This is a genomic window from Variovorax sp. 10L421, assembly GCF_056395365.1.
Window position 1 is genome coordinate 57,672 of record NZ_JBFTJJ010000011.1, and the last position, 108,933, is coordinate 166,604.

General features: G+C 66.4%; 118 protein-coding genes, 1 tRNA gene and 2 pseudogenes (2 of these 121 running past the window's edge). 68 read left to right on the top strand and 53 right to left on the bottom strand.

The features are described from left to right. Both AC1DFC_RS15975 and AC1DFC_RS15980 read left to right on the top strand, forming a co-directional pair. Positions 1-763, top strand: partial view of a SurA N-terminal domain-containing protein gene (locus tag AC1DFC_RS15975; RefSeq protein ID WP_007830708.1) — the end only. It extends 1,154 nt beyond the left edge of the window; only the last 763 of its 1,917 coding nucleotides appear in the window; the start codon falls outside the window, past its left edge; it ends in the stop codon at positions 761-763. Between the two features lie 116 nt (positions 764-879). Then, positions 880-1,554, top strand: a complete 675-nt coding sequence (locus AC1DFC_RS15980) for a histidine phosphatase family protein (RefSeq protein WP_007830713.1) — start codon at positions 880-882, stop codon at positions 1,552-1,554. A gap of 16 nt (positions 1,555-1,570) precedes the next feature. Here AC1DFC_RS15980 and AC1DFC_RS15985 read toward each other — a convergent pair whose 3' ends face one another. Together AC1DFC_RS15985 and AC1DFC_RS15990 are read right to left on the bottom strand one after the other, a co-directional pair. Further along, a complete protein-coding gene (locus tag AC1DFC_RS15985) occupies positions 1,571-1,906 on the bottom strand; it encodes a hypothetical protein (protein WP_007830714.1) in 336 nt (111 codons plus the stop codon). A gap of 40 nt (positions 1,907-1,946) precedes the next feature. Next, on the bottom strand, positions 1,947-2,195 hold the full coding sequence (locus tag AC1DFC_RS15990) for a GlsB/YeaQ/YmgE family stress response membrane protein (RefSeq protein ID WP_007830716.1): 249 nt from the start codon (positions 2,193-2,195) through the stop codon (positions 1,947-1,949). 275 nt (positions 2,196-2,470) lie between these two features. On the opposite strand from AC1DFC_RS15990, the gene AC1DFC_RS15995 reads away from it, so the two are divergent. Both AC1DFC_RS15995 and AC1DFC_RS16000 read left to right on the top strand, forming a co-directional pair. Beyond that, positions 2,471-2,546 (top strand) — tRNA-His (locus AC1DFC_RS15995). A gap of 291 nt (positions 2,547-2,837) precedes the next feature. Continuing rightward, complete coding sequence (locus AC1DFC_RS16000; RefSeq protein WP_007830718.1) at positions 2,838-3,182, top strand: H-NS histone family protein; 345 nt, start codon at positions 2,838-2,840, stop codon at positions 3,180-3,182. An 86-nt stretch (positions 3,183-3,268) separates the two neighbouring features. Here the strand turns inward: AC1DFC_RS16000 and AC1DFC_RS16005 are convergent, their stop codons facing one another. Next, a complete protein-coding gene (locus tag AC1DFC_RS16005; protein ID WP_007830720.1) occupies positions 3,269-4,255 on the bottom strand; it encodes an NADPH:quinone oxidoreductase family protein in 987 nt (328 codons plus the stop codon). A gap of 127 nt (positions 4,256-4,382) precedes the next feature. Here AC1DFC_RS16005 and surE point away from each other — a divergent pair, with 127 nt between their 5' ends. From surE to rlmD, 5 genes are read left to right on the top strand one after another with little or no spacing between them, the layout of a single operon-like run. Continuing rightward, positions 4,383-5,141, top strand: a complete 759-nt coding sequence (surE, locus tag AC1DFC_RS16010; RefSeq protein ID WP_007830722.1) for a 5'/3'-nucleotidase SurE — start codon at positions 4,383-4,385, stop codon at positions 5,139-5,141. Between the two features lies 1 nt (position 5,142). Further along, the gene (locus AC1DFC_RS16015; protein ID WP_042673016.1) at positions 5,143-5,916 is read left to right on the top strand and encodes a protein-L-isoaspartate(D-aspartate) O-methyltransferase; all 774 of its coding nucleotides are present in this window, start codon (positions 5,143-5,145) and stop codon (positions 5,914-5,916) included. Positions 5,917-5,927: 11 nt separating this feature from the next. Then, positions 5,928-6,839, top strand: a complete 912-nt coding sequence (locus AC1DFC_RS16020) for a peptidoglycan DD-metalloendopeptidase family protein (RefSeq protein ID WP_007830726.1) — start codon at positions 5,928-5,930, stop codon at positions 6,837-6,839. Positions 6,840-6,843: 4 nt separating this feature from the next. Next, entirely contained in the window at positions 6,844-7,893 is a 1,050-nt protein-coding gene (locus AC1DFC_RS16025; protein ID WP_007830729.1) for a sigma-70 family RNA polymerase sigma factor, read from the top strand. A 30-nt stretch (positions 7,894-7,923) separates the two neighbouring features. Next, positions 7,924-9,372, top strand: coding sequence for a 23S rRNA (uracil(1939)-C(5))-methyltransferase RlmD (gene rlmD, locus AC1DFC_RS16030; protein ID WP_007830731.1), 1,449 nt, complete (start codon positions 7,924-7,926; stop codon positions 9,370-9,372). A gap of 45 nt (positions 9,373-9,417) precedes the next feature. Here rlmD and AC1DFC_RS16035 read toward each other — a convergent pair whose 3' ends face one another. Then, positions 9,418-10,119 carry a Bax inhibitor-1/YccA family protein gene (locus tag AC1DFC_RS16035; RefSeq protein WP_007830734.1) on the bottom strand — a complete coding sequence of 234 codons (702 nt, stop codon included), beginning with the start codon at positions 10,117-10,119 and terminating at the stop codon, positions 9,418-9,420. 165 nt (positions 10,120-10,284) lie between these two features. Here AC1DFC_RS16035 and AC1DFC_RS16040 point away from each other — a divergent pair, with 165 nt between their 5' ends. Further along, the gene (locus AC1DFC_RS16040) at positions 10,285-10,692 is read left to right on the top strand and encodes a GlcG/HbpS family heme-binding protein (RefSeq protein ID WP_007830736.1); all 408 of its coding nucleotides are present in this window, start codon (positions 10,285-10,287) and stop codon (positions 10,690-10,692) included. A 181-nt stretch (positions 10,693-10,873) separates the two neighbouring features. On the opposite strand, the gene hemP is transcribed toward AC1DFC_RS16040, so the two are convergent. From hemP to bfr, 8 genes and pseudogenes are all read right to left on the bottom strand, one after another. Then, positions 10,874-11,086, bottom strand: a complete 213-nt coding sequence (gene hemP / locus AC1DFC_RS16045; protein WP_007830738.1) for a hemin uptake protein HemP — start codon at positions 11,084-11,086, stop codon at positions 10,874-10,876. Positions 11,087-11,179: 93 nt separating this feature from the next. Further along, positions 11,180-11,593, bottom strand: coding sequence for an ExbD/TolR family protein (locus AC1DFC_RS16050; protein WP_007830740.1), 414 nt, complete (start codon positions 11,591-11,593; stop codon positions 11,180-11,182). A gap of 5 nt (positions 11,594-11,598) precedes the next feature. Beyond that, positions 11,599-12,312, bottom strand: coding sequence for a MotA/TolQ/ExbB proton channel family protein (locus tag AC1DFC_RS16055; protein ID WP_007830742.1), 714 nt, complete (start codon positions 12,310-12,312; stop codon positions 11,599-11,601). 22 nt (positions 12,313-12,334) lie between these two features. Then, positions 12,335-13,021, bottom strand: a complete 687-nt coding sequence (locus tag AC1DFC_RS16060) for an energy transducer TonB (protein ID WP_478179613.1) — start codon at positions 13,019-13,021, stop codon at positions 12,335-12,337. 122 nt (positions 13,022-13,143) lie between these two features. After that, on the bottom strand, positions 13,144-13,416 hold the full coding sequence (locus tag AC1DFC_RS16065) for a (2Fe-2S)-binding protein (RefSeq protein ID WP_081502622.1): 273 nt from the start codon (positions 13,414-13,416) through the stop codon (positions 13,144-13,146). Between the two features lie 116 nt (positions 13,417-13,532). Beyond that, positions 13,533-13,835: pseudogene (locus AC1DFC_RS16070) on the bottom strand (2OG-Fe(II) oxygenase); the annotation flags it as partial. Beyond that, positions 13,816-14,412, bottom strand: a pseudogene (locus AC1DFC_RS16075) (PepSY-associated TM helix domain-containing protein); the annotation flags it as partial. The pseudogenes AC1DFC_RS16075 and AC1DFC_RS16070, both read right to left, overlap by 20 nt. Before the next feature lie 122 nt (positions 14,413-14,534). Next, positions 14,535-15,011: a bacterioferritin gene (bfr, locus tag AC1DFC_RS16080; RefSeq protein WP_007830763.1), complete on the bottom strand. Its 477-nt coding sequence runs from the start codon at positions 15,009-15,011 to the stop codon at positions 14,535-14,537. 262 nt (positions 15,012-15,273) lie between these two features. Here bfr and ahpC point away from each other — a divergent pair, with 262 nt between their 5' ends. Together ahpC and ahpF are read left to right on the top strand one after the other, a co-directional pair. Beyond that, a complete protein-coding gene (gene ahpC / locus AC1DFC_RS16085; protein ID WP_007830764.1) occupies positions 15,274-15,837 on the top strand; it encodes an alkyl hydroperoxide reductase subunit C in 564 nt (187 codons plus the stop codon). 89 nt (positions 15,838-15,926) lie between these two features. Beyond that, complete coding sequence (ahpF, locus tag AC1DFC_RS16090) at positions 15,927-17,498, top strand: alkyl hydroperoxide reductase subunit F (RefSeq protein ID WP_007830766.1); 1,572 nt, start codon at positions 15,927-15,929, stop codon at positions 17,496-17,498. 59 nt (positions 17,499-17,557) lie between these two features. On the opposite strand, the gene ppsR is transcribed toward ahpF, so the two are convergent. Further along, the gene (gene ppsR, locus AC1DFC_RS16095; protein WP_007830768.1) at positions 17,558-18,379 is read right to left on the bottom strand and encodes a posphoenolpyruvate synthetase regulatory kinase/phosphorylase PpsR; all 822 of its coding nucleotides are present in this window, start codon (positions 18,377-18,379) and stop codon (positions 17,558-17,560) included. Between the two features lie 184 nt (positions 18,380-18,563). Between ppsR and ppsA the strand changes: the two genes are divergently transcribed. From ppsA to dnaB, 7 genes are all read left to right on the top strand, one after another. Then, positions 18,564-20,957: a phosphoenolpyruvate synthase gene (ppsA, locus tag AC1DFC_RS16100; RefSeq protein WP_007830770.1), complete on the top strand. Its 2,394-nt coding sequence runs from the start codon at positions 18,564-18,566 to the stop codon at positions 20,955-20,957. A 164-nt stretch (positions 20,958-21,121) separates the two neighbouring features. Continuing rightward, positions 21,122-21,598: a hypothetical protein gene (locus AC1DFC_RS16105; protein WP_007830772.1), complete on the top strand. Its 477-nt coding sequence runs from the start codon at positions 21,122-21,124 to the stop codon at positions 21,596-21,598. A gap of 113 nt (positions 21,599-21,711) precedes the next feature. Further along, positions 21,712-22,086, top strand: coding sequence for a 30S ribosomal protein S6 (gene rpsF / locus AC1DFC_RS16110; protein ID WP_007830775.1), 375 nt, complete (start codon positions 21,712-21,714; stop codon positions 22,084-22,086). Positions 22,087-22,090: 4 nt separating this feature from the next. Continuing rightward, a complete protein-coding gene (priB, locus tag AC1DFC_RS16115; protein WP_007830777.1) occupies positions 22,091-22,405 on the top strand; it encodes a primosomal replication protein N in 315 nt (104 codons plus the stop codon). Positions 22,406-22,426: 21 nt separating this feature from the next. Beyond that, positions 22,427-22,708, top strand: coding sequence for a 30S ribosomal protein S18 (rpsR, locus tag AC1DFC_RS16120; protein WP_007830781.1), 282 nt, complete (start codon positions 22,427-22,429; stop codon positions 22,706-22,708). A 12-nt stretch (positions 22,709-22,720) separates the two neighbouring features. Then, positions 22,721-23,173, top strand: coding sequence for a 50S ribosomal protein L9 (gene rplI / locus AC1DFC_RS16125; RefSeq protein WP_007830783.1), 453 nt, complete (start codon positions 22,721-22,723; stop codon positions 23,171-23,173). Positions 23,174-23,344: 171 nt separating this feature from the next. Beyond that, the gene (gene dnaB / locus AC1DFC_RS16130; RefSeq protein ID WP_007830785.1) at positions 23,345-24,751 is read left to right on the top strand and encodes a replicative DNA helicase; all 1,407 of its coding nucleotides are present in this window, start codon (positions 23,345-23,347) and stop codon (positions 24,749-24,751) included. Positions 24,752-24,760: 9 nt separating this feature from the next. On the opposite strand, the gene AC1DFC_RS16135 is transcribed toward dnaB, so the two are convergent. The 8 genes from AC1DFC_RS16135 to AC1DFC_RS16170 form a co-directional block, all read right to left on the bottom strand. Then, on the bottom strand, positions 24,761-25,510 hold the full coding sequence (locus AC1DFC_RS16135; protein WP_007830788.1) for a helix-turn-helix transcriptional regulator: 750 nt from the start codon (positions 25,508-25,510) through the stop codon (positions 24,761-24,763). Continuing rightward, positions 25,510-25,641: a hypothetical protein gene (locus AC1DFC_RS16140; protein ID WP_007830791.1), complete on the bottom strand. Its 132-nt coding sequence runs from the start codon at positions 25,639-25,641 to the stop codon at positions 25,510-25,512. The genes AC1DFC_RS16135 and AC1DFC_RS16140 overlap by 1 nt, the downstream gene beginning before the upstream one ends. Beyond that, positions 25,638-26,087 carry a GyrI-like domain-containing protein gene (locus AC1DFC_RS16145; protein ID WP_007830793.1) on the bottom strand — a complete coding sequence of 150 codons (450 nt, stop codon included), beginning with the start codon at positions 26,085-26,087 and terminating at the stop codon, positions 25,638-25,640. Before AC1DFC_RS16145 ends, AC1DFC_RS16140 begins: the two co-directional genes overlap by 4 nt. Before the next feature lie 11 nt (positions 26,088-26,098). Then, the gene (locus AC1DFC_RS16150; RefSeq protein ID WP_478179580.1) at positions 26,099-26,548 is read right to left on the bottom strand and encodes an EVE domain-containing protein; all 450 of its coding nucleotides are present in this window, start codon (positions 26,546-26,548) and stop codon (positions 26,099-26,101) included. Positions 26,549-26,555: 7 nt separating this feature from the next. Further along, positions 26,556-26,933 carry a VOC family protein gene (locus AC1DFC_RS16155; RefSeq protein ID WP_007830797.1) on the bottom strand — a complete coding sequence of 126 codons (378 nt, stop codon included), beginning with the start codon at positions 26,931-26,933 and terminating at the stop codon, positions 26,556-26,558. A gap of 147 nt (positions 26,934-27,080) precedes the next feature. Beyond that, complete coding sequence (locus AC1DFC_RS16160; protein WP_478179581.1) at positions 27,081-28,856, bottom strand: PhoH family protein; 1,776 nt, start codon at positions 28,854-28,856, stop codon at positions 27,081-27,083. Between the two features lie 211 nt (positions 28,857-29,067). After that, on the bottom strand, positions 29,068-29,544 hold the full coding sequence (locus AC1DFC_RS16165) for a peroxiredoxin (RefSeq protein ID WP_007830801.1): 477 nt from the start codon (positions 29,542-29,544) through the stop codon (positions 29,068-29,070). 149 nt (positions 29,545-29,693) lie between these two features. Then, positions 29,694-30,077 carry an Mth938-like domain-containing protein gene (locus AC1DFC_RS16170; RefSeq protein ID WP_007830803.1) on the bottom strand — a complete coding sequence of 128 codons (384 nt, stop codon included), beginning with the start codon at positions 30,075-30,077 and terminating at the stop codon, positions 29,694-29,696. Between the two features lie 122 nt (positions 30,078-30,199). Between AC1DFC_RS16170 and AC1DFC_RS16175 the strand changes: the two genes are divergently transcribed. Genes AC1DFC_RS16175 through AC1DFC_RS16200 form a run of 6 tightly spaced genes read left to right on the top strand, consistent with a single transcriptional unit; the run spans position 30,200 to position 36,325 of the window. Continuing rightward, positions 30,200-31,432 (top strand): pyridoxal phosphate-dependent aminotransferase, encoded by a 1,233-nt coding sequence (locus AC1DFC_RS16175; RefSeq protein WP_007830805.1) that lies wholly within the window; start codon positions 30,200-30,202, stop codon positions 31,430-31,432. 58 nt (positions 31,433-31,490) lie between these two features. Next, a complete protein-coding gene (locus AC1DFC_RS16180; RefSeq protein ID WP_007830808.1) occupies positions 31,491-32,813 on the top strand; it encodes a homoserine dehydrogenase in 1,323 nt (440 codons plus the stop codon). Further along, positions 32,810-34,225, top strand: a complete 1,416-nt coding sequence (gene thrC / locus AC1DFC_RS16185) for a threonine synthase (protein WP_478179582.1) — start codon at positions 32,810-32,812, stop codon at positions 34,223-34,225. The genes AC1DFC_RS16180 and thrC overlap by 4 nt, the downstream gene beginning before the upstream one ends. An 18-nt stretch (positions 34,226-34,243) precedes the next feature. After that, positions 34,244-34,789: a molybdopterin-guanine dinucleotide biosynthesis protein B gene (mobB, locus tag AC1DFC_RS16190; RefSeq protein ID WP_478179583.1), complete on the top strand. Its 546-nt coding sequence runs from the start codon at positions 34,244-34,246 to the stop codon at positions 34,787-34,789. Then, the gene (locus AC1DFC_RS16195; RefSeq protein WP_478179584.1) at positions 34,782-36,068 is read left to right on the top strand and encodes a molybdopterin molybdotransferase MoeA; all 1,287 of its coding nucleotides are present in this window, start codon (positions 34,782-34,784) and stop codon (positions 36,066-36,068) included. Before mobB ends, AC1DFC_RS16195 begins: the two co-directional genes overlap by 8 nt. A gap of 5 nt (positions 36,069-36,073) precedes the next feature. Continuing rightward, complete coding sequence (locus tag AC1DFC_RS16200; RefSeq protein WP_413315101.1) at positions 36,074-36,325, top strand: MoaD/ThiS family protein; 252 nt, start codon at positions 36,074-36,076, stop codon at positions 36,323-36,325. On the opposite strand, the gene dapA (AC1DFC_RS16205) is transcribed toward AC1DFC_RS16200, so the two are convergent. Beyond that, the gene (dapA, locus tag AC1DFC_RS16205; protein ID WP_007830818.1) at positions 36,312-37,208 is read right to left on the bottom strand and encodes a 4-hydroxy-tetrahydrodipicolinate synthase; all 897 of its coding nucleotides are present in this window, start codon (positions 37,206-37,208) and stop codon (positions 36,312-36,314) included. The genes AC1DFC_RS16200 and dapA (AC1DFC_RS16205) overlap by 14 nt on opposite strands. A gap of 255 nt (positions 37,209-37,463) precedes the next feature. On the opposite strand from dapA (AC1DFC_RS16205), the gene AC1DFC_RS16210 reads away from it, so the two are divergent. After that, entirely contained in the window at positions 37,464-37,940 is a 477-nt protein-coding gene (locus AC1DFC_RS16210) for a molybdenum cofactor biosynthesis protein MoaE (RefSeq protein ID WP_413315099.1), read from the top strand. Positions 37,941-37,981: 41 nt separating this feature from the next. On the opposite strand, the gene AC1DFC_RS16215 is transcribed toward AC1DFC_RS16210, so the two are convergent. Continuing rightward, entirely contained in the window at positions 37,982-38,977 is a 996-nt protein-coding gene (locus AC1DFC_RS16215) for a Bug family tripartite tricarboxylate transporter substrate binding protein (protein WP_478179585.1), read from the bottom strand. Between the two features lie 140 nt (positions 38,978-39,117). Between AC1DFC_RS16215 and clpB the strand changes: the two genes are divergently transcribed. The 5 genes from clpB (at position 39,118) to AC1DFC_RS16240 (ending at position 44,474) form a co-directional block, all read left to right on the top strand. Next, positions 39,118-41,739 carry an ATP-dependent chaperone ClpB gene (clpB, locus tag AC1DFC_RS16220; protein ID WP_478179586.1) on the top strand — a complete coding sequence of 874 codons (2,622 nt, stop codon included), beginning with the start codon at positions 39,118-39,120 and terminating at the stop codon, positions 41,737-41,739. A 6-nt stretch (positions 41,740-41,745) separates the two neighbouring features. Further along, the gene (locus tag AC1DFC_RS16225) at positions 41,746-42,078 is read left to right on the top strand and encodes a hypothetical protein (protein WP_007830831.1); all 333 of its coding nucleotides are present in this window, start codon (positions 41,746-41,748) and stop codon (positions 42,076-42,078) included. Positions 42,079-42,187: 109 nt separating this feature from the next. Further along, positions 42,188-43,372, top strand: coding sequence for an acetyl-CoA C-acyltransferase family protein (locus AC1DFC_RS16230; RefSeq protein WP_007830833.1), 1,185 nt, complete (start codon positions 42,188-42,190; stop codon positions 43,370-43,372). Positions 43,373-43,388: 16 nt separating this feature from the next. Continuing rightward, positions 43,389-43,796: an alternative ribosome rescue aminoacyl-tRNA hydrolase ArfB gene (gene arfB / locus AC1DFC_RS16235; RefSeq protein ID WP_007830835.1), complete on the top strand. Its 408-nt coding sequence runs from the start codon at positions 43,389-43,391 to the stop codon at positions 43,794-43,796. Positions 43,797-43,892: 96 nt separating this feature from the next. Then, positions 43,893-44,474, top strand: coding sequence for a DUF3299 domain-containing protein (locus AC1DFC_RS16240; RefSeq protein ID WP_007830837.1), 582 nt, complete (start codon positions 43,893-43,895; stop codon positions 44,472-44,474). Positions 44,475-44,495: 21 nt separating this feature from the next. Here AC1DFC_RS16240 and AC1DFC_RS16245 read toward each other — a convergent pair whose 3' ends face one another. The 4 genes from AC1DFC_RS16245 to AC1DFC_RS16260 form a co-directional block, all read right to left on the bottom strand. Further along, complete coding sequence (locus AC1DFC_RS16245; protein WP_007830839.1) at positions 44,496-45,380, bottom strand: LysR substrate-binding domain-containing protein; 885 nt, start codon at positions 45,378-45,380, stop codon at positions 44,496-44,498. Positions 45,381-45,393: 13 nt separating this feature from the next. Next, positions 45,394-47,112: a SulP family inorganic anion transporter gene (locus AC1DFC_RS16250; RefSeq protein WP_413336273.1), complete on the bottom strand. Its 1,719-nt coding sequence runs from the start codon at positions 47,110-47,112 to the stop codon at positions 45,394-45,396. Positions 47,113-47,276: 164 nt separating this feature from the next. After that, positions 47,277-47,714, bottom strand: a complete 438-nt coding sequence (locus AC1DFC_RS16255; protein WP_007830841.1) for a DUF2501 domain-containing protein — start codon at positions 47,712-47,714, stop codon at positions 47,277-47,279. 88 nt (positions 47,715-47,802) lie between these two features. Continuing rightward, entirely contained in the window at positions 47,803-49,158 is a 1,356-nt protein-coding gene (locus AC1DFC_RS16260) for a M20/M25/M40 family metallo-hydrolase (protein ID WP_478179587.1), read from the bottom strand. Positions 49,159-49,291: 133 nt separating this feature from the next. Here AC1DFC_RS16260 and AC1DFC_RS16265 point away from each other — a divergent pair, with 133 nt between their 5' ends. Beyond that, positions 49,292-50,179, top strand: a complete 888-nt coding sequence (locus AC1DFC_RS16265) for a LysR substrate-binding domain-containing protein (protein WP_478179588.1) — start codon at positions 49,292-49,294, stop codon at positions 50,177-50,179. On the opposite strand, the gene AC1DFC_RS16270 is transcribed toward AC1DFC_RS16265, so the two are convergent. The 4 genes from AC1DFC_RS16270 to AC1DFC_RS16285 form a co-directional block, all read right to left on the bottom strand. Continuing rightward, on the bottom strand, positions 50,176-51,384 hold the full coding sequence (locus AC1DFC_RS16270) for a beta-ketoacyl-[acyl-carrier-protein] synthase family protein (protein WP_478179589.1): 1,209 nt from the start codon (positions 51,382-51,384) through the stop codon (positions 50,176-50,178). The two genes, AC1DFC_RS16265 and AC1DFC_RS16270, sit on opposite strands and share 4 nt — an antisense overlap. After that, positions 51,381-51,623: an acyl carrier protein gene (locus tag AC1DFC_RS16275; protein WP_007830850.1), complete on the bottom strand. Its 243-nt coding sequence runs from the start codon at positions 51,621-51,623 to the stop codon at positions 51,381-51,383. Before AC1DFC_RS16275 ends, AC1DFC_RS16270 begins: the two co-directional genes overlap by 4 nt. A 96-nt stretch (positions 51,624-51,719) precedes the next feature. Continuing rightward, a complete protein-coding gene (locus AC1DFC_RS16280; RefSeq protein ID WP_157632152.1) occupies positions 51,720-52,454 on the bottom strand; it encodes a phosphatase PAP2 family protein in 735 nt (244 codons plus the stop codon). Positions 52,455-52,516: 62 nt separating this feature from the next. Then, positions 52,517-53,398 (bottom strand): AraC family transcriptional regulator, encoded by an 882-nt coding sequence (locus tag AC1DFC_RS16285; RefSeq protein ID WP_042673022.1) that lies wholly within the window; start codon positions 53,396-53,398, stop codon positions 52,517-52,519. 89 nt (positions 53,399-53,487) lie between these two features. Here AC1DFC_RS16285 and AC1DFC_RS16290 point away from each other — a divergent pair, with 89 nt between their 5' ends. After that, a complete protein-coding gene (locus tag AC1DFC_RS16290; RefSeq protein WP_007830857.1) occupies positions 53,488-54,747 on the top strand; it encodes an MFS transporter in 1,260 nt (419 codons plus the stop codon). A gap of 43 nt (positions 54,748-54,790) precedes the next feature. Then, positions 54,791-55,543, top strand: coding sequence for a sulfite exporter TauE/SafE family protein (locus tag AC1DFC_RS16295; protein WP_007830858.1), 753 nt, complete (start codon positions 54,791-54,793; stop codon positions 55,541-55,543). Between the two features lie 21 nt (positions 55,544-55,564). On the opposite strand, the gene AC1DFC_RS16300 is transcribed toward AC1DFC_RS16295, so the two are convergent. After that, positions 55,565-56,482, bottom strand: coding sequence for an AEC family transporter (locus AC1DFC_RS16300; protein ID WP_193386539.1), 918 nt, complete (start codon positions 56,480-56,482; stop codon positions 55,565-55,567). Positions 56,483-56,583: 101 nt separating this feature from the next. Here AC1DFC_RS16300 and AC1DFC_RS16305 point away from each other — a divergent pair, with 101 nt between their 5' ends. The 6 genes from AC1DFC_RS16305 to AC1DFC_RS16330 all read left to right on the top strand — a co-directional run bounded on the left by AC1DFC_RS16305 (position 56,584) and on the right by AC1DFC_RS16330 (position 62,047). Then, complete coding sequence (locus tag AC1DFC_RS16305) at positions 56,584-57,558, top strand: tripartite tricarboxylate transporter substrate binding protein BugE (RefSeq protein WP_007830864.1); 975 nt, start codon at positions 56,584-56,586, stop codon at positions 57,556-57,558. A 69-nt stretch (positions 57,559-57,627) separates the two neighbouring features. Then, positions 57,628-58,548, top strand: coding sequence for a site-specific tyrosine recombinase XerD (xerD, locus tag AC1DFC_RS16310; protein ID WP_007830866.1), 921 nt, complete (start codon positions 57,628-57,630; stop codon positions 58,546-58,548). A gap of 168 nt (positions 58,549-58,716) precedes the next feature. Continuing rightward, on the top strand, positions 58,717-59,709 hold the full coding sequence (locus tag AC1DFC_RS16315) for a Bug family tripartite tricarboxylate transporter substrate binding protein (protein ID WP_478179590.1): 993 nt from the start codon (positions 58,717-58,719) through the stop codon (positions 59,707-59,709). Positions 59,710-59,753: 44 nt separating this feature from the next. Further along, positions 59,754-60,329 (top strand): TetR/AcrR family transcriptional regulator, encoded by a 576-nt coding sequence (locus AC1DFC_RS16320; RefSeq protein ID WP_478179591.1) that lies wholly within the window; start codon positions 59,754-59,756, stop codon positions 60,327-60,329. A 96-nt stretch (positions 60,330-60,425) separates the two neighbouring features. Next, complete coding sequence (locus AC1DFC_RS16325) at positions 60,426-61,559, top strand: thiolase family protein (RefSeq protein WP_007830873.1); 1,134 nt, start codon at positions 60,426-60,428, stop codon at positions 61,557-61,559. Positions 61,560-61,600: 41 nt separating this feature from the next. Then, positions 61,601-62,047 carry a MaoC family dehydratase gene (locus tag AC1DFC_RS16330; protein ID WP_007830874.1) on the top strand — a complete coding sequence of 149 codons (447 nt, stop codon included), beginning with the start codon at positions 61,601-61,603 and terminating at the stop codon, positions 62,045-62,047. A gap of 11 nt (positions 62,048-62,058) precedes the next feature. On the opposite strand, the gene AC1DFC_RS16335 is transcribed toward AC1DFC_RS16330, so the two are convergent. Beyond that, positions 62,059-62,880 carry a ferritin-like domain-containing protein gene (locus tag AC1DFC_RS16335; protein ID WP_478179592.1) on the bottom strand — a complete coding sequence of 274 codons (822 nt, stop codon included), beginning with the start codon at positions 62,878-62,880 and terminating at the stop codon, positions 62,059-62,061. 36 nt (positions 62,881-62,916) lie between these two features. On the opposite strand from AC1DFC_RS16335, the gene AC1DFC_RS16340 reads away from it, so the two are divergent. Then, positions 62,917-63,441, top strand: coding sequence for a gamma carbonic anhydrase family protein (locus AC1DFC_RS16340; protein ID WP_007830877.1), 525 nt, complete (start codon positions 62,917-62,919; stop codon positions 63,439-63,441). 30 nt (positions 63,442-63,471) lie between these two features. Further along, the gene (hslO, locus tag AC1DFC_RS16345) at positions 63,472-64,479 is read left to right on the top strand and encodes an Hsp33 family molecular chaperone HslO (RefSeq protein WP_007830879.1); all 1,008 of its coding nucleotides are present in this window, start codon (positions 63,472-63,474) and stop codon (positions 64,477-64,479) included. 28 nt (positions 64,480-64,507) lie between these two features. Here hslO and AC1DFC_RS16350 read toward each other — a convergent pair whose 3' ends face one another. From AC1DFC_RS16350 to AC1DFC_RS16380, 7 genes are all read right to left on the bottom strand, one after another. Beyond that, positions 64,508-65,470 carry a hypothetical protein gene (locus tag AC1DFC_RS16350; RefSeq protein ID WP_007830881.1) on the bottom strand — a complete coding sequence of 321 codons (963 nt, stop codon included), beginning with the start codon at positions 65,468-65,470 and terminating at the stop codon, positions 64,508-64,510. A gap of 28 nt (positions 65,471-65,498) precedes the next feature. Further along, a complete protein-coding gene (locus AC1DFC_RS16355) occupies positions 65,499-66,170 on the bottom strand; it encodes an AAA family ATPase (RefSeq protein WP_413333016.1) in 672 nt (223 codons plus the stop codon). Beyond that, entirely contained in the window at positions 66,167-66,760 is a 594-nt protein-coding gene (pnuC, locus tag AC1DFC_RS16360; protein ID WP_413333028.1) for a nicotinamide riboside transporter PnuC, read from the bottom strand. The genes AC1DFC_RS16355 and pnuC overlap by 4 nt, the downstream gene beginning before the upstream one ends. Before the next feature lie 165 nt (positions 66,761-66,925). Continuing rightward, positions 66,926-67,204: a cell division protein FtsB gene (ftsB, locus tag AC1DFC_RS16365; RefSeq protein ID WP_007835683.1), complete on the bottom strand. Its 279-nt coding sequence runs from the start codon at positions 67,202-67,204 to the stop codon at positions 66,926-66,928. 19 nt (positions 67,205-67,223) lie between these two features. Next, entirely contained in the window at positions 67,224-68,507 is a 1,284-nt protein-coding gene (gene eno / locus AC1DFC_RS16370) for a phosphopyruvate hydratase (protein ID WP_007835681.1), read from the bottom strand. Positions 68,508-68,555: 48 nt separating this feature from the next. Beyond that, the gene (locus AC1DFC_RS16375) at positions 68,556-68,846 is read right to left on the bottom strand and encodes a DUF1330 domain-containing protein (RefSeq protein ID WP_007835679.1); all 291 of its coding nucleotides are present in this window, start codon (positions 68,844-68,846) and stop codon (positions 68,556-68,558) included. Then, positions 68,843-70,525 (bottom strand): CTP synthase, encoded by a 1,683-nt coding sequence (locus tag AC1DFC_RS16380; RefSeq protein WP_007835677.1) that lies wholly within the window; start codon positions 70,523-70,525, stop codon positions 68,843-68,845. Before AC1DFC_RS16380 ends, AC1DFC_RS16375 begins: the two co-directional genes overlap by 4 nt. Before the next feature lie 123 nt (positions 70,526-70,648). On the opposite strand from AC1DFC_RS16380, the gene coaBC reads away from it, so the two are divergent. The 4 genes from coaBC to AC1DFC_RS16400 all read left to right on the top strand — a co-directional run bounded on the left by coaBC (position 70,649) and on the right by AC1DFC_RS16400 (position 73,467). After that, positions 70,649-71,872: a bifunctional phosphopantothenoylcysteine decarboxylase/phosphopantothenate--cysteine ligase CoaBC gene (coaBC, locus tag AC1DFC_RS16385; RefSeq protein WP_007835675.1), complete on the top strand. Its 1,224-nt coding sequence runs from the start codon at positions 70,649-70,651 to the stop codon at positions 71,870-71,872. Further along, positions 71,872-72,339, top strand: a complete 468-nt coding sequence (locus AC1DFC_RS16390) for a hypothetical protein (protein WP_007835674.1) — start codon at positions 71,872-71,874, stop codon at positions 72,337-72,339. Before coaBC ends, AC1DFC_RS16390 begins: the two co-directional genes overlap by 1 nt. Then, entirely contained in the window at positions 72,336-72,782 is a 447-nt protein-coding gene (gene dut, locus AC1DFC_RS16395) for a dUTP diphosphatase (protein ID WP_007835673.1), read from the top strand. Before AC1DFC_RS16390 ends, dut begins: the two co-directional genes overlap by 4 nt. A 184-nt stretch (positions 72,783-72,966) precedes the next feature. Then, positions 72,967-73,467 (top strand): outer membrane lipoprotein, encoded by a 501-nt coding sequence (locus AC1DFC_RS16400; RefSeq protein ID WP_007835672.1) that lies wholly within the window; start codon positions 72,967-72,969, stop codon positions 73,465-73,467. A 65-nt stretch (positions 73,468-73,532) separates the two neighbouring features. Here AC1DFC_RS16400 and AC1DFC_RS16405 read toward each other — a convergent pair whose 3' ends face one another. Beyond that, positions 73,533-74,057 carry an FKBP-type peptidyl-prolyl cis-trans isomerase gene (locus AC1DFC_RS16405; RefSeq protein ID WP_478179593.1) on the bottom strand — a complete coding sequence of 175 codons (525 nt, stop codon included), beginning with the start codon at positions 74,055-74,057 and terminating at the stop codon, positions 73,533-73,535. 14 nt (positions 74,058-74,071) lie between these two features. On the opposite strand from AC1DFC_RS16405, the gene AC1DFC_RS16410 reads away from it, so the two are divergent. The 3 genes from AC1DFC_RS16410 to AC1DFC_RS16420 all read left to right on the top strand — a co-directional run bounded on the left by AC1DFC_RS16410 (position 74,072) and on the right by AC1DFC_RS16420 (position 76,063). Continuing rightward, the gene (locus AC1DFC_RS16410) at positions 74,072-75,214 is read left to right on the top strand and encodes a cupin domain-containing protein (RefSeq protein WP_007835669.1); all 1,143 of its coding nucleotides are present in this window, start codon (positions 74,072-74,074) and stop codon (positions 75,212-75,214) included. Continuing rightward, positions 75,204-75,707 carry a hypothetical protein gene (locus AC1DFC_RS16415; protein ID WP_007835668.1) on the top strand — a complete coding sequence of 168 codons (504 nt, stop codon included), beginning with the start codon at positions 75,204-75,206 and terminating at the stop codon, positions 75,705-75,707. Before AC1DFC_RS16410 ends, AC1DFC_RS16415 begins: the two co-directional genes overlap by 11 nt. A gap of 95 nt (positions 75,708-75,802) precedes the next feature. After that, positions 75,803-76,063, top strand: a complete 261-nt coding sequence (locus AC1DFC_RS16420; RefSeq protein ID WP_007835667.1) for a hypothetical protein — start codon at positions 75,803-75,805, stop codon at positions 76,061-76,063. A gap of 79 nt (positions 76,064-76,142) precedes the next feature. Here AC1DFC_RS16420 and AC1DFC_RS16425 read toward each other — a convergent pair whose 3' ends face one another. The 6 genes from AC1DFC_RS16425 to AC1DFC_RS16450 all read right to left on the bottom strand — a co-directional run bounded on the left by AC1DFC_RS16425 (position 76,143) and on the right by AC1DFC_RS16450 (position 81,058). Next, complete coding sequence (locus AC1DFC_RS16425; protein WP_007835666.1) at positions 76,143-76,919, bottom strand: MBL fold metallo-hydrolase; 777 nt, start codon at positions 76,917-76,919, stop codon at positions 76,143-76,145. A gap of 5 nt (positions 76,920-76,924) precedes the next feature. Beyond that, positions 76,925-78,004, bottom strand: a complete 1,080-nt coding sequence (gene bamC, locus AC1DFC_RS16430) for an outer membrane protein assembly factor BamC (RefSeq protein WP_007835664.1) — start codon at positions 78,002-78,004, stop codon at positions 76,925-76,927. 116 nt (positions 78,005-78,120) lie between these two features. Then, positions 78,121-79,011, bottom strand: a complete 891-nt coding sequence (dapA, locus tag AC1DFC_RS16435; RefSeq protein ID WP_007835662.1) for a 4-hydroxy-tetrahydrodipicolinate synthase — start codon at positions 79,009-79,011, stop codon at positions 78,121-78,123. A 78-nt stretch (positions 79,012-79,089) separates the two neighbouring features. Further along, complete coding sequence (locus AC1DFC_RS16440) at positions 79,090-79,659, bottom strand: class I SAM-dependent methyltransferase (RefSeq protein ID WP_042673728.1); 570 nt, start codon at positions 79,657-79,659, stop codon at positions 79,090-79,092. Positions 79,660-79,672: 13 nt separating this feature from the next. After that, entirely contained in the window at positions 79,673-79,813 is a 141-nt protein-coding gene (locus AC1DFC_RS16445) for a hypothetical protein (protein WP_193386564.1), read from the bottom strand. A gap of 18 nt (positions 79,814-79,831) precedes the next feature. Beyond that, the gene (locus AC1DFC_RS16450) at positions 79,832-81,058 is read right to left on the bottom strand and encodes an MFS transporter (RefSeq protein ID WP_007835659.1); all 1,227 of its coding nucleotides are present in this window, start codon (positions 81,056-81,058) and stop codon (positions 79,832-79,834) included. 180 nt (positions 81,059-81,238) lie between these two features. Here AC1DFC_RS16450 and AC1DFC_RS16455 point away from each other — a divergent pair, with 180 nt between their 5' ends. From AC1DFC_RS16455 to AC1DFC_RS16475, 5 genes are all read left to right on the top strand, one after another. After that, entirely contained in the window at positions 81,239-81,694 is a 456-nt protein-coding gene (locus AC1DFC_RS16455; protein WP_007835658.1) for a DUF2846 domain-containing protein, read from the top strand. Between the two features lie 91 nt (positions 81,695-81,785). Then, on the top strand, positions 81,786-83,783 hold the full coding sequence (locus tag AC1DFC_RS16460; protein WP_007835656.1) for a DNA topoisomerase IV subunit B: 1,998 nt from the start codon (positions 81,786-81,788) through the stop codon (positions 83,781-83,783). 14 nt (positions 83,784-83,797) lie between these two features. After that, entirely contained in the window at positions 83,798-84,715 is a 918-nt protein-coding gene (locus tag AC1DFC_RS16465; protein WP_478179594.1) for a lytic transglycosylase domain-containing protein, read from the top strand. An 84-nt stretch (positions 84,716-84,799) separates the two neighbouring features. Then, positions 84,800-87,211 carry a DNA topoisomerase IV subunit A gene (gene parC / locus AC1DFC_RS16470; RefSeq protein WP_478179595.1) on the top strand — a complete coding sequence of 804 codons (2,412 nt, stop codon included), beginning with the start codon at positions 84,800-84,802 and terminating at the stop codon, positions 87,209-87,211. After that, complete coding sequence (locus AC1DFC_RS16475) at positions 87,211-87,402, top strand: hypothetical protein (protein ID WP_478179596.1); 192 nt, start codon at positions 87,211-87,213, stop codon at positions 87,400-87,402. The genes parC and AC1DFC_RS16475 overlap by 1 nt, the downstream gene beginning before the upstream one ends. A gap of 24 nt (positions 87,403-87,426) precedes the next feature. Here the strand turns inward: AC1DFC_RS16475 and AC1DFC_RS16480 are convergent, their stop codons facing one another. Further along, positions 87,427-88,548, bottom strand: coding sequence for an MBL fold metallo-hydrolase (locus AC1DFC_RS16480; RefSeq protein WP_478179597.1), 1,122 nt, complete (start codon positions 88,546-88,548; stop codon positions 87,427-87,429). Positions 88,549-88,770: 222 nt separating this feature from the next. On the opposite strand from AC1DFC_RS16480, the gene AC1DFC_RS16485 reads away from it, so the two are divergent. Continuing rightward, a complete protein-coding gene (locus tag AC1DFC_RS16485; protein ID WP_007835647.1) occupies positions 88,771-90,363 on the top strand; it encodes an esterase/lipase family protein in 1,593 nt (530 codons plus the stop codon). A 22-nt stretch (positions 90,364-90,385) separates the two neighbouring features. Then, positions 90,386-90,916, top strand: a complete 531-nt coding sequence (locus tag AC1DFC_RS16490; protein ID WP_007835646.1) for a cysteine hydrolase family protein — start codon at positions 90,386-90,388, stop codon at positions 90,914-90,916. Here the strand turns inward: AC1DFC_RS16490 and AC1DFC_RS16495 are convergent, their stop codons facing one another. Further along, positions 90,917-92,626: a magnesium transporter CorA family protein gene (locus tag AC1DFC_RS16495; RefSeq protein ID WP_007835645.1), complete on the bottom strand. Its 1,710-nt coding sequence runs from the start codon at positions 92,624-92,626 to the stop codon at positions 90,917-90,919. 142 nt (positions 92,627-92,768) lie between these two features. On the opposite strand from AC1DFC_RS16495, the gene AC1DFC_RS16500 reads away from it, so the two are divergent. From AC1DFC_RS16500 to AC1DFC_RS16555, 12 genes are all read left to right on the top strand, one after another. Further along, positions 92,769-93,440 carry an amino acid ABC transporter permease gene (locus AC1DFC_RS16500; RefSeq protein WP_007835644.1) on the top strand — a complete coding sequence of 224 codons (672 nt, stop codon included), beginning with the start codon at positions 92,769-92,771 and terminating at the stop codon, positions 93,438-93,440. Between the two features lie 24 nt (positions 93,441-93,464). Continuing rightward, positions 93,465-94,118 (top strand): amino acid ABC transporter permease, encoded by a 654-nt coding sequence (locus AC1DFC_RS16505; RefSeq protein ID WP_007835641.1) that lies wholly within the window; start codon positions 93,465-93,467, stop codon positions 94,116-94,118. 55 nt (positions 94,119-94,173) lie between these two features. After that, positions 94,174-94,971 carry a transporter substrate-binding domain-containing protein gene (locus AC1DFC_RS16510; RefSeq protein WP_413316368.1) on the top strand — a complete coding sequence of 266 codons (798 nt, stop codon included), beginning with the start codon at positions 94,174-94,176 and terminating at the stop codon, positions 94,969-94,971. A 137-nt stretch (positions 94,972-95,108) separates the two neighbouring features. Then, positions 95,109-95,864, top strand: coding sequence for an amino acid ABC transporter ATP-binding protein (locus tag AC1DFC_RS16515; RefSeq protein ID WP_007838571.1), 756 nt, complete (start codon positions 95,109-95,111; stop codon positions 95,862-95,864). Further along, positions 95,865-96,608 carry a sugar phosphate isomerase/epimerase family protein gene (locus tag AC1DFC_RS16520; protein ID WP_007838569.1) on the top strand — a complete coding sequence of 248 codons (744 nt, stop codon included), beginning with the start codon at positions 95,865-95,867 and terminating at the stop codon, positions 96,606-96,608. It begins immediately after the preceding gene. Between the two features lie 14 nt (positions 96,609-96,622). Further along, entirely contained in the window at positions 96,623-97,576 is a 954-nt protein-coding gene (locus tag AC1DFC_RS16525) for a sugar kinase (RefSeq protein ID WP_478179598.1), read from the top strand. 5 nt (positions 97,577-97,581) lie between these two features. After that, complete coding sequence (locus AC1DFC_RS16530) at positions 97,582-98,571, top strand: 2-hydroxyacid dehydrogenase (RefSeq protein WP_478179599.1); 990 nt, start codon at positions 97,582-97,584, stop codon at positions 98,569-98,571. Positions 98,572-98,695: 124 nt separating this feature from the next. Then, positions 98,696-99,721 (top strand): LacI family DNA-binding transcriptional regulator, encoded by a 1,026-nt coding sequence (locus tag AC1DFC_RS16535; RefSeq protein ID WP_413316137.1) that lies wholly within the window; start codon positions 98,696-98,698, stop codon positions 99,719-99,721. Positions 99,722-99,767: 46 nt separating this feature from the next. Further along, complete coding sequence (locus AC1DFC_RS16540; protein ID WP_007838561.1) at positions 99,768-100,610, top strand: MurR/RpiR family transcriptional regulator; 843 nt, start codon at positions 99,768-99,770, stop codon at positions 100,608-100,610. 242 nt (positions 100,611-100,852) lie between these two features. Next, on the top strand, positions 100,853-102,307 hold the full coding sequence (locus AC1DFC_RS16545; RefSeq protein ID WP_007838557.1) for an MFS transporter: 1,455 nt from the start codon (positions 100,853-100,855) through the stop codon (positions 102,305-102,307). Positions 102,308-102,326: 19 nt separating this feature from the next. Next, positions 102,327-102,986: an aspartate/glutamate racemase family protein gene (locus tag AC1DFC_RS16550; RefSeq protein ID WP_478179600.1), complete on the top strand. Its 660-nt coding sequence runs from the start codon at positions 102,327-102,329 to the stop codon at positions 102,984-102,986. Positions 102,987-103,008: 22 nt separating this feature from the next. Then, positions 103,009-104,367 (top strand): MFS transporter, encoded by a 1,359-nt coding sequence (locus tag AC1DFC_RS16555; protein ID WP_478179614.1) that lies wholly within the window; start codon positions 103,009-103,011, stop codon positions 104,365-104,367. Positions 104,368-104,437: 70 nt separating this feature from the next. Here the strand turns inward: AC1DFC_RS16555 and AC1DFC_RS16560 are convergent, their stop codons facing one another. The 4 genes from AC1DFC_RS16560 to AC1DFC_RS16575 form a co-directional block, all read right to left on the bottom strand. After that, positions 104,438-104,896 (bottom strand): RidA family protein, encoded by a 459-nt coding sequence (locus AC1DFC_RS16560; RefSeq protein ID WP_478179601.1) that lies wholly within the window; start codon positions 104,894-104,896, stop codon positions 104,438-104,440. Then, the gene (locus AC1DFC_RS16565) at positions 104,893-105,864 is read right to left on the bottom strand and encodes a transglutaminase family protein (RefSeq protein WP_007838551.1); all 972 of its coding nucleotides are present in this window, start codon (positions 105,862-105,864) and stop codon (positions 104,893-104,895) included. Before AC1DFC_RS16565 ends, AC1DFC_RS16560 begins: the two co-directional genes overlap by 4 nt. A 25-nt stretch (positions 105,865-105,889) precedes the next feature. Beyond that, complete coding sequence (locus AC1DFC_RS16570; RefSeq protein ID WP_007838550.1) at positions 105,890-106,717, bottom strand: basic amino acid ABC transporter substrate-binding protein; 828 nt, start codon at positions 106,715-106,717, stop codon at positions 105,890-105,892. Between the two features lie 126 nt (positions 106,718-106,843). Further along, on the bottom strand, positions 106,844-108,933 hold the 3' portion of the coding sequence (locus tag AC1DFC_RS16575) for a circularly permuted type 2 ATP-grasp protein (RefSeq protein WP_042673131.1). The gene runs 646 nt beyond the window's last position; only the last 2,090 of its 2,736 coding nucleotides appear in the window; its start codon lies beyond the right edge, outside the window; it ends in the stop codon at positions 106,844-106,846.

A 108,933-nucleotide genomic window follows, 5' to 3' on the forward strand; every position in this document is an offset into this window, starting at 1 on the left:
CGACATGCGCTCGCAGCAGGCCACGCAGGAGTTCGCGAAGGCCGCCGAAGCATTCACCGACGCCGTCTACCAGTCGCCCGACAGCCTCAAGCCCGCTGCCGAGAAGCTGAAGCTCACGATCCAGACGGCCAACAATGTTGCGCGCGTGCCCGCACCGGGCAGCACCGGCCCGATGGCCAGCCGCAATTTCCTGAGCGCGCTTTTCGCAACCGATTCGCTTGAACGCAAGCAGAACACCGAGGCGATCGAAGTCGGCCCGAGCCAACTCGCATCGGGCCGCGTGACGAAGTACACGCCTGGACATCCGGTGCCGCTGGCCGACGTCAAGGACAAGATCCGTGCGCAACTCATTGCCGAACGCGCCTCGGTGCTCGCCAAGACCGAAGGCGAAGCCAAGCTCGCCGCGTGGACTGCCAAGGCGGACGGTGCGACTTTCGGCGCGCCTCTGACCGTTTCGCGCCGCGAAGCGCAGTCGCAGCCACTGCCGGTCATCGATGCCGCGTTGCGTGCCGACCCTTCCAAGCTGCCCGCACTCGTGGGCGTGGACCTCGGCTCGCAGGGCTATGCCGTGGTCCGCGTGACCAAGGTCGTTCCGCGCACGCCGCCGGCGCCCGAACTCGCGAAGCAGGAACAGGCACAGGTCGGCCAGTCCGTGGCTGCCGCAGAAGACGCCGCGTACTACAACCTGCTGAAGGACCGTTTCAAGGCCGAGATCCTGGTGCCGAAGCCGACGGAGCCGCTGCCGCCCGCCGCGGGCCGCTGACGTACACAGCGTTGCCAGAGACAGCCCGAGCCGACCGCTCGGGCTTTTTTTTGGCCCCCATGAATCGGTCGCCCGAGGGACAAGCTGCGGCTCGGCTTCTTGCCAGAATCCCGTGCATGGGAACCCTCTATCTCGTGCGCCACGGACAGGCCAGTTTTGGCGCTGCCGACTATGACAACCTGAGCGAACTCGGGCACCGGCAGTCCGTTCGCCTCGGCGAGTACTGGCGCGAGCGTGGCATGAAGTTCGATGCCGTCATCACCGGCACGTTGAAGCGCCATCGCCAGACTTGGGAGGGTATCGCCAAGGGCCTCGGCCTGGAGCGCGACGACGTGCTGCCGTGGCCCGGCCTCAACGAATACGACAGCGAGGCGGTCATCGCCACCATCCACGAAGGCAAGCTGGAGAAGCCCGATTCGCCTGAGATGTACCGCCATCACTTTCGCCTGTTGCGCGAGGGGCTGGGCGCGTGGATGCAGGGCAGGACGACGCCGGCCGGAATGCCGAGCTATGTCGACTTCATGGCGGGCGTGACGACGGCGCTCGACCATGTCCGCGGTAAGCACCATGGCGCAAAGGTGCTGGTGGTGTCGAGCGGAGGGCCGATCAGCACGGCGGTGGGCCATGTGTTGGGGACGAGCGCGGAGACGACGATCGAACTCAACCTGCGTATTCGCAACACGTCGGTGACCGAGTTCGCCTTTACACCCAAGCGGCACATGCTCGTGACCTACAACACGCTGCCGCATCTGGACGGCCCTGCCTACGAAAGTTGGGTCACCTACTCCTGAAGTACTTGCCGCCGCGTCAGGCCTGCCACACGCCGTAGCCGGCCTTGCGCAGCGCGATGCCGAGATCGACCTCCATCAGGCGCGCGTCCTCGTAGGTCATGGGGTTGTAGCGTTCGTAGAGCGCCGGCAGCAGGTGAAGGCCGAACTCCTGTACGAAGCTGTTGGCCTGGATGCCGGCCTTGTGCTTGTCGAAGCGGATGTCGGGGTCCAGGCCGGTCATGCCGACGTAGACGAAGGGCTTGCCGAGTTGGTAGTCGGGGTTGGCCCGCCTGAAGCGGCGGTTGTTCCATACGCGGTCATCGAGCTCGACCACGTAGACATGATGCTTGGCGCGCGCTTTGCGGGGCATCATGATGGCCGTGCGCGTGAGGCGGCACGGCCCATTCTTCGCATCAGCTCTTGCGCTTGATCAGGCCGTAGATGATGAGCAGCACGATCGCGCCCAGCACCGATGCGATGAAACCCGCGCCCTGGCCGGCGGTGTACCAGCCCAGCGATTGGCCGACGTAGGTGACGATCAGCGAACCGGCGACGCCGATGATGGTCGTGACGATGAAGCCGGCGGAGTCATCGCCTGGCTTGACGGCCCGCGCCACAAGACCCACGACGAACCCGATCAGGATGGTCCAGACGATGCTCATGAAGAAATTCCTTTGAGATGTGATGAAGTGGAGATGGCCAGAAGCCATGCCCGTCGGCGCGGGTCGCATTCATGATAGCGGAGCGATATGCCTGTCGGTGCCGGCGATGAAGATCGGACAGGCGGGCGAGAATTTTTGCCGATCACCGCGACCGCGACAGGCATCGAAGCGCCGGCGCCGACCCCGGCGGGGAGGCGAAATGTAGCTTTCGAGCCTCGCCATTGATTGCCTTCGTCAAAACAGCGATTTTTAACGCTACAATCGTAGGCTCTACGGTGGCTGTAGCTCAGCTGGTAGAGTCCCAGATTGTGATTCTGGTCGTCGTGGGTTCGAGTCCCATCAGCCACCCCAAAATATCTCCTTTGTGCTATTGCGCAATAGCGCTCAAAAAGGACCACAACGCCGGGTTTACCCGGCGTTGTCATTTCCGGGCGCCGCATCTTCTTCTGTCCGCGCGCCGCTCCCCTTTTCTCTCTTTTTTTCTCGTCTTGCCCGTATATAAAGCGCCCGTCGCGGATGGCTTTATGTTGCGAGTTGTTGCAATGACGCAATGTGCCGCCGTTTTTTTCGCCCGGCAGGATGCTTGTGGCAAATGTAAATTGAATTAAAATCCACCCGTTTTCAATTTTCAGGAGTCCAACAATGGCTTCGACCCTCGCCGATATCAATTCCCAGATCAAGAAGCATGACGAGCAGATTGCGCAATTGCGCAAGCAGGCCGAAGACCTGCGCAACCAGGAACGCGCGGGCGTGGTCGAAGAGTTGCGCAAGAAGATCGCCGAATACGGTTTGACGGCCTCCGATCTGAAACTCACCGGCCGTGCGGGCGCCGTCAAGCGCAGTGCAGGCGTCGCGCCCGCCAAGGCTGCCGCCAAATACCGCGGCCCGACGGGCGAAACCTGGTCGGGTGGCCGTGGCCGCAAGCCGCGCTGGGTGACCGAGGCATTGGCTGCGGGCAAGTCGCTTTCCGAGTACGAGATCAAGTAAGCGCCCCCCCGGCTTCTCCGGGCTGTGGCCCAATAAAAAAGCCCGCATGCGCGGGCTTTTTTATTGGGCGTTCGCCGGTGGTGCGCTCAGTTCACCATCACCAGTTTTCCTTTGACGCCGCGCGAGCCCATGTGGGCGTAGGCAGCCTTCAATTCCGCCATGGGCATCGTGCTGTCGATCACCGGCTTGATCTTTCCCTGGCCGTACCACTGCGCCAATTCGGCCATCATCTGTGCATTGGCCTTGGGCTCGCGCCTGGCGAAATCCCCCCAGAACACGCCGACCAGCGAAGCGCCTTTCAGCAGTGTCAGGTTCAATGGCAGTGATGGAATCGGGCCGGACGCAAAACCGACAACCAAATAACGGCCGCGCCACCCAATGGAGCGAAAGGCGGGCTCTGCAAAATCACCCCCCACCGGGTCGTAAATGACATCCGGTCCTTTACCGTCGGTGGCGGCCTTGACGGCATCGCGAAAACCGTTGGGCAGTGCATGCGTCGTGTAGTTGATCGTCGCGTCGGCGCCGATGGAGCGGCAAAGCTCGCATTTTTCATCGGTGGAGGCTGCAGCAATCACTCTGGCCCCGGCAGCCTTTGCGATCTGGATGGCCGCCGTGCCCACGCCGCCTGCCGCGCCGAGCACCAGCACGGTTTCGCCGGCCTTGAGTTGCGCTCGGTCCATCAGTGCGTGCCACGAGGTGGCGTAGATCATGATGAAAGCCGCGGCATCGACGTGGCCGAAACCTTCGGGCAACGGCATGCACAAGGCCGCGGGTGCCAGTGTGTGGGTGCCAAAGCCGCCCGTGCCCGACAGGCAGGCCACGTTTTGCCCGACCTTGAGGTGCGTGACGCCGTCGCCGACCGCCTGGACCACGCCCGCGTATTCGGAGCCCGGCACGAAGGGCAGGGGCGGCTTCATCTGGTATTTGTTCTGCACGATCAGCAGATCGGGGAAATTCAGGCTCGCAGCCTTGATTTCGATCAGCACCTGGCCCGGGCCCGGGGTCGGGGTCGGCAGTTCCTTCCAGGTCAGCGCGTCGACGCCGGTGGGGTTTTCGCAAAGCCATGCGTGCATGCTCGAGTCTCCTTCGTGTGAGTCGGATGGGGCCAAAGAATGCGGGCGATGATAGGCGGCGCGGCAGGGTGGGCTTGTCCCTGCTGCGACGCACCCGGCGCCTACAATCCCGGGCATCCAGGACACCATGAAGATACTAATTTCCAACGACGATGGCTTTCAGGCGCCGGGCATCGTCGCACTGCATGACGCGCTCAGGGACATCGCCGATGTCGAGGTGGTCGCGCCCGAGCACAACAACAGTGCCAAATCGAACGCGCTGACCCTGGCGGCACCGCTCTATGTGCGCGAGGCGCACAACGGCTTTCGCTACGTGACGGGCACGCCGGCCGATTGCGTGCACATCGCGCTCAAGGGCCTGCTCGACTACCGGCCCGACCTGGTGGTCTCCGGCATCAACAACGGCGCCAACATGGGCGACGACACCATTTATTCGGGCACGGTCGGCGCGGCGATGGAGGCCTACCTGTTCGGCATTCCGGCCATCGCGTTCTCGCAGATCGAAAAGGGCTGGGCGCATGTGGATGCGGCCGCCCAGGTGGCGCGGCGGCTGGTGCAGCAGATCGAGCGCGAGCGCATGCTGGGAGGCGCCGCCTTCCTGCTCAACGTGAACGTGCCGAACCTGCCTTTCGACGAGCTGAAGCCCGTCAAGGTCTGCAGGCTCGGCCGCCGCCATGCGGCGGAGAAGGTAATCACCCAGGACAGCCCGCGAGGCGAAACCATGTACTGGATCGCCGGCGCAGGCGGCGCCAAGGACAGCGGCGAAGGCACCGACTTCCATGCCACCGCAGCCGGCCACATCGCGCTGACACCGCTGCAGATCGACCTGACCGACCACGCCAACCTTGGCCAATGGCGCGAGACGGTGGCCCGTCTCGGCAGTTGACATGGCCACGCAGCGGCCGAGTTTCCCCGTTCGCCTGACACCCACCGCTTCGGCCGCCACGCGAGGGCGCATGCCCGCCGTGCCGGCCAAGCCCATGGTGCCGTCCACGCCTTCGATGGCTTCCGATGCCGTGCGCGCGCGCATGGTGCAGAGGCTCGCGGCGCAGGGCATCTCCGATCCGCGGGTGCTGCGCGCAATGGGCGCCGTGGAGCGGCATCGCTTTGTCGACAGTGCGCTGGTCAACCAAGCCTACGAAGACACGAGCCTGCCGATCGGGTTGGGACAGACCATTTCGAAGCCCAACGTGGTGGCCCGCATGATCGAGCTGCTGATGGGCGCACCCGCGCTGGCTGGAAAGCCGCAGGACAAGCTCGGCCGCGTGCTCGAGATCGGCACCGGTTGCGGCTATCAGGCTGCGGTGCTGAATCATGTGGCCACCGAGGTCTACAGCATCGAGCGCCTGCGCGGCCTGCACGAGCGCGCGCGCGCCAATCTGCGGCACTTCCGGCTGGCCACAGTACACCTGATGCTGGGCGACGGGATGATCGGCTATGCCAAGGGCGCGCCCTACGCCGGCATCATTGCCGCGGCTGGCGGCGAAGCCGTGCCCGAGGCCTGGATTACGCAGCTCGCGGTGGGCGGCCGCATCGTGGCACCGACCCATTCCGCAAGTGGTGGCCAGGCCCTTGTCGTCATCGACAAGACCCCGCGGGGACTGGAGCGCCTCATTCTTGAGGCGGTTCACTTTGTCCCCCTAAAATCAGGCATCGCTTGAAGGAATAACAAATGCAGGGTTTTGGCAATCGGAGTTGGTTCGCTGGCGTCACGTTGGCCTTTGTGCTCGTGATCGCGGGCTGTTCCACACCGCGCGGGCCGGCGCCGGTCGAAGACCGCGGCACCATGTCGCGCGCGCCTGGCGCAGCAGTGCCCGGCGGCCCGCCCATCACCACCGACGCCAACGGCAAGCCGCTCGCCGGCATCGAAAACTATGGCAAGCCCGGCTACTACGCCGTGCGTCCCGGCGACACCATTCGCCGCATCGGTGCCGACACCGGCCAGCGCTGGCAGGACATCGTTCGCTGGAACAGCATCGAGAACCCCGACCTGATCGAAGTCGGCCAGGTGCTGCGCGTGATTCCGCCGGCAGGTTCGGGAACGGTCGTCGCGGCCGCGCCTGCAACACCGCCCGCCGCTTCGCCCGAAGGTGTGGTCACGAAGCCCGTGACGCCGCAGCCTGCGGTGGTGCCCTCGGCGCCCGCCAGCAGCGCGACGACCAAACCGCCGGTCACGGCTTCGCCGGCCGGTCCCGGCAGCGGAAATGTGGGTGATGAAGACATCGGCTGGATCTGGCCTGCGAGCGGTTCGCTGATCGCGGGCTTCGATGAGGCCAAGAACAAGGGCTACGACATCAGCGGCAAGGCGGGCGACCCTGTGCTGGCCGCCGCCGACGGTCGCGTGGTCTATGCGGGCGCAGGCCTGCGTGGCTACGGCAACCTGATCATCCTGAAGCACAACAACACCTACCTCACGGCGTATGCCCACAACCAGACGCTGCTCGTGAAGGAAGACCAGTCGGTTCAGAAGGGCCAGAAAATCGCCGAAATGGGCAACAGCGACGCCGATCGCGTGAAGCTGCATTTCGAGATCCGCCGCCAGGGCAAGCCCGTCGACCCTTCGCGCTACCTGCCTGGCCGGTGATGCCATGGCTGCTTCCCGCCCCCGCCGCACGCTGTTGCCCGTGCGCGGGTTGGCGGGCAGGGGCAACCCATCTCCCGACAATGGTTGTCGTGAGTTCAACGGTGAGAGCGTTCACCCGCCACCGGAAGAGGGCTTAGAAGAACCACCAGCGGTGGACAGCGCGCTGCCTGCAGGCACTGTGAGCGAACAAATCGGCGGCGAGGGGGCGGATGCGTTGACCATCTACCTGCGCCAGGTCCGTCGCACCGAACTCTTCACGCCTGCGCAGGAATACCAGACCGCATGCGCCGCGCGAGCCGGCGACTTCGCGGCGCGGCAATCGATGATCGAGCACAACCTGCGGCTCGTGGTCAATATCGCCAAGAGCTACCTGGGCCGTGGCGTGCCGCTGTCAGACCTCATCGAGGAAGGCAATCTCGGCCTGATGCACGCCATCACCAAGTTCGAGCCCGAACGCGGTTTTCGCTTTTCCACTTACGCGACCTGGTGGATCCGCCAGTCCGTCGAGCGCGCGGTCATGACGCAGGCGCGCGCGATCCGGTTGCCGGTGCATGTGGTGCGTGAGCTGCAGCAGGTGCTGCGGGCCCGCCGCACACTCGAAGGCGACGCCGAATTCCTCGCGCACCGGCCCGATGGCGTGCGCGTGGAAGACATCGCCGCGCTGCTCGGCCGCGAGGTGCAGGCGGTGGCCGACCTGCTGGCCCTGTCCGAAGCCCCGCGCTCGCTGGACGCGGGTGACGCGCGCGGGGACGAGGGCTTCACGCTGGCCGACACCGTGGCTTCCGAGGACGGGCAGGGCAGCCCGACCGACGTGACGCACATGCACGAGGTGGAGCGCCTGCTCGATCAGTGGGTGCTCGCCCTCGATGCGCGCGAACGCGAGGTGCTGGAGGGGCGCTATGGCCTGCACGACCGCGAGCCCGAAACGCTGGAGGTGCTGAGCGTGCGCCTCGGCCTCACGCGCGAGCGCGTCAGGCAGATCCAGAACGAGGCGCTGGCCAAGATGCGCCGCCAACTGGCCCGCGCTGGCGTCGAGCGCGACGCGCTGTTCTAGCTGCCTCGGCCACGCTGAGACAATCGGGGGATGACGGAATCCATCGAAGAAAACAAAGCCCCCGCGAAAGTCCCCACGAATCCCGGTGAAGAGTGGCTGCAGGTCGAGTCTCTCGACCTCGACGCGCAGGGCGTATCGCACAAGGCCGACGGCATGGTCGTGTTCATCGAAGGCGCATTGCCTTTCGAGGAAGTGCAGTTCAATGTCCATCGCCGCAAGAACAACTGGGAGCAGGGCACGGTCACGGCCATCCGCCGCGAATCGTCGCAGCGCGTGCGCCCGGGCTGCCCCCATTTCGGCCTGCACACCGGCGCCTGCGGCGGCTGCAAGATGCAGCACCTGGATGCGGCCGCCCAGGTGGCCGTGAAGCAGCGCGCACTGGAAGACAACCTTTGGCACCTCGGCAAGGTCAAGCCTGAGAACCTGCTGCGGCCGCTCGAAGGGCCGACCTGGCACTACCGCTACCGCGCGCGCCTCTCGGTACGCCACGTGGTCAAGAAGGGCACGGTGCTGATCGGTTTCCACGAGCGCAAGAGCCGCTACCTGGCCGACATGCAGGTGTGCCCCGTGCTGCCGAAGCAGGTCAGCGACATGCTGATGCCGCTGCGCGCGCTCATCGGCTCGATGGACGCGCGCGAAACCTGCCCGCAGATCGAACTGGCCTGCGGCGACGCCCCCGACTCAACGCGGCTCGGCACCATCGCGCTGGTGCTGCGGCATCTTGAACCGCTCTCGCGCGCAGACATCGATCGGCTGAAGGCCTTTGCCGAGAAGAACGAGGGCGTTCAATGGTGGCTGCAGGCCAAGGGGCCGGACACCGTGAAGCTGCTGGAAGAGGGCGGCACGCCGCTGGCATACCGGCTGCCCGAGTTCGACGTCACGATGCCATTCAAGCCCACTGACTTCACGCAGGTCAATCCGCACATCAATCGGGCGCTGGTGGGCAAGGCACTGCGTTTGCTCGACGTGCAGCCCGAAGAGCGCGTGATCGACTGGTTCTGCGGCCTCGGCAACTTCACCTTGCCGCTGGCGAGCCGGGCTCGCGAGGTGCTGGGCATCGAGGGCAGCGACACGCTGGTGGCGCGCGCAACCGACAACTTCAACAGGAATCAGCCAGCGACGTCGGCCCGGCGGGCACTGTCGCCCGCCACTTTCGTGGCGCGCAACCTGTTCGACATGACACCGGAAATGCTTGTGGCCGACGGCAGTGCCGACAAGTGGCTGGTCGATCCGCCGCGCGAAGGCGCCTTCGCGCTGGCCAAGGCCATGGCCGACCTTCATCAGCAGCCCGAGCTGCGAACCGATGGCTGGACACCGCCGAAGCGCATCGTGTACGTGAGCTGCAATCCGTCGACGCTTGCGCGCGATGCCGGCTTGCTGGTGCACCAGGCGGGCTACCGCTGCACCTTCGCGGGGGTGGTCAACATGTTCCCGCACACCGCGCACGTCGAGTCGATTGCAGTCTTCGAGCTGGAATGAAAAAAGGGCCCTTCCGGGCCCTTTTTCTTGCTGCGCGTGATTCGCTCAATCGCGTTCGCCGCCGAAGATGCCCAGCAGCGCCAGCAGGCTCTGGAACACATTGAACAGGTCGAGGTACAGCGCGAGCGTGGCGCTGATGTAGTTGGTTTCGCCGCCGTCCATGATCTGCTTCAGGTCATAGAGCATGTAGGCCGAGAAGATGCCGATGGCGGCCACCGAGATGACCAGCATGCCCGTGGTCGAACCGACGAACACGTTGATGATCGCGCCGAACATCAGCACCAGCGCGCCGACGAACAGGAACTTGCCCATGCCCGACAGGTCGCGCTTGATGATCGTTGCCAGCGAGGCCATCACGAGGAACACGCCGGCGGTGCCGCCGAAGGCCGTCATGACGAGTTCGGAGCCGTTCTTGAAGCCCAGCACCATCGCGATCAGGCGCGACAGCATCAGGCCCATGAAGAAGGTGAAGCCCAGCAGCACGGGCACGCCGGCGGCGGAGTTCTTGGTCTTTTCGATGGCGAACATGAAGCCGAACGCGCCGCCGAGGAAAACCATGAGGCCCAGCCCACCCGTGAGCGAGCGGGTGATGCCGGTGCTGACGCCGATCCATGCGCCCAACACGGTGGGCAGCATGCTCAGCGCGAGAAGCCAGTAGGTGTTGCGCAGCACGCGCTGGCGTTCAGCCTGCGCCAACGGCTGGCCATAGCCAGCGGAAGTGTCTAGGGTGGTGACGCGGTCGTTCATGGCCGGAGCTCCTGTGGTTGCTGCAGTGACGCAGTTTGGGCGCATTCTAGGGGGCTGCAAGAGGGGGTGTCGAAAAGACCGTATGCGGGGTGTTCCCAAGCCCTGAAGACACCCCTGGCCGCATGGCCGTTATGCTGTCGGGTTTTCACGAAACCAGAGCCCATCATGAAGACCAAGTCATTCCTCGAACTCGCCGACGTCAAGGCCGTGGCCGCAGCGGCCGAAGCCGAGGCCCTCAAGAACAACTGGGCGGTGACCATCGCCATCTCCGACGACGCAGGCAACCTGCTCTGGCTGCAGCGGCTGGATGGCGCCGCGGCATTGTCTTCGCACATTGCGCCTGCCAAGGCCCACACGGCAGCCATGGGCCGGCGCGAAAGCAAGGTCTATGAAGACATCATCAACGGCGGCCGCACGGCGTTCCTGACGGCGCCTGAAGTGCAGGGCCTGCTCGAAGGCGGCGTGCCGATCGTCAAGGACGGCCACGTGATCGGCGCCGTCGGCGTGAGCGGCGTGAAGTCGAACGAAGACGCGCAGATCGCCAAGGCGGGCATCGCCGCCCTCGGCCTCTGAGTTTTTCTTCTGCACAAAGCAAAACGCCGACTTCGAGGTCGGCGTTTTCTTTTGGGTGCTTCAGCGTGAAAAAAAGCTTGGCTAGTCGGCGAACCGTTGGCTAGCAAAAAACGACCCTTCGGAGATGAATCTCCTCGAGTCGCCCCACGATGAAACTTGCGCGAAGGGCGGACTGGACGACCTACTTGGTCAGGATCAGCTTGCCGAGTTTGGTGGCTTGAAGCCGGTAGAGGGAGCCGTTGTGCATGATGCCCACGGTCTTGCTTCCCTTCAGAAGTTCGGTGCTCTCGACCACTGGCGCCGGACGCATTGCCTGGATGGACGCATGGCCGCCACCCGACTGGTCGAGCGAAGGATGGTTCAGGACAGAAAAGGCATTCGGTGTGGCTGGCATCTGGGTTTCCCTATCGAAGCGATTAGTTAATGATAATGATTCGCAATAAAAAGTCAATCGTCGCGATCGACTTTTTTGGCTTGCGATGTCAGATCACTTCGCTTCGGGCTCCGTGATGAAGCCGATCTTGCGCACGCCGGCTTCGCGGGCCTCCGACATCGCCTTGGCCACGCGCTCGTAGCGCACGGCCTTGTCGCCGCGGATGTGCAGCTCGGGCTGCGGTTCCTTGGCGGCTTCGGCGGCGAGGCGGTTGGGCAACTCGCTGTCGTCGATCTTCTGTTCGTTCCAGTAGTACGAGCCATCGGCCGTCACGCTGAACAGGATGTTCTGCGGCTTCGGCTGTTCGGGTTCGCTGCTGGCGCGCGGCAGGTCGATGTTGACCGCGTGCTTCATCACCGGCACGGTGATGATGAAGATGATGAGGAGCACCAGCATGACGTCGACCAGCGGTGTCATGTTGATCTCGTTCATCACCTCATCGGGTTCGTCTTGTGTACCGAAGGCCATGGCACTCAGCCCTTCTTGAGCGGAACCACGACGGCCTCGCTGCCGCTTTGAACGCGAGCGCCGGTCACGAAGTAGGCATGCAGGTCGTGCGCGAAGGCGTTGAGCTTGGTCAGCACGAACTTGTTGCCGCGCACCAGGGCGTTGTAGCCCAGCACCGCGGGGATGGCCACGGCCAGGCCCAGGGCCGTCATGATCAGCGCCTCACCGATCGGGCCGGCCACCTTGTCGATGGTTGCCTGGCCGACCGAGCTGATGCTCATGAGCGCGTGATAGATGCCCCAGACCGTGCCGAACAGGCCGATGAAGGGGGCGGTCGAGCCAACCGATGCCAGCACGGCCAGGCCGGTCTGCAGGCGGGCAGTGAAGGCGTCGATGCCGTTGCGCAGGGCGCGCGTGATCCAGTCGCTCACGTCGAGCGCGTCATGCAGATGGGCCTTGGTGTTGCGGTGGTGCGCTGCTGCCTCTCGGCCTTCGAGGGCCAGCGCACGGAACGGGTTGCTGTCGTCCTTGCCGAGCTTGTTCAGCGCGGTGGCGAAGTCTTCGCTGTGCCAGAAGTCTTGCGAATGCTTGGCGAGGCGCTTGTATTTGATGACGTCGAGCGCCTTGACGATGATGACGATCCACGACGCGAGCGACATGCCGATCAACAGTACCGCGACGGCCTTGGTGACGAAGTCGCCCTGATGCCAGACGTTCATCAGGCCAAATTGGGAATCCATACGAAGTTGCTCCAGAGAAAAATTAGTTCAGGACGTAGTTGACGGGGGCGTCATAGGACATGGCCTGCACCACGCCGTTGATCTTGCCGGGCACGAAGCGGCATTTCATGATGTATTCGACCGCGGCTTCGTCGAGGCGATCGAAACCGCTGGATTTCTTGACCTCGGCACTCTTGGGCAGGCCGTCGACGCCGACGAGCACCCGCACGATGACCTTGCCCTGCTCGCCGAGCCGCTTGCTCATGGCGGGGTAGGTTGCCTTGGGGTTTTGAAGGTAGTCGGCGTTGCTCGAGGGCATCTGCACGGCTGGAGGCGCAGGGGGCGCAGGTGGTGGCGCGGGCGGCGTCGGCGGAGCGGGAGGTGCCGGCGGCGTTGCCGGAGGCGGTGGTTCCGTGGTGCCAACGGGCGCCTGGGGCGCCGGCGTGGGCTTCGGCTCGCGGATCGCCTGGGGCCGCGGCGGAGGCGGGGCCTTGGCTTTGGGCTGGGGCGGCGGTGGGGGCGGCGGAGGCGGATCTGCCTTCGGCTTCGGCGGTTCGACGAACTGGCTCAGTATTTCGACTGGAATCACCACCTCGGCGGCGCGGCGGAGCAACCCGCTCTGCAGCGCCCAGAGCGCAGCCGCGTGGAACAGGACGACACCGCCGGCAATGACGACATTGCGTGAAAGGCCGAGGACGGAAGGGGGGGGAGCAAAGCGGTCAGACACGATCAACCATTCGAATGCGGGCACCGCGAAAGGTGCCCCGATTTCAGCAAAACCGCTACGAAGACAACACTTGCGCCAGTTGCGCTACTTGCGAAAGATCCACCAGACCGAGCCTGCAACCAGGATCAGGCTGCCGCCGAGTGTCGAGAAGAGTTCCATGCCTTGCTTTCCTTGATGGAGTTGGCAAGCTGGATCGCCCTCGGACCTGATTCGCAGCTCAGCGCGGCGACCGGATGCGAAGCGCTGCACTGCGCGACGATATCTCGCGCGCACCCTTCACATTGGCCACACTGGGTGGCCACGCCAAGTTCGAACTGAACCTCGTCGAAAGTCATGCCGGCCCGCACGTGGCGTGCGATTTCTCGGTCGGAGACTCGGCGGCAGACGCAAACGATCATGGCTGTGAAAGCGGCAGTTGGCTGGCTGTTGGATTTGCTTGATTATAAATAAGAATCCATCGCATTCACAATAACCATGTGTTACTGATTCATGCAAGTGAGCCAGATCCCGGGATTCAGACCTCGGACCAGAGCCGAAGCAGGTTGTGGTAGTGGCCGGTCAGCGCCACGGTTTCCTCGCCTTCGCCGAAGCGCGCACGAAGTTTCTGGATGTTCTGGTCGAGTTCGAACAGCATGCCGCGCTGCTGGTCGCTGCGCACCATGCTCTGCAGCCAGAAAAACGAACAGATCCGAGCCCCCCGGGTCACGGGGTGGACGCGGTGCAGGCTGCTGGCCGGATAAAGAATGAGGTCGCCGGCCGGCAGCTTCACTTCGTGCGAGCCATAGGTGTCGATGACCTCCAACTCGCCACCCTCGTAACGGCCGGTTGCCCGCATGCATCTTGAGAATGAACAGGCCGGTGATCGAGAAGACCAGTGCGGCGCCCGCGAAGATGTCGATGAACCAGCTCCACGCGGCACCGGTGTTGCGGCCCTTGTGGAGGTCGTTGAAGTAGGAGAGCCAGCCGCGGTCGGTGCGCTCGTACTCGATCTCGCCGTCGGCCAGGCTCAGGCGCAGCCAGGCGTCGCCGCCAGGGCGGGGGAGCGAGAGATAAATTTCGTCGTCCGACCACTCGGCCTCGCGGCCCGCGGTACCGATGTCCCAGTGCTTCTGCACCCAGGCCTGCAGTTCGGCGGGCAAGGGCGCCTTTCCCTTGAGGGCCTTGGCGGCTGGCAACTGCTTTTCGAGTTGCGTGCGCAGGACTTCATCGACCGAACCGCTCAGCTTCGTGACGGCCGGCCGGGCCTCGATCTGCCCCGCGTGATTGAGCGTGAAGCCCGTGACGCTGAACAGGATCATGCCAATCAGGCAGATAGCCGAGCTCACCCAATGCCATTCGTGCAGGGTCTTGAGCCAGTAGGCTCGTCGGCGGGTGTCGGGGCGGGCGGCAGTCATCATCGAAGGCGCGGATTCTATCCGTGCAAATGAGAGTGACTTCTATTCGTGATTGGTTGAGTTGCGTAAAGCAATAAAAACGGGACCGAAGTCCCGTTGATCGGCAGGCGCGAAAGCCTCGCTTATTCGAGTTCGCCCATCTGCGATTGCAGGTAGTTCTGCACCCCGACCTTGTCGATCAGGTCGATCTGGGTTTCGAGGAAGTCGATGTGCTCTTCCGTGTCGTCCAGGATTTCCTGCAACAGGTCGCGCGAGACATAGTCGCGCACCGATTCGCAATGCGCGATGCCGTCCTTGATGGTCGCTTGCGCGCCGGTTTCGGCGCCGAGGTCGCAGCGCAGCAGTTCCGGCACGTCTTCGCCGATGTTCAGCTTGCCCAGGTCCTGCAGGTTCGGCAGGCCGTCGAGCATGAAGATGCGGTCCATCAGCTTGTCGGCATGCTTCATCTCGCCGATCGATTCCTCGTATTCCTTCTTCGCCAGCTTGTCCAGGCCCCAGTGCTTGAGCATGCGGTAGTGGAGGAAGTACTGGTTGATTGCAGTGAGCTCGTTCTTGAGCTGCGCCTGCAGATGTTCGATGACCTTGGGGTCGCCCTTCATGATCGTTTTCCTTGTTCTGAAAGAGGGGATTGTCCGGTTCCTCGGAGGGCCCGCGCAAGCATTCCCCTGCGCAGTCGGTCTGCATGCGTACGAGGGTGATAGGCGTTCGTATTCGGGCGGGCAACGAAGGCGAGGACGCCTTTGTTTTTCATAGGCCGCACCGATGTTGTCGATAGTTCAATGCTATTAATGTGTCTTATTTGGTAGTTATACTCATGGCTCGCACTTACTTTTGTCCACCCGAAGCATCCAAGGAATCACCATGTCCCTGATCAACACCCAAGTCCAACCCTTCAAGACCCAGGCCTACCTCAACGGCAAGTTCATCGATGTGTCCGACGAGACGCTCAAGGGCAAGTGGTCCGTGCTGATCTTCATGCCGGCGGCCTTCACCTTCAACTGCCCGACCGAAGTCGAAGACGCGGCCGACAACTACCCCGAGTTCCAGAAGCTGGGTGCCGAGGTCTACATCGTGACCACCGACACGCACTTCTCGCACAAGGTCTGGCACGACACGTCGCCGGCCGTCGGCAAGGCCAAGTTCCCGCTGGTGGGCGACCCGACCCACACGCTGACCAACGCTTTCGGCGTGCACATCCCCGAAGAAGGCCTGGCACTGCGCGGCACCTTCGTGATCAACCCCGAGGGCATCATCAAGACCGCCGAAGTGCACTCCAACGAAATCGCCCGCGACGTCAAGGAAACCCTGCGCAAGCTCAAGGCAGCGGTCTACACCGCCGCCCACCCGAACGAAGTCTGCCCGGCCAAGTGGAATGAAGGCGACAAGACCATCGCACCGTCGTTCGACCTCGTCGGCAAGATCTAAGCGCCCCGCGCGAAAGCCCGGGCGCTCACGAGGCCCCGGGCTTTTTCGTCCCCAGTTGATAGTTTCCAGTTATCGAAAGAGAGTCCCTCATGCTCGACGCCAGCACCAAAGCCCAATTGAAGAGTTACCTCGAACGCGCCACGCAGCCGATCGAGATCGTCGCCTCGCTCGACGACGGCAAGGCCTCGGGCGAGATGCTGTCGCTGCTGAAGGACGTCGCCGAAGCCTCGCCGCTGGTCAAGCTGACCGAAAGCCGCGACGACAACCACCGCAAGCCCTCGTTCTCGGTCAATCGCCCGAGCGAAAACCACGGCCCGCGTTTTGCCGGCCTGCCGATGGGCCATGAATTCACTTCGCTGATCCTTGCCTTGCTRCAGATCGGCGGCTATCCCCCCAAGGTCGAGCAGGCAGTGCTCGACCAGATCAAGGCGCTCGACGGCGATTTCGAGTTCGAGATCTACGTCTCGCTCACCTGCCACAACTGCCCCGACGTGGTCCAGGCGCTGAACCTGATGGCAGTGCAGAACCCGCGCATCCGCACCACCATGATCGAAGGCGGCACCTTCCAGGACGAAGTGAAGGAACGGCAAGTGATGGCCGTGCCGACCGTGTTCCTCAACGGCACCGAGTTCGGCCAGGGCCGCATGAGCCTGGAGGAAATCCTCGCCAAGATCGACACCAGCGGCGTCGAGCGCGAAGCGAAGAAGATTGCCGCCAAGGATCCGTTCGACGTGCTGATCGTCGGCGGCGGTCCTGCCGGCGCCGCTGCGGCTGTGTACGCGGCGCGCAAGGGCATCCGCACCGGCGTGGCCTCGGAGCGCTTCGGCGGCCAGGTGCTAGACACGCTGGGCATCGAGAACTTCATCTCGATCAAGGAAACCGAAGGACCGAAGTTCGCGCATGCGCTCGAGGAACATGTGCGCGACTACGACGTCGACATCATGAATCTGCAGCGTGCCAAGGCGCTGGTGCCCGGCAACGGCCTGATCGAAGTGCAACTCGAAAGCGGCGCCTCGCTCAAGAGCAAGTCGGTCATCATCTCGACCGGCGCGCGCTGGCGCAACATCAACGTGCCCGGCGAGCACGAGTTCAAGAACAAGGGCGTGGCCTATTGCCCCCACTGCGACGGCCCGCTGTTCAAGGGCAAGCGCGTCGCGGTGATCGGCGGCGGCAACTCGGGCGTCGAAGCGGCGATCGACCTGGCCGGCATCGTGGGCCACGTCACGCTGATCGAGTTCGACACGGCCCTGCGCGCCGACGCCGTGCTGCAGCGCAAGCTCCAGAGCCTGAAGAACGTCGACATCTTCACCAACGCGCAGACCACCGAGATCACCGGCGACCAGAAGGTCAACGGCCTGGTCTACAAGGACCGTGCGACGGGCGAGCTGAAGAAGGTCGAGCTTGAAGGCGTGTTCATCCAGATCGGCCTCGTGCCCAACACCGACTGGCTCAAGGGCACGGTCGAGCTGTCGAAGCACGGCGAGATCCTCGTCGACGCGCGCGGCCAGACCTCGGTGCCCGGCGTGTTCGCGGCAGGCGATGTGACGACCGTGCCGTTCAAGCAGATCATCATCGCGGCCGGCGACGGCGCGAAGGCGGCGCTCGGTGCATTCGACCACCTGATCCGCACTTCGGCGCCCGCCGCGCCGGCGGCTGCCTGACCGGCTGCCCGATGCAAGAAGGGGTCATCGCAAGTCGATGGCCCCTTTTCTTTGAAGTCTCAGTAGTTCAGCCGCTCCGGCCGCAGTTCCTGCAGGATCGTCGTCGCGATCTCCTCGATCGACTTGGTGGTGGTCGACAGCCAGCGGATGCCGGCGCGTCGCATCATCGCCTCAGCCTCGCTCACCTCGTGGCGGCAGTTCTCGAGGCTGGCATAGCGCGAATCGGGGCGCCGCTCGTTGCGGATCTCGCTCAGGCGCTCGGGCTGGATCGTCAGGCCGAAGATCTTCTTGCGGTGCGGCATCAGGGCCGGCGGCAGCTGGCGGCGGTCGAAATCCTCCGGAATCAGCGGGTAGTTGGCGGCCTTGAGGCCGTGCTGCATCGCCAGGTAGAGCGAGGTGGGCGTCTTGCCGCTGCGGCTCACGCCAACCAGGATCACGTCGGCGCCCTGCAGGTCGCGGTTGCTCTGGCCATCGTCGTGCGCCAGGCTGAAGTCGATGGCCGCGATGCGGGCGTTGTATTCCTTGCTCTTGCTGACGTCGCTGAAGCGGCCGATGCGGTGGTTCGACTTCACGGCCAGTTCGATTTCCAGGGGCCGCACGAAGGTGCCGAACATGTCGAGCAGCATGCCCTTGCAGCCGGTTTCGATCACTTCCAGCACGTCCATGTTGGCCAGCGTGGTGAAGACGATGGGGCGGACGCCCTCGATTTCGGCGGTGTGATTGATCTGCCGCACCGCCTGGTGTGCCTTGTCGACCGTGTCGGTGAAAGGCAGCCGGACATGGCGCGGTTTCATCTCGAATTGGGCCAGAACGGCGTTGCCGAAGGTCTCGGCGGTGATGCCGGTGCCGTCGGAAATGAAGAAAACAGTGCGTGTATGCATGGTCTTGCGGCCTTGTCCTGCGGCGCGCGCGACCTTGCCACGCCTACAATCCGGGCCATTATCGGGAATCCGCTTTCCCAACCCCAATTCTTTCCATGCACACCGCGCTCGCACCCAAAGCAACGACAACGATCGTGCCGCGCCGTCTGCATGCGGCACCGGTTTCAACTTCTGGAGCTTTCCCATGTCTGCACTTTTCGACGCGACCGCCCTGGTCGTACCGTTTGAAAACCTGAGAATGACCGACGTCGAGGCGGTTGGCGGCAAGAACGCCAGCCTCGGCGAAATGATCTCGCAGCTGCCGCAGGGCGTGCGGGTGCCGACCGGTTTCGCGACCACGGCCCACGCATTCCGACAGTTCCTGGCCCACGACGGCCTGGCCGACAAGATCAGCAAGCGCCTCGCCGCGCTCGACACCGAAGACGTGCGCGCGCTGGCCGCCGCCGGCGCCGAGATTCGCGCCATGGTCGAGGCCCAGCCTTTCCCGGCCGACCTGCAAAAAGCCATCGGCGAGGCCTTCGCCACGCTGAGCGCCGGTAACCCCGCCGCCTCGTTTGCCGTGCGTTCCTCGGCCACCGCCGAAGACCTGCCCGACGCCTCGTTCGCCGGCCAGCAAGAGACCTTCCTGAACGTCGTCGGCATCGACGACGTACTGCACAAGATGAAGGAGGTGTTCGCCTCCCTCTACAACGATCGCGCCATCAGCTACCGCGTGCACAAGGGCTTCGAGCACGACGTGGTCGCGCTGTCGGCCGGCGTGCAGCGCATGGTGCGTTCCGACCTCGGCGCCGCCGGCGTGATGTTCACCATCGACACCGAATCGGGCTTCGAAGACGTGGTGTTCATCACCTCCAGCTACGGCCTCGGCGAAACGGTGGTGCAGGGCGCCGTGAATCCTGACGAGTTCTACGTCCACAAGCCGACCCTCAAGGCCGGCAAGAAGGCCGTGATCCGCCGCAACCTCGGCTCCAAGCTGATCCAGATGGAATTCGCCACGCCTGAAGAGAAAAAGGCGAGCGGCAAGCTGGTGAAGACCACCGACGTCAAGGCGGAGCAGCGCAACCGCTATTCGCTGAGCGACGCCGACGTCGAGCAGCTCGCCAGGTACGCGCTGGTCATCGAAGAACACTATGGCCGTCCGATGGACATCGAGTGGGGGAAGGACGGCACCGACGGCCAGCTCTACATCCTGCAGGCGCGCCCCGAGACGGTGAAGAGCCAGCAGCAAGGCAAGGCCGAGCAGCGCTACAAGCTGCTGGGCAAGGGTGCCGTGCTGGCCGAAGGCCGTGCCATCGGCCAGAAGATCGGCACCGGCCCCGTGAGGCTCGTGCACAGCATCAGCGAAATGGACAAGGTACAGGCCGGCGACGTGCTCGTCACCGACATGACCGATCCCAACTGGGAGCCGGTGATGAAGCGCGCCGCCGCCATCGTCACCAACCGTGGCGGGCGCACCTGCCACGCGGCCATCATCGCGCGCGAACTGGGCATTCCGGCCGTGGTCGGCTGCGGTGACGCGACCGATCTGCTGAAGGACGGCACGCTGGTGACCGTGAGCTGCGCCGAGGGTGACACCGGCTTCATCTACGACGGCCTGCTCGAGACCGAAGTGACCGAAGTGCAGCGCGGCGTGATGCCCGAGATCGACCTCAAGATCATGATGAACGTGGGCAACCCGCAGCTCGCCTTCGACTTCGCGCAGTTGCCGAACCACGGCGTGGGCCTGGCCCGCCTGGAGTTCATCATCAACAACAATATCGGCGTGCATCCGAAGGCAATCCTCGACTATCCGAACGTCGACAACGACCTGAAGAAGGCCGTCGAGTCGGTGGCGCGCGGCCACGCCTCGCCGCGCGCGTTCTACGTCGACAAGGTGGCCGAAGGCATCGCGACCATCGCGGCCGCGTTCTGGCCAAAGCCCGTCATCGTGCGCCTGTCCGACTTCAAGTCGAACGAGTACCGCAAGCTGATCGGCGGCAGCCGCTACGAGCCGGAAGAAGAAAACCCGATGCTGGGCTTCCGCGGCGCCGCGCGCTACCTGAGCGCCGATTTCGGCGAAGCCTTCGCGATGGAATGCGAAGCGCTCAAGCGCGTGCGCAACGACATGGGCCTGACCAACGTTCAGATCATGGTGCCCTTCGTGCGCACGCTGGGCCAGGCCGAGCGCGTGACCGGCCTGCTCGCCGAGCACGGCCTGAAGCGCGGCGAGAACGAACTCAAGCTGATCATGATGTGCGAGGTGCCGAGCAATGCCATCCTGGCGGATGAGTTCCTGCAGTACTTCGACGGCTTTTCGATCGGCTCGAACGACCTGACCCAGCTCACGCTGGGCCTGGACCGCGACTCGGGCCTCGAACTTCTGGCCGCCGACTTCGACGAGCGCGACCCGGCCGTCAAGGCGATGCTGAGCCGTGCCATCAAGGCCTGCAAGGACCAGGGCAAGTACGTCGGTATCTGCGGCCAGGGCCCCAGCGACCATCCGGACTTCGCACTATGGCTGGCGGAGCAGGGGATCGAATCGATCTCGCTGAATCCCGACAGTGTGATCGACACCTGGCAGCAGCTCGCCAAGCGCTGACCCGCAAAAGGCATTGGGCCATGTGCCCGCCGCGCGACAGACTGCGGGAATCCCCACAGGGGGATTTCCCGCGTCAGCTTGGTGTCATTGAAACAAGATGCGTTTCCGATGTCAGACTTGCGGCTTAACGGGGCGCATCCCGGCAGCTCGCGGGGGACACCATCATGATTCTTGTAAAGACAGACGCCGGCCAGCAGGTTCTCAAGGATCGCTCGGTGCCGCTCACGCCGCGCCAGCGATCGGCGTTCATCCTGTTCGACGGCAAGCGCTCGGTGGATGACGTGATCGCCGCCGGCATGGGCATCACCGCGGAGGACATCAACCAGATGATGGAACTGGGCGTGCTGGCGCCGGTGGGCGGCAAGCCTGCGGCGACGCCGACCGGGGAGGCCGCGGCCCCCGAAGTTCCGAAGCCGGCTGCGGATGCTGCTGGCTCCGGGCGCAGCAAGCAGCAGCGGTACAAGGACGCCTATCCGATCGCCACGCAACTCACCGGCAGCCTGGGCCTGATGGGTTTCCGGCTCAACCTGCAGGTCGAGGGCACCACCAGCTACGAGGACCTCGTGGCGCTGGCGCCGAAGATCCGAGCCGCCGTCGGCCCTGAGAAGGCCGCGGCGCTCGACAAGGCCCTCAACGACTGAATCTTGCCGGGATGGCCGATACAGGGCTATAATCGCCGGCTTTGCCTTGCCACACTGCGCCCGACGCTGCAGGTGGCTTTTCCTCTTCTTCGGAAGAATCCACAAGGAGTGCCATGCGTCACTACGAAATCATTTTGCTGATCCACCCGGATCAGAGCGAACAAGTTCCGGCCATGCTGGAGCGTTACAAGGGCCTGATCACGGCCGGCGGCGGCAAGGTCCACCGCGTTGAAGACTGGGGCCGCCGTCAGCTGGCCTACCAGATCAACAAGCTCAACAAGGCTCACTACCTGTGCGTCAACATCGAAGCTGAACAAGCCGTGATGGGCGAACTGGAACACGCGTTCAAGTTCAACGATGCCGTGCTGCGTCACCTCACCGTCCAGAAGAAGAAGGCTGAAACCGGTCCTTCGTCGATGATGAAGACGGTCGAGCGCGAAGAAGCCCGCAAGGCCCAGCAGGCCGAATACGCCGCCAACAACAACTGATGGCGTGACTGCTGCCGCTACGGCAACCGGGGTCAACCAGCTTCTGCTGACCGCCTCCGTTGCCGAACTCGGAGCCCTGCGATACACGCCAGCCGGCTTGCCCGCCATCGATCTGAAGCTCGAACACGAGTCGACGCTCCAGGAGGCAGGCAAACCCAGGCAGGTGAAGACGGCCCTCAAGGCCGTTGCCTTCGGCGCCATCGCCGAACGGCTCGCAAGACAGTCGATGGGAAGTCTCTGGCGTTTTCAGGGCTTCCTGGCGACACCGGGCAACGGCAAGCATCCGGTCCTGCATATCCAGGATTTTCAGCAAGATTAATTTTCGACAAGAGGTCCCCAAATGGCCACGTTCAAGAAATTCAACAAAGACAAGCGCCCGAAGCGCAACACCCAGTCGCTGCTGTTCAAGCGCAAGCGCTTCTGCCGCTTCACCGTCGCTGGCGTCGAAGAAATCGACTACAAGGACATCGACACGCTGCGTGACTTCATCAGCGAAAACGGCAAGATCATCCCCGCACGCCTGACCGGCACGCGCGCGATCTACCAACGCCAGCTGAACACCGCCATCAAGCGCGCGCGCTTCCTGGCCATGGTGCCGTACAGCGACCAGCACCGCGTCTAAGGAGCCGAGACCATGCAAATCATTCTTCTGGACAAGGTTCTCAACGTCGGCGGCCTGGGCGATATCGTCAAGGTCAAGGACGGCTATGCACGCAACTTCCTGATCCCGACGGGCCGCGCCCGCCGTGCTACCGCCGCCAACAAGGCTGAATTCGAAGCCAAGCGCGTCGAACTCGAAAAGGCTGCGGCTGCCAAGCTGGCCGAATCGCAAGCCCAAGGCGAAAAGCTCGGTGGCACGACCGTCAAGCTGACGCAAAAGGCTGGCGTCGACGGCCGTCTGTTCGGCTCGGTCACCAACGGCGACATCGCCGAAGAACTGGGCAAGCAAGGCTACAAGGTCGCCAAGTCGCAAGTGCGCCTGCCCAATGGCCCGATCAAGGTTGTTGGCGACAGCACCGTGAGCGTTGCGCTGCACACCGACGTGGTGGTCGACATCACCGTGACGGTCTACGGCGAAACCGCCTGATCGTCCACGGCGCCTTAGTGCGCTGCAGCAAAAGCCGCCTTCGGGCGGCTTTTCTTTTTCTGCGCTCGGGTTATCCAGTCGATTGCACTGGAAGATCACTGTTTATTCACAACCTTGTCCACACGCGCATCCGCGTGCGCGGCTTAGCATGCAGGGTTGCAAGGGAAGTCCATGTCCGCCGTTTTCTCCTATGCCGACAATGACCCGTCGGCCGATCGCCAAGTCGCTCAACTGCGCATTCCGCCTCACTCCATCGAGGCCGAATCGAGCGTGCTCGGCGGCCTGCTGCTCGACAACGGCGCCTGGGACCGAATGGGCGACCTGCTGGTCGACGGCGACTTCTATCGCCACGAGCACAAGCTGATCTATGCCGCCATCGGTGGGCTGATCAATGCCAGCAAGCCGGCCGATGTGATCACGGTCTACGAGCAACTGCAGAACCTCGGCAAGGCCGACGAGATCGGCGGGCTGGTGTATTTGAACTCGCTCGCGCAGTACGTGCCCAGCGCGAGCAACATCCGCCGCTATGCAGAGATCGTGCGCGAGCGCTCGATCCTGCGCAAACTTGTCACCGCCAGCGACGAGATTGCGACCAACGCTTTCAACCCGCAGGGCAAGGCGGTCGACAAGATCCTCGACGAGGCCGAGCAGAAGATCTTCAACATCGGCGAAGAAGGCACGCGGATGAAGCAGGGCTTCCAGAGCATGGATTCCCTGGTGGTCGAGCTGCTCGACCGCGTGACCGAAATGGCCGAGAACCCGAACGACATCACGGGCATTCGCACCGGCTTCCACGACTTCGACAAGATGACCTCCGGCCTGCAGCCGGGCGACATGATCGTGCTGGCTGCGCGTCCATCGATGGGCAAGACCTCGCTCGCGATCAACATCGCCGAGCACGTGGCGCTCGAGGAGGGGCTGCCGGTGGCGGTGTTCTCGATGGAAATGGGTGCCTCGCAGCTCGCGGTGCGTATCGTCGGCTCCATCGGGCGCATCGACCAGGGCCACCTGCGCACCGGCAAGCTCAGCGACGAGGAATGGCCGCGCCTCACCGAAGCCATCGAGAAGCTTCGCACCGTGTCGCTGCACATCGACGAAACGCCGGGCCTGTCGACCAGCGAACTGCGTGCCAACGCGCGCCGGCTTGCGCGCCAGTACGGGCGCCTTGGCCTGATCGTGGTCGACTACCTGCAGCTGATGTCGACCAGCAGCTCGGGCGACGAGAACCGCGCCACGGCCGTGGGCGAAATCTCGCGCGGCCTGAAGATGCTGGCCAAGGAACTCAAGTGCCCGGTGATCGCGCTGTCGCAGCTCAGCCGAGGCGTGGAAAGCCGCACCGACAAGCGCCCCATGATGAGCGACCTGCGCGAATCCGGCGCCATCGAGCAGGACGCGGACATCATCATGTTCATCTACCGCGACGACTACTACAACAAGGAGTCGAAGGAGCCGGGTGTGGCCGAGGTGATCATCAGCAAGCACCGCAACGGCCCGACCGGCACCGTCAAACTGGCCTTCCTGAAGCCGATCACCAAGTTCGAGAACCTGGTGGGCTACAGCAACAACGACCAGTACTGACGCAGCGCGTCAGCCAACGTTGCCGCCAGGCCGGGGCAGCGAGGCCGGCGGCTTCTGCTTTATCGTTTTGCCGTGCGCCGTCTCGGCCTTCACCTGCCGCAGCAGGTCGGCCAGCGTCTTGCCGGGTTCGTCACGAAAGCGCTCGGGCAGCATTTCGATCGTGTCCATGCGGTCCAGGCGAAAGCCGCGGAAGTCGTTGCGCAGCTCGCACCAGGTCGAGAGCGTCCAGACCTTGCCCCAATAGAAGCAGCCGAGCGGCCGAACCGTGCGTTCGCTCGCATCGCCCGACACATCGTGGTAGCTCAATCGCAACTTGTTGTGCGACTGCACCGCCTCGCGCAGCGTCTGCAGCCGCGTGCGCAGCGTGTCGTCCAGGCCCATCGCAGGGGCATAGAGTGCCAGCGCCTCGGCCGAGACGCGTGCCGCCGGTGGCAGCACCGACAGGATCTTGCCCAGCCCGCTCTCGATGTCGCGCGCCAGCGCCGGATCGACCCAGCTCTGCGCGAGCCGCGCCGCGGCCATCAGTGCCGAGGCTTCGTCCTGCGTGAACATCAGCGGCGGCAGTTCGAAGCCCGCGCCCAGCCGATAACCCACGCCGGCCTCGCCCTCTATGGGCACGCCTTGGTGCTGCAGGTCGGCCACGTCGCGGTACACCGTGCGCTCCGACACCTCGAGGCGCTGCGCCAGGAACGCAGCCGTGGTGAGCCGGCGTCCGCGGATGAGCTGCACGAGTTGGAAGAGGCGGTCGGCGCGGCGCATCAGCGGGTTTCGGTGAGTTTCTTCGCGAAGCCTTCGACGAAGCAGTGCTTGCCGCGCTGTACGGCCGCCCCGACGTTCGGCAGATGAAGGCGGCCGGCCAGCCGGGTGCGCCGGTTTTTCCTGATGCTCATGAAACTCCGATGTGGACCGCCACCCTGTCTGGCCCTTCGTAGGCTTCGAAATCGCTGCGGTAGCTGCGCGCGATTTCCGGGTGAGCCTCGAAATACTGCCAGATGCGCTGCCAGGTGGCGATGATCATCTGCGGCATCTTGCCCTGGCCGGTGAACACAAGGTAGTCGCCGGCCTCGATGGCAAGGCTGCCTTCGCCGCCCGAGACGGCGACGCCCGTCGTCACGTCGAAGGCGTCGCGGGTGTCCGACTCGTAGGCCGAATAGACGCCGAAGAGGCGGACGTCAGCGGTGCGGTGCGGCGTCGACTCGTATGTCTGTTCGCCGAAGAACCGATCCCACAGTGCGCCGATGCGGGCCGTTGCGGGATCGTTCTCTTCATGGTTGGTAGTGCGGGCGGTGAGGCCCGCGACGCGGAAGGCGTCCAGGTGTTGGCGGATAGGTTCCATGGGGCTTGTTCTCAAAGTGCCAGCGTCTTCGGATCGGCCTTCATGGCCCGGGCGATCAGCTTCATGTCGGCATCGGTGACGTCGAACATGCCAAAGCGAAACTTGTAGCCCCATTGCCTGGGGTTCTCGATGAAGGCCAGGCGCTCGATCAATGGCGCGATCGGTGCCTCCTGCCCGGCCGTGTAGGCCACGTCGCGGCGCCACGGCACGAAGCCGTCGCCCATGTCGAACTCGTAAGGCTCGCCGGGCTGCACGACGCCGATCGACACGAAGCTCTGCAGCTTGTCCGTGCCGCCGAACACCGTGGCCGGCGAGTAGTAGACGACGCGGTCGCCCGCCGCAACCCGCTTGAGCGGCGCATGCTTGCCATGGCCGACCTGCATGAAGCCGAGCGGCTGGTGGTCGCGGCCGCGCCGTGCATGCTCGGCGCTGGCCACGGCGATCCAGTTGCGTTGCGTCATGGCGGGATCACTCCAGGGAGTGCAGGCCGACTTCGTTGCCTTCGGTGTCGCGCAGGTGGGCGATGAAGCCCATGCCAGGCGGCAAAGCGGACTTGGGCGCCACGATCTGGCCGCCGGCCGCCTCGACCCGCGCGAGCACGGCGTCGATGCTGGGCATGCAGTCGAGGTAGATGCGGATGCCTGTGCCGGCGCGCGCGCTTGCGTTGGCGCCGGCCTGCAGGGCGCCGCCGGTGGCGGGATCGTCGTAGGGGAACACGGCCAATGTCTGGCCGCCGAAGTTCTCGCGGCGCAGCTTGCGGGCCAGCACGGTTTCGTAGAAGGTTTGCGCACGGTCCATGTCGGCGACGGGGATCTCGAACCAGCTGATGGCGTTCTGCTTGTACATGGGTGTTCTTTCGTGTGGTTGAAGGAGCCCCGATGGTGCGGACCGGCTCCTGACAGCGTCTTGTCAGTAGGCTGTCATCGCAGGCGAAAAAATGCCCGCGATGCCCCTGGGGGCACACGCGGGCTCTTGTCGGCCAGGAGTCGCGGCTTAGAGCACGTCGCTCGCGAAATCCGCCAGCCGCGAGCGTTCGCCGCGCGCCAGCGTGATGTGCCCGCCGTGCGGCCAGCCCTTGAACTTGTCGACTGCGAAGGTGAGGCCCGAGGAGCCTTCCGTGAGGTACGGCGTGTCGATCTGAGCGAGATTGCCCATGCAGATGATCTTGGTGCCTGGGCCGGCACGGGTGATCAGCGTTTTCATCTGCTTGGGCGTGAGGTTCTGCGCCTCGTCGATGATCACGTACTTGTTGAGGAAGGTGCGCCCGCGCATGAAGTTCATGCTCTTGACCTTGATGCGGCTGCGGATCAGCTCGTTGGTGGCCGCGCGGCCCCACTCGCCGGCGCCGCCGCCGTCGCCCTTGGCCAGGAACTCGAGGTTGTCGTCGAGCGCCCCCATCCAGGGGCCCATCTTTTCTTCTTCGGTGCCGGGCAGGAAGCCGATGTCTTCACCCACGCTCACGGTCGCGCGGGTCATGATGATCTCGGTGTAGCGGCGGTCGTCGAGCACCTGCGTGAGGCCGGAGGCCAGCGCCATCAGGGTCTTGCCGGTGCCGGCGGTGCCGGTCAGCGTGACGAAGTCGATCTCCGGGTCCATCAGCAGGTTCATCGCGAAGTTCTGCTCGCGGTTGCGCGTGTTCACGCCCCAGACCGCGTTCTTGCCCGAGCTGTAGTCCTTCAGCGTCTTGAGTACCGCGGTCTTGTCGCGGATCTCGGTGACGCGCGCGTACATGCTCGGCTCGCCCGGTGCCTCGAAGAAGACGAACTGGTTGATGTACAGGTTGGGCACCAGCGGACCGCTGATCCGGTAGAAGGTGTTGCTGCCGCTCTGCCAGCTCTCGACCGTCTTGCTCTGGCGGGTCCAGAAGTCGGGCGGCAGCGCCAGCGAGCCGGCGTACAGCAGGTCGCCGTCTTCCAGCGTCTTGTCGTTCTGGTAGTCGTCGGCGGCCAGGCCCAGCGCACGCGCCTTGACGCGCATGTTGATGTCCTTCGACACCAGCACCACTTCCTGCTTCGGCTTGCCCGGCCGGTCCTTGGCGTACTCGTCGCGCAGCGCGTGCACCACGCCCAGGATCTGGTTGTCGGCCTTGCCTTGGGGCAGGCTGATCGGCAGCGAGTAGTCGAGCGGAGCGGTCTGGAAGAACAGCCGGCCGCCGGCTTCGCGGTGGCCGGTGGTGTCGAGCTTCAGGCCCTTGTCGATGTCGGCATCCTGGGCGCCAGCGAGCGCGTCGAGCGTGCGGCTGGTCTGGCGGCCGTTGCGCGCGACTTCGGTGGTGCCTTTCTTGTGGCCGTCCAGCTCTTCCAGCACGATCATCGGCAGGAAGATGTCGTGCTCCTCGAAGCGGAACAGGCACATCGGGTCATGCAGCAGCACGTTCGTGTCGAGCACGAACAGCTTGGCGGGGCCGGTGGACTTGCTGCGTTTGGGCCGTGCCGGTGCCTGCGGCGCCGGGGCCGGGGCGGGGGGGGTGGCGACGACCGGTGCCTTCGTCTCGACCTGGATGAGGGCTTGCGGCTGGGGCGCGCTCACGGGTACGGGCGCCGGTTTCGACTTGGCCCGGCGTGCCGGTCGCACAGTGTCGCCGCCGCCGGCACTGTCGGTGCCGAGGCTGTCGAACAGTTCCAGCGGCTGCGGGCTGCGCGCCGTGGTCTCGTCAGCGCGCGAATCGCCGGAACGGCGCGAACCCCTGTGCGAGGACCGGGCGGGTGCGTCGATCGCGTCCGGCGAGAGCAATGCAGCGCGTTTCGTGGGGGCGGGAGGCAATGGCATGTGTCAGATCGCTCGCAGAAAGTGGGAACCAGAAAACAAAAAAGCCGCCTGAAGACCAAGGCGGCTTTGTTCGGGGGATGCGGTCGTGGAGCTCAACGGCATGAGCCCATTATGCACACCGCGGATGACGCGCCGGAGGCACTTTACGCACTGCGTTGGGCATTTCCCACGCAAGAGCGGAAAAGCGCACGGCCGGCTCGCCGGGAGGCGGTCAGGCGGCCTTCTTGAGTGCCTTGACGGCCTTGAGCACGTCGTCGACATGGCCGGGAACCTTGAGCCCGCGCCATTCGGCCTTCAGGATGCCGTCGGCGCCGATAAGGAAGGTGCTGCGTTCGATGCCCTTGACCTTCTTGCCGTACATGATCTTGTTCTTGACCACGCCGAACATGTGGCACATTTTTTCTTCGGTGTCGGCGATGAGTTCGAAGGGCAGCTCGAGCTTGGCCTTGAACTCGTCGTGCGACTTCATGTTGTCGCGGGATACGCCGAACACCGTGGCGCCGGCCTTTTCGAAGTCCTTGTAGCGGTCGCGGAACTGCATGGCTTCGGTAGTGCAACCCGGAGTGTTATCTTTCGGGTAAAAATACATGACCAGCACATGGCCGAGATGCGAGGTATTCGAGACCTTGAGGCCGCCCGTGGCGTTGGCGTCGAATTCAGGAATGGGTTTGTTGACAACGATCGCCATGAAACTTGTTTTCTCCGTTAGATTCCGCTCCTGAGCCCTCTCGCCCCGTTTCGGACGGGACTTGCTCAAGGAATGGAGGATTGGTCGTTGCTAACTTAGGGGTAGCTGGCCTGTTCGCAACCCGGTATTTTACCCCGAAAACACCTCTCTCAGCCACGCGGCGGGCTCTCGACCAGCAGGGCGGCGATCACGTGCCGGCCTTCTCCAGCCAGGATGTTGTAGGTTCGGCAGGCTGCAGCGGTGTCCATGGTCTCGACACCGGTGCGTTGCGCCATCAGGGGTTTCAGCCAGCCGGGTTGGGGAAAGCGGATGCGGTTTCCGCTGCCGAAAATGATCAATTCCGCGCCCAGGGCGGCCAGTTGCTCGAAATGTTCGGCGCCGAGCTGGTCGAAGCTCGAGCAATTCCATTCGAAGCGCTCGCCGCGCGAGCCCACTACCACGCTGCCTTCGACTTTTTCGTTGTTGATCGCCACCCAGCCGGGGCCGTGCGCGGTAAGGGACTGGGCGTCGGATTTGTCGGGCTGGAGCTTCATCTGGGCACTGGGAACTGTGGTCAAATTATAGGTTTTCCCTAGTGCCACGGGGCTCGCAAGGGCCTTTGCCTTCGAGTAAGCAACCCGTTCAACCCGTTAATTTCCGCGCCCGGGAGGGCCCTTTGAAGCAGCTCAAGAAATCGGCCAAGCTGGCCAACGTTCTCTATGACATCCGCGGTCCCATCATGGATGCCGCCAAGCAGATGGAAGAGGACGGCCAGAAGATCATCAAGCTCAACATCGGCAACCTCGCCGTGTTCGGTTTCGATGCTCCCGAGGAAATCCAGCAGGACATGATCCGCAACCTGCCCACCTCGGCCGGCTATTCGGACAGCAAGGGCGTCTTCGCGGCACGCAAGGCGGTGATGCACGAGACGCAGAAGCAGGGCATCGCGGGCGTCACGCTCGACGACATCTACCTCGGCAACGGCGCCAGCGAGCTGATCGCCATGTCCACCAATGCGCTGCTCAACGACGGCGACGAATTGCTGCTGCCGGCCCCCGACTACCCGCTGTGGACCGCCTCCACGAGCCTGTCGGGCGGCACGCCGGTGCACTACCTGTGCGACGAGGCCAACGGCTGGATGCCGAATCTCGACGACATCCGCGCCAAGATCACGCCGCGCACCAAGGGCATCGTGGTCATCAACCCGAACAACCCGACCGGTGCGCTGTATTCCGACGAGCTGCTCAAGAGCATCGTGGCCATCGCGCGCGAGCACGGCCTCGTGATCTTCGCCGACGAGGTCTACGACAAGGTCCTGTACGACGGCGTGAAGCACACCGCCATCGCCAGCCTGTCGAGCGACGTGCTCACGCTCACCTTCAATTCGCTCTCCAAGAGCTACCGCTCGTGCGGCTACCGCGCCGGCTGGCTCGTGGTGTCGGGCGACAAGCGCAGCGCGCAGGACTACATCGAGGGCCTGAACATGCTCTCGAACATGCGCCTGTGCGCCAACGTGCCCGGCCAGTGGGCCATCCAGACGGCGCTCGGCGGCTACCAGAGCATCAACGACCTCGTGTGCGAGGGCGGCCGGCTGCGCCGCCAGCGCGACCTGGCCTACGAACTCATCACCGCCATTCCGGGCGTGAGCTGTGTCAAGCCGAGCGCCGCGCTCTACATGTTCCCCAAGCTCGATCCCGAGGTCTATCCGATCGAGGACGATCGCCAGTTCTTCCTCGAACTGCTGAAGGAAACCCGCGTGATGCTGGTGCAGGGCACCGGCTTCAACTGGGCCACGCCGGATCACTTCCGCATCGTGTTCCTGCCCCATGAAGACGACCTGCGCGAGGCCATCAACCGCATCGCGAGGTTCCTGGAACAGTACCGCCTGCGCCGCCAGTCGCGGCCATGAAGCCTGCCTGCATCACTGCTGCCGCCACCCCATCGAAACCATGAACGCGACTCTCCCAATGAAACCCATCCAAGTAGGCCTGCTCGGCGCAGGCACGGTCGGCAGCGGCACCTTCAAGGTGCTCCAGCGCAACCAGGAAGAGATCAAGCGCCGCGCTGGCCGCGGCATCGAGATCACCATGGTGGCCGACCTCGACACTGCCCGCGCCCGCGAAGTGGCCGGCGAAAGCGTCAAGGTGGTCAGCGATGCGCGCGAAGTCATCGCCAACCCCGACATCGACATCGTCATCGAGCTGATCGGCGGCTATGGCATCGCCAAGCAGCTCGTGCTCGAGGCCATTGCGGCCGGCAAGCACGTGGTCACGGCCAACAAGGCATTGCTCGCCGTGCACGGCACCGAGATCTTCGCGGCCGCGCACGCCAAGGGCGTGATGGTGGCCTTCGAGGCGGCGGTGGCCGGCGGCATCCCGATCATCAAGGCGCTGCGTGAAGGCCTCACGGCCAACAGCATCCAGTGGCTGGCCGGCATCATCAACGGCACCACCAACTTCATCCTGTCCGAGATGCGCGACAAGGGCCTGGATTTCGCGACCGTGCTGAAGGAAGCGCAACGCCTGGGCTACGCCGAAGCCGACCCGACCTTCGACATCGAGGGCGTCGACGCCGGCCACAAGGTCACGCTGATGAGTGCCATCGCCTTCGGCATTCCGGTGCAGTTCGACAAGGCCCACATCGAGGGCATCACCAAGCTCGCCGCGCAGGACATCAGGTACGCCGAGCAGTTGGGCTATCGCATCAAGCTGCTGGGCGTGACCAAGCGCACTGCCAAGGGCATCGAACTGCGCGTGCACCCCTCGCTGGTGCCCTCGAAGCGCCTGCTGGCCAACGTCGAAGGTGCGATGAACGCGGTGGTGGTGCACGGCGACGCCGTGGGCACCACGCTCTACTACGGCAAAGGCGCAGGCAGCGAGCCGACCGCCAGCGCCGTGATCGCCGACCTCGTCGACATCACCCGCCTGCATACTGCCGACGCCGCGCACCGCGTGCCGCACCTGGCCTTCCATCCCGACGCGATGAGCGACCTGAAGGTGCTGCCGATGTCGGAAGTTGTCACCAGCTACTACCTGCGCCTGCGCGTGGCCGACCAGGCCGGCGTGCTAGCCAAGGTCACGGGCCTGCTGGCCACCGCCGGTATCAGCATCGATGCCGTGCTGCAGCGCGAAGCCGACGAAGTGGGCGGCGAAGGTTCCACGCAGACCGACCTGATCATCCTCACGCACGACGCGCGCGAAGGCACCGTCAACGACGTGATGGCCGAGCTGCAGGCGCTGCCCACCGTGCTCGAACCCATCGTGCGCATCCGCAAGGAAGAGTTGAAGTGAACTACCTGAGCACCCGCGGCCACCCGGACCGCAAGCGCTTCTGCGAAATTCTCCTCGAAGGCCTTGCGCCCGATGGCGGCCTCTATCTGCCCGAGGCGTATCCGCAGGTCGACACTGCCACGCTCGCCAAATGGCGCGCGCTGCCGTACGCCGAACTGGCGTTCGAGATCCTCTCGCTCTACATCGACGACATTCCGGCCGCCGACCTGAAAGCGATTTGCGCGAAGACCTACACCGCCGAAGTGTTTGGCACCGACGAGATCGTGCCGCTGCGCGAGCTCGAGGACGGCGTGTACCTCGAAGCCCTGTCCAACGGCCCCACGCTGGCCTTCAAGGACATGGCGATGCAACTGCTCGGCAACCTGTTCGAGTACGAGCTGGCCCGCCGCGGCGCGGAGCTCAACATCCTCGGCGCGACCAGCGGCGACACCGGCAGCGCGGCCGAATACGCCATGCGCGGCAAGAAGGGCGTGCGTGTCTTCATGACCTCGCCCGACGGCCGCATGAGCCCGTTCCAGCAGGCGCAGATGTTCAGCCTGCAGGACGAGAACATCCACAACATCGCCATCACCGGCGTGTTCGACGATTGCCAGGACATCGTCAAGGCGGTGTCGAACGACCTGGGCTTCAAGCGCAAGTACCGCATCGGCACGGTCAACTCGATCAACTGGGCGCGCCTTCTGGCGCAGGTCGTCTATTACTTTGCGGGCTACTTCCAGGCCACGGCGAGCAACGACAAGCCGGTGAGCTTCACCGTGCCCTCGGGCAACTTCGGCAATGTCTGTGCGGGCCACGTGGCGCGCTCGATGGGCCTGCCGATCCAGACGCTGGTGGTCGCCACCAACGAGAACGACGTGCTCGACGAGTTCTTTCGCACTGGCGTCTACCGCGTGCGCGCGGCCGTCGACACGCACGAAACCTCCAGCCCGTCGATGGACATCAGCAAGGCCAGCAACTTCGAGCGCTTCGTGTTCGACCTTGTCGGGCGCGATGCGGCCAAGCTGCGCAAGCTGTTCGTGGACGACCTGGGCCTGCAGGGCAGCTTCGATCTGAGCGCCGACCCGGCGTTCAAGCAGGCCGCGGGGCGCTTCGGCTTTCGCAGTGGCCGCAGCACGCACGCCGACCGCCTGGCCACCATTCGCGACACCGACAAGCGCTTTGCCACGCTGGTCGACCCGCACACGGCAGATGGCCTGAAGGCTGCACGCGAACAGCACGTGCCCGGCGTGCCGATGGTGGTGCTCGAAACGGCGCTGCCGATCAAGTTTGCGGCCACGCTGGTCGAGGCGCTCGGCGCGGAGCCCGCGCGGCCGAAGAAGTTCGAAGGCATCGAGGCGCTGCCCAAGCGCGTCGTCAAGCTGCCTGCAGATGCCGAGGCCGTCAAGGCCTACATCGCCGAAAACTGTGACTGATCGCGGTCGGGTCTTCGCATGAAAGTCGTCGGTTTCGCCGGCTATTCGGGCGCGGGCAAGACCACGCTGCTTGAGCGCCTGATACCGGCGCTCAAGCGGCTCGGCCAGCGCGTGTCGGTAGTCAAGCACGCGCACCACAAGTTCGACATCGACCATCCCGGCAAGGACACCTACCGCCACCGCGAGGYGGGTGCCTTCGAGGTGGTGGTCGCCTCCGACAAGCGGCTGGCCGTGATGCGCGAGTTCGAGGCTCCCGTCGAACTCAGCGTGCACCAATTGCTGGCCGAAGTGCATCCGGCTGCCGACTGGGTGCTGGTCGAGGGCTTCCGCCACAGCGACGTGCTCAAGATCGAGGTCTGGCGGCTGCCGGAAGCGGGCGAGCCGTCGCGGCCTGTGCTGTACACCGACGATCCTTTCGTCATTGCCGTGGCCACCGACGCGCCTGCCAGCCTGCCGTCGCCCACCGAGCGGCCGTTGTTCGACCTCAACGACGCCGAGGCCATTGCGAGGTGGTTGATCGACAGCGGCGACCGCTTCGAATACAACCCCGATCACCATGGCTGATTCACCCGTTCCTTTCGCCGCTTCTTCCTCGCGCCCGCCGCTGATGCCGCTCGATGAGGCGGTCGCGGTCCTGCTCGCGAAGGCATTGCCGAAGCTGCCCGCCGAGAGCGTCGGTACTTTCGACGCCGACGGCCGCGTGCTGGCGCAGGACCTCGTCTCCGGCCTCACCGTGCCGCCGCGCGATAACAGCGCGATGGACGGCTACGCCGTGCGCGCGGCCGACTGTGCCGCACCGGGCGCCGAACTGAAGGTGACGCAGCGCATCCCCGCAGGCACCGTCGGCACGCCGCTCGCGGCCGGCACCGCGGCGCGCATCTTCACGGGCGCGCAGATCCCCGAAGGCGCCGACGCCGTCGTGATGCAGGAAGACACCACGGCAATGCCGCAGGAAGGCGGCCTGGGCTCGGTGCGCATCGCCATCGTTCCCGCTGCCGGCCAATGGATCCGTCGCGCGGGCGAAGACGTGGCCTCGGGCGATGTCGTGCTGAAGAAGGGCGAGCGCCTCACCCCCGCCGCGCTCGGCCTTGCGGCCAGCGTGGGCTTCGACCGCCTGCAGGTGGCCCGCAAGCCGCGTGTGGCCATGCTCTCCACTGGCGACGAACTGGCGATGCCCGGCGAGGTCGCACCCGACGCGATGAAGCCTGGCGCCATCTACAACTCCAACCGCTTCTTCATGCGGGCCCTCCTGCGCCGCCTGGGCTGCGAAGTGAACGACCTGGGCATCGTGCCCGACGACCGCGAAGCCACCATCGCCGCACTGCGCGATGCGGCGGAGACGAGCGACCTGATCATCACCACCGGCGGCGTCTCCGTCGGCGAGGAAGACCACATCCGCGCGGCGCTGCAATCGCTGGGCGAGCTGCAGCTCTGGTCGCTGTCGATGAAGCCCGGCAAGCCTTTCGCCTACGGCTCGATCGCGCGCAGCAACGGGCAGGGCGCCTGCCATGTGACGGGGTTGCCCGGCAATCCGGTGTCGAGCTTCCTGACCTTCCTGATGCTCGTGCGGCCCTTCCTGCTGGCGCTGCAGGGCGCCACGCGCGTCGCGCCGGAAGCGGTGAAGATGCGCGCCGATTTCGACTGGCTGCGCGCCGACAAGCGCCGGGAGTTCCTGCGCACGCGGCGCAACCCGGACGGTGGCCTCGACCTGTTCGGCAACCAGAGCTCGGGTGTGCTGACCTCGATGGTCTGGGGTGACGGCTTGGTCGACAACCCTGCCGGCCAGACGATCAAGGCAGGCGACACCGTCGACTTCATTCCCTTCGCATCGCTGCTCGCCTGAATCGTATGAAGATCCAGATCCGTTACTTCGCCTCGGTGCGCGAAGCCCTTTCCAGCAGCGGCGAAACCGTCGACACCAAGGCCGGGACGCTTTCGGCCCTGCGCGACGAGCTCATCGCCCGCGGTGGTGCTTACGCCACCGCGCTTGCACGCGGCAAGGCGGTGCGCATGGCGCTCGACCAGATGATGAGCGACGAAGCCGCCGCCCTGAGCGAAGGCTGCGAAGTCGCATTCTTTCCACCCGTCACGGGCGGTTGAGGCGCCCGTCCAGGGCCGCGAGGCGCTCGCGCAGGCCGTCGGACGCACGGGTCATCGGCGAGCGCAATTCGTCCTGCATTTCGCCCGCGTGCGCCAGCAGCGCCTTCAGCGGGCCGGGATTCGGTTCGGCAAAGAGCATCTCCACCAGCGCCTGCAGCGCCTGCCATTCGGCGCGCGCCTCGGCCAACCGGTTGTCCGCCAGCAGGCGCACCAGCCGCACGAAGCGGCGCGTCTGCACATTGCCGCTGGCCGCGATGGCGCCCGCGCCGCCTTCGGCCATGGTGCCGAAGATCTGGTGATCCTCGCCCGACAGCACCTGCAGCCGACCGTCGGCGATCACGGCGCGCGTCTTGGCCATGTCGCCGCCGCAGTCCTTGATGCCGCGGATACGCGGATGTTCGGCCAGCGCCAGCAGCGTGTCGCGGGCGATGGTGACGCCGGTGCGATAGGGAATGTCGTAGACCAGCACCGGCACCGTGCTGGCATCGGCGATGGTGCGGAACCATTCGAGCAGGCCGGCCTGCGACGGCCGTACGTAGTGCGGCGCAGCCACCAGCAGGCCCGCCAGCGGGCGTTCGGAGAGCTTGCGCGCCCAGGCCGTGGCCTTGCCCAGGTGATAGCCGGAAATGCCCATGACCACCGGCAGTCCGCCGGCCGCGGCCAGCACGGTATCGAGCACGGCCAGTTGCTCGGCTTCATCGAGCGCGGCGGCCTCGCCGGTCGAGCCGCAGGGCACGAAGCCGGTCACGCCATCGCCGGCGAGCCGCCGCGTCAGCGCGGCGAGGGCGGCATGGTCCACCGCGCCGTCGCGGAACGGGGTAACGAGGGCCACCCAGAAGCCGGAGAAATCAGGGGTGGTGGAGCTTGGTTGTTGTTGAGGCACGCGGGCTTCCTTTCAGGAATCGACCGATGGAACGAACCATCGTCCGATGCGCGCACAACCCGAAAGGGGCCAAAGCCTTTTGCAGGTTCCGTCGCTCATCCGACGACGGAACCTCGGCTCCGGTCAGACGAGCTTTGGTTTTTTGGCTTTGTTGCTGCCCTGGCACGCGCAACGGCTCTCGGCGTGCGAAAGCACCGTGAAAAGCGTGGCGAGGCAAGGCATTGCCGCAGTCTATCGCGATGCCACAATCCGGACATGAGCGTTGCGCGTGTTTCGATCCAGACAGCCGATTTCGACCTGGGCCAGGAGGTCGCCGCGTTGCGTGCCGGCGACAAGCGCGTGGGCGCCGTCTGCAGTTTCGTGGGGACCGTGCGCGACCGCAACGACGGCAGCACGGTCGCCTCTATGGAGCTGGAGCACTACCCCGGCATGACCGAGAAGGCCATCGAAGCCATGATCGATGAGGCGCACAAGCGCTTCGACATCCTGGGCGCGCGCGTGATCCACCGTGTGGGCCTGCTGCAGCCGCTGGACCAGATCATGATGGTGGCGGTGGTGTCGGCGCACCGCGGCCAGAGCTTCGAGGCTTGCGAATTCCTGATGGACTACCTCAAGACCCAGGCGCCTTTCTGGAAGAAAGAGCAGACGCCCGAAGGCGCCCGCTGGGTGGATGCGCGCGTGGCCGACGACGCGGCGCTGGCGCGCTGGGGAATCAGCGCCCCGAACGCCTGACTTGTTGTTCCCTCTCCCCGAGGGGGAGGGGGAGCAAGAGGTCAGAGGGGTTTGAAGCCGCTCGCTTGAATGATCCGCTCCCACGTCTGCGTATACGTGCGCACGCGGCCCGCGAACTGGCCCTGCGGCTCGTAGCCGACCGTCAGCCCCATTGTCGTCAGCTTCTGCTTCACGTCGGGCATCGCCAGCACCTTCTGCAGCGCGTCGCCGTACTTGTCGATGATCGGCTGCGGCGTGCCGACCGGCGCGAAGATGCCGTAGTAGGGCAGGTCTTCCAGGTTCGAGAAACCCAGCTCGGTGAAGGTCGGCACGTTCGGAATCACCGCCTGGCGCTTGGCGCCGATGGAGGCCACGATGCGCACCTTGCCCGCCTTGTGGTTCTCGATGAAGTCCGGCACCGAGGCGATGCCCGCGGTGATCTGGTTGCCCAGCATGTCGGCTGTCATCGGCGCGCTGCCGCGGTAGGGTGCGGGCTGCACGTCGATCTTGTACTTCTCCGAAATCATCTTTACCAGGAACTCGGGGATCGAAGCCGGCGCCGGGATGCCAATGGTTTCCTTGCCGCCCTTCTGCGTGCGGACCCACTTCACGTACTCGTCGATGCTCCTGGCAGGCGTGCCGCCAGACACCGCCAACACGTTGGCGAAGGTGGCGAAGCCGGCCACAGGCACGAAGTCGGTGGCGGGGTTGAAGCCCGGGTTCTTCACCACCTGCGGCAGGATCGATATCGTGTGGTCGTGCGACAGGAACAGCGTGTGGCCGTCGGCCGGGGAGGACTTCAGCACCGTCGCCGCGATCTGCCCGCCCGCGCCGGCACGGTTCTCGACCACCACCGGCACGCCCAGCACGTCCTTGAGTTTTTCGCCCAGCGTGCGTGCAATGGCGTCGGTTCCGGCGCCGGCGGGGAAGCCCACGAGCAGGCGGATGGGGGTGCCGCTTTGCGCTTGCGCAAGGCCGGACAGGCCCATGGCGGCTAGAAAGAGGCCCACGCTGATCGCCCGGCGCACCGGTTGAACGCGCTGCATTGAAAAAACCATGATCGACTCCATTCGAGAGAGAGAAATGCCTACGGGCAGGGGAAACGGATCTTGTGCAATAGCCGTGCCCACGGCACCGGCGTAGCCGGCAGCCTTGAATCGTGCCCGAACAGCCCTATTTTGGATGCAGGAATACCACCATGCGACAAGACAAACTCACCACCAAATTTCAGGAAGCGCTGGGCGACGCACAGTCGCTCGCGCTGGGCAACGACAACGCCTACATCGAACCGGCCCACCTGCTGCTGGCGATGCTGCGCCAGGACGACGGCCCACGCGCCCTGTTGGAGCGTGCCGGCGTCAACGTACCGGGCCTGACGCAGGCGGCCGAGGCCGCCATCAAGAAGCTGCCGCAGGTGCAGGGCCACGACATCGTGCAGGTCGGCCCCGAGCTCGGCAAGCTGCTGCAGGCCACCGAGAAGGAAGCCATCAAGCGCAATGACCAGTTCATCGCGGGCGAACTCTTTCTGCTCGCCGTGGCCGACAGCAAGGCCGACGTCGGCAAGATCGCCAAGGAGAACGGCCTGAGCCGCAAGTCGCTCGAATCGGCCATCGACGCCGTGCGCGGCGGGCAGGGCGTGAACAGCGCCGATGCCGAAGGCCAGCGCGAAGCCCTCAAGAAATACTGCCTCGACCTCACCGAGCGCGCCCGCCTGGGCAAGCTCGATCCGGTCATCGGCCGCGACGAGGAAATCCGCCGCGCCATCCAGGTGCTGCAGCGCCGCACCAAGAACAACCCCGTGCTCATCGGCGAACCCGGCGTGGGCAAGACCGCCATCGTCGAAGGCCTCGCGCAGCGCATCGTCGCGGGCGAAGTGCCCGAGTCGCTCAAGGGCAAGCGCGTGCTGTCGCTCGACATGGCCGCGCTGCTGGCGGGCGCCAAGTTCCGCGGCGAGTTCGAGGAACGCCTGAAGACCGTGCTCAACGAGCTCGCGAAGGACGAAGGCCAGACCATCGTCTTCATCGACGAGCTGCACACCATGGTCGGCGCCGGCAAGGCCGAAGGTGCCATGGACGCAGGCAACATGCTCAAGCCCGCGCTCGCGCGCGGCGAGCTGCACTGCGTGGGTGCCACCACGCTCGACGAATACCGCAAGTACATCGAGAAGGACGCCGCGCTGGAGCGCCGCTTCCAGAAGATCATCGTGGGCGAGCCCAGCGTGGAGGCCACCATCGCCATCCTGCGCGGCCTGCAGGAGAAGTACGAAGTGCACCACGGCGTTCAGATCACCGACCCGGCCATCGTGGCCGCGGCCGAGCTGTCCGACCGCTACATCACCGACCGCTTCCTGCCCGACAAGGCCATCGACCTGATCGACGAGGCCGCGGCCAAGATCAAGATCGAGATGGACTCCAAGCCAGAGGTCATGGACCGCCTCGACCGCCGGCTGATCCAGCTGCAGATCGAGCGCGAAGCCGTGCGTCGCGAGAAGGACGAGGCCTCGCAGAAGCGCTTGGGCCTGATCGAGGGCGAGATCGAGAAGCTGCAGAAGGAAATCGCCGACTACGACGAGATCTGGCAGGCCGAGAAGGCGCAGGCCCAGGGCAGCGCGCAGGTGCGCGAGGACGTGGACAAGATCAAGTTCCAGATCGAGGAATGGAAGCGCAAGGGCGACTTCAACAAGGTCGCGGAGCTTCAATACGGCCAGCTGCCCGCGCTCGAGAAGCGCCTGAAGGAAGCCGAGGCCAGCGAGGCGAACAAGGGCAAGTCCAGCGCGCCCACGCTGCTGCGCACCCAGGTCGGCTCCGAAGAAATCGCCGAGGTCGTGGCACGCGCCACCGGCATTCCGGTCGCCAAGCTGATGCAGGGCGAGCGCGACAAGCTGCTCGTGATGGAAGACAAGCTGCACGAGCGCGTGGTCGGCCAGGACGAGGCCATCGGCGCGGTCGCCAACGCGATCCGCCGCTCGCGCTCGGGCCTGTCCGATCCGAACCGCCCGACCGGCTCGTTCCTGTTCCTCGGCCCCACGGGCGTGGGCAAGACCGAGCTGTGCAAGGCGCTGGCGGGCTTCCTGTTCGACAGCGAGGACCACCTGATCCGCATCGACATGAGCGAGTTCATGGAGAAGCACTCGGTCGCCCGCCTGATCGGTGCGCCGCCGGGCTACGTGGGCTACGAGGAGGGCGGCTACCTCACGGAAGCCGTGCGCCGCAAGCCCTACAGCGTGGTGCTGCTCGACGAAGTCGAAAAGGCCCACCCCGACGTGTTCAACGTGCTGCTGCAGGTGCTCGACGATGGGCGCCTGACCGACGGCCAGGGCCGCACGGTGGACTTCAAGAACACCGTGATCGTGATGACGAGCAACATCGGCTCGCCCATCATCCAGGCCATGGTGGGCAAGCCCTCGGAAGAGATCAAGGAAGCGGTGTGGGACGAGCTGAAGAACTACTTCCGCCCCGAGTTCCTGAACCGCATCGACGAGACGGTCGTGTTCCATGCGCTCGACGCGAAGAACATCGAATCGATCGCTGCGATCCAGCTCAAGGTGTTGCAGGCGCGGCTCGCGAAGATGGACCTGGGGCTGGAAGTGTCGCCGGCGGCGCTGGCGGAGATCGCCAAGGTCGGCTTCGACCCGGTGTTCGGTGCGCGGCCCCTGAAGCGCGCGATCCAGCAGCGCATCGAGAACCCGCTGTCGAAGCTGCTGCTGGACGGCAGCTTTGGGCCGAAGGACACGATCGAGGTCACGACCGATCCGATCCGGTCGCCCGGACAGTTCTCCTTCGGCAAGGCAGGGGAACCAACGGCGGCCGCTTCGGCCTAAAGTCGGATGATGAATTTCATTTTTCGCGTCATTCTTCTGCTTCTGGGACTGGTCTTCGCGGCCAGCCTGGCCGTGGCGGTCATGCTGCTGGCGGCCGTGTGGGGTGTGCGCTACGCCTGGGGGCGTCTCACGGGCAAGCCCGTGACGCCCTGGGTCATGCGTTTCAACCCGCGCTCGGGCTTCGATAAATTTCGCCATGCGGCACCGCCGGCCGAGCCGACGGCCGCCGACGTGGCCAATGCGCGGGCGCGTGGCGAATCGGTGGAGCGCCCGGTGCGTATTCGCGGCAGCGCCAGCGACGTGACCGACGTGGCGCCGAAGCCGGTTTCGCGCGGCTGAGGCCCCGGTGTTCCCGGCGTGACCACCCGTCGCGCCGTTCGCCGTCAGAATCGTCCTCCTGCCGCCGCCGCTGACCGCGGCTTTCGCTTTCATCCAGGAGAGACATTCCATGACCCAACGCGACATCTTCGTGGTCGGCACCGCCCGCACCGCCATCGGCACCTTCGGCGGCGCGCTGAAGGACGTGCCCAACACCCAGCTGGCCACCACCGCCGTCAAGGCCGCCATCGAGCGCAGCGGCGTGGCCGCCGATGCCATCGGCCATGTGGTGATGGGCAACGTGATTCCCACCGACGTGAAGGATGCGTACCTGAGCCGCGTGGCTGCCATCGACGCAGGCTGCCCGATCGAGACGCCGGCCTTCAACGTGAATCGCCTCTGCGGCTCGGGCTTGCAGGCCATCGTGTCGGCGGCCCAGGCCATCGCGCTGGGCGACTGTGACATCGCCATCGGCGGCGGTTCGGAGTCGATGAGCCGCGGCCCGTACTTCGACACATCGGCCCGTTATGGCGCCCGCATGGGCGACGCGGTGCTGGTCGACTACATGCTGGGCATCCTGCACGACCCGTGGGAGAAGATCCACATGGGCATCACCGCCGAGAACGTGGCCGCGCGCTACGGCATCACGCGCGAGCAGATGGACGAACTGGCCGTGACCAGCCAGCAGCGCGCGGCGGCCGCCATCGCGGCGGGCCGCTTCAAGGAGCAGATCGTTCCGGTCGAGGTGAAGACGCGCAAGGGCGTCTTGCTGTTCGACACCGACGAGCACGTGCGCGCCGACACCACCGTCGAGGCGCTGTCGAAGATGAAGCCCGCGTTCAAGAAGGACGGCCTCGTGACCGCTGGCAATGCCTCGGGCATCAACGACGGCGCCGCTGCCGTGGTGCTGGCCGAAGGCGGTCGCGTGAAGGCGCTGGGCCTGAAGCCGCTGGCGCGGCTGGTGGGCTATGCGCATGCGGGCGTCGAGCCCGCGTACATGGGCATCGGCCCGGTGCCGGCCACGCGCAAGGTGCTGGAGCGCACGGGCCTGAAGGTGGGCGACTTCGACGTGATCGAGTCGAACGAAGCTTTTGCGGCGCAGGCCTGCGCCGTCATCAAGGAGCTGGGCTTCGACGCGGCCAAGGTGAACCCGAACGGCTCGGGCATTTCGCTGGGCCACCCCGTCGGTGCGACCGGCGCGATCATCACGACGAAGGCGATTGCCGAGCTGCACCGCACCGGCGGCCGCTATGCACTGGTCACGATGTGCATCGGCGGCGGCCAGGGCATCGCGGCCGTGTTCGAACGCGTTTGAAGGCACACTCGCGCGCATGTTCCACCCACCCCTCCTGATCGACCCCGACGAAGTCGAGATCAGCGCCATCCGGGCGCAGGGCGCGGGCGGGCAGAACGTCAACAAGGTGTCGAGCGCGGTGCACCTGCGCTACGACATCCATGCGAGCTCGCTGCCGGCCGACGTGAAGGAGCGTCTGCTCGCGCTGCGCGACAGCCGCATCACGCAGGAAGGCGTGTTCGTGCTCAAGGCGCAGCAGCACCGCACGCGGGAGATGAACCGCGCCGATGCGCTCACGCGCCTGCAGGCGGTGGTCGACAGCGTGGCCATGCCGCCGCGCGTGCGGCGCGCCACCAAGCCGACCTATGGTTCGAAGCAGCGCCGCCTCGAGGGCAAGAGCCAGCGTTCGCAGATCAAGAGCCTGCGCGGGCCGGTACGCGACTGAGCGCGCATTCGGCTGAACTCGTCTGATCTGAGGCGAATTGAGTGCAAAAGGCCCTGCTGTACGGGTCTGAAACATCTCCCAAGCAGAATCGCGGTCATGAGAAGGTTCTTTTCGCGCGCCGTGTTGGCTGTGCTCCTGCTGGCGCCGGCCGCGGCACTCCTGACCGGCTGCGGTCCGGGGACAGCGGCGATGCAGGGCACGAGCACGGCCGCGGCCCCTGAACTCAAGTGGGAAGAGCTGATTCCCAAGAGCTGGGACCCGACCAGTCGCTACCGCAACATCAGCCTCGAAGCGCTGCGCGACAACGATCCGCGCGCGATCCAGATGCTCGACGAGATGCGTGCTGTCTGGGACAACGCTCCGGTCAACGTGGCGCTCGACGGCAAGGCGGCCAAGCTCGCGGGCTTCGTCGTGCCGCTCGACGCTGCGCAGGACGGCATTCGCGAATTCCTGCTGGTGCCGTATTTCGGCGCCTGCATCCACACGCCGCCGCCGCCCGCCAACCAGATCGTGCACGTGATCGCGCCTGCCGCCGTGAAGGGCCTGCACGCGATGGACACGGCGTACGTCAGCGGCACACTGAAGGCGGCGCGCTACTCGTCGGCAGACATGGGCGTGAGCGGCTACGAGATCAAGTCGGCGTCCGTGGAGCGCTTCGTCGCGAAGCAGGCGCAGTAAGCAGCGCCGCCGCTTGCGCACTCAGGCCATGCGCTGCGACAGGAAATCCAGGAACGAAGTGATGCGCGCCGACAGCTGCGTGTTGCGGTAGTACACCGCGTTGACCGGCTGGCGCACGTCCGCCGTGTCCTTTGCCAGCACCTGCACCAGCGCGCCGCTTGTGCGGTCGGCACCGGTCATGAAGTCCGACAGGCAGACGACGCCCACGCCGGCCAGCGCCAACTGGCGCAGCGTTTCGCCGCTCGATGCCATCAGCGTCGGCGCGATGTTCCATTCGTCGCCATGCACGCCGCGCAGGGGCCAGCGGTTCAGCGACTCGGGTTGGGTGAAGCCCAGCAGCACGTGTTCGGCGAGGTCGCTTACCTTGCGCGGCTTGCCGTGTGCCTCGAGGTACGCAGGGCTCGCGAGCACGCGCAGGCGGTGCGTGCCGAGCGGGCGCGCATGCAGCGTGGAGTCGCGCAGCGGGCCGATCCGGATCGCGATGTCGGTGCGGCGCTCCAGCAGGTCGATGGGCAGGTCGTCTGTGTCGAGCTCGAGGCTGATCTGCGGGTAGAGCTTTCGAAACTCCGGCACCAGCGGCACGATGGCGTGCAGCATGAAGGGCGAGGCCGCGTTCACGCGCAGGCGCCCGGCCGGCTGCTGGCGGCGCGCGGCCATCTGCTCTTCGGCGTCGTCGATCGCGTCGAGGATGGCGCGCGTGCGCTGCAGGAAGGCCGCGCCTTCCTCCGTGAGTTCGAGCCGCCGCGTCGTGCGGCGCAGCAGCGTGGTGTCGAGCTTCTGTTCGAGCCGGCTCAAGGCGCGGCTGATGCCCGAGACCGTTTGCGCCAACTGTTCGGACGCGGCCGTGATCGAGCCAGTGTCCACCACCGTGCGGAACGCGACCAGTTCTTCGATGGTGGACTTCATGGGCGCTGGCGGGTCAGGCGGCGGCTTCCTGTCCCTCGGACTCGTCGATGCGCGGCATCAGCGCCGCGAGCGCCTCGCCGTCGGTGCGGTAGCTGAACAGCATCGGCCCCGGCGCCAGCAGGCCGGCGCGCTCCAGCACCTGCATCGCGGGCAGCTTGAGGCCGCTCAGGTGCAGGCGGATGCCCTTGGCTTCCATCATCCGGCGGATCGAGCCGAACACTTCGGCGCCGGTGATGTCGATGCGATTGATGGGCTGCGCGAACAGGCACACGTCGGTGAGATCGGGCCGCTCGGCCAGCGCCACCGTGAGCGCGCGTTCGAGCGTGGAGGCCGAGGCGAAGTCGAGTTCGGCGTCCATGCGCAGTGCATAGAGCTGCGGCGCCAGCGGCGGCAGCTTCCAGAGGTTGCGGTCGCGCAGGCTGCCGTCGGGGTGCAGGCCCACCTCGATGATGCGCGGATGCAGGTGGCGGTACATGTAGTGCGCCATGCTCGCCAGCAGGCCACCGAGCACGCCCCAGTAGATGCTCGGTGCGGTCGCGATGGTCAGCACGAAAGTGCCGAAGGCAATGCCGGCCTCGATGCGCGAGATGCGCCACAGCGCCGTGAAACTCGCGGGCTTCACCAGCCCCAGGATGGCCGTGACCACCACCGCCGCCAGCACTGCCTGCGGCACGTGGTACAGCAGCGGCATCAGCCACAGCAGCGCACCGGCTACCACTGCCACGCTGAACAGCGTGGCCCAGCCGGTCTGCGCGCCCGCATAGAGCGTGATGGCCGAGCGCGAGAACGACGAACTGGTGGGAAACCCGCCCGTGAAGCCCGAGGCCAGCTTGGCGAGGCCCTGGCCGATCAGATCCTGGTTTTCGTTCCACAGCGTGCCGGCGCGCGCGTTGTCGACCTTGGCGCTCGACGCGGTTTCGAGGAAGCTCACGAGCGTGATCATCAACGCCGGCAGCACCAGCGCGCTGAAGGTACTCATGGGTAGCAGGCCGGGCCAGTAAAGCGAGGGCAGGCCCGAAGGCAGGCTGCCCACCACCGCACCGCCGCGCAGCGCGTAGTCGACGAGCCAGCTGATGGCGGCCGCGCCGGCCACCAGCGCCATGGTGGTCGGAAAGCGCGGCAGCAGGCGCTTGCCCAGCCACAGCACCGCGATGCTGCCGAGCCCGAAGGCAATGGCCACGAGGTCGGGCAGCGGGCCGCCGCGCAGCACCTGCGCAATGGTCCGCCCCGTGAAGCCCAGCAGCGCCGGCAGCTGCGAGATGGCGATCAGCACCGCCGCGCCTTGCGTGAAGCCGATGAGCACCGGCGAATTGACCAGCCGCAGCAGCCAGCCGAAGCGCCCCGCGCCCAGCACGATCTGGATGGCGCCCGACATCAGCGTGAGCCACACCGCCATCGCCACCCATTCGGCGCTGCCTGCCACCGCCAGCGGCGCGAGCGAGGCGCCGACCAGCAGGCTGGTGAGCGCCGTGGGCCCGACCGACAGCCGCTGCGACGAACTGAACATCACCGCGATCAGCGCGGGGAACAGGGCCGCGTACACCCCCGTCACCAGCGGCATGCCCGCCAGCGCCGCATACGCCACGCCTTGCGGGATCACCATCAGCGCCACAGTGATGCCGGCCATCGCCTCGTTGCGCAGCAGCGCGGCGGAAGGGCGCGGCCAGGCGAAGCAGGGAACCCAGCGAGAGAGGCGCTGGCGCAGGGAAGGAGAGGTTGTAGCCGGATTCATGAATGACGGATGGCACGCGCAACGGCGCTGGAATGCTGCGCTGGCACAGGGAGCTTACGCGGCCAGTCGGGGGATGCCGCGGAACCGGCTTTGCCGGGCCGCTGGCATTGCCCCCGGGGAGGGGGTGTGCGAAGCGACACGCAGTGCGCGAAGCATGGGGGTGTCTAGATGAGCGAGGTCGCGTTCTTGAGCACGTAGTCGCAGGCCTTGGTCTTGACCTTTGACGACAAGAGCTTGAAGTTCAGCGACTTGCCGTCGCCACCTTTCAGCAGGCCCTTGGCGCCGTTCGCGAAGCCGGTCTCCTGCTGCTTCTGACCGGTGATCTTGGCGAGCAGCTTGTCTTTCACCGAGGCCGCGTCGCCGCCCAGGTAGTTGTTCTTGACGCAGTACTGCAGCACACCGGCCGCGTTGCCGACGGTGCTGGAGCCGATGGCGGGCATCTTGAAGCCGAGGTTGCCGAGCGAGGAGCCGCTGCCACCTTGCGAATTGGCGCTGGCGGCCTCGCCGGCTTTCTCCTTCAGCTGGTCGAACAGGTCGTTGGCATGTGCCGAAATGCCCGCGGCGAGCAGGGCAAGGGCGATGAAGGTGGAGCGGGCGTGCACGGGGAGCCTCCTGTAGGTCTGTATGGTGGAAAGCGGCCACCAGCATACCGGAGACCTTGGGGGCCGCAGCCCATCGGCGTGCACCGGCCTACTTCGAGCGTGGAGCGCGTTTTTCCAGCAGGGGCGTGCTGGTGCCCTGCACTCCCACCAGGCCCAGCACGGTCACCAGCGAGTTCTGTGCACCCTTCCAGCCATCGGTCACGTCGATCCACTCGGACAGCGCGTGGAAGCCGCCGGTCTTGCCGCCGCCGCCGATGATGATGGCGGGGATGCCCAGCGACATAGGCACGTTCGCGTCGGTGCTCGCGCCGCTCAGCAGCGTCTTGTGGCCGAAGGCGCTGTTCGCGCGCGTGGCGGCCTCGACGATCACGGTGTCCGATTGCGTGCGGCCGCCCGGACGGTCGCCGATGAGCTTGGCGCTCACGCTCAGCGTGTTGACGTTCCAGCGCTTGTTTTCCTCGACCACGGCTTCGTCGATGGCCGTGAGGATCTTCTTTTCGGTCTCCAGCAGGGGTGCCATTTCGTCGGAGCGGATGTCGACCGCCATGCGCGCATCCGGCGCGATGGTGTTGACCGAGGTCCCGCCGCCCACGGTGCCGACGGTGAAGGTCGTCTTCGGGAAGCTCGGCGTGCGGATCTCGGCGATCTTCGCGATGGCGCGGCCCATGCCGTGGATGGCGCTGGGCACCTGGCCGAAGGCGCCGTAGCTGTGGCCGCCCGGGCCCTTGAAGCTCACTTCGTAGCGGTGGCTGCCGGTGCCCAGCATCAGCACCGTGCCGTCGGGCGCGGGCTCGAGGCCGACCATACCGTCGATGTCGAGGTTGTCCCGGAAGACGGCCTTGATGCCGCGCAGGTTGCCGAGCTCTTCCTCGCCGACGTTGCCGACGAACAGCAGGTCGCCCACGGTCTGGACCTTGTTGTCGTTGAGCACCTTGAGCCACGACAGCAGCACGGCGAGCCCGCGCGTGTCGTCGGAGATACCGGGCGCGTAGAGCTTGCCGTCGCGCTCCTTCACCTTCACGTCGGTGCCGGCGGGGAACACCGTGTCGAGGTGCGCGGAGATCAGCAGCTTCGGCCCGTTGCCCGTACCCTTGCGCAGGCCGACCACGTTGCCTTCGGCGTCGATCTTCGCGTCCGCCAGGCCGAGGGCCTTCATGCGCGCGAGGAATGCTTCGGCGCGCTTCTGTTCCTTGAAGGGCGGTGCCTCGATCTCGGTGAGCATCTTCAGGTCTTCGACCGAGCGGTCGTGGTCGGCCCTGACCGCGTCGAGCAGCTTCTGGATGGCGGGCGATGCCATCAACTGCGTGTAGGCCTTGTCGACGTCGGGGCGCACCTGCGTCGGCGTGGCCGCGACGGCGCCGGTCTGGGCATGCGCGAGGCCTGCGGCCGTGGAGGCCAGGGCGAGGACGAGCGGGGCGAGGCGAAGTGACATGGGGCGGGGCATGGTCGGGGATGTCCTTGGGGGTGAAGCCGGGTTGGCGACGCCGGCGCGGCGTCGCCGACGATTCTTGTGGCTGTGTTGGCCACGCGCTCTGGTTTAATCTTTGGCGTTGTCAGTTTTTCTAACGAGGCCCGCCATGCGCCGCCACATCCCCAGCACCCGCGCGCTGCTGATCTTCGACGCGGTGGCGCGCCACCATGGCGTGGGCAAGGCTGCGGAGGAGCTGTGTCTCACGCACAGCGCGGTGAGCCAGCAACTGCGCCTGCTGGAGTCGCAGATCGGCGTGCGGCTGGTGCAGCGCACGGCGCGTGGCACCGAGCTGACCGAGGCCGGGCGGCGCTATCACGGCCAGGTTTCGGGCGACCTGCTGCGGCTGCAGAACCACACGCTCGAAGCCATGGCGCAGCGTGCCGACGGCCTGCGCCTGCTGGTGGGCGCGGTGCCGGTGCTGGCCGAGGGCTGGCTGACGCCGCGGCTGCCGGGGTTCATCGCCCGGCACCCGGGCTGCAGCCTGCACCTGCAGGTGTTCCCGACGCATCTCTACATGGAGGACATGCCCTTCGACGTGGGCGTGCAGTACGACGATGCGGTCTGGCCCGGCGCGAATGCGCTGCCGTTGATGGGCGAGTCCTGCGTTGCGGTGTGCTCGCCGAAAGCGAAGGGGCGCCCGGCGATGGCGCGCGGTGACTTCCGCTCGGTGCCGTTGCTGCAGCTGCGCACGCGAATGGGCGCGTGGGAGGAATGGTTCGGGCAGACGGCGCATGCGCGGCCGCCTGAGAACCTGGTGGCGGGGCATCGCTTCGATCTGTTCTCTTCGCTCGTTGCCGCAGTGCGTGCCGACCTGGGCGTGGGGCTGGTGCCCGAGTATTTCGTCGAGCGTGAACTGCGCTCGGGCGAACTGCTGCTGGCCTGCCCGCACAGGGCGCCGTCGAGCCGGGGCTACAGCGTGTTCGTGGCGCCGAGCCGCACGGACGATCCGCTGGTCGGCGCTTTCGTGGAATGGCTTTGCGCGGCGGCTGCCTAGGCGCGGCGAAAGAGCAGCACGGAGTTCGTGCCGCCGAAGGCGAACGAATTGCTGATGGCGGCCTCGAGCAAGGGCGCCGCTGATTCGTTCGGCGTCACGAGGTTCAGGCTGCAGTCCGGATCGATCTCGCGGCAGTTTGCATTGGGCGGCAGCTGCCGCTGGTGCAGCGCCAGCACGGTGACGAGCGCTTCGATCGCGCCCGCCGCGCCGAGCATGTGGCCGTGCAGCGCCTTGGTCGAGCTCACGCGCAGCGCGTCGAGATGGTCGCCCCACACATCGGCCAGCGCATTGCGCTCGACCACGTCGCCGATGCGCGTGGCCGTGCCGTGTGCATTGCAGTAGCCCACGTCGCGCGGCTGCAGGCCGGCCTGGCGCAGTGCGGCGCGCAGTGCGCGGGCCTGTCCCGGGGCGTCGGGCTTGGTGAGATGGGTGGCGTCGCTGCTCAGGCCCCAGCCGGCCAGCGTGGCGTAGCGGCGGGCGCCGCGGGCGCGTGCGCGCTCGGCGGATTCGAGAATCAGGAAGGCCGCGCCCTCGCCGAGCGCGAAGCCGCTGCGGTCGGTGGCGAAGGGCCGCACCGCGCCGGCCGCTTCGCCGGGCTGGAAGGTGGCCAGCGTCTGCATGGCCTGCCAGGCCACGACCACGCCCGGCACGATCAGCGCTTCGCTGCCGCCGGCAATGGCGACGTCGACCTCGCCACGCTGCACGGCCTTGGCCGCTTCGGCGATCGCAGCCGAAGAAGAGGCACAGGCGACGGAGTAGGTGAGCACCGGTCCCTGCACGCCTTGGCGCATCGCCACATGGGCGGCCGGCGCATTGGGCATGAAGGCGGGAATCGTGAGAGGCGACACGCGGCCGTTGCCGCGGTAGGCCGCTTCGAGCGCCGCGGCGCCGCCCATGCCGCAGCCGGCAAAGACGCCCACGCGCTCGGGATCGGTGTCGGCGATGCCGAGGCCCGCGTCGCGCATCGCCATGTCGGCGGCGGCCACGGCCAGCTGGCTCACGCGGTCGACGCCTGCGAGCTGCAGCTTGGTGAACCAGCGGGTTTCATCGAAGGCCGCGGTGGCCGCGGCGGCCGGCTTGGGTAGATCCGGAAAGACCGGCTGGATGGCCGAGCGGCCTTGCAGCAGGGCCTGGAACAACGTGTCGGGCTCGCCGCCATGCGGCGCCATGACGCCCAGCCCGGTGACGGCGACCTCGTGGTTCACGCGGTTTTGGCGGCCCGGACCTTGTCGACCAGCAGCGCGAGTTCGGCCAGGGTGTCGATGCTCGCGTCCTCGTCGGGCATGGTGATGCCGAAGTGGTCTTCGATGGCGAACAGAAATTCCGCGAGGGCGAGTGAATCGAGCCCGCCGGTTTCCCGCATCGAAGCGTGGGGGTCGAGCTTCGACGGTTCGATGCCGTACTTCTCGTGGATCAGGTCCTGCAATTCCTTCAGCGAACTCATCGTGCAATGCCTGTCGTCATGTGCCGCTGATCGATTGCCACCCTGTGCGGGTGCCATTGAATCGATCCCTTCCTCGTCGGCCAGTGGTGAGTGTGGTCAGTGAGCGTCGATGATATCCGCTCCCACGCGAGGGACATCCCCTCGCAAACGCGGTTTCGGCCGCCAGCGCAGAGAGGGCAGTGCGAAGGCCATGCCTAGCAGCGCGCCGGCCGCCACGTCAAGCGCCACGTGCTGCTTGACCGCCAGCGTCGAGTAGGCAATGGCGGCGAACCAGGTCCAGTTCAGCACGCGCCACAGGGCCGGCGTGCGCGCTTCGCGCAACACATGCTCGATGCGGATGGCGGTGAAGATGGCCACGGCCACATGCATCGAGGGGCAGGCGTTGCCCGCCGCGTCCACGCCCTGCAGCATCGCGAAGCCAGGGTAGCCTGCGGCGTCGATGGCCATGGGCGGGATCTGGGTCGGCCAGAAGTAGAAGAGGCCCAGGCCCGTGATGCAGAGTGCGCCGATCCACAGTCCGTAGACCACCAGTTCCCGGAACGTGAGCTGCAGGCCCGGCGCGACGCCCACATATACCCAGAGCGAAAGGTACGCGCCCAGCGTGTAGGGCTGGAACGGGACCAGGTGGTCCAGCGGCGTCAGCGGCATCACCGCGATCGGAAAGGCCGGGTTGCGCAGCAGGTGGAAATAGCCGATGAAGAACAGCCACGTGAAGACCGTGGTGCCGACCGCCTTCAGCAGGAAATGGCGGCGGATGCGCAGCCAGATCTCGGCGGTCCAGGTGGGTGGCCCGGTGTCGGGCGCCATGTGCAGAGGGATCGGTGAGTGCATGGTGTTGTCGGCCGCCGATCTTGCCAGAGCGCCATGACGATCCCCCGCAATGCCCCGCCGTGTCAGGTGGGGGCAGGGCGCTTGCGGTGCTGGAACGAAGTCGGGGAGCGGCCCGTGGCCGCCTTGAACATCGCGCAGAAGGCACTGTCGGTGGCATAGCCGCTGGCGGCAGCCACCTGGCTCACGGCCATGCCGCGTGCCAGCAGCGGCAGCGCATGCGCCATCACGGCCTGCTGGCGCCATTGCTGCCAGCTCATACCGAGCTGGTCGCGAAACAGGCGCGCCACCGTGCGCTCGCTGGCGCCGATGGTGGCGGCGCGTTCGGCCAGCGTGGCACGGTCGGCCGGGTTGCGCAGCAGCGCCTCGCAAAGCTGGCGCAGGCGCTTGTCGGTGGGCAGCGGCACGTCGATGCGGATCTGCGTGGCGCGCTCCACTTCGTCGATCAGCAGCGGCGCGATCATGCGTTCGCGCTGCGGTGCATGCGGGTCGGACGGCGGCAGGCCGTCGGGCGTGGTGTCGAGCGCGAGCATCAGCGCGCGCAGCAGCGGGCTGATTTCGAGCACCTCGCATTTTTCCCAGGTGGGGGCGATCCAGGCGTGCAGGTAGACGGTGCGCAGCTCGGCGTCCTCGATCAGCGTGATGCTGTGCGGCATGTTGGCCGGCACCCAGAGCGCGCGCGAGGGCGGCACGATGTAGCTGCCGTCCTGCGTGCTCAGGCGGATCACGCCGCGGGTGGAGAAAGTGAGCTGTGGCCACGGATGCTCGTGCAGCTCGACCAGCGTGTCCGCGCTCAGGAAGTGCTCCTTGGCGCGCAGCGGACGCACCGCGTCCGGAGCGTAGAGGTGCGGCGTGAGAGAGGCGACGCTGGTGATCGGGGCAGGGGCTGCGCCGCGCGGCCTGGCGGGCACGGTGCTCCTGGAGGTGGGTGAGGCGGCGCTTGGCATGGTTTCGACAAATGTTGTCGCTGTATCGCCATTCTGCCGCGTCCCCGGCGCATAGCATCGGTCCCTGCCCCGTTTTTTTGTAGCAATCCATGTCTTCCACTTCGTCAACGACCGCCGCTTCTCCTCCCAACACGACCCTGCGCACCGACGCCAAGCTGATCGGACTCGTCGGTCTGGCCCACGCGGTCAGCCATTTCAGCCAGCTCATCCTGGCGCCGCTGTTCCCGTGGCTCAAGGACGCGTTCAACGTGAGCTATGTCGAATTGGGCGCGGTGCTCACGGTGTTCTTCGTGGTTTCGTGCATGGTGCAGGCGGCCTCGGGCTTCATCGTCGACAAGCTGGGCCCGCGGCCGGTGCTGTTCGTCGGATTGGGCGCGCTGGGCCTGGCGGCTTTCGGCTACGCCGCGGCACAGAGCTACTGGATGCTGCTGGTGTGCGCGGTGGTCGGCGGCATCGGCAACGGCGTGTTCCATCCGGTGGACTACACGCTGTTCAACCGCAAGGTCGCGCCGACGCGGCTGGGCCACGCCTACAGCGTGCATGGCATCACCGGCAGCCTGGGCTGGGCGCTGGCGCCGGCCTTCGTCGTGCCGATCGCCATCGCGTACTCGTGGCGCGTGGCGCTGGCCTCGGCGGGTGTCGTGGCGCTCGTGGTGTTGCTGGTGCTGTGGGCGTACCGCAGCGTGCTGTCGCTCGACGCGGCGGCCGTGCACAAGGCCACGGGGCAGGGCGAGCCCGCGCCGGTCGGCGGCGAGTTCGACTTCCTGCGCATTCCTGCTGTGTGGATGTGCTTCGGTTTCTTCTTCTTCTATGCCGCCGTGATCAGCGTGGTGCAGACCTTCGCGCCGGTGGCCGCCGGGCACCTGCATGCGGTGCCGGTGGCGCTGGTGGCGGTGTGCCTCACGGTCTACATGGTCGCGAGCGCGGCGGGCATGGTGGTAGGGGGCTTCCTGGCTTCCGATCCGTCGCGCTGCGAGCGCATCGTGGGCGCGGGCTTCGGCATTGCGGCCGCACTGGCGCTGGTGCTGGCGTTTGCGAGCTTTCCGCCGATCGTGGTGCCGGTGCTGTTCGGCGCCATGGGTTTTGTCTCGGGCGTCGCCGGGCCGTCGCGCGACCTGCTGGTGAAGAGGTCGACGCCGCCCAATGCGACGGGGCGCGTCTACGGCGTGGTGTATGCGGGGCTCGACATCGGGCAGGCCCTGGCGCCGCTGGTGTTCGGGCGGCTGATGGACCATGGGCAGTACACGAGCGTGATCGTGGGGCTGGCGCTGGTGCAGGGGGTGCTGATTGCCAGCGCGTTCAATGTGCGCCGCGTGCGGCGTACCGTGCTGGTGCCGGTCTCGGCCTGAGTCGCGCTCTCCTGGTTGAAGTGCGGTCGATATCATCGGCCGCATGCAAGCCTTGTACGTCTACGTGATCGCCGGAGCCGTGCTGGCGGGCTTCGTGCAGGGCCTGTCGGGCTTCGCGTTCGGGCTGGTGGCGATGTCGGTCTGGGCGTGGACGCTGGAGCCGCAGCTCGCGGCAGTGCTTGCGCTTTTCGGGGCGCTCACGGGGCAGGTGATCGCGGCCGTGACCGTGCGGCGTTCTTTCGACAGGAACATTCTCTGGCCCTTCGTGTTGGGCGGGCTGGTGGGAGTGCCGTTCGGTGTCTGGCTGCTGCCGCACCTCGACCTCGTCGTTTTCAAGCTATGCCTCGGCGTGCTGCTGGTGCTGTGGTGCCCGGCGATGCTGATGTCGCAGCATCTGCCGAAGGTTTCGTTCGGTGGGCGTGCGGCTGATGGAGTGGCCGGCGCCATCGGTGGTGCGATGGCGGGCATCGGTGGGTTCTCGGGGGCCATACCCACGCTCTGGTGCACGCTGCGCGGCTTTCAGCGCGACACGCAGCGCGCAGTGATCCAGAACTTCAATCTGTCGATGCTGATGGTGGCGTTTGCCGTGCATGTGTTCAGCGGGAGCATCGAGCGCTCCGTGGTGCCGCTGCTGGGCCTGGTCGCGTTGGCCGTCGCGGTGCCGGTCCTGCTCGGTGCGCGGCTGTATATCGGGATCAGCGAGGTGGCGTTCCGCAAGCTGGTGCTCGGGTTGCTGACAGCTTCGGGAGTGGCCATGCTGGCTTCGTCCGTGCCCGCCCTGTTGCAGCGGGGATAAGCCTGTGCTCGGGGAAGGTACTCACCGGGGCAGCGCCAGGGCAAACGGCAGGCTCACGACACCCAGCAAGGTGGACAGCGTCACCAGCCCCGCCACATAGGGCCCGTTGTAGCCCATGCGCGCAGCCAGCACATAAGCACTCGAAGCCGTAGGTACAGCCGAAAAAGCCATCAGCACCGAAGCCTGGGTCGCATCCAGCCGCAATGCCAGCGCCAGCCCCCATGCGACCAGCGGCAGCAGCAGATGCCGTATCGCCAGCACCGAAGTGGCCAGCACCTTGCCTGCCCCCAGCGTGGAGAACTTCATTCCCGCCCCTGCGGCCAGCAGTCCCAATGCCAGCGATGCAGCCCCGATGCGCGTCAGCGTCGGCGTCGCCCATGTCGGCACGGCAAGGCCCAGCACATTCGCGAGCAGGCCGGCCACCGTTGCGACGATCAGCGGGTTGCGCACGAGCTGCCGCACGAATCCGGTCTGCGCATGCCGTGTCATCGGCCACACGGCGGCGATGTTGAAGATGGGCACGCAAACGCCGATGAGCACCGCGATCAGCAGCAGGCCTTCAGACCCCGCCAGCCGCTCCGCCAGCGCAAGGCAGATGAACGAGTTGAAGCGGAAGGCGATCTGTGCGCTGGCCGCGTGGTCGCGCCGGTCGATGTGCGTGCGCAGGCCCGGAACGAAGGGCAGGGCGTAGGCCAACGCGATGCCGCAGACACCGACGCCGACGCCCGCCGTGAGCAGGCTCGACGTGGCACCAAAATCCAGCGGACTGCGCACGATCGAGTGGAACAGCAGCACGGGAAAAAGAAAGTAGTAAACCAGGCTCTCGACCTGGTCCCACACGCGGCGGTCGAGGGCGGTGTAGCGGCACAGGAGCCAACCGATGGCGATGAGGGAGAAGTCGGGGAAAAGCAGCTGAGCGTAATTCACCGCTTCGAGGATAAACCCGCTTGACCATGGGTAATCCACAGCACGAGGACTGCCCCTGAGCCGCTAGCATCCGGGCTTCGTTTTTCGACATCAATCAGATCAAGGAGTTTTCGATGCAACGTCGTCAATGGAGCACGCTGGTGGGAGCTGCGGCACTGGTCGCGGTGGCGGGCCAGAGCTTTGCACAGGGCTATCCGAACAAGCCTGTCGAGCTGAGCGTTCCGTTCGCACCGGGCGGCACGACGGACATCGTGGCGCGCGTGATCTCCGACCCGCTGGGCAAGGTGCTCGGCCAGCCGGTGGTGGTGATCAACCGCGCCGGTGGCGGCGGCATCGTCGGCGCGGCCGAAACGGCGCGCGCGACGCCCGACGGCTACAAGCTCGGCGTTGCCACGGTGTCGAGCACGGCGGCCAACCCGGCCATCAACCCCAAGGTGCCGTACGACCCGATCAACGACTTCACGCCGATCATCAACATCGCGGCCACGCCGAACATCATCGCGGTCAACCCGAGCTTCCCCGCCAAGAACTACGCCGAGTTCGTGGCCGAGATCAAGAAGAATCCCGGCAAGTATTCGTACGCCTCGTCGGGCACGGGCGGTATCGGCCACCTGCTGATGGAGCTGTACAAGAGCCTGACCAACACCTTCATCACGCACATCCCGTACCGCGGCGCGGGTCCGGCGCTGAACGACGTGGTGGCCGGCCAGGTGCCGATCATGTTCGATAACATCCCCTCGGCCATGCCCTTCATCACCAGCGGCCGGCTGATCCCGATCGTGGTGTCGGCGCCGCAGCGCCTGGCCGCGCTGCCGAACGTGCCGACCTTCAAGGAAGTGGGCCTGGAGCCGGTGAATCGCATGGCCTACTACGGCATCCTCGGCCCGAAGGGCCTGCCGAAGGAAGTGGTCGACAAGATCAGCGCCGGCGTGAAGAAGGCGGTGGAAGACCCGGCCGTGCGCAAGCGCATCGAGGACACGGGCTCGCTGATTGTCGCCAACACGCCGGAGCAGTTCGCCGCGCAGATCAAGGCCGAGTACGAGGTCTACAAGCAGGTCGTGAAGAAGCAGAACCTGAAGCTCGACTGAAGATTTTTTTCCCGCACCCCGAAGCCGCCCGCATGCCGGGCGGCTTTTTCTTTTGTTATCTTGCACGGCATGACCGAGGCCTCTCCGCAGATACAGACGCAGACATCCGATATCGACGACTTCATCGACGCGCTCTGGCTGGAAGACGGCCTGTCGAAGAACACGCTGGCCGCCTACCGCCGCGACCTCGCGCTGTTCGCGCAGTGGCTCGATGCGCAGCGCAACGGTGCCGGGCTCGATGCCGCGAAAGAGACCGACCTGCAAGCCTACATGGGTGCACGCCTGTCGACCAAGGGCAAGGCCACTTCGGCCAATCGCCGGCTCACGGTGTTCAAGCGTTACTACCGTTGGGCGCTGCGCGAGCGCCGTGTCGTGGCGGACCCGAGCATCCGGCTTGCGCCAGCGCGGCAGATGCCGCGCGCCATCAAGACGCTGTCGGAAAAACAGGTCGACGACCTGCTGGCCGCGCCCGACGTCGAATCGCCGCTCGGCCTGCGTGACCGCGCGATGCTCGAGCTGATGTACGCGAGCGGCCTGCGCGTGAGTGAACTGGTGGCGCTCAAGGCCATCGACATGAGCCTCAACGACGGCGTGCTGCGTGTGCTGGGCAAGGGCAACAAGGAACGGCTCGTGCCCTTCGGCGGCGAGGCGCGGCGCTGGATCGAGCGCTATCTCGAGGAGTCGCGCCCCCTCATCCTCGACGGGCAACAGACGTCCGACCTGTTCGTGACCGCACGCGGCGCCGGCATGACGCGCGTGATGTTCTGGATCATCGTGAAGAAGCACGCCACCGCGGCGGGCATCCACGTGCCGCTGTCGCCGCACACGCTGCGCCATGCCTTTGCCACGCACCTGCTGAACCACGGGGTCGACCTGCGCGCGGTGCAGTTGCTGCTGGGCCATGCCGACATCTCGACCACCACCATCTACACCCACGTGGCGCGCGAGCGGCTGAAGCAATTGCACGCGCAGCATCATCCGCGCGGCTGAGCGCACCACACAAGCCCGCGGCCCGGCAATGCGATGACGCTGGCGCGCCTGCTTCAACATCGCTGATTCGCCAGGGCCGACAATGCGGTGGAAGGGTCCAGGCTCATTCGCGAGCGCAAGCCGCCGCTGGACCGATGCAACCCACGTAGACGATCGACAGGAATCCTCATGAATTTCCTCGCTTCCTCGAAGCCTTCGCACCGCACGGCAACCCGGCTCCTCGCAGCCGCGGCACTGTGCGCTGCCTCGGGTGCGCACGCACAGGCCATTCCCAAGACGGTGCGCCTCATCGTGGCGTACCCCGCGGGCGGCGTCAGCGACGTCGTTGCGCGTGCGCTCGGCGACAGGCTCGCGGCGCAACTGGGCGTCACGGTGATCGTCGACAACCGGGCCGGCGCGAGCGGCGCCATCGGCATGGACGCCGTCGCCAAGGCCGCGCCCGATGGCGCGACGCTGGGCTTCTCGGCGATCAGCCCGCTGGTGCTGAGCCCGCACCTCGGCAAGCTGCCCTTCGATCCATTGAAGGACATCGCGCCGGTGGCGAGCGTGATGTATTCGCCGGTGCTGCTGATCGCCACGCCGGCCAGCAAGGCGAAGGATTTCCGCGCGCTCATCGCCGATGCGAAGGTGCAGCCGGGCGCGCTGCGCTGGGCCACGTCGGGGCCGGCTTCGCTGGGTCATATCGTGCTGGAGCAGTTGCGCTCGGCGGCGGGGGTCGACATCACGCACGTGCCGTACAAGGGCGGCGGCCAGCAGCTGAACGACGCCATCGGCGGGCAGTTCGAGATTCTCTCGACCAATGCGAGTCCGACGCTCACGTCCCACATCCAGTCGGGCAAGCTGCGTCCGCTGGCCGTCGGTGCGCCGGCGCGGCTCGAGAGCCTGCCCCAGGTGCCCACGCTGGGCGAACTGGGCTACAGCGCGGCGAACATCAATTCGCTGTTCGGCGTCTTCGCACCCGCGGCCACCCCGCCCGCGCTGATTGCCAGGTACAACGCCGAGATCAACAAGGCCCTGGCCAGCGCCGAGCTGCGCGCCAGGCTCACGGCCACCGACAACGTGCCGACCGGCGGCACTTCGGCTGCGTTTGCGAAAGAGATCGCCAGCGAGTTCGAAAGCAACGGCCGCATCATCAAGGCCGCGGCCATCAAGGCGGATTGACCCTGCTGATTGCGGTTTGAAATTCCCTACCTTATAGTTGGTAGATGACCCCCGCCACAGCCTTTGTCGCCGGCAGCACCCGCGAGCAGATCCTCGCGGTGGCGCGCGGCTTCATCGAAACGCGTTCCTACCTGGGCTTCAGCTTCCAGGATGTGGCCGACGCGGTCGGCGTTCGCAAGGCCAGCCTGTACCACCACTTTCCGACCAAGGAGGCGCTGGGCATCGCGGTGATCCGCGGGGCCACGCAGAGCTTCAAGGACTGGGACGCGGGCCGGGCGCGCGAGCCCAAGGACGCGCTCGAATCGTATTTCCGCATGTACCGCAACACGCTGAAGGCGGGATCGGGCATGTGTCCAGCGGGAGCATTGGCGCCCGGATGGGGCGTGATCAACGACGAACTGCGCCAGGCCGTTCAGGAACTGCGCAATACGCAGGTGACGTGGCTCACCGGGGTGCTGGGCGCACTGATGCCGGCGCGAAAGAAGGGCACCTCGGTCGCTTCGCTGGCCGCCTATGTGTTTTCCGTCTGTCAGGGCGCGCTGCTGTCGGCGCGCATGACGGGCCGCGTGGACGACTTCGATGAAGCCATCGCGCAACTCAGGAGTTCATTGCCGGGCTGATCGCCCGGCCCAACGCGGGCACGCCACGGCGTGCCTATTTTTTTGACCTCGATACCTACCGATTGGATGGTAGTTTCAATTTGCTGGAGAACCTTCATGAAAGCCGTCATTTCCGCCTACGCCCGTTCCCCTTTCCATTTCTCGAAGAAGGGCTCCCTCGCCGAGGTGCGGCCCGACACGCTGGCTGCCGGCGTGGTGCGCGGCCTGCTGCAGCGCACGGACCTCGACCCTGCGCTGCTCGAAGACCTGATCCTCGGCTGCGCGTACCCTGAAGCCTCGCAGGGCAACAACCTCGCGCGCATCGTCGGGCTGCTGGCCGGCCTGCCGCACGAAGTGGGCGGCATGACGGTGAACCGCTTCTGCGGCTCGTCGATGCAGGCCGTGCACATTGCTGCCGCGCAGATCGAGGCAGGCATGGGCGAGGCCTTTTTGTGCGTCGGCGTGGAGTCGATGACGATGGTGCCGCAGGGCGGCTTCAACTTCTCGCCCAACCCCGAGTTGAAGGAGAGCACCGATGCCTATATCTCGATGGGCGAGACGGCCGAGAACGTGGCGCAGCGCTGGAGCGTGAGCCGTGCCGACCAGGAAGCCTTCGCGGTGGAATCGCACCGCAAGGCGGCCGAAGCGCGCTCGCAAGGCCGGCTGGCGGGCGAGATCGTGCCGGTGCGCCTCGTCTCCGGCGACATCGTCGATGCCGATGGCTGCATCCGGCCGACCACCTCGGCCGAGGCGCTGGCGAACCTCAAGCCCGCGTTCCGCCCAGACGGCGTGGTGACGGCCGGCACCTCGTCGCCGCTGACCGATGGCGCTGCAGCGGTGCTCGTCACCAGCGATGCCTTCGCCGCGAAGCACGGCCTGCAGGCGCTGGCGCGCATCAGGTCGTTCGCGACCGTGGGCGTCGATCCGGCCATCATGGGCATCGGCCCCATCCCCGCGACCCTCAAGGCACTGGCGCGCGCCGGCCTGAGCGCAGCCGACCTCGACGTGATCGAGATCAACGAGGCGTTCTCGTCGCAGGCGCTGGCCTGCATCCGCGACCTGGGCCTCGACCCCGCAAAGATCAACCTCGACGGCGGCGGCTTGTCCATCGGCCATCCGCTCGGCGCGACCGGCGCACGCATCACGGGCAAGGCGGCGTCGCTGCTGGTGCGCGAGAAGGGCCGCTTTGCGCTGGCCACGCAATGCATCGGCGGAGGGCAGGGCATCGCGACCATCCTCGAGCGCGTCTGATCGTCCGAGAATGGGAAGTCCGTCACAACGAGGAGACCCCCATGGCCAAGCTGTACCTTGAAGACCTGAAGGTCGGTGACCGTTTCCAGAGCGGCGAACACCTGCTCGACGTGGCACAGATCAAGGCCTTCGCGCAGCAGTTCGACCCGCAGCCCTTCCACACCGACGAAGAGGCCGCAAAGAGCACCTTCTTCGGCGGCCTTGCGGCAAGCGGCTGGCACACGGCCGCGCTCACGATGAAGCTGCTGGTCGACAGTGGCATTCCCTTGGCGGACGGCATCATCGGTTCGGGCGGCGAACTGCAATGGCCCAAGCCGACGCGACCCGGCGACGTGCTGCATGTGGTGAGCGAAGTGCTCGACATCACGCCTTCGCGCTCCAAGCCCGGCCGGGCGATGGTGACGATGCGCTGCCAGACGCGCAACCAGCACGGCGAGGTGCTCCAGTACTTCACGCCGAAGCTGGTGGTGCACGCGCGGCCGGCATAGGCCACGGGCCTTCAGCGCTTGTCCGGGTGCGCCGTCGCCGAGAGCTGGCGCAATTCCTCAGCGCTGAACCCCGCCCGCCTGCGCGCTTCGAGGTTGAAAGGCGGCTTGTGCCGCGGCGCGTCGTAGCGCGCCACCAGCGCGGGGTAGGTCGCTTCGGCATCGAGGCCCGCGCCGTCGCACAGCCAGCGGTACCAGTGGTTGCCGATGGCCACGTGGCCCACTTCGTCGCGCAGGATGACGTCGAGGATCTCGACCGCGCGCAGCGCATCGGGTGTGTTCACGCGCTTCAGCTTGGCCTGGATCAGCGGCGTGGCATCGAGCCCGCGCGCTTCGAGCGTGCGCGGCACCAGCGCCATGCGGGCGAGCACGTCGTCCTTCGTTTTCTCGCACATGTTCCAGAGCCCGTCGTGGCCGGGGAAGTCGCCGTAGCGATACCCCATGTCCTGCAGGTGCGCATGCAGCAGCGTGAAGTGCAATGCTTCTTCGTCGGCCACGCGCAGCCAGTCGCGGTAGTAGGCCTCGGGCATTCCGTCGTAGCGCCATACCGCGTCGAGCGCGAGGTTGATCGCGTTGAACTCGATGTGGCAGATCGAATGGATCAGCGCGGCCCGGCCCTCGGGCGTGAAGGGCGAGCGTTTCTGCACGGCGGTGGCGGCCACGCGCAGCGGCCGTTCGGGGCGGCCCGGCACGCCGAGATCGTCGCCCTCGGTGCGGATCGGCGCAGTTGCTATGGAATCGGTAGCGGCCAGCGCAACGGTAGCGCGTGTTGCAGCCACCTTTTGTTCAGGATCGGTCAGTCGCAGCGCCGCCAGCGCGCTCAATCGGGGGTGCATCCCTACAATTCTAGTTTTTGCCCCGGAGACTCCACGATGGCCCTCTATGAACTCGACGGCGTTGCGCCGCAACTCGGTACCGGCGCGTGGGTTGCCGACAGTGCGGAGGTCATCGGCGACGTGCGGCTGGGCGACAACGCCAGCATCTGGTTCGGCGCCGTGCTGCGCGGCGACAACGAGACCATGACCATCGGACGCAACAGCAACGTGCAGGACATGTCGACGCTGCATTCCGATCCCGGCAGCCCGCTGACCATCGGCGAGAACGTCACCATCGGCCACCAGGTCATGCTGCACGGCTGCACCATCGGCGACAACTCGCTGATCGGGATCCAGGCGGTGGTCTTGAATAACGCGAAGATCGGCCGCAACTCGATCGTTGGCGCCGGCAGCGTCGTGACCGAGGGCAAGGAGTTTCCCGACAACTCGCTGATCTTCGGTTCGCCCGCCAAGGTCATGCGCACGATCAGCGACGAAGACGCCGCCCGCTTGCGCCACGGTGCCGAGCACTATGTGAAAAACGCCGTTCGCTATGCGAAGGGCCTGAAGAAAATCGCCTGATCCACAGGCCCAGCAGAAAGAAGATCCGTTTTGAGCGAGCTGCACAAATTCCTGTTCGATGGCCTGCCGGTGCGCGGCATGATCGTGCGCCTGACAGATGCGTGGCAGGAGATCCTGGCGCGGCGCGCCTCCAACACCGCCACCGGGGCCTATCCGCCGCCCGTGGCCGAGCTGCTGGGCGAAATGACGGCCGCGGCCACGCTGATGCAGTCCAACATCAAGTTCAACGGCGCGCTGATCCTGCAGATCTTCGGCGACGGTCCCGTGAAGGTCGCAGTGGCCGAGGCCAAGCCCGACCTGAGCCTGCGCGCCACCGCCAAGGTGATCGGCGAGCTCCCGGCCGATGCGCACCTGCCCGACATGGTCAACGTGAACAACAAGGGCCGCTGCGCCATCACGCTCGACCCCAAGGACAAGCTGCCGGGCGCCACGCCGTACCAGGGCGTGGTGCCGCTTTTCGGCGACGGCGGCGAGAAGCTGGGCAAGCTCAGCGACGTGCTGCAGCACTACATGCTGCAGAGCGAGCAGCTCGACACCACGCTGGTGCTCGCGGCCGACGACAAGGTCGCGGCCGGCCTGCTGATCCAGCGCCTGCCGGTGAAGGGTGAGGGCAACCTCGAAGGCACTTCCGGCACCTCGGACAAAGACCACGACCAGGCCAACGAAGATCAGATCGGCCGCAACGAGGACTACAACCGAATCTCGATCCTCGCCTCGAGCCTGACGCGCGACGAACTGCTCACGCTCGACGTCGAGACCATCCTGCGCCGCCTGTTCTGGGAAGAAAAGCTGCTGCGCTTCGAGCCGCAGGCCGGCCTGCAAGGCCCGCATTTCGCGTGCACCTGCGGGCGCGAGCGCGTGGCGCAGATGATTCGCGGGCTGGGCGCGGAGGAGGCCGAAAGCATCCTCGCGGAGCGCGGCGACATCGAGGTGGGCTGCGACTTCTGCGGCAAGCAGTACCGCTTCGACGCGGTCGATGCGGCACAGCTGTTCACGCCGCTCGGCGACCAGATCCCGGGCAGCCCGGTCGTCCAGTAAGACTCGGGCGCGCCTTGCGCCTCCTTTTTTATCGCGCCGAGTCGTCGAATCCGCCGAACGCGATGTCCGGCGCGCTCGTGTTGTGCTTCGACGGCAGGCTGCGGCCGAAGCGCACCTGCGTGACCCGAAGGCTCTTCACATCGGGCAACGGCAGCACCTGCGCGGCGGCCTGCGGCGCTGACTGCCAGCGCACCTCGCTCACGTCGGCGTTGTCGGGCGCGACGTACATCGAGCGCAGCACCGCGAAGGGCTGAGCGCTCGCGGTGGGCTTCGAGAGCGTCACGTCGAGCGCGGTGCGTGCGCGGCTGATTTCGTCCACGCGCACCACGGCGCTGCCGCCGTCGGTGAAGCGCACCTGGATGGCCAGCGGCCGGGGCACGATGCGGATCGACGCGATGTTCACCACCGGCCGCGCCGCCGCCTCGACCGGGCCGAGCAGGAACGACGAGCCATACGCCCCGTCGCCGAAGCGAGCCTCGGGCAGCGGCTTGATGCGCCAGTAGCCATCGGACGGGTAGAGAACGATCGTTTCGAGCGCCTTGCCGTTCTCCTTCTTGAACACCTGCAGCAAGTGAAAGCCGCCGTCCTTGCGCTTGCCGATCTGCACGGGCACGCGCTGCGGCCGCCAGAAGGTGGGCAGTGTCATGCCGACGATGCGCCACTGCGCGTTGTCCATCAGCACGACGGTGCGTTTGCGGAAGTGGTGCGCCGGGTCGGTCGGGTGGGCCCCGCCGTCGAAGTTGCAGCCCGAGAAGTCGGGCTTGGTGACGTCGTTGCCGACCTTGTCGAGGTAGTCGGGCTGCAGTGCCTCGATGCGCAGGCGGCGGATCCCGTCGCCGCGCAAGGTCAGCGACACGTTGTCTTCCTCTGCGCAGGCGGTGGTCGTGGTGCCGTTCTCGACGGTGGCGGCGACAGGGGCTGCGGTGGCCGGCAGCTGCGCGGCGAAGGCGCTGCAGATCAGGGCGACACGCGCGACGGAACGAAGAGGCATCGGGTCTCCGGTGATGGGATGGGGCGCGCTACTCGCGGCGCACGATCAGGTCGCTGAAAAGCTTATGTTCGCATTCCGGGTCGGAACACTTCTCGCAAGGCCATGACCACGAGGCGGGCTTCGCGTCGGACTGGGTGCGCGTGCGGGGCCGGCCCTCGCTGCCGGCGATGGAATTGATGGCGTTCCAGGCATTGGCGAGCCGCTCGCCGCCCGTGCCATGCACCACGGCGTACGAGAGCTTCGCGCCCGCGAGCGCGGCGCGCACCAGTGTGTCGGTGGGCTGGCGCGCATGCGGGCCGTCGCGCATGTCGTCGGCCATCCAGGGCAGGTCGAGCGCAGTGAGCAGCGTGATGGCATAGCGCCGCTGCGCGGCCAGCGCGCTGTCGTAGAGCGTGGTGTCGGCGAACAGCTGCTCGCTGTAGACCGCCGTCATGAGCGCCGTGGTGTCGGCCACCACTACGCCGGAGGCGGCTGCGGCCTTGATGCGGCGGGTCTGCTCTTCGGCGATGGCCCTTTGCTCGTCGGGGCGCGGCGTGCGGGCTTCGCGTTCGCACCATTCGCGCAGGTACTCGCTCACCAGCATCGTCGGCGTGCCGCGGTCCTTCAGGCGCTGCGCGATGGCGCGGGCCAGCTCGGTCTTGCCGGTGCTCTCGGCGCCCACGAGTGCGATGACACAGCCGGTCGGCAACGTGGGCGTCATGCGCGTACCGCCTCGGCCGGCATGCGCTGCCGCCACGCGACGTAGCCGGCCACGCTGAGCACGGCGAACACCGCATACAGGCCCACGGTGAGCCACAACCCTTTGTGGATGAACAGGCCCACGCTCACGACGTTCACGGCCAGCCAGATCAGCCAGTTCTCGATGAACTTGCGCCCGAGCAGGAACTGCCCGACCAGGCTCAGGCCGGTGGCGAAGCCGTCCCACCAGGGCACGTCGGTGTCGGTGAAACGGCGCAGGAAGAGGGCGACGGCCGGCCATGCCAGTGCGCAGGCGGCTAGAGTGAAAGCGATGCCGCGCGGCGAGAGCCGGGCGACATGCAAGGCGCTGCCGTCGGCCCGGTGGCCGCGCAGCCATTGCGACCAGCCCCATAGGGCGACGAAAGCGAAGAAGACCTGGAGCGAGGCATCGCCGTAGATGCGCGCCTTGGCGAACACCACGACGTAGAGCAGCGAACTGATGATGGCCAGCGGCCATCCCCAGTGAATCTCGCGCATGTTGCAGCCGACCATGACGAGCGCCAGGAGCGAGGCCACGAGTTCGAGCCAGCTGACAGGAGAGCCCCACAGCAGAAATGCAGGGGCCGAGAGAAGCTCGAGGATCAGGTTCTCCCCCGGAGGGCACCGTCGCAGTCTGTGCGTGGGACACCGCGGAACCGGCTTTGCCGGGCCGCTGGTGTCGCCCCCTGGAAGGGGGTTGGCGAAGCGACACGAAGTGCGCGAAGACTGAGGGTCATCCTAGTGAGCGATCTGTACGAACACTTCGTTCGGCTTGACCATGCCGAGCTCCGCGCGCGCGCGCTCCTCGACCATCTCGAGGCCGTTCTTGAGGTCGTTGACCTCGGAGGTCAGGCGCTCGTTGGTCAGCGTGGCCTTGGCGTTGGCTTCTTTCTGGTCGGCCAGCTTGGTGCGCAGCTGGGCCACGTCGCGCACGCTGCCGCGCCCATTCCAGAGCTGCCACTGCAGGATGGCCAGCAGGAGCAACAGGACGATCGGAGGAACGAGGCGGGCGCGCATGCCGCGTGGCGTCCGGGCGTTACTTCAGGTTGTAAAACGCGCCGCGGCCGGGGTACACGGCGATGTCGCCGAGATCTTCTTCGATGCGCAGCAGCTGGTTGTACTTGGCGATGCGGTCCGAACGCGAGAGCGAACCGGTCTTGATCTGGCCGGCGTTGGTGCCCACGGCGATGTCGGCGATGGTGCTGTCCTCGGTTTCGCCCGATCGGTGCGAAATGACGGCGGTATAGCCCGCGCGCTTGGCCATCTCGATGGCGGCGAAGGTTTCGGTTAGCGTGCCGATCTGGTTGATCTTGATGAGGATCGAGTTGGCGATGCCCTTCTCGATGCCCTCTTGCAGGATCTTGGTGTTGGTGACGAACAGGTCGTCGCCCACCAGCTGCACGCGCTTGCCCAGGCGTTCGGTCAGGTGCTTCCAGCCGTCCCAGTCGCCTTCGTGCATGCCGTCCTCGATGCTGATGATCGGGTACTTGTCGACCCAGTTCGCGAGCATGTCGGTCCAGCTTTCGGCCGTGAGCGAGAGGTTCTCGCCCGACAGCACGTACTTGCCGTCCTTGTAGAACTCGCTGGCCGCGCAATCGAGGCCCAGGGCGATCTGTTCGCCGGCGGTGTAGCCGGCCTTGTCGATGGCTTCCAGGATCAGCTGGATGGCTGCTTCATGGCTCTCGACGCTGGGGGCGAAGCCGCCTTCGTCGCCGACCGCCGTGCTGATGCCGCGATCGCCCAGGATCTTTTTCAGGGCATGGAACACTTCGGCGCCGTAGCGCACGGCCTCGCGGAAGCTCCTGGCGCCCACGGGGATGATCATGAACTCCTGCAGGTCCAGGCTGTTGTTGGCGTGCGCGCCGCCGTTGATGACGTTCATCATCGGCACCGGCAACTGCATGCCGCCCATGCCGCCGAAGTAGCGGTACAGCGGCAGGCCCGATTCCTCGGCCGCGGCGCGTGCCACGGCCATCGACACGGCGAGCGTGGCGTTGGCGCCCAGTCGGGCCTTGTTGTCGGTGCCGTCGAGGTCGATCATCGTGCGATCGAGGAAGGCCTGTTCGCTGGCGTCGAGGCCCAGCACGGCTTCCGAGATCTCGGTGTTGATGTTCTCCACGGCCTTGAGCACGCCCTTGCCGAGGTAGCGGCTCTTGTCGCCGTCGCGCAGCTCGATGGCCTCGCGCGAACCGGTCGATGCGCCCGAGGGCACGGCCGCGCGGCCCATGGTGCCCGATTCGAGCAGCACGTCGCACTCGACGGTGGGGTTGCCTCGGCTGTCGAGAATTTCGCGGCCGACGATGTCAACGATTGCACTCATCTTCTGTCTTTCTCTTTCTGGTCTCTTTGGCGGATGAATAAATGGGGATCAGAGGCCCTCGACGGCGATCATGTTCATGATCGCGGCGCCGGCACGCGCCTCGCGTGCCTTGAGGTACTCGGGCGTCTCGTAGAAGGCCTTGGCCTTCTCGAAGCTGGGGAACTTGAGGATCACCACGCGCGTGGGCTTCCAGTCGCCCTCGAGCGGCTGCACCTGGCCGCCGCGCACGCACACTTCGGCGCCATGCGCCTGCATCGCGGCGCTGGACCACTTCTTGTATTCCTCGTACTGCGTCGGGTTCGTGACCTCGACGTGGGCGATGACGTAGCCGCTGCTCATGCGACAGCCTTCAACGTCTTGTTGGTGCTGCCCGCGCCCTTTTCCTTGTGGTCGAGCGCCGCCTTGATGAAGGCGTTGAACAGCGGGTGGCCGCCCCATGGCGTCGACTTGAACTCGGGGTGGAACTGCACGCCCATGAACCACGGGTGCACGTCCTGCGGCAGCTCGACGATTTCGGTCAGATGCTCGCGCTGCGTGAGCGCGGAGATCACCAGGCCGGCGTTGCGCAGTTCGTCGAGGAAGTTGACGTTGGCTTCGTAGCGGTGGCGGTGACGCTCGGTGACCACGTCGCCGTAGATGCTGTGGGCCAGCGTGCCGGGCGTGACGTCGGAGCTCTGCGCGCCCAGGCGCATGGTGCCGCCGAGGTCGGACTTCTCGTCGCGCGTCTTCACCGTGCCGTCGCGGTCCTTCCACTCGGTGATCAGCGCGATCACGGGGGTGGGCGTCTCGGGGTCGAACTCGGTGCTGTTGGCGTTCTTGAGGCCGGCCACGTGGCGGGCGTACTCGATGGTTGCAACCTGCATTCCCAGGCAGATGCCGAGGTAGGGTACCTTGCCTTCACGGGCGAAGCGGGCCGCCGAGATCTTGCCCTCGACGCCGCGCTGGCCGAAGCCGCCGGGCACCAGGATGGCGTCGTACTTGGCCAGGCGCGACACGTCTTGTGCCGAGATGGTCTCGGAGTCGATGTAGTCGATCTTCACGCGCGCATGGTTCTTCATGCCGGCGTGGCGCAGGGCCTCGTTGAGCGACTTATAGCTGTCCGACAGGTCGACGTACTTGCCGACCATGGCGATCGACACTTCCTTTTGCGGATGCTCGACCTCGTAGACCAGGTCGTCCCAGCGCTGCAGCTTGGCGGGCGGCGTGTTGATGCGCAGCTTGTCGCAGATCAGGCCGTCCAGGCCCTGTTCGTGCAGCATGCGGGGCACCTTGTAGATGGTGTCCACATCCCACATGGAGATCACGCCCCATTCGGGCACGTTCGAGAACAGCGAGATCTTGGCGCGCTCGTCGTCGGGAATCGGGCGGTCGGCGCGGCACAGCAGCACGTCGGCCTGGATGCCGATGGCGCGCAGTTCCTTGGCGGTGTGCTGCGTCGGCTTGGTCTTGAGTTCGCCGGCGGCGGCGATCCAGGGCACGTAGCTCAGGTGCACGAAGGCCGAGTTGTTCGGACCGTTGCGCAGACTCATCTGGCGCACCGCTTCGAGGAAGGGCAGCGACTCGATGTCGCCCACGGTGCCGCCGATCTCGACGATGGCCACGTCCACCTCGTGCGCCGTGCCGATGCCGGCGCCGCGCTTGATGTATTCCTGGATCTCGTTGGTGATGTGCGGGATCACCTGCACCGTCTTGCCGAGGTAGTCGCCGCGGCGTTCCTTCTCGAGCACGGTCTTGTAGATCTGGCCGGTCGTGAAGTTGTTGGCCTTGCGCATCCGCGTGTTGATGAAGCGCTCGTAGTGGCCGAGGTCGAGGTCGGTCTCGGCGCCGTCATCGGTGACGAACACTTCCCCATGCTGGAAGGGCGACATCGTGCCGGGGTCGACATTGATGTACGGATCGAGCTTGATGAGGGTGACTTGGAGGCCGCGCGATTCGAGGATCGCGGCGAGCGAGGCGGAGGCGATTCCCTTGCCAAGGGAAGATACGACACCACCGGTGACGAAGACAAATTTGGTCATGCCAGTTCCGGATGCGTGAATCCGGGCAGTGGGAAATTGCGATTATAGATGTGCCCTTTGCGACACCCCCCGCCAAGGGCTTGTTGCCGTTTGTTCGATGGCCTATGAGCAACAATACGGCCCATGCAAGATCTCGCCGGCAAACACATCGTCCTTGGCCTCACCGGAGGCATCGCCTGCTACAAGTCGGCCGAGCTGTGCCGGCTGTTCGTGAAGGCCGGGGCTACTGTCCAGGTCGTGATGACCGAGGCGGCCGAGGAGTTCATCACCCCGGTGACCATGCAGGCGCTCTCGGGCCGCACCGTCTACACCTCGCAGTGGGACACGCGCGAGCCCAACAACATGCCGCACATCAACCTCAGTCGCGAGGCCGATGCGATCGTGCTGGCGCCATGCAGCGCCGACTTTATCGCTCGCCTGGTGCAGGGCCGCGCCGACGACCTGCTGAGCCTGATGTGCCTGGCCCGCCCGATGGACCGCGTTGCGCTGCTGATCGCGCCGGCCATGAACCGCGAGATGTGGGCCCACCCCGCCACCCAGCGCAACCTGATGCAGGTGGCGGCCGACGGCGCAACCGTGCTGGGCGTGGGCAGCGGCTGGCAGGCCTGCGGCGAAACGGGCGATGGGCGCATGCTCGAACCTGCGCAACTGCTGGAGGACATCACGGCCTTCTTCCAGCCCAAGCTGCTGGCGGGGCAGAAAGTGCTGGTCACGGCCGGCCCGACCTTCGAGGCGCTCGACCCGATCCGCGGCATCACCAACCATTCGTCCGGCAAGATGGGCTTTGCCATCGCCCGCGCGGCCCGCGAGGCGGGGGCCGAGGTCACCCTGGTGGCCGGCCCGGTGCATCTGCCGACCCCGCGCGGCGTGACGCGCGTCGACGTGCTGTCGGCGCAGGACATGCTCGAAGTGACCACCCATGCCGCGCAATCTGCTAGCATTTTTGTAGCGACTGCCGCCGTGGCCGACTGGCGTCCGGCCACGCAGAGCGATCAGAAGATCAAGAAGGACGGCAGCGGCAAGACGCCGGTGCTCGAGTTCGTCGAGAACGCCGACATCCTCCTGAGCGTTGCCAAGAGCGAGCGGGCACAGGCCCGAAAGCTCTTCTGCGTGGGCTTCGCGGCGGAGAGCGAGAACCTCGCCGAGCACGCCAAGGCCAAGCGCGAGCGCAAGGGCATTCCGCTGCTGGTGGGCAACATCGGCCCGCTGACCTTCGGGCAGGACGACAACGCGCTGCTGCTGGTGGATGCCAAGGGCGTGCGCGAGCTCCCGCGCGCGCCCAAGCTCACGCTGGCGCGAGAACTCATGGCCGAGATTGCCGCCCGACTTCCCGACTGGAGGGCCTGATGAATCCCCATCCCCAGTGGAACACGCCGCCGAACGGCGACTTCGCCCGTTATGTCGAGCGGCTGTCGGCGCAGGCCGCGCTGCCGAAGCGGGCGGCGAAAGAGGGCGAGCCCGGGCTCGACGTCGGCATGGGCCCGTCACCCGGCCAGCAGGGGCCGGTGAGCGCGGCCATGCAGCGCAGCGCAGAACTGCCGAATGGCGAAGTGCCGAAGAAGGAGCCTGGCTCCTTCGACCCCCTGACCCTCAAGGTGCTGGGCGCCGTCGGCGCGCTGGTGTTCCTCGTGCTGTGGGCCGCCGGCGTGCCTTTCGGCGTGCTGCTCCTGCTGGCGGGCGTGGCCATCTGGTTCGGCAAGAAATTGAAGGGCGTGAAGCTCACCCCCGGCGTCGCCAAATGGCAGCAGGTGCTGGAAGAGGCGGCCCGCAAGCAAAGAGAACAGCAACAGAAGCAAGGCAGCAAGCAAAAGTGAAAGTCGACGTCCGTATCCTCGATCCGCGCATGGTGGATCAATTGCCCGCATATGCCACCCCTGGAAGCGCCGGCCTCGACCTGCGGGCCTGCCTCGATGCCCCGATCACGCTGGAGCCCAACGGCTGGCAGCTGGTGGGCACGGGCATCGCGATCCACCTGGCCGACCCGGCCTATGCGGCGCTGATCCTTCCGCGCTCGGGGCTGGGCCACAAGCACGGCATCGTGCTCGGCAACCTCGTCGGCCTGATCGACAGCGACTACCAGGGCGAACTGAAGATCAGCGCCTGGAACCGCAGCGACACACCCTTCGTGCTGCAGCCGATGGAGCGGCTCGCCCAATTGGTGATCGTCCCCGTGGTACAGGCGCAATTTCGGGTGGTCACAGACTTTGCACCTTCGCAACGCGGCGAGGGCGGCTACGGCTCCACGGGCAAACATTGAGCAAATGCTGAAGGGAAGCTGAGTTTCGGGGCGGTAAAGACTGGAACTGGCGAAGGCCGGGCGGCCTCGAAGGTTTCAGTGTGTGTTCTGGCGTCATCGCGGCGGACGCTGCGGCGTTAGTCAGGCACACGCAGGGTGCATGCATTCATCATTCGTGCACTGTTCTATCCGAGGAGCCTCCAACATGAAGATCTCAATGCGCTTTGTTTCCGTCACCGCTTCCGTGCTGGCCGTGGCCACGCTCACGGCATGCGTGGCACCTGCGCCCGTCTACCAGACCTCGCGCTATCCGTACCAGGCGCCCCCGCAGGCCATCCAGTACCGCGAAGCTTCCTACGTCGAGTACGGCCACGTGGCCAACATCGAGGTGCTGCGCAGCGAAACAGCCGGCACCGGCACCACCGGCGGCGGCGCTGTCGCCGGCGGGGTCATCGGTGGTGTGGTGGGCAACCAGTTCGGGCGCGGCAATGGACGTGCAGCGGCCACCGCGCTGGGCATCGTGGGCGGCGCCCTGCTGGGCAACACCATCGAGGCTCAGCAGAACGGGCCACGTGCCTATGAAACCTATCGCGTGTCGGTGCAGACCGACAACGGCGGTTACCGCGCCTTCGATGTGCAAAGCCCGGGCGACCTGCGCATCGGCGACCGTGTGCGCATCGACAACGGCCAGATCTCGCGCATGTAGCCGTCGACGATCTTCCGTACGCAAAAAAGCCGAGCATGCTCGGCTTTTTTTTGGCTGACGGAGCCTCAATGCAGCGTATGGTTGCCCGGCGCCATCGGCGCGACCTTGAAGAAGCCCGTGCCCGCCGAGCCGCGGCCGACTTCCTCTTCGGTGGCCTCGCGCACGGAGCGCACCGTGATGTCGAGCCGGATCGCGATGCCTGCCAGCGGATGGTTGCCGTCCAGCACCAGGTGCTCCGGATAGATCTCGGCCACGGTGTAGATCGTGTCTTTCGGAATGTCGCTGTTCACGCCCTTGGGAAGGGCGGAGCCGTCGAAGGTCATGCCTTCTTCCGTGCCTTCGGGAAAAAGCGAGCGCGGTTCCAGAAAGAGCAACTGGTCGTTGAAGTCGCCGAAGCCCTGTTCGGGTTCGATCTGCAGCTGCACCCGGGCGCCGGGCTCATGGCCTTGCAGGGCCGCTTCGATCACGTCGAAGAGGTCGTCGCCGCCGACCATGAATTCCACCGGCTCGTCGAGCACGTCCAGCACGTCGCCGAGCGTGTCTTTCATGGTCCAGGTCAGGCCGACCACGCATTGTTCAGAGATTTCCATTGCAGAATTCTCCCATGGAGATCAATCAACCCCTGCCATTGCTCGGCGGCCTGAGTGCCGCGCAGTTCATGCGGCGGCACTGGCAGAAAAAACCCTTGCTCGTCCGACAGGCGATACCCGCGATGGTGCCACCGATCGAACGTGCTGCGTTGTTCGCGCTGGCCGAACGCGAGGAGGTCGAATCGCGGCTCATCCGGCATGGCAAGGCCGGCTGGTCGCTCAAGCATGGGCCGCTGGCCCGGCGTGCCTTGCCGCCGTTGAAGCAACCAGCCTGGACGCTGCTGGTGCAGGGCGTCGACCTGCATCACGAAGGCGTACACGAACTGTTGCAGCAGTTTCGCTTTCTGCCCGACGCTCGCCTCGACGACCTGATGATCAGCTATGCCAGCGATACCGGCGGGGTCGGCGCGCATTTCGACAGCTACGACGTGTTTCTGCTGCAGGCGCAGGGGCGTCGCCGCTGGTCCATCGGCAAGCAGAGCGACCTGCGCCTGCAGCCGGGCGTGCCGCTCAAGATCCTCGAGAACTTCGAACCCGAGCAGACCTTCGTGCTCGAACCCGGCGACATGCTGTACCTGCCGCCGCGCTATGCCCACGACGGCGTGGCCGTGGGTGACGACTGCATGACCTGTTCCATCGGCCTGCGTTCGTCCGCATTGGGCGAACTCGGCGCCGACCTGCTGGCGCGCATGGCGCAGGCGTACGCCGAAGACCTGGAAGATGCGGGGCCTGCCGAGCTGGCGCGCTACCGTGACCCGATGCAGCCGGCAGTCGATGCACCCGCGCAGATGCCCGCCGCATTGCAGGGCTTCGCCCGCAAGGCCATCGAGGCCGCACTGCGCGATGCCGATGCCGTCGACCGCGCACTGGGCGAGTCGCTCACCGAGCCCAAGGCCAATGTCTGGTTCGGCGAAGGCGGCGATGCACCCGATGCAATGCAGCGCGTGGCACTCGACCGCCGCACGCGCATGCTCTACGACACGCGGCACATCTACATCAACGGCGAGAGCTTTCGCGCGGGAGGGTCCGACGCCACGCTGATGCGCCGCCTTGCCGACCGGCGCGCGCTGGATTCCCGCGAGCTGGCCCGTGCCAGCGAAGGCGCTCTCGCGCTGCTTGTCGAATGGTGCGAGGCAGGTTGGCTTCATGCCGAATGATCACACCGGAGCGCCGCTGAGCGAAGGCCGCTTCGATGGCCGCGAAGCCTTCGATGCGATCCTGCGTGCCGCACTGTCGGCCGCCGCGCGGGAGGGCTGGAAGGAGATCGTCTTCAGCGACCCCGACTTTGCCGACTGGCCATTGGGTGAGCGCGCGAGCATCGAGGCGTTGCAGGCCTGGTCGGCAAGCGGCCGCCGCTTCGTGCTGCTCGCCCAGCGCTTCGATGTACTCGAACGCGGCCACGCGCGCTTCGTGCCGTGGCGCCGCATGTGGGACCACATCATCGAATGCCGCGCGACCGGCAAGGCCGCGGGCTCCGAAGTGCCCAGCGCCATCTGGACGCCCACCTGGTTCGTGCATCGCATCGACCCCGAGCGCAGCCGCGGCGTGAGCGGCACCGATGCGCCCGCCCGCCGCGCCTTGCGCGAATCGATCGACGAATGCTGGCGCATCGCGCGGCCGGCGTTTCCGGCATCGACATTGGGCTTGTAAGCCAATGCCGCGAATGCGGCCGCGAGACATATTCGGACAGGTGGGCAGGTCTAGAATTTTTTTCGTTCCAGACCTTCATTGCCAAAGGAGATTCCATGAAGAAGTCATCGTCCGTCCTGGTTGCCTCGCTGATTGCCGCTGCCGCGCTCGTCGCCTGCGGAAAGAAGGAGGATGCTGCGCCGGCTGTCGTGACGCCGCCTCCTGCGCCCGTGACCGAACCCGCGCCTGCACCTGCACCTGCCACCGATCCGGCCGCATCGGGGGCGGCAACGCCGGCGCCCGGCGCATCGTCCGCGCTCGACGCGGCGAACGCAGCCACCGAGGCAGCGAAGAAGAACGAAGCGCCGAAGCAATAGGCCAGGCCTCGGCACTCGCCATGATGAAAGCCGCCACGAGGCGGCTTTTTTTCTTAGGAGAGCGTGAGGATCGCGCGGCTCATACGTCGAGCCAGGGCGAGCCCTGCGATGCCGTGGCGGTGAGCATCTCGGCCTCGTCGCCGCCGAGGGCCTCGGCCATCAGGCGGCGCACGATCTCGGGTCGGTTGTTCTGCTCGCTCAGGTGCGCAGCCACCACGTGGCGCAAGCCGTCGTGCAGCACCGCGCGTGCGATCTCTGCGGCGGCCGTGTTCGACAGGTGGCCGTAGTTGCCGCCGACACGATGCTTGAGAAATGGCGGATAGGCCGAATTGGCCAGCAGATCGCTGTCGTGGTTGAACTCCAGCAGCAGCGCATGCACGCCGCTCAGGCGGGCCAGCACGTGGGCCGTGGCGTGGCCCAGATCCGTCAATACGCCCAGCGTGCGGTTGCCGTCGGTGCAGCGAAGCTGCAGCGGCTCGCGCGCATCGTGGGGCACGGTGAAGGGCTGCACGCAGATGTCGCCGACCTCGAACTCGGCGTCGTCGCGCGCCAGGTTCAGCAGGCCCTCGAAATCGCGCCCGCCGGTGGCGAGCCACGTGCCTTCGCTCATCCAGACGGGGATGCGGTTGCGCCGCGACAGCGAATGGGCGCAGCCGATGTGGTCGCCGTGCTCGTGCGTGACGAAGACCGCATCGATGTCGCTGGCGGCGAGGCCTGCCTGGGCCAGCCGCAGATCGAGCTGCTTGAGGCCGAAGCCGCAGTCGATCAGGAGGCGGGAGGTGCGGCCGGCGCTGGTCGCTTCGACCAGCGCGGCGTTGCCCGTGCTGCCGCTGCCGAGGCTTCGGAAGCGGAGCATGCGGGTTACTTCAGGTCGTCTGCGATGACCTTGACGATGCGCTCGGCGTTGGCCGAGGTTTCAGGTGCGCCGGCTGCGTCGAGCACGGACACCGTCGTGGCTTCGCCCTGTCCCTTGACCGAGATGCGGAACTTGATCGGTGCTTCGTCCTTGGGCGAGCTGCTGAACAGCTTGCCGAAGAAGCCGGGCTCCTTCTTGTCGGGGTTGGGGGTCACGTAGCGCACGTAGTACAGGCCGGCGCTGCGGTCGCGGTCTTCCACGGTGAAGCCGGTGCGGTCGAGCGCGAGCCCGACGCGGCGCCATGCGCGCTCGAAGCCTTCGCTGATCTGCACGACCGGCTGGTTGCCGACCTTGGCGACGGTGGCGGTCTTGGTCGTCGCGGTGGTGGCGGCCAGGATCTTCGACTGCTCCTGCGAGACGCCGAGCTTGACCATCAGGCGGCGCAGGAATTCGGTCTCGAGCTCAGGATCGCTGGGGCGGGGCTGCCACACGGTCTGGTCCTGGCGCGAGTTGTTGTAGACCTCCTGCATGCCGCGGTGGCTGATGAAGATCTCGGTGCCGTTGGGCGTGCGTTCCAGGCGGGTGCGGAAGCGGTCGAGTTCGCCGGTCGAGTAGACCGAGTCGACCAGCTTGCCCAGCGTGCCGCGGATGATGTCCTGCGGCAGCTTGGCGCGGTTCTCGGCCCAGTCGGTTTCCATGATGCCCAGGTTGCGCTGGTCGGTGGTCAGCAGGAAGCCGCTTTCCTGCCAGAAGTCCTTCACCGGGTCCCAGAGCTGGTCGGGCGTACGGTTGACGACGATCCATCGCTGCGTGCCCGAGCGCTCCATGCGCACGTCGCCGAGGTTGCTCACGGCGGTGGGCACGCCCGGGGCGTTGGCGATGCCGGCCTGGTAGGCATTGGCGGTCACGGCGCCGCCGGGGATGGCGTAGCGGTTGTCGCGCGAGAGTTGGGAGAGATCGGGTGGGACTTCGAGCGTCGGGGCCTTGCCTGCACTCTTGTAGTCGATCTTGTCGCTCTCGAGGACGGAGCAGGCGGCGAGGCTGGCAACGAGGGCCAGCAGTGCAAGTCGCGAAAGGTTCTTCAACGTCGTCTTCCTTGTTGGAATGGTTCGGTCAATCTAGGGGCCGCAGTGCCCGCCATCTCAGAGCACGGTTCGGGCAAAAGGTTGCTTAACCTTGCTGCAGCCAGGGGAAAGGATGCTCAGCCCTTCAGCAGGCCGGTGGCGCGCAGGGCGCCTTCGACCGCGGGGCGGCTCGCTTCGCCGAGTTCGGTGAGCGGCAGGCGCAGCGTGCCGCCGCACAGGCCGAGCCGCGCCATGGCCCACTTCAGCGGGATCGGGTTGGGCTCGACGAACAGGTTGCGGTGCAACGGCATCAGCTCGAACTGGATCTGCATGGCGCGTTTGACGTCGCCCGCCAGTGCCGCCACGCACAGTTCGTGCATCTTGCGCGGCGCGACGTTGGCCGTGACGCTGATGTTGCCCTGGCCGCCGCAGAGCATGAGCGCGACCGCGGTCGGGTCGTCGCCGGAATAGACGGCAAAGTTCTTAGGCAGGTCGCGAATGAGCCACTGGGCGCGCTCGATGTTGCCGGTGGCTTCCTTGATGCCGATGATGCCGGGCACCTGCGCCAGTCGCAGCACGGTGTCGTGCGCCATATCGGCAACGGTGCGGCCGGGCACGTTGTAGAGCACGACGGGCAGGTCGCCCACGGCTTCGGCGATGGCCTTGAAATGCTGGTACTGGCCCTCTTGCGTGGGCTTGTTGTAGTACGGCACGACCTGGAGCTGCGAATCGGCGCCCACGCCCTTGGCGAACCTGGCGAGCTCGATGGCTTCCTTGGTCGAGTTCGCGCCGCAGCCGGCCATCACGGGCACGCGGCCCCGGGCCTGCTCGACCGAAACACGGATGATTTCGCAGTGCTCTTCGACATCGACCGTCGGCGATTCGCCGGTGGTGCCGACCACGCCGAGGCAGTCGGTGCCTTCTTCGATGTGCCAGTCGATGAGCCGCCGCAGGGCGGGGTAGTCGACACTGCCGTCGTCGTGCATCGGCGTGACGAGCGCGACGATGCTGCCTGTCAGTTGCTCCAAGGGGAATCTCTTTGTCGGTGGACGAAAGTGCCGATTCTACTTACTCCGGCGTGCCGCAAGACAGCCGCCCCAACCCCCTCAGTTTCCCGCAAGGAGGTGCCGGGGCGGCTGGCCGTCGTTGCTGCCGGCGGGGCGGATGGCGGCAATGCGCTGCACGAAGCGCGCAGGTTCGGGCATGAAGCCGTCCTCGTAGGCCACTACGCGCAGGCCGGTGCAGGCCGCCAGCAGTTCGCCGGGCTGCAGCAGGAAGTCGGGGCGCGAGGGCTTGCCGACGGTCTCGTTGCCCGCCGCGAAGGTTTCGTAGAGCAGCACGCCGCCCGGTGCCACCGCGGCCACGATGTCGGCCATGCGCGGGCGCCAGAGGTAGTTGGTGACGATCACGGCGCCAAAGGCCTGGCCGGCGAAGGGCCAGGGGCCCGACTCGATGTCCGCCGAGACGGTGCGGCCGAAGGCGCCGGCCGCCGCTATGGCTTCAGGCGAGCGGTCGACACCGGTGGCCGGATGCCCGCGGCCCGCGAACCACTGCATGTGCCGCCCGGCGCCGCAGGCCACGTCGAGCACCGTGGCGCCGGGCGCGAGCAGGTGCGTCCAGCGAACGATCCATTCGGAAGGCGCGGACAGGCCGTGCATCGGTACAGCATCTTTCATGGCGGGGCGGGCTTCAGAAGCAGGACCAGATCTGGTCGACCAACGTCACGAGGAAGTCCGGGTGGACGTAAAGCGCGAACACGCCGCCCAGCACTGCCAGCGCGGCGGTCAGCCAGCCCGCGTGGACGATGTGGTGGCGCATTTGCGAAGTCATGGCCGTGTTTATACGCAATCAGCCCGCGGCCCCCAGCGGCTGTGGCGACGAGCGCGAGATGGCGCTTTCCTTCACCGGCAGGTTGATCAGCGCCGCGAACACGCCCAGCGCGACCGCGATGTACCAGACGATGTCGTAGCTGCCCGTGGTGTCGTACAGGTAGCCGCCGAGCCACACGCCCAGGAACGAGCCCACCTGGTGGCTCAGGAACACGAAGCCGCTGAGCATCGACAGGTGCGCCACGCCGAAGATGCCCGCCACGATCGCATTGGTCGCAGGCACAGTCGACAGCCACAGGAAGCCCATCGCCGCCGAGAACACATACACGCTGAGCGGTGAGATCGGTACCAGCAGGAACAGCGCGATCGACACGGCCCGCGCGAAATAGATCGCCGCCAGGATCTTGCGCTTGGCCAGCTTCTGCCCCAGCAGCCCCACCGTGTAGGTGCCGAACACGTTGAACAGCCCGATCAGCGCCAGCGCATAGCCCGCCACTTCGGCCGGCAGGCTCCGGTCGCGCAGGTAGGTTGGCATGTGGATGCCGATGAATGCAAGCTGGAAGCCGCAGACGAAGTACCCCGCCATCAGCAGCCCGAAGCTCGGATAGCGGAAAGCCTCGCCCACCGCCTGCAGCACCGATTGTTCGCGGTGCCCGGCCAGCGCGGACGTCTTCGGTTCGCGCAGGCCGAAGGCCATCGGGATGATCACGAGCACCAGCACCGCCACCACGGCAAGCGCCGTCTGCCAGCCCAGGTGGCCGATCAATCGCCCCTCGATGGGCGCCATCAGGAACTGCCCGAAGGAGCCGGCCGCCGCCGCAACGCCCATCGCCCACGATCGCCGTTCGGCCGGAATCTGCCGACCGATCACGCCGTAGATCACTGCATAGGTCGAGCCCGCCTGCGCCGCGCCGATCAGCACGCCCGCGCTCAGCGTGAAGAGCAGCGGCGTCGGCGAATGCGCCATGCCGAGCAGACCCAGCGCATAGAACACCGAGCCGCCGATCAGCACCCGGAACGCGCCGAAGCGGTCGGCCAGCATGCCCGCGAACACCCCGAAGATGCCCCATGAAAGATTCTGGACCGCCAGCGCGAACGAGAAGGTCTGCCGGCTCCAGTCCTGCGCCTGCGTGATCGGCTGCAGCCAGAGCCCGAAGCCGTGGCGGATGCCCATCGACAACGTGACGATCATGGCCCCGCAGAACAGGACTTGCTTGATGGAGAGGACGGGGGCTGGGGCTTGCATCGCGTCGAATGTAGCGACTTGAGGGCTTCGGCAGGCGGCAGGTCGGCCGACGGCATTGATGATTTATCGAGGTGGCTTTGATGCGACCGGTGCATCAAAACCGGTGAGGGCCCCGCAAACCCTTGTGTGTGATTTGTTACATTTGTGCTCCAGCGCACTTCCCCACAAGGAATCCAGACAATGAGAAGAACCGCCTTGAAGTTCGCCGCGCTCGCAGCGCTGACGATCCTCGCCGCAGGCTGCGCCAGCACTGGCGTCAAGCACCAGGACATGGCCGGCACCATTCCCGCCGTGAAATCAGGCGAGGGCCGTATCTATTTCTTCCGCGCGGCGACACCCTACGGCTCGGCACTGCAGCCCCTCATCCGCCTCAACAAGGTGGTGGTGGGCGCATCGAAGTCTGGTGGTTTCTTCTACGTGGACCGTCCGGCCGGCACCTACCTGGCCGCGACCACGACCGACGCCGGGAAGACGCTCGGCATACCCCTGGAAGCCGGCGAAACCAAATACGTGCGCATGTCGCCATCGTTCGGCCTGGTGATCGGCAGCATCGTTCTCGACCTCGAGCCGGCCGAAAAGGCCAGGCCCGAACTCGCCTCGCTGGCCTATACCGGCCAGGCCATCATCAACAAGTAAGTCCGGTCATCGTGCAAACCTTCGGCTTCCGGTCGAAGGTTCCTGTATGGGTATCCAGTCATTTGGTGGCGACTGACTACAATCCGCCCCCATGGCGACTCCCCTCAAGACTCCCCCCAGTTCAGCGTCCGCATCGTCCGGCTACTCGGAAGGCTCCATCCGCGTGCTCAAGGGCCTCGAGCCCGTGAAGCAGCGCCCGGGCATGTACACCCGGACCGACAACCCGCTGCACATCATCCAGGAAGTGCTCGACAACGCCGCCGACGAGGCGCTGGCGGGCTATGGCAAGAAGATCAAGGTCACGTTGCATGCCGACGGCTCGGCCAGCATCGAAGACGACGGCCGGGGCATTCCGTTCGGCCTGCACCCCGAAGAAAAGGCCCCCGTGATCGAGCTCGTGTACACCCGCCTGCACGCGGGCGGCAAGTTCGACAAGGGCTCGGGCGGTGCCTACAGCTTCTCGGGTGGCCTGCACGGCGTGGGCGTTTCGGTGACCAATGCGTTGTCCAAGCGGCTCGAAGTCACCTCGCACCGCGAAGGCTCCGTTGCCAAGCTGGCCTTCAGTGCCGGCGACGTGATCGAGGCGCTCGAAATCCGCAAGCTCGAGGCCGGCGAGCGCCGCCAGGGCACCACCGTGCGCGCCTGGCCCGACGCCAAGTATTTCGAGACCGCCGTGCTTCCCATGGGCGAGCTCACGCACCTGCTGCGCAGCAAGGCCGTGCTGATGCCTGGCGTGAGCGTCACGCTCGTCAATGAGAAGACCAAGGAAACCCAGCAGTGGCTCTACAAGGGCGGCCTGAGCGACTACCTCATGCAGACGCTCAACGGCGACCCCGTCATTCCGCTGTTCGAAGGCAGCGGCCACGCTGACAAGAACGCCGACAACTTCGCCGAAGGCGAGGGCGCCGACTGGTGCGTGGCCTTCACGGAAGACGGTCAGCCGGTGCGCGAGAGCTACGTCAACCTGATTCCCACCAGCGCCGGCGGCACGCACGAAAGCGGCCTGCGCGACGGCCTGTTCACCGCCGTGAAGGGCTTCATCGAGCTGCACTCGCTGCTGCCCAAGGGCGTGAAGTTGCTGCCCGAGGACGTGTTCGCGCGCGCCTCGTACGTGCTCAGCGCCAAGGTGCTCGACCCGCAATTCCAGGGCCAGATCAAGGAACGGCTGAACTCGCGCGACGCGGTGCGCCTGGTGTCGAGCTTCGTGCGCCCCGCGCTCGAACTGTGGCTCAACCAGCACGTCGACTATGGCCGCAAGCTCGCCGAGCTGGCCATCAAGGCCGCGCAGACGCGCCAGCGCGCCGGCCAGAAGGTCGAGAAGCGCAAGGGCTCCGGCGTGGCCGTGCTTCCCGGCAAGCTGACCGACTGCGAGAGCAAGGACATCAGCCACAACGAAGTCTTCCTGGTCGAGGGCGACTCCGCCGGCGGCAGCGCCAAGATGGGCCGCGACAAGGAAAGCCAGGCGATCCTGCCTCTGCGCGGCAAGGTGCTCAACACCTGGGAAGTCGAACGTGACCGGCTCTTCGCCAACACCGAGATCCACGACATCTCGGTGGCCGTGGGCGTCGACCCGCACGGCCCCAACGACACGCCCGACATGAGCGGCCTGCGCTACGGCAAGGTCTGCATCCTGAGCGATGCCGACGTGGACGGCTCGCACATCCAGGTGCTGCTGCTCACCTTGTTTTTCCGGCACTTTCCGAAATTGATCGAAGCCGGCCACGTGTATGTTGCAAAGCCGCCATTGTTCCGGGTCGACGCCCCCGCGCGCGGCAAGAAACCGGCCTCCAAGGTCTATGCGCTGGACGAAGGTGAACTCACCGCCACGCTCGACAAACTGCGCAAGGACGGCGTCCGCGAAGGTGCCTGGAGCATCAGCCGCTTCAAGGGGCTGGGCGAAATGAGCGCGGAACAATTGTGGGAAACCACGCTCAATCCAGACACCCGGCGCCTGATGCAGGTCCAATTGGGGCGGTTCGACTTTACGGCCACCCAGGGCGAGATCACCAAGCTCATGGGCAAGGGCGAAGCGGCAGCGCGGCGCGAACTCATGGAGTTGCGGGCCGACGATGTCGACATCGACGTCTGATTCCTCCACCACGCATGTCAGCTTTCAAGCGTTCGTTGTTGCTTTCGGCCTTCCTGCTGTGTACACAGCAGGAGGCGGCGCACGCCGCTGACATCTACGGCTACGTCGACAGCAAGGGCGTGGCGCATTTCGCCGCCGAGAAGGTCGACGAGCGCTACCAGGTCTTCTTCCGTGGCGGCCAGAGCTTCGACACGGCGCAGGGCCTTTCTCCGCTGGGCCGCGGCGCCCGCAAGCTCGACGGCAAGGTGCCGGCCGCGTCGCAGTCGCTGCTGGCCATGTTCGAGGCCTCGCCCGGCTACAAGACCGCCAAGTCCGCCCTGCGCGACGCATCGAACAAGCACGACATCGACTACGAACTGCTCCAGGCCCTGGTCGCGACCGAGTCGGGCTTCGACGCGCAGGCCGTCTCGCCCAAGGGCGCCATGGGTCTCATGCAGTTGATGCCCGCGACGGCTCAGCGCTATGGCGTGTCGGCCGACAAGCGCGTGACCATCGAGAAGAAGCTGTTCGACCCGCGCATCAACATCGCCGCCGGCTCGCGCTACCTGCGTGACCTGATCGCGATGTTCCCGGGACAGATCGAGCTCGCGCTGGCTGCCTACAACGCAGGCGAGGGGGCTGTGCAGCGTGCGGGCAACAAGATCCCGAACTACAAGGAAACGCAGAACTATGTACAGACCGTGCTGCAGTTGTATGCGTACCTGAAGCCTTCGGCAGTGACGGTGGGCGGAAACCTTCGGGGTGGCAGTGGCGGCGGCAGGACGCCGGGGCGCATCCGCATGGAAATGGCGGTGCCAAAGGGCGGCGCGATCGGCCGCGGCAACATGCCCTCCGAATCGCCGCGCAGCGCTCCGACGATGCCCGAGCTGCCCGACGTGCCGACCGGCGCGGCCGAGCCGGGCGCCACCGCGCCGCCGTCCCCGTTGTCCTGACTTCCGGGGACTGCCAAGTACCGTCCTCGCGACCGCAAACAAGGCGCGCAGCCTCAAGCAACTGTTTTTCTTTCCCTCTCATTCATGGACGACTCTCAACCTCCGCTCGATCTCCAGGGGCCCACCGACGGCGACACGACCCTGACCCTCGCCGACTACGCCCAGACCGCCTACCTCGAATACGCGCTCAGCGTGGTCAAGGGCCGCGCGCTGCCCGATGTGTCCGACGGCCAGAAGCCGGTGCAGCGCCGCATCCTGTACTCGATGTCGCGAATGGGCCTGGGCTTCGGCGGCACCAACGGCACCGTGGGTGCCAAGCCCGTGAAGAGCGCGCGCGTGGTCGGCGACGTGCTCGGCCGCTTCCACCCGCACAGCGACCAGGCCGCGTACGACGCGCTGGTGCGCATGGCGCAAGATTTTTCGCAGCGCTATCCGCTGGTCGACGGCCAGGGCAACTTCGGCAGCCGCGACGGCGACGGCGCCGCGGCCATGCGCTACACCGAAGCGCGACTGGCGCGCATCACCAGCCTGCTGCTCGACGAGATCGATGAAGGCACGGTCGACTTCATTCCCAACTACGACGGCAGCACCGAAGAGCCGCGCCTGCTGCCCGCGCGGCTGCCGTTCACGCTGCTCAATGGCGCCAGCGGCATCGCGGTCGGCCTTGCCACCGAGATCCCGAGCCACAACCTGCGCGAGATTGCCGACGCCTGCGTGGCGCTGATCAAGTCGAACGGCAAGCTCAGCGAGGAAGAACTCTTCGCCATCGTGCCCGGCCCCGACTACCCGGGCGGCGCGCAGATCATCAGCAGCGCGGGCGACATCGCCGATGCCTACCGCACCGGCCGCGGCTCGCTCAAGGTGCGTGCGCGCTGGAAGATCGAAGACCTCGCGCGCGGCCAATGGCAGTTGGTGGTCAACGAGCTGCCGCCGGGCGTCAGCACGCAGAAGGTGCTCGAAGAGATCGAGGAAATCACCAACCCGAAGGTCAAGACCGGCAAGAAGGCGCTGAGCGCCGACCAGACGCAGCTGAAGGCCGCGATGCTGTCGGTGCTCGACGTGGTGCGCGACGAGTCCAGCAAGGACGCGGCCGTGCGCCTGGTGTTCGAGCCCAAGACCTCGCGCATCAGCCAGGACGAGTTCATCACCACGCTGCTCGCGCAGACCTCGCTCGAAACCTCGTCGCCGATCAACCTCACGATGGTCGGCATCGACGGCAAGCCCACGCAGAAGTCGCTGCGCCAGATGCTCAACGAGTGGATCGCGTTCCGCGAGGTTACCGTCGAGAAGCGCTCGCGGCACCGGCTCAACAAGGTGCTGGAACGCATCCACATCCTCGAAGGCCGTCAGCTGGTGCTGCTGAACATCGACGAGGTGATCGCGATCATCCGCGCGGCGGAAGACCCGAAGGCCGCGCTCATCGCACGCTTCAATCTCAGCGAACGGCAGGCCGAGGACATTCTTGAAATTCGCCTGCGCCAACTTGCGCGGCTCGAAGCCATCAAGATCGAGCAGGAGCTTTCGGGCCTGCGCGACGAGCAGAAGAAGCTCGAAGACATTCTCGGCAGCCCGACCGCATTGCGCCGCCTGCTCGTGAAGGAAATCGAGGCCGACGCCAAGACCTTCGAGGACGCGCGCCGCACGCTCATCCAGGCCGAGAAGCGCGCCGTGGCCGAGGTGAAGGTGGTCGACGAGCCCGTCACCGTCATCGTGTCGCAGAAGGGCTGGGTCCGTGCGCAGAAGGGCTGGGCGAGCGAGAAGGCTGCGGGCAACGGTGCGAACGCAGAGAAGGGCGCAGCGCCGGAATACAGCTTCAAGTCCGGCGACTCGCTCTACGGCGCCTTCGAATGCCGCAGCGTCGACACGCTGCTGGTCTTCGGCAGTGCCAAGGACAAGAGCGTGCGCGTCTACACCGTGCCCGTGTCCTCGCTGCCCGGCGCGCGCGGCGACGGCCAGCCGGTCACCACGCTCATCGAGCTCGATGCCGGCACGCACGTCACGCATTTCTTCGCCGGCCCCGTCGGCGCCAGCGTGCTGCTTGCCAACACCGGTGGCTACGGCTTCATCGCCACGGTCGAGAACATGATGTCGCGCCAGCGCGGCGGCAAGGCCTTCATCGACGTGGGCGAGGGCGAGCAGCTGTGCCGTCCGTCGCTGGTGGGCGGCGCGAGCGGCGCCGAGCCGATGCCTGCCGCCACGCACGTGGCCTGCGCCTCGACCGGCGGCCGCATCCTGACCTTCGACATCGCCGAGCTCAAGAGCCTGCCGAAGGGGGGGCGTGGCCTCACGCTGATCGACCTCGAGGCCAAGGACAGCCTGGCCGGCGCCGCGGCCTACACGCGAAGCGTGAAGATCGAGGGCATCGGCCGCGGCGGCAAGGAGCGCGATGAAACGCTGGAAATCCGCACACTCAACAACGCGCGCGGCAGCCGTGCACGCAAGGGCAAGGCGGCCGACCTCGGCTTCAAGCCGTCGAGCATCGTGCGGGTGCAGTGATGGGCGGCATCGACATCAGCGTCATCGGGATCTTCATTGCCGTGGTCACCGGCTTCGGCAGCTATGTGCTGGGCCGGCGCATGCGCGAAAAGCGGGCGGCGAAGAAGCGCGAGAAAGACCGCATCGATTCGCAGGCGAACGAGACGCGGCAGGTGCGCCGGGCGCGGGAGCGCAAGGAGCGGGGCGGGTAGGCCGGTAACGAGCGGCAGGGCCGCTCAGCGCAGGCCGGTCCACCAGCGCACATTCGTGCGCGCCTGCCCCACCGTCACCACCTCTCCGATCACCGGCGTCGCCAGCTCGATCTTCTTTGCCTCCGCGAGGTTCGCGATGCGGTCCAGCGGGTCGTGCCAGGTGTGGAAGGAAAGGTCGAAGGTGCTGTTGTGCACCGAGAAGAACACCTTGCCGCGCAGGTCCTCGAAGGCCTGCACGCTTTGCTCGGGCGTCATGTGCACGGCCGGCCACATGCTGTCGTAGGCGCCGTTTTCCATCAGCGCGATGTCGAAGCCACCGAAGCGTTCACCGATCTGCTTGAAGCCGGGGAAGTAGCCCGAATCCCCGCTGTAGAACAGGCGCTGCTCGCCGCTCTGCACTACCCATGAGGCCCATAGCGTGCGGTCGCGGTCGCCCAGCGTGCGGCCCGAAAAATGCTGCGCAGGCGTGGCGGTGAGCTTCACGCCGTCGTGTTCGCCGCTTTGCCACCAGTCGAGCTCGCTCACGCGCTCGGCCGGCACGCCCATCACCACCAGCCGCGTGCGCACGCCCAGCGGCACGAAGTAGCGCTGCACGCTCTTCGAGAGGTACTCGATGGTCGCCACGTCGAGGTGGTCGTAGTGGTCGTGCGAAAGGATCACGCCCTCTATCGGCGGCAGCTGTTCGAGCGCGATCGGCGGCTGGTGAAAGCGCTTCGGCCCGGCCCACTGCACCGGCGATGCACGGTCGCTGAACACCGGGTCGATCAGCCAGTACTTGCCGCGCAGCTTCAGCAGATGCGACGAGTGGCCGAGGCGCACCACGTGGTTGGCCTTGGTGTCGAGCGCATCGAGCGCGCCGCGGTTCAGCGCCTGCACGGGGATCGCATCGACCGGCACGGTGTCGACCTTGCTGCCCACGATGAAGCGCGACCAGATGCGCCATGCGCTGGCCTGGGTCGGCAGGTCGGGGTTGGCCATGTTGTGGAAGCCGCCGTCGCGGAATTGCGGCGAGTTGTCGTAGCGCGTTTCGCCGCCGCCGGCGGCGCCGCATCCCGCCACGAACGCGCAGCCGGCGGCCGCCAATGCAGTGCCACGGCGCAGCAGTTGAGGCAGGTAGGAGCCCTGCGAACCTGGATCGTCAGCCATGGGAGTGCCTTCTGGATTGTGTTTGTCGGATGGCGCGAGACTAGCGACGATGCGCGTTTCAATGGTTTCAACCGTAGAAACATTTGGGGAGCGGGGGTATCCGGGACGTTTGTCCGGGGCGAAACAGCGAACAGTCCTATGCCATGCGCGATATGGCGCTCCCCTTCACCCCTCGGCAAACTGAAAGTCTTCATCGATCCCAAGGAACGAGGCGGCAGAGCCATGAGCAGCAATCGCTACCCCATCATCTACGTGCGTGGCTACGCCATGACCGAAGCGGAGCGCGATGACACCGCCGCCGATCCGTTCTGCGGTTTCAACATCGGCTCCACGGTGTATCGCGCCACCGTCAAGAAGGAAGCGCCGGCGCAGAAGTTCGTCTTCGAGTCGCCCATGGTGCGGCTGCTGGCTGACTTCCAGTACCAGAGCGTCTACCAGAACGGGCTGGACATCCTCGACCCCGACTGGAAGCCCTCGCCCGATGAAAACGGCAGGGACGTCGACGGCATTCCCTCGGCTTCGGTCATCATCTACCGCTACTACGACTCGGGCTCCGAGCTGCTCGGCGATGGCCGGGCCAGGGACATCAAGGTGTACGCGCAAGGCCTGAGCCAGTTGATCCTGCGCGTGCGCGACCTCGTGGCGCTGCGCGAGGGGCCCGGCTTCTCGCCCGCGGATTTCCGCTGCTACCTCGTCGCGCATTCGATGGGCGGCCTGGTGGTGCGCGCCTTCCTGCAGAACCCCGAGCTCGGCGAGGCGGCCGCGCGTGCGTGCGTCGACAAGGTGTTCACCTATGCCACGCCGCACAACGGCATCGACATGGGCGGCATCAACGTGCCGGCCTGGCTCACGGCGGCTGAGATGAACACCTTCAACCGCGAGAAGATGTCGGAGTTCCTGGCCACGCCGGCGGTCAACGGCCGCATGGACTACCTGCCGGCCACGGCCTTTCCGGCCGAGCGCTTCTTCTGCATGGTCGGTACCAATCGCGGCGACTACGAAAGCGCCAAGGGCCTGTCGCGCATGTTCGCGGGCCACGGCAGCGATGGGCTCGTGCGCATCGAGAACGCCTCGCTCTGGGCCTCCGACGCTGCGGGCAAGACGCAGCCGGTGGCCACCGCCTACACCTACCGCTCGCACTCGGGCTTCTTCGGCATCGTCAATTCGGAGGAGGCCTACCAGAACCTCGTGCGCTTCTTGTTCGGCGACGTGCGGGTCGATCTTTGGTTCGACATCGAGGGCGTCACGCTGCCGCCCGACCTGCCCAAGGGCGCTGACGTCGATGCGCTCTACCAGGTCGAGCTGCTCGCCGCACCGCGCGGCAAGCGCTGGTACCTGAGCCGGCGCGTGGCCGAGGAAGATTCGCCCGCCTGCCGTACGCACAAGGAACTGACCGACCCGGCCAAGGCGGATCGCCGGTCGATCTACCTTTCCACCGTGTTTCTCGCCAACAGGGCCCGCGTGAAGCAGGACCGCCCGACGCTCGCCTATGCCATGACGCTGGGCGTGCGCGTGCCCGACTACCAGGTCAACAACAAGTTCTGGCTCGATGGTCACTACGAAGGCAGCTCGCTGTTCCGCGACACGCTGGTCATCGAGATCGCGCCGCCCGCGCCTGGCGATCCGGCGCAGAGCTGGAACGTCAAGTACGGCTGGCAGACCGACACGGCGGGGCAGGCCTCGCTGCCGATGAGCCCGAAGCAGCTGGCCAGCGGCAAGCTGCAGTTCATGGTGCCGCTGTCGAGCCTCGGCGCCGCACCGGCGGCGCCCGGCATCAGCGGGAAAGTACGGCTCGAAGTGAGTGCCTGGAACTGAGGGGAGCCGCTACGATGGGCGCATGAACACTGCCGTCCTCGTCATCGACGTCCAACGTGGCCTTTGCGACGATCCGCCGCGCCCCCATGAAGCCGGGCAAGTGATGCAGCGCATCAATGCGCTCACCGAACGTGCCCGTGCAGCCGGTGTGCCCGTGGCCTTCATCCAGCACGAGAATGCGGTCGACCTGGAATTCGATTCCGAGCGCTGGCAGCTCGCCGGTGCGCTGAACACCGATTCGCGCGACGTCCGCATCCGCAAGACCACGCCCGACTCCTTTCTGCGCACGCCGCTCGAAGCCTGGCTGTCGGAGCATGGCGTGAAGTGCGTGGTGGTCTGCGGCTATTCGTCGGAGTTTTGCGTCGACACCACCGTGCGCCGCGCCGCCGCGCTGGGCTACCACGTGGTGCTCGCAGCCGACGCGCACACCTCGCACGACAAGCCGCACGCGACGGGTGCGCAGATCCGTGCGCATCACAACGCCACGCTGTCGGACATCACGAGCTTCGGCGTGCCGATTCGCGCGGTGGCCAGCGCCGACATCGCGTTCTGATCAGTCGGCCCCCGGCCGCCACACCCGCGCCAGCGCGGCCATCTTCCCCTTGAAGCCCAGCCTGTCGTTCGACAGCGCGTCGATGAAATCCGACAGCCGCTGCGACTTCACCATCGTGTAGATGGTGAGCCAGGTCGTAAGGACGAACACCACGCCGAACCACAACGCCTTGCGCCACAGCGGTGCGTCGGCCTCGGCCAACAGGTTCATGCCGAGGAAGCCGGTGGTGATGGTGCCGATCAGGCCGAACAGCGTGACCACCGTGAGGCGCACCACGGTGCTGGCCTGCCGGCGCAGGCTGTCGGCGTCGAGATATGTGTTCATGTCGGCGATGCGCGCCTTGACCTCGTCGTAGAGCGGGTCGAGCCCGAGGTGCGCGGCACACATGTGCGACAGCGCGCGCACCTGCGCCTGTTCCGAGATCTCGTGGAACCAGTAGCGGTGCGTGAAGCGCAGGAAGCGCTCGAAGCTCGCGCGGATCGCGCGCTTGAACTGCTTCACGCTCGGCGTGCTGCGGATGTCGAGCCGCTTGAGCGCCTCCACCAGCTGGTCGGAGAACATCAGCAGCGAGGCCTTCTGGAAATGCGCGATGAGGAACAGCAGGAAGTGCTGGTGCCTGAACTGCGCGAGCACGCCGCGGTCGCGGCAGCAGAAGAACTCGGAGTGCGCATCGCCCACCACGATGAGGGCGTGGCCGTTGCACAGGTAGCGCGTGTTGGGTGCTGCGCCGGCGTTGACCCAGAAGCGGTCGTAGCAGTACTTGTGCTCGAAGTCGGCGAGGTGGTGGTCGGCGTAGGGCAGGTGCGCGTCGGTGGTGCCGGCACCCGTTACCAGCGCGAGCCGCACGAAGTCGTCGCGCGTGAGGCGGCGCGGGTCGTCCAGCGAGAGGTAGGCCATGACCGGCATGCGGTAGTACTCGATCTGCCGGTAGCGCAGCACGCCGGGGTCTTCCGAATGGTCGCTCACCAGCGGCTGCATCAGGTAGGCCCAGTGCGAAGAGATGCGCGGCGCGCGGTGCTGCGCCACGTGCGAGAGGAAGCTCTCGCGCTGCTGCGCGTCGGAGCTTGCGAGGACGCGGCCGTCGGCGCCCAGCCATTCGACGCTCGCCATGCAATGCAGCGCCGAACCATCGGGCTCCCAGCCGGAGGGGTAGGCGCGGCCGAAGCGGTAGAGGATTTCCTGCGCCTGCGCGAGGCTCAGGTGGTCGGCCCCGACCTCGAGGTTCACCATGACCACGTCGATGTCGAAGAAGAAGTAGAGGTCGCAATGCACCACGTCGAGCGTGACGGGCGCGTCGCCCGCGCGGGCCACCACGCGCACCGATGCGATGTCTTGGCGGCGGAAGACGCGCATCGGTGAATCGCCGTCGTTGCCGGAGGCCGGACCGCCGCTGCTGCCGTTGCGGGAGCGGCCCTCGCCGTAGAGAAAGCGCTGCACGTACGGCAGGAAGCTCACGAACTCGTTGTAGTGCCGCTCGTGAAAGCGGCTGCTGTCGCCGGTGTATTCGTCGACCTCTTCGCGCCATGGCGAGGCATCGCCCATCTCGCGCAGCACATGCCAGGGCGCGTGGTGGTGCGCGTGCCCGGCGTCCGGCGCAGGCATCAGCCGCAAGGGCCAGAGCAGGGCCTGGCGGAAATGCTGCACGGTGGGGGCGCCTGTGGAGAGCGCAGTTGCCTCTGTGGGCATGGTGGCCGCGGGTGGGTTCAGCATGGCTTCAGTGTAGGCAGAAGGCGAGACAAAACGACCACTTAGGGGAATCCCTAGGCAATCATGAAACCGGTTTCAGATAAGCTGCAAGCATTGCTTTTGAGGCATGCACGCGCCACGCGCGCACCTTCCGGGTTCGCCCTTCATGAACTACCAGTTTCAATTCGACGCCGTCTTCGCCGCCTGGCCGTTGCTGCTCAAGGGCACGTGGATCACGGTCCAGCTCTCGCTCGTGGCCACGGTGCTCGGCCTCGTGGTCGCCATCTTCTGCGCCTGGGGCAAGACCTCCGGGCCTGGCTGGCTGCGCTTCATCGTGAATGCCTATATCGAGGTGATCCGCAACACGCCGTTCCTCGTGCAGTTGTTCTTTTTCTTCTTCGCGCTGCCGGCCATCGGGCTGCGCTGGTCGCCGCAGACGGCCGCGCTGGTGGCGATGGTGGTGAACCTCGGTGCGTATGCGACCGAGATCATCCGCGCGGGCATCGAGTCGATCCCCAAGGGGCAGATCGAGGCGGGCAGGGCGCTCAACCTCAAGCCCTGGGAAATCTTCCGCTTCGTCATCATCAAGCCCGCGCTGAAGGCCATCTACCCGGCGCTCACGAGCCAGTTCATCCTGCTGATGCTGAGCTCGGCGGTGGTGTCGGTCATCTCGGCCGACGACCTGACCTCGGTGGCCGCCAACCTGCAGTCGCAGACCTTCCGCAGCTTCGAGATCTACATCGTCGTGGCTGCGATCTACCTCGCGCTGGCGCTGGCCTTCTCGACAATGTTCAAGCTGATCTACAGGCGCACGCTCAACTATCCGGACCGCCGGTAAGAAACGACGGACGGAGACAACACCATGCGCACCTTCGGCTTTCCCGAATTCCTTTTCATCCTCGAAGCGGCCAAGTGGACGCTTGCGCTGTCGGCCATCGCCTTCGTGGGCGGCGCGATCCTGGGGCTCATCGTCGCGTTGATGCGCACGTCGCAGTCGACGTGGGCGCGCGGCGTGTCGACCACTTTCATCCAGATCTTCCAGGGCACGCCGCTGCTGCTGCAGCTGTTCCTGGTGTTCTTCGGCGCGCCGGTGCTGGGGTTGGACATCAATCCGTGGGTGGCTGCCGGTGTCGCGCTCATCCTGAACAGCGCCGCTTTCCTCGGCGAGATCTGGCGCGGTTGCATCGAGGCCATTCCGCGCGGCCAGTGGGAAGCCGCCGAGGCGCTGAGCCTCAGGTACACGTCCCGCATGCGCGACGTGGTGTTGCCGCAGGCGCTGAAGATCGCGCTGGCGCCCACGGTGGGCTACGTGGTGCAGATCATCAAGGGGACGTCGCTCGCGGCCATCATCGGTTTTGTCGAAGTCACGCGCGCCGGGCAGATCGTCAACAACGCCACCTTCCAGCCGCTCATCGTGTTCTCGGTGGTGGCGGCCATCTACTTCGCGATCTGCTGGCCGCTGTCGCTGTTGGCCGCGCGCATGGAGCGCCGCCGCGCCCGGGCGCTTGCCCGCTGACCCTTTCCGTTTTCTCTTTCTCGTCGCTTCCTTTCTTTATTCAGGAGACACACCCATGACCCGTATCACCACCCGCCGTGCCGCGCTCGCCGTGCTGGGCCTCGGCGCCGCTCTCACCGTGTTCGCACCCTTCGCCTCGGCACAGTCGGTGGCCGACATCAAGAAGAAGGGCGAGATCACCATCGGCATGCTGGTCGACTTTCCGCCCTACGGCACCACCGATGCGAAGAACCAGCCCGACGGCTACGACGCCGACGTGGCCAAGCTGCTTGCGAAGGACTGGGGTGTCAAGGCCAACATCGTGCCGGTCACGGGCCCCAACCGCATCCCGTTCCTGCTGACCAACAAGGTCGACCTGCTGGTCGCCTCGCTGGCCATCACGCCCGAGCGTGCCAAGCAGGTGCAGTTCTCGCAGCCCTACGCGGCCGCGACCATCGTGCTGTACGGCGCGACCAAGGCCCCCATCAAGGCCGCGGGCGACCTGAAGGGCCTGCGCGTGGGCGTGGCCCGCGCCTCGACGCAGGACGTGGCCGTGACCAAGGCCGCGCCCGAAGGCACCGAAATCCGCCGTTTCGACGACGACGCCTCGGCCATGCAGGCGCTGATCTCGGGCCAGGTCGATGCCATCGGCTGCTCGGTGACCGTGGCGGCACAGATCGCCAAGCGCGTGCCTGCCGGCACCTACGAAAACAAGTTCACGCTGGTGCAGCAGTCGATGGGCATCGCGATGCGTCCGGGCCAGGAAGAGCTGCACAAGGCGGTGAACGAATTCGTGCAGAAGAACACCGCCAACGGCGAGCTCAACAAGCTGTATCAGAAGTGGCTGCAGGCCGACCTGCCGAAAATGAACTAACCCCCAGGCTTCGCGCACTTCGTGTCGCTACGCCAACCCCCTTGCAGGGGGCAACACCTGCGGCCCGGCAAAGCCGGTTCCGCGGTGTTCCTTGAGAAGGCGCAGGGCGCCCCACAGTGAGTATCGGAACAACGAGCATGACGACGGAATCGATCATCCGCATGGAAGCGGTCAACAAGTGGTACGGTGAATTCCAGGTGTTGACCGGCATCGACCTGTCGGTGCGCCAGGGCGAGCGCATCGTGATCTGCGGGCCTTCGGGTTCGGGCAAGTCGACGCTCATCCGCTGCATCAACCGGCTGGAGACGGTGCAGAAGGGCCGCATCGTGGTCGACGGCATCGACCTCACGGCCGGCGGCAAGAACGTGGATGCCGTGCGCGCCGAAGTCGGCATGGTGTTCCAGCAGTTCAACCTGTTCCCGCACCTCACCATCCTGGAGAACTGCACGCTGGCGCCGATGCGCTCGCGCGGCATGACGAAGGCGCAAGCCGAAGAGGTGGCCATGAAGTACCTCACGCGCGTACGCATTCCCGAGCAGGCCGGCAAGTACCCGAGCCAGCTTTCCGGCGGCCAGCAGCAGCGCGTGGCCATCGCCCGCGCGCTGTGCATGGCGCCCAAGATCATGCTGTTCGACGAGCCCACTTCCGCGCTCGACCCCGAGATGGTCAAGGAAGTGCTCGACACCATGATCGGCCTTGCCGAAGACGGCATGACCATGCTGTGCGTGACGCACGAAATGGGTTTTGCCCGCAGCGTGGCCGATCGCGTGATCTTCATGGCCGACGGAAAGATCGTCGAGCAGGCGCCGCCGGAAGAGTTCTTCGGCAACCCCAAGGACGAGCGCACGCGCCAGTTCCTCGGCCAGATCCTCAGCTCCCACCAAGCGCACTGAATGTCCTTTCCCGTTCTGATTTCTCTGTCGTCCTTCGGTGCGGCCGAGGTGGGGCGGCATGGCCAGCTCTGGTGCTCGCAGCTGGCATTGGCGGCTGGCGCCGATTCGGTGGAAGTGCGCGGCGAGATGCTGCGCGACGCCGGGGCCGAACTGCCCGCCCTGAGCGGGCTCGCTTCCGTGTACTCCAGCCCCGAGGGCCTGTGGGCCCAGGGTGGCTGGCTCGACAGCGCCGCGCTCAAGCGCGGCATCGCCGCGGCCACGCGTATAGGCGCCAAGCGGCTCAAGATGTCCATCGGCGACTTCCAGGCCTCGTCGCACGGCTCGCTCTGGGGCCTGAAGGTGGAACTGGCCGAAACACGCGTCGAGCTGCTCATCGAGAACGACCAGACCGTGCGCGCCGGCACGCTGCCCGCGCTGCAGACTTTCTTCGAGGTGGCCGACCGTGCCGGGGTGCCGCTCGGCATGACCTTCGACATGGGCAACTGGCACTGGCTCGGCGAATGCCCGCTGCAGGCGGCGCAGGCGCTGGGCCACCGCGTGCGCTACGTGCATTGCAAGGGCGTGCAGCGCCTGCCGCACAAGTGGGTGGCGGTGCCGCTGGGCGATTCGGCCGCGCCGTGGCGCGCGGTGCTGCGTGCATTGCCGGCTGACGTGCCCCACGCCATCGAATACCCTCTCGCAGGCGACGACCTGCTGGCCGTTACCCGCGCGCAGATCGATTTCATCCGCGCCGCGCGCGCATAGATCGAGAGACACACATGACAGAACCCACCGCTTTCGACGTCGCCCTGTTCGGCGAAGCCATGCTGCTGCTCGTGGCCGACCGGCCCGGTCCGCTGGAAGACGCCCAGTCGTTCCACAAGCGCACCGCCGGCGCCGAGACCAACGTGGCCATCGGCCTCTCGCGACTGGGCCTCAAGGTCGGGTGGGCCAGCCGCCTGGGCACCGACTCGATGGGCCGCGCGTTGCTGGCCGCGATGCGCGCCGAAGGCATCGACTGCTCGCACGTGATCACCGACGCGACGCAGCGCACCGGCTTCCAGTTCAAGGGCCGCGTCACCGACGGCAGCGACCCGCCGATCGAATACCACCGCAAGGGCTCGGCCGCGAGCCACATGGGCCCGGCCGACGTCGACGAGGCCTGGCTGCGCTCGGCGCGCCATTTGCACGCCACGGGCGTGTTCGCCGCCATCTCCGACACCAGCCTGCAGGCCGCGCTGAAGACCATGGACGTGATGCGCGCTGCGGGCCGCACCATCTCCTTCGACACCAACCTGCGCCCGACGCTGTGGTCGTCCACCGAGACCATGCGCCATTGGGTCAACGAACTCGCCTCGCGCGCCGACTGGGTGCTGCCCGGCATCGAAGAGGGACTGCTGCTCACGGGCCACGACAAGCCCGAGGACGTCGCGAAGTTCTATCGCGAACGCGGCGCGAAGCTGGTGGTCGTCAAGCTCGGCGCCGAGGGCGCCTACTACGACAGCGACGTGGCCGGCACTGGCCGCGTCGACGGCTTTCCGGTGAAGGAAGTGATCGACACCGTGGGCGCGGGCGACGGCTTCGCGGCCGGTGTGGTGAGCGCGCTGCTCGAAGGCCGCGGCGTGCCCGATGCCGTGCGCCGCGGCGCATGGATCGGCGCGCGCGCCGTTCAGGTGCTGGGCGATACCGAAGGCCTGCCGACGCGGGCGCAACTCGAAGAAGCGGGGCTCTGAACGCCATGACGAACGCATCGAAGAAGAACATCCTCGTCTTCCGGCCGCTGCCCGAGGATCAGCTGGCACGCCTGCAGGCCGCGCACCACGTCACCGTGGCCGATCCCCGCAAGGAGCCCGAGGCCTTCGCCGCCGCGCTGCGCACCGCGCACGGGTTGATCGGATCGAGCCATACGGTCGATGCCGCGCTGCTCGATGCGGCGCCGCAGCTGCAAGTCATTTCGAGCGTGTCGGTCGGTGTCGACAACTACCCGCTGGCCGAGCTGCACAAGCGCGGCATCGTGCTGTGCCACACCCCCGACGTGCTCACCGAGACGGTGGCCGACACGGTGTTCGCGATCCTCATGGCCACGCAGCGCCGCGTGGTCGAACTCTCGAACCTCGTGCGCGAAGGGCGATGGACCAGGAACATCGGCGAAGAGCTCTTCGGCACTGACGTGCATGGCAAGACGCTGGGCATCCTGGGCTTCGGCCGTATCGGGCAGGCCGTGGCAAGGCGCGCCGCACTGGGTTTCGGCATGCCGGTGCTCTACCACTCGCGCCGCGCGGTCGACCTGGCTGCGCAGGCGCCCGAACTGCAGGGCCGCGCCACGCACACGCCGCTCGACGATCTGCTCGCGCGCGCCGACATCGTGCTTGCGATGCTGCCGCTGACCGACGCGACGCGCGGCATGATCGACGCGGCCTTCTTCGCGCGCATGAAGCCCGGTGCGTCCTTCATCAACGGCGGCCGAGGCGCCACCGTGAACGAAGACGCGCTGCTGCACGCCCTCGACCACGGCACGCTGCGCGCCGCCGGCCTCGACGTGTTCGCGAAGGAGCCGCTGCCGGCCGACTCGCCGCTGCGCACGCATCCGCGCGTGACGCCGCTGCCGCACATCGGCTCGGCCACGCACGAGACTCGGCACGCGATGGCGGAGCTGGCGACGACCAATCTGCTGCAGGTGCTGGCCGGGGAGAAGCCGACGGCGCCGTACGACACGGCGGCCGCATGAGCTCAGCCGGGCTTTACTCCCTCCCCCGCTGGGGGAGGGCAGGGGTGGGGGCAAGCGGCGCATCCAGCGGGCACTCTGCCTGCCCCCACCCCAACCTTCCCCCAGGAGGGGAAGGAGCAAGACCATGAAGCCGACGGGCCGCGCCACCATCGCCGATGTCGCCGCGGCGGCCGGCGTCTCCAAGGCCACCGTCTCGCGCTTCCTCAACCACCGCGAACGCCTGCTGAGCCCCGACATCGCCGCGCGCGTCGAAGTCGCCATCGCCGCGCTCGCCTATTCGCCGAGCCCGATGGCGCAGGCCCTGAGCCATGGCCGTTCGCGCCTCATCGGCCTGATCGTGGCCGACATCACCAACCCGTATTCCGTCGCGGTGCTGCGCGGCGCCGAGAAGGCCTGCCAGGACGCCGGCTATCTCGTGATGCTGTTCAACCTCGGCAACGAGAGCGAACGCGAGCGCGAAGCCATCGATGCGCTGGCGGGCTACCAGGTCGACGGCTTCATCCTCAACACGCTGGGTCGAGGCAGCAACGTGGTCGATGCGGTCACGCTGCACGGCAAGCCGGCGGTGCTGGTCGACCGCCGCCACGCGGGCATGCACACGGACTTCGTCTCGCTCGACAACCCTGCCGCGATGACGGCCACCTGCGGCCACCTGGTCGAAGGCGGCTACCGCGATCTGCTCTACGTCACGGAGCCGCAGAAGGGCGTGAGCTCGCGGCGCGAACGCACGGCAGCGTTCGGCGCCTGCGTGGCCGCGCATGAGCCGCGCGTGGCGGGCGAGGTGTTCGAATCGGTCGAGGGTGAGAGCGATGCGCTCGACGAGGCTTTGCGCGCCTTGCGCCAGCGCGCCAAGCGCGGCCGCCGCGCGGCCGTGGTCGCGGGCAATGCGGTGGTCACGCTGCGCATTGCGCAGGCGATGGCGCGGCTGGGCTGGCAGTTCGGCACCGACCTGGGCTTCGTCGGTTTCGACGATCCGGAATGGGCCTCGCTCATCGGTCCCGGCCTGAGCACCGTGGCCCAGCCCACCGACGCCATCGGCCGCACCGCCGCTACCTGCCTGATCGAGCGGCTGCGGGGACTGGACGCGGCGCCGCGCCAGTTGCTGCTGCCTGGAGAGCTGGTGGTGCGGGGCTCGTCGCGGGCGCTCTAGCATCCGCGAACAGTTGAAGCTGGCATCATCGCGTGCCCAGACCACCATGTCACCTTCCGCAGACTCCTTCGTCCGCCGCGTTCGCAGCCAGCTCGACCAGCTGTCCGCGACGGAGCGCCAGCTTGCCGACTTCGTGCTGGAGTTCCCGGGCGAGCTGGCGAGCTATGCCGGTAACGAACTGGCGGAGCTTGCGGGCGTGTCGCCCTCGACGGTAAGCCGCTTCATCCGCCGCATCGGGTACGAGAACTACGAGGAGGCCCGGCGGCAGGTCCGTGAGGAAAAGCAGACCGGCTCGCCGCTGTTCCAGAACGCCACCGAGGCTTCCAAGCGGGGCCACCTGGTGGCCACGCATTTCCAGCAGTCGCAGGCCAACCTGGCCAGCACCTTCGATCGGCTCGACGACCGGCAGATGGCAGAGATCGTCAAGGCGATCATCGGCGCGAACCAGGTGCTGATCTTCGGCAGCCGCAGCAGCCATGCCTTCGCGCAGTACCTGCGCTGGCAGATCATCCAGGTGGTCCCGCGCGTCACCGCCATTCCGGGGCCTGGAGAAACGCTGGCCGAGCACCTGGCCGGGCTGGGCACGCGCGACTGCGTGATCGTCTTCGGCACGCGCCGGCAGACGCGGCAGATGGACACCCTGCTCGAGGCCGCGAGCCGCATCGGCGCGCGCATCGTCTACATCAGCGACCGGGCGTCGCCGGACTTTGCCGGTGCCACCTGGTCGCTGCAGTGCGATTGCCGCGGCCCCGGGCTGCTGGACAACCACACCGCGGTGATGGGCGTGTGCGATCTGCTCGCCACCATGGTGATCGAGGCCTCCGGCTCCGCCGGCCGCAAGCGGCTGGCAGCCATCGAGCTCGGCCACGAGGAAAACGGCGAGCTCTGAGCCGCACGCCAACGGTGCGCACCCGCACGTTCACGGTGCGCCCGGCCTGAAATTTCCCCCTGTAATTCCCCGAAAGTTCGGGCATGGCGCTTGCTCATGGTTGCTTGTGACTGAAATTTTGATTTCACAAAACATATATAGGTGAAATCGATATGTCATTGCAACGAGGTCGCCGATAGCATGCGAAAGGCGATTCCGGACAGCACCGAGCAAGCACTTCTTCCTTTCTCAAGGGGTTTCCAATGGCTGGACCTGCACTTTCCTCCGGGCCTGACTCGCCCCGGGTTGCCGAGCTCGACCGCGCGCTCGACAAGATCGGTGTCACGCGCTCGCATCACACGATCATCTTTCTGATCCTGATCGGTTGCCTGTTCGACAGTTTCGAGCAGAACGCCGTCGGCATCGTGGGGCCCATGCTGCGCCAGCAGTGGGGCCTGAGCGCATCGGACATCGGCCTGCTGAACACCGTCACCTTCACCTGTGCGGCGATCGGGCGGATCGTTTCGGGCTTCATTGCCGATCGCTACGGACGCCGCGTGATGCTGTCGCTCGATCTGCTGCTGTTCACGCTGGGCGCGGGCGTCTGCGCGACGGCGCCGAACTTCACGGTGATGGCGCTCGGGCGTGCCATCGTCGGCTTCGGACTCGGCGGCGAGATCGCCATTGCGGTGACCATGCTGGCCGAGTTCTGCTCGACCAGGTTCCGCGGCACGGCAGTGGGGTTGGTCAACGTGGGGGCAGGCGGCCTCGGCAACTTCCTCGCGCCGGGCTTCGGCCTGCTGGTGTTCTGGATGTTCCCGGGCGACAACGCGTGGCGCTGGCTCTTTGCCTGCCTCATGGTGCCGGCGCTGCTCGGTGCGTTCTATCGCCGCTACATTCCGGAAACGCCGCGCTTTCTGCTCTCGCAGGGCCGCGTGAAGGAGACGAACGCGGTGCTGTCGCGGCTGGCGTCGGGCCGGCTCTCGGCGAAGAAGGTGCCGCAGCAGCAGTACATCAACGAGGACGGCGCGGACGCGCAGCCTGCGAAGGTCAAGGTGCGCGTCACCGAGATCTTCCGCGGTGCGCTGGCGCGGCGCACCATCCCGCTGTGCATCACGATCTGGATGACCTACGGCGCGCAGATCTCGGTGCTCACGCTGATGCCGACCATCCTCGTCACGCTGGGCTACAGCATGTCGAAGAGCCTGGTGTTCACGATGGTGATGCAGGGCGGCAGCCTGCTGGGCGCCATTGCGGCGTCGCTGCTGGGTTTTCACTTTCCGCGCAAGCGCGTGTTGACGGCCGGCGCCGTGTGTGCCTGCCTGGCGGCCCTGACGATCGGTTTCGTGGCCAAGAGCATCGCCGTGATCCTCATTGCGGGCGCGGTGTTCCAGTTCTTCGTGCTGCTGCTGAACACGACCATCTGGATCTTCGCGCCCGAGCTCTACCCGACGCGCGTGCGGGCCTTCGGCACTGCCTTCATCCTGGCCACGGGCACCGCGGCGGGCGCGTTGATGCCGCTCGTCGCCGGGCGCCTGTTCGATGCCTTCGGCCTCGTCGGCGTGTTCGGGCTGGCGGCCGGCATGTACGCGGTCTTCGTGATCAGCGTGCAGAGCGTGCCGGAAACCTATGGCCAGTCGCCCGACGCACTGCCCCTGCCCGGTGAAGGCCTGGCCACAGACGCCACCCAGGCCGCCAAGATCGCGCAGCCGGGTTGAACCTCAGAAAGCTTCTCGCATGACGGACATCCTGCTCATCAACCCCAACTCGTCGACCGCCACCACGGAGATGATGACGAAGATCGCCAACGGCGAGGCCCCTGCGGGCTGCCGCGTGACCGGCCGCACCGCCACGGGCGGGCCCTCGATGATCGTCAACGAGCAGGAGCTCGAGGCCGCCGCCACCGAGGTGCTGAAGGTGTGGCGCGAGGCTGGCGTTGCGCGCTGGGACGGCGTGATCGTCAGTGCCTTCGGCGACCCGGGAATCGACCTCGTGCGAGCGAACGCGCGGGTGCCGGTGGTCGGCATCGCGGAGGCGTCGATGCGCGAGGCGAGCCATGGACATCGGCGCTTCGGCATCGCCACGGTGACGCCGGAACTGGTGGCACCCATCGAGCGGCGCGCCCGTGCGCTCGGGTTGCTCGGCCTGTACGCCGGCACCCGCCTGACACAGGGCGACCCGCGCGAACTGGCGGCCGAACCGCAAGCGCTGGAGGACGCGCTGGCACGGGCCGTGCAGCGCTGCATAGACGAAGACGGCGCGCAGGCCGTGATCATCGGCGGCGGCCCGCTGGGCCAGGCCGCGCTGGCGTTGGCACCGCGCTTCGGCGTGCCGGTGATCGCACCGATTTCCGCCGCAATGCGGCAGCTGTGTGCGCGACTCGAAGTCGCGTCCTGAACATGAGGAGCAAGACATGAGCATGAGCACGGCGGCAAATCCGGGCGCATCTGCAGCGGCGTCAGGCACGGGCGTGGACTCGCTCGCGGAACGCGACCTGACCTTCAGGCGCATCGTCTGGCGCCTGATTCCCTTCCTCACGCTGGTGTGGTTCCTGGCGTGGATCGACCGCGTCAACGTCGGCTTCGCGAAGCTCACGATGATGAGCGACCTGCAGTGGTCCGACGCCATCTACGGCGCGGGTGCGGGCGTGTTCTTCATCGGCTACTTCTTCTTCGAAGTGCCGAGCAACATGCTGCTGCAGAAGTTCGGCGCCAAGAAGACCATCATGCGCATCACCATCGGCTGGGGCGTGGTGTGCGTGCTCATGGCCTGGGTGAAGACACCGCTGCAGTTCTATGCGCTGCGCTTCCTCATGGGGGCGTTCGAGGCGGGCCTGCAGCCGGGCGTGATCCTGTACCTGACCTACTGGCTGCCCGCACACCGGCGCGGCAAGGCGCTCGCGTTCTTCGTTTCGGCTTCCGCGCTGTCGCTGATGTTCGGCAGCCCGATCGCCGCCTACCTGATGGAAGCGCTCGGCGGCGTGGGTGGCTTTCGCGGCTGGCAGTGGCTGTTCGTGATCGAGGGCATTCCATCGATCGTGGCGGGGGCCGTGGCGTACTTCGTCCTCAGCGATTCGCCCGCCAAGGCACGCTGGCTGAGCGCGCGGCAGAAGGCGCATGTCGAGAGCGAACTGGTGCTCGAGGCCAGGAGCCTGGGCCACCGCGAGCACAGCTTCCTGGCGTCGATGCGCAACCCGCAGCTCTGGGTGCTCACGCTGATCTTCTTCTGCATCGTGGCGGGCAATGCCACGCTGGTGTACTACGGGCCGAGCATCGTGCGGGAGGTCGGCGTGAACGACATCAAGAAGCTGGGCTGGGTCATGGCGGGCATCTACGCCTGCGGCTGGATCGGGATGATCGGCAACGGCTACCTCTCGGACCGGCGCAAGGAGGTGAAGTGGCACACGGCCATCGCGGCCGGGCTGGGAGCGCTGGGCCTGCTGCTCACGGCCTACTTCCTGGGCCAGAAAAACATGGCCGGCGTGATCGTGTCGCTGGCGCTGTCGTCGGCCGGCACGATGGGCTCGATCCCGATCTATTGGCAGATACCGAGCCGCTACCTGTCTGCCACGGCGCTGGTGGTGGGCCTGGCGTTCATCAATTCGGTGGCCAACCTCGCGGGGTATTTCTCGCCGCAGCTGCTGGGCTACCTGAAGAGCAGCACGGGGCAATATGCGCAGGGCCTGACGATCATCGCGGTGGTCGAGTGCATGGCGACAGTGCTGATCGTGCTGTTCGTCTCGCGCGAGAAGGCGCGCAGCCCCGCGCCGGGGGAGTGACTGGACGAGCGCTGCCCGCTGCCGCGGCGGCTCGCCCGAGCCGGGCGTCAACTGAAAAAGATCGACGGGATCAGCCGACTTCGGCGATCAGCTCGATCTCCACGCAGGCTCCCATCGGCACCTGAGCGACGCCGAAGGCGCTGCGTGCATGCGCGCCCTTTTCGGGACCGAAGACTTCGGCGAAGAACTCGCTCGCGCCGTTGGTCACAAGGTGCTGTTCGGTGAAGGTGCCGACCGAGTTCACGAGGCTCATCACCTTGACGATGCGCTTGACCTTGTTCAGGTCACCCACGGCCGCGTGCAGCGTGCCGAGCAGGTCGATGGCGATGGCGCGTGCGGCCTGCTTGCCTTCCTCGGTGCCGATGCTGGCGCCGAGCTGGCCGGCCCAGACCTTGCCGTCCTTCTTCGCAATGTGGCCCGAGAGGAACACGAGGTTGCCGGTCTGCACGAAGGGCACGTAGGCGGCCGCGGGGGCGGCGACCGGGGGCAGGGTGATGCCGAGGCTGGAAAGTTTGTCGTAAACGCTCATGGAGACTCCTTGTCTTGGGAAGGCGATTGTGTCTGTGTTTGCGGCAGGCCCTCGACCACTTCCCCCACGGGCTGCACGGTCACGCCGACCCGCAGCGTGTGCCTGGCGCCGCCATGGAGTACGCCGCGCATCGGCGACACGTCGGAATAGTCGCGGCCGATGGCGAGCGTGACGTAGTCCTCGCCCGGCTGGCGGCCGTTGGTGGGATCGAAATCGGCCCAGCCGCCCGCGCTCTCGGAACCGTCGTCCTCGCCCTTTCCGGGCAAGTACACCGACACCCAGGCGTGCGACGCATCGGCGCCCACCAGCCGGGGCTGGCCGGGCGGCGGCTGCGTCAGAAGATAGCCGCTGACGTAGCGCGCGGGCAGGCCCATGGTGCGGAAGCACGCGATCATGATGTGGGCGAAGTCCTGGCACACGCCCTTGCGCTGTGCGAGAGCCTCGACGGCGGGGGTGTTGATCTCGGTGCTGTCGGCGTCGTACGCGAAGTCCTCGTACATGCGCTCGGTGAGGTCCATCGCCACGTCGAAGGTAGGGCGGCCAGGCACGAAGCTGGCGCGCGCATAGGCCGCGAAGTCGCCGTGGCGCGGCACGTAGGGCGAGGGAAAGACGAACTCCGAGGCCGCATCGAAGGTGGCGTCCTTGCGGAAGCGGAAGCGCTCGCGCACGGCTTCCCACGGCAGTTCGCGCGCCACGGCGGGCGACAGCACGGGCTGCGAGGTTTCGACCACGCTCTCGGCCGTGACGACGAGCCGGTCGTGCGTGGCTTCGAGTGCGAAGAAGGCGCGCGTGTTGCCGTACAGGTCGGCCAGCTCGTTGCGCTGCGCAGGCGCCGGCTCGATGGCAAGCCGGTGGCTCACGAGCCGCTGCGAATCCGTGGCCAGCGGCTTGAGGTGGGCGAGGTGCTGCGCGGTCTCGACCGGCGGCGAGTACTCGTAGCGCGTTTCGTGGGTGACGTGAAGCAGCATGATCGACAGTGCCCGTTGCGTGGGTCTACTTGGCCTCGGCGCCGAAGTGCGAAGCGTAGATCTTCGCGTAGGTGCCGTCGGCCCGGATGCCTTCGAGGCCCTGGTTGATCCTGGCCAGCAGTTCGGCGTTGCCCTTCTTCACGGCAATGCCGTACTTCTCGACCGGAAAGCCCGCGTCGCTCACGGTCTTGAAACCGCCCGCGGTGTTGTTCGCGATGTAGTGCACCACCACGCCGTTGTCTGCCACCACGGCCTGCACGCCGCCGGCCTCGAGTTCCTTGAGCGCGAGCGGCGTCGATTCGAAGCGCTTGATGGCGGTGCTCGACTTGCCCAGCAGCTTGCCCACGACCTCGTCGCCGGTGGTGCCGTTCTGCACGCCGACTTTCATGTTCTTGATGTCCTCGAATTTCGTGACGGGCGAGTCGCTCTTCACGGCGATCAGCTGCCGGGCGTCGAAGTAGGGCTGCGAGAAGTCCATGGTCTGGCGGCGCTCGTCGGTGACGGTGATGGCCGACACCAGCAGGTCGCGGTCGCCCTGGTCGAGCGCATTGAAGATGCCTTCCCACGGCGTGTTGACGAACTTCACCTCGAAGCCCGCCTTCTGCGCGACCGCCTTCACTACGTCGACGTCGAAGCCTACGATCTCGCCCTTGTCGTTCTGCGATTCGAAGGGCGTGTACGCGGCGTCGGTGCCGACCACGAGCACGCGCGCGGCGGCCGGTGCCGCCGGTGCACCGGTGGCGGACGGTGCGGATGCCGGCTCCTGCTTGTCGCAGCCGGCGATGGCGAGGGCCGCGAAGAGGCCCGCGGCGGTGAGTGCGAAGCGGCGGTTGATGGTGACGCGGTGGGGCATGGCGGTGCTTCTCCGTGAACTTGTTGTGGAACGCCGCGGAACCGGCTTTGCCGGGCCGCAGGCGTTGCCCCCAGCGAGGGGGGGTGCGTAGCGACACGAAGTGCGCGAAGCATGGGGAGTGCCTGTTCACGCCCCGACGGAGCGCAGCGATTCGGAGGTCAGCGTGAAGTAGCGTGTGCCGATGGCGTCCGACACATGGTAGGCCGCCGTCTCGCAGTTGGCGAGCAGTTCGGCGAGGGCCGGATAGTTGCCATGAGGCCCCGTGGCGCAGAGGTGTTCGAGCGTCCAGCTGGCCGGATCGGACAACTCGTACGACAGCGCCGTCAGCTTGCCGGGCGCACTGCCGGCCAGCCGGGCGATGCGTCCGCGCAGCGTCTGCGTGACCCATGCGAGCGAGCGCGGATTCTCGGCGTCGAGCACCAGCAGGTCGACCATGGTGGCGACGTCGCGGCGCTGCTGGTAGCGGGCATGGAAGGTGATGGTGCTGTCGAACAGCGCCACCATCGCCTCGAAGCCGCTGACCTCGTGCACGGCGCCGTTCTCGAAGCCGGCCTCCAGCGCGTTCGACAGGAAGCCCAGGCGTTCGATGTGGCGGCCGATGGACAGCAGGCGCCAGGCATCGTCGCGCGTCATGCGGTCGGTTTGCGCGCCGGTCATGGCGGCCAGCGCGGTGCTGGCGGATTCGAGGGCGCGCAGCGCGGCGCCGGTGGCAAAGCTGCCTTCGCCGGCCTGCTCGGCCGCGCGGCGCAGGAAGTCGGCCTCGGCGCGCACGATCTGGTTCCAGTTGTCCTGCGACAGGCGTTCGCGCACGGCGGCGGCGGCCTGCCGGATGCACATCAGGCTGAAGCCCACGCTGCCGCCGCGCTCCACGTCGCCGAGTTCGGCGATCAGTGCGCGTTCGAACACCCGGCGCGACTTCGGCGCACTGGGCGCCTCGGCTGGCACCAGTGCGTTGCGCAGCGCCATGCGGTGCAGCCATTCGAGCAGCGGGCGCGACGACTGGTCTTCGCTGCCCAGCAGGTTGAGCGTGAGGCGCGCGAGGCGTACGGCGTTCTCGGCGCGCTCGGTGTAGCGCCCGAGCCAGAACATGTTCTCCGCGGCGCGGCTGGTGACGGGGGCGCGGTGCCGCGCGAGCGAGGCCGGCGTGGCGTGCGGCTGCAGCAGCGTGGTGCGGTCGACCTCGCCGTGGGTCTGCACCCACACGTCGGCGCTGCTGCCGCCGCGCTGCATCGATGCGATCTGTGCGTCGGGCCCCGCGAGCCGGGCCAGGCCGCCGGGCAGCACGCGCCACGATTGCGCGCCGTCGCTCACCGCGAACACGCGCAGCAGCACTGCGCGCGGCGCGATGTGGCCCGGGCCCATGTCGTTGGCCCAGGTGGGCATCTGCGACAGCGGCAGATAGCCCTGCACGGTGTGGCCGTCGCCTTCGCGCACGATGCGGCCGGCCCATTCGTCGAGCTCGCGCCGTCCGAGCTGGCTGCCGAGCACGGCGTCGAAGCTGGCGTGGCCGTCGAAGCCGGGGTAGGTGGGCTTGATGGCGCAGTCGGCCAGTTGCGGCAGCACCGATTCGAGCGCCGCGCGCTCGCCGCACCACCAGGTGGGCAACGCGGGCAGCTTGAGCTTCTCGCCGATCAGGCGGCGCGCCAGGCCCGGCAGGAAGCCGAGCAGCGCGGGCGATTCGAGGAACGCCGAGCCCGGCATGTTGGCCACCAGCACATTGCCGGCGCGAATGGCCTGCAGCAGGCCGGGCACGCCGAGCGTGGAATCGGGGCGCAGCTCCAGCGGGTCGAGGAACTGGTCGTCGAGCCGCTTGATGAGGCCGTGCACCGGGCGCAGGCCCTGCAGCGTCTTGAGGTACAGCCGCTGGTCGCGCACCGTGAGGTCGCTGCCCTCGACCAGCGTGAGGCCCAGGTAGCGCGCGAGGTAGGCGTGCTCGAAATAGGTTTCGTTGTACGGGCCGGGCGTGAGCAGCGCGATGTGCGGCGGCACGCCGGCCGGGCACATGTGCTGCAGGCCTTCCATCATGGCGCTGTAGGTGGCGGCCAGGCGCTGCACGTGCAGCGCTTCGAAGGCCTGCGGAAACTGCCGCGTGATGGCCAAACGGTTCTCGAGCAGGTAGCCCAGGCCCGAAGGCGCCTGGGTGCGCTGCGAGACCACCCACCAGTTGCCGTCGGGGCCGCGCGCGAGGTCGAAGGCCGCGATGTGCAGCCAGGTGT

Coding starts and splice junctions, on each gene's coding strand:
- AC1DFC_RS15980 (WP_007830713.1), top strand. CDS start 880: ATGGGAACCCTCTATCTCGTGCGCCACGGACAGGCCAGTTTTGGCGCT.
- AC1DFC_RS15985 (WP_007830714.1), bottom strand. CDS start 1,906: ATGATGCCCCGCAAAGCGCGCGCCAAGCATCATGTCTACGTGGTCGAG.
- AC1DFC_RS15990 (WP_007830716.1), bottom strand. CDS start 2,195: ATGAGCATCGTCTGGACCATCCTGATCGGGTTCGTCGTGGGTCTTGTG.
- AC1DFC_RS16000 (WP_007830718.1), top strand. CDS start 2,838: ATGGCTTCGACCCTCGCCGATATCAATTCCCAGATCAAGAAGCATGAC.
- AC1DFC_RS16005 (WP_007830720.1), bottom strand. CDS start 4,255: ATGCACGCATGGCTTTGCGAAAACCCCACCGGCGTCGACGCGCTGACC.
- surE (WP_007830722.1), top strand. CDS start 4,383: ATGAAGATACTAATTTCCAACGACGATGGCTTTCAGGCGCCGGGCATC.
- AC1DFC_RS16015 (WP_042673016.1), top strand. CDS start 5,143: ATGGCCACGCAGCGGCCGAGTTTCCCCGTTCGCCTGACACCCACCGCT.
- AC1DFC_RS16020 (WP_007830726.1), top strand. CDS start 5,928: ATGCAGGGTTTTGGCAATCGGAGTTGGTTCGCTGGCGTCACGTTGGCC.
- AC1DFC_RS16025 (WP_007830729.1), top strand. CDS start 6,844: ATGGCTGCTTCCCGCCCCCGCCGCACGCTGTTGCCCGTGCGCGGGTTG.
- rlmD (WP_007830731.1), top strand. CDS start 7,924: ATGACGGAATCCATCGAAGAAAACAAAGCCCCCGCGAAAGTCCCCACG.
- AC1DFC_RS16035 (WP_007830734.1), bottom strand. CDS start 10,119: ATGAACGACCGCGTCACCACCCTAGACACTTCCGCTGGCTATGGCCAG.
- AC1DFC_RS16040 (WP_007830736.1), top strand. CDS start 10,285: ATGAAGACCAAGTCATTCCTCGAACTCGCCGACGTCAAGGCCGTGGCC.
- hemP (WP_007830738.1), bottom strand. CDS start 11,086: ATGCCAGCCACACCGAATGCCTTTTCTGTCCTGAACCATCCTTCGCTC.
- AC1DFC_RS16050 (WP_007830740.1), bottom strand. CDS start 11,593: ATGGCCTTCGGTACACAAGACGAACCCGATGAGGTGATGAACGAGATC.
- AC1DFC_RS16055 (WP_007830742.1), bottom strand. CDS start 12,312: ATGGATTCCCAATTTGGCCTGATGAACGTCTGGCATCAGGGCGACTTC.
- AC1DFC_RS16065 (WP_081502622.1), bottom strand. CDS start 13,416: ATGATCGTTTGCGTCTGCCGCCGAGTCTCCGACCGAGAAATCGCACGC.
- bfr (WP_007830763.1), bottom strand. CDS start 15,011: ATGAAGGGCGACCCCAAGGTCATCGAACATCTGCAGGCGCAGCTCAAG.
- ahpC (WP_007830764.1), top strand. CDS start 15,274: ATGTCCCTGATCAACACCCAAGTCCAACCCTTCAAGACCCAGGCCTAC.
- ppsR (WP_007830768.1), bottom strand. CDS start 18,379: ATGCATACACGCACTGTTTTCTTCATTTCCGACGGCACCGGCATCACC.
- ppsA (WP_007830770.1), top strand. CDS start 18,564: ATGTCTGCACTTTTCGACGCGACCGCCCTGGTCGTACCGTTTGAAAAC.
- AC1DFC_RS16105 (WP_007830772.1), top strand. CDS start 21,122: ATGATTCTTGTAAAGACAGACGCCGGCCAGCAGGTTCTCAAGGATCGC.
- rpsF (WP_007830775.1), top strand. CDS start 21,712: ATGCGTCACTACGAAATCATTTTGCTGATCCACCCGGATCAGAGCGAA.
- rpsR (WP_007830781.1), top strand. CDS start 22,427: ATGGCCACGTTCAAGAAATTCAACAAAGACAAGCGCCCGAAGCGCAAC.
- rplI (WP_007830783.1), top strand. CDS start 22,721: ATGCAAATCATTCTTCTGGACAAGGTTCTCAACGTCGGCGGCCTGGGC.
- dnaB (WP_007830785.1), top strand. CDS start 23,345: ATGTCCGCCGTTTTCTCCTATGCCGACAATGACCCGTCGGCCGATCGC.
- AC1DFC_RS16135 (WP_007830788.1), bottom strand. CDS start 25,510: ATGCGCCGCGCCGACCGCCTCTTCCAACTCGTGCAGCTCATCCGCGGA.
- AC1DFC_RS16140 (WP_007830791.1), bottom strand. CDS start 25,641: ATGAGCATCAGGAAAAACCGGCGCACCCGGCTGGCCGGCCGCCTTCAT.
- AC1DFC_RS16145 (WP_007830793.1), bottom strand. CDS start 26,087: ATGGAACCTATCCGCCAACACCTGGACGCCTTCCGCGTCGCGGGCCTC.
- AC1DFC_RS16150 (WP_478179580.1), bottom strand. CDS start 26,548: ATGACGCAACGCAACTGGATCGCCGTGGCCAGCGCCGAGCATGCACGG.
- AC1DFC_RS16155 (WP_007830797.1), bottom strand. CDS start 26,933: ATGTACAAGCAGAACGCCATCAGCTGGTTCGAGATCCCCGTCGCCGAC.
- AC1DFC_RS16160 (WP_478179581.1), bottom strand. CDS start 28,856: ATGCCATTGCCTCCCGCCCCCACGAAACGCGCTGCATTGCTCTCGCCG.
- AC1DFC_RS16165 (WP_007830801.1), bottom strand. CDS start 29,544: ATGGCGATCGTTGTCAACAAACCCATTCCTGAATTCGACGCCAACGCC.
- AC1DFC_RS16170 (WP_007830803.1), bottom strand. CDS start 30,077: ATGAAGCTCCAGCCCGACAAATCCGACGCCCAGTCCCTTACCGCGCAC.
- AC1DFC_RS16180 (WP_007830808.1), top strand. CDS start 31,491: ATGAAACCCATCCAAGTAGGCCTGCTCGGCGCAGGCACGGTCGGCAGC.
- AC1DFC_RS16195 (WP_478179584.1), top strand. CDS start 34,782: ATGGCTGATTCACCCGTTCCTTTCGCCGCTTCTTCCTCGCGCCCGCCG.
- AC1DFC_RS16200 (WP_413315101.1), top strand. CDS start 36,074: ATGAAGATCCAGATCCGTTACTTCGCCTCGGTGCGCGAAGCCCTTTCC.
- AC1DFC_RS16210 (WP_413315099.1), top strand. CDS start 37,464: ATGAGCGTTGCGCGTGTTTCGATCCAGACAGCCGATTTCGACCTGGGC.
- AC1DFC_RS16215 (WP_478179585.1), bottom strand. CDS start 38,977: ATGGTTTTTTCAATGCAGCGCGTTCAACCGGTGCGCCGGGCGATCAGC.
- clpB (WP_478179586.1), top strand. CDS start 39,118: ATGCGACAAGACAAACTCACCACCAAATTTCAGGAAGCGCTGGGCGAC.
- AC1DFC_RS16225 (WP_007830831.1), top strand. CDS start 41,746: ATGATGAATTTCATTTTTCGCGTCATTCTTCTGCTTCTGGGACTGGTC.
- AC1DFC_RS16230 (WP_007830833.1), top strand. CDS start 42,188: ATGACCCAACGCGACATCTTCGTGGTCGGCACCGCCCGCACCGCCATC.
- arfB (WP_007830835.1), top strand. CDS start 43,389: ATGTTCCACCCACCCCTCCTGATCGACCCCGACGAAGTCGAGATCAGC.
- AC1DFC_RS16240 (WP_007830837.1), top strand. CDS start 43,893: ATGAGAAGGTTCTTTTCGCGCGCCGTGTTGGCTGTGCTCCTGCTGGCG.
- AC1DFC_RS16245 (WP_007830839.1), bottom strand. CDS start 45,380: ATGAAGTCCACCATCGAAGAACTGGTCGCGTTCCGCACGGTGGTGGAC.
- AC1DFC_RS16250 (WP_413336273.1), bottom strand. CDS start 47,112: ATGAATCCGGCTACAACCTCTCCTTCCCTGCGCCAGCGCCTCTCTCGC.
- AC1DFC_RS16260 (WP_478179587.1), bottom strand. CDS start 49,158: ATGCCCCGCCCCATGTCACTTCGCCTCGCCCCGCTCGTCCTCGCCCTG.
- AC1DFC_RS16265 (WP_478179588.1), top strand. CDS start 49,292: ATGCGCCGCCACATCCCCAGCACCCGCGCGCTGCTGATCTTCGACGCG.
- AC1DFC_RS16275 (WP_007830850.1), bottom strand. CDS start 51,623: ATGAGTTCGCTGAAGGAATTGCAGGACCTGATCCACGAGAAGTACGGC.
- AC1DFC_RS16280 (WP_157632152.1), bottom strand. CDS start 52,454: ATGCACTCACCGATCCCTCTGCACATGGCGCCCGACACCGGGCCACCC.
- AC1DFC_RS16285 (WP_042673022.1), bottom strand. CDS start 53,398: ATGCCAAGCGCCGCCTCACCCACCTCCAGGAGCACCGTGCCCGCCAGG.
- AC1DFC_RS16290 (WP_007830857.1), top strand. CDS start 53,488: ATGTCTTCCACTTCGTCAACGACCGCCGCTTCTCCTCCCAACACGACC.
- AC1DFC_RS16295 (WP_007830858.1), top strand. CDS start 54,791: ATGCAAGCCTTGTACGTCTACGTGATCGCCGGAGCCGTGCTGGCGGGC.
- AC1DFC_RS16305 (WP_007830864.1), top strand. CDS start 56,584: ATGCAACGTCGTCAATGGAGCACGCTGGTGGGAGCTGCGGCACTGGTC.
- xerD (WP_007830866.1), top strand. CDS start 57,628: ATGACCGAGGCCTCTCCGCAGATACAGACGCAGACATCCGATATCGAC.
- AC1DFC_RS16315 (WP_478179590.1), top strand. CDS start 58,717: ATGAATTTCCTCGCTTCCTCGAAGCCTTCGCACCGCACGGCAACCCGG.
- AC1DFC_RS16320 (WP_478179591.1), top strand. CDS start 59,754: ATGACCCCCGCCACAGCCTTTGTCGCCGGCAGCACCCGCGAGCAGATC.
- AC1DFC_RS16325 (WP_007830873.1), top strand. CDS start 60,426: ATGAAAGCCGTCATTTCCGCCTACGCCCGTTCCCCTTTCCATTTCTCG.
- AC1DFC_RS16330 (WP_007830874.1), top strand. CDS start 61,601: ATGGCCAAGCTGTACCTTGAAGACCTGAAGGTCGGTGACCGTTTCCAG.
- AC1DFC_RS16335 (WP_478179592.1), bottom strand. CDS start 62,880: ATGCACCCCCGATTGAGCGCGCTGGCGGCGCTGCGACTGACCGATCCT.
- AC1DFC_RS16340 (WP_007830877.1), top strand. CDS start 62,917: ATGGCCCTCTATGAACTCGACGGCGTTGCGCCGCAACTCGGTACCGGC.
- AC1DFC_RS16350 (WP_007830881.1), bottom strand. CDS start 65,470: ATGCCTCTTCGTTCCGTCGCGCGTGTCGCCCTGATCTGCAGCGCCTTC.
- AC1DFC_RS16355 (WP_413333016.1), bottom strand. CDS start 66,170: ATGACGCCCACGTTGCCGACCGGCTGTGTCATCGCACTCGTGGGCGCC.
- ftsB (WP_007835683.1), bottom strand. CDS start 67,204: ATGCGCGCCCGCCTCGTTCCTCCGATCGTCCTGTTGCTCCTGCTGGCC.
- eno (WP_007835681.1), bottom strand. CDS start 68,507: ATGAGTGCAATCGTTGACATCGTCGGCCGCGAAATTCTCGACAGCCGA.
- AC1DFC_RS16375 (WP_007835679.1), bottom strand. CDS start 68,846: ATGAGCAGCGGCTACGTCATCGCCCACGTCGAGGTCACGAACCCGACG.
- AC1DFC_RS16380 (WP_007835677.1), bottom strand. CDS start 70,525: ATGACCAAATTTGTCTTCGTCACCGGTGGTGTCGTATCTTCCCTTGGC.
- coaBC (WP_007835675.1), top strand. CDS start 70,649: ATGCAAGATCTCGCCGGCAAACACATCGTCCTTGGCCTCACCGGAGGC.
- AC1DFC_RS16390 (WP_007835674.1), top strand. CDS start 71,872: ATGAATCCCCATCCCCAGTGGAACACGCCGCCGAACGGCGACTTCGCC.
- AC1DFC_RS16400 (WP_007835672.1), top strand. CDS start 72,967: ATGAAGATCTCAATGCGCTTTGTTTCCGTCACCGCTTCCGTGCTGGCC.
- AC1DFC_RS16405 (WP_478179593.1), bottom strand. CDS start 74,057: ATGGAAATCTCTGAACAATGCGTGGTCGGCCTGACCTGGACCATGAAA.
- AC1DFC_RS16410 (WP_007835669.1), top strand. CDS start 74,072: ATGGAGATCAATCAACCCCTGCCATTGCTCGGCGGCCTGAGTGCCGCG.
- AC1DFC_RS16415 (WP_007835668.1), top strand. CDS start 75,204: ATGCCGAATGATCACACCGGAGCGCCGCTGAGCGAAGGCCGCTTCGAT.
- AC1DFC_RS16420 (WP_007835667.1), top strand. CDS start 75,803: ATGAAGAAGTCATCGTCCGTCCTGGTTGCCTCGCTGATTGCCGCTGCC.
- AC1DFC_RS16425 (WP_007835666.1), bottom strand. CDS start 76,919: ATGCTCCGCTTCCGAAGCCTCGGCAGCGGCAGCACGGGCAACGCCGCG.
- AC1DFC_RS16440 (WP_042673728.1), bottom strand. CDS start 79,659: ATGAAAGATGCTGTACCGATGCACGGCCTGTCCGCGCCTTCCGAATGG.
- AC1DFC_RS16445 (WP_193386564.1), bottom strand. CDS start 79,813: ATGACTTCGCAAATGCGCCACCACATCGTCCACGCGGGCTGGCTGACC.
- AC1DFC_RS16450 (WP_007835659.1), bottom strand. CDS start 81,058: ATGCAAGCCCCAGCCCCCGTCCTCTCCATCAAGCAAGTCCTGTTCTGC.
- AC1DFC_RS16455 (WP_007835658.1), top strand. CDS start 81,239: ATGAGAAGAACCGCCTTGAAGTTCGCCGCGCTCGCAGCGCTGACGATC.
- AC1DFC_RS16460 (WP_007835656.1), top strand. CDS start 81,786: ATGGCGACTCCCCTCAAGACTCCCCCCAGTTCAGCGTCCGCATCGTCC.
- AC1DFC_RS16465 (WP_478179594.1), top strand. CDS start 83,798: ATGTCAGCTTTCAAGCGTTCGTTGTTGCTTTCGGCCTTCCTGCTGTGT.
- parC (WP_478179595.1), top strand. CDS start 84,800: ATGGACGACTCTCAACCTCCGCTCGATCTCCAGGGGCCCACCGACGGC.
- AC1DFC_RS16475 (WP_478179596.1), top strand. CDS start 87,211: ATGGGCGGCATCGACATCAGCGTCATCGGGATCTTCATTGCCGTGGTC.
- AC1DFC_RS16480 (WP_478179597.1), bottom strand. CDS start 88,548: ATGGCTGACGATCCAGGTTCGCAGGGCTCCTACCTGCCTCAACTGCTG.
- AC1DFC_RS16485 (WP_007835647.1), top strand. CDS start 88,771: ATGAGCAGCAATCGCTACCCCATCATCTACGTGCGTGGCTACGCCATG.
- AC1DFC_RS16490 (WP_007835646.1), top strand. CDS start 90,386: ATGAACACTGCCGTCCTCGTCATCGACGTCCAACGTGGCCTTTGCGAC.
- AC1DFC_RS16495 (WP_007835645.1), bottom strand. CDS start 92,626: ATGCTGAACCCACCCGCGGCCACCATGCCCACAGAGGCAACTGCGCTC.
- AC1DFC_RS16500 (WP_007835644.1), top strand. CDS start 92,769: ATGAACTACCAGTTTCAATTCGACGCCGTCTTCGCCGCCTGGCCGTTG.
- AC1DFC_RS16505 (WP_007835641.1), top strand. CDS start 93,465: ATGCGCACCTTCGGCTTTCCCGAATTCCTTTTCATCCTCGAAGCGGCC.
- AC1DFC_RS16510 (WP_413316368.1), top strand. CDS start 94,174: ATGACCCGTATCACCACCCGCCGTGCCGCGCTCGCCGTGCTGGGCCTC.
- AC1DFC_RS16515 (WP_007838571.1), top strand. CDS start 95,109: ATGACGACGGAATCGATCATCCGCATGGAAGCGGTCAACAAGTGGTAC.
- AC1DFC_RS16520 (WP_007838569.1), top strand. CDS start 95,865: ATGTCCTTTCCCGTTCTGATTTCTCTGTCGTCCTTCGGTGCGGCCGAG.
- AC1DFC_RS16525 (WP_478179598.1), top strand. CDS start 96,623: ATGACAGAACCCACCGCTTTCGACGTCGCCCTGTTCGGCGAAGCCATG.
- AC1DFC_RS16530 (WP_478179599.1), top strand. CDS start 97,582: ATGACGAACGCATCGAAGAAGAACATCCTCGTCTTCCGGCCGCTGCCC.
- AC1DFC_RS16535 (WP_413316137.1), top strand. CDS start 98,696: ATGAAGCCGACGGGCCGCGCCACCATCGCCGATGTCGCCGCGGCGGCC.
- AC1DFC_RS16540 (WP_007838561.1), top strand. CDS start 99,768: ATGTCACCTTCCGCAGACTCCTTCGTCCGCCGCGTTCGCAGCCAGCTC.
- AC1DFC_RS16545 (WP_007838557.1), top strand. CDS start 100,853: ATGGCTGGACCTGCACTTTCCTCCGGGCCTGACTCGCCCCGGGTTGCC.
- AC1DFC_RS16550 (WP_478179600.1), top strand. CDS start 102,327: ATGACGGACATCCTGCTCATCAACCCCAACTCGTCGACCGCCACCACG.
- AC1DFC_RS16555 (WP_478179614.1), top strand. CDS start 103,009: ATGAGCACGGCGGCAAATCCGGGCGCATCTGCAGCGGCGTCAGGCACG.
- AC1DFC_RS16560 (WP_478179601.1), bottom strand. CDS start 104,896: ATGAGCGTTTACGACAAACTTTCCAGCCTCGGCATCACCCTGCCCCCG.
- AC1DFC_RS16565 (WP_007838551.1), bottom strand. CDS start 105,864: ATGCTGCTTCACGTCACCCACGAAACGCGCTACGAGTACTCGCCGCCG.
- AC1DFC_RS16570 (WP_007838550.1), bottom strand. CDS start 106,717: ATGCCCCACCGCGTCACCATCAACCGCCGCTTCGCACTCACCGCCGCG.